At 69.0% G+C, this 111,548-nt stretch carries 113 protein-coding genes, 1 tRNA gene and 1 pseudogene (1 of these 115 running past the window's edge); 35 read left to right on the top strand and 80 right to left on the bottom strand.

Translation table 11 applies throughout. From position 1 onward, the window contains the following. Positions 1-62 precede the first annotated feature (62 nt). Together GOHSU_RS05065 and GOHSU_RS05070 are read right to left on the bottom strand one after the other, a co-directional pair. Complete coding sequence (locus GOHSU_RS05065; RefSeq protein WP_005937833.1) at positions 63-935, bottom strand: Clp protease N-terminal domain-containing protein; 873 nt, start codon at positions 933-935, stop codon at positions 63-65. Next, complete coding sequence (locus tag GOHSU_RS05070) at positions 928-1,260, bottom strand: hypothetical protein (protein ID WP_005937836.1); 333 nt, start codon at positions 1,258-1,260, stop codon at positions 928-930. Before GOHSU_RS05070 ends, GOHSU_RS05065 begins: the two co-directional genes overlap by 8 nt. A 140-nt stretch (positions 1,261-1,400) precedes the next feature. Here GOHSU_RS05070 and GOHSU_RS05075 point away from each other — a divergent pair, with 140 nt between their 5' ends. Next, on the top strand, positions 1,401-2,399 hold the full coding sequence (locus GOHSU_RS05075) for a hypothetical protein (protein WP_005937839.1): 999 nt from the start codon (positions 1,401-1,403) through the stop codon (positions 2,397-2,399). A 146-nt stretch (positions 2,400-2,545) separates the two neighbouring features. Beyond that, a complete protein-coding gene (locus GOHSU_RS05080) occupies positions 2,546-3,400 on the top strand; it encodes a hypothetical protein (protein WP_155820963.1) in 855 nt (284 codons plus the stop codon). Positions 3,401-3,495: 95 nt separating this feature from the next. Here the strand turns inward: GOHSU_RS05080 and GOHSU_RS05085 are convergent, their stop codons facing one another. The 3 genes and pseudogenes from GOHSU_RS05085 to GOHSU_RS05095 form a co-directional block, all read right to left on the bottom strand. Then, on the bottom strand, positions 3,496-6,075 hold the full coding sequence (locus GOHSU_RS05085; RefSeq protein ID WP_005937844.1) for an FtsX-like permease family protein: 2,580 nt from the start codon (positions 6,073-6,075) through the stop codon (positions 3,496-3,498). Positions 6,076-6,247: 172 nt separating this feature from the next. Beyond that, positions 6,248-6,913: pseudogene (locus tag GOHSU_RS05090) on the bottom strand (ABC transporter ATP-binding protein); the annotation flags it as partial. Positions 6,914-6,919: 6 nt separating this feature from the next. Continuing rightward, on the bottom strand, positions 6,920-7,240 hold the full coding sequence (locus tag GOHSU_RS05095) for a DUF4229 domain-containing protein (protein ID WP_005937850.1): 321 nt from the start codon (positions 7,238-7,240) through the stop codon (positions 6,920-6,922). Between the two features lie 195 nt (positions 7,241-7,435). On the opposite strand from GOHSU_RS05095, the gene GOHSU_RS05100 reads away from it, so the two are divergent. Together GOHSU_RS05100 and GOHSU_RS17000 are read left to right on the top strand one after the other, a co-directional pair. After that, complete coding sequence (locus tag GOHSU_RS05100; protein WP_005937853.1) at positions 7,436-7,642, top strand: BldC family transcriptional regulator; 207 nt, start codon at positions 7,436-7,438, stop codon at positions 7,640-7,642. Between the two features lie 111 nt (positions 7,643-7,753). Continuing rightward, positions 7,754-7,906, top strand: a complete 153-nt coding sequence (locus GOHSU_RS17000; protein WP_169317525.1) for a hypothetical protein — start codon at positions 7,754-7,756, stop codon at positions 7,904-7,906. Between the two features lie 81 nt (positions 7,907-7,987). On the opposite strand, the gene GOHSU_RS05110 is transcribed toward GOHSU_RS17000, so the two are convergent. The 12 genes from GOHSU_RS05110 to hemB all read right to left on the bottom strand — a co-directional run bounded on the left by GOHSU_RS05110 (position 7,988) and on the right by hemB (position 18,597). Continuing rightward, entirely contained in the window at positions 7,988-8,836 is an 849-nt protein-coding gene (locus GOHSU_RS05110; protein ID WP_005937859.1) for a 3-hydroxybutyryl-CoA dehydrogenase, read from the bottom strand. Positions 8,837-8,883: 47 nt separating this feature from the next. Further along, positions 8,884-9,891 (bottom strand): c-type cytochrome biogenesis protein CcsB, encoded by a 1,008-nt coding sequence (ccsB, locus tag GOHSU_RS05115; protein ID WP_005937862.1) that lies wholly within the window; start codon positions 9,889-9,891, stop codon positions 8,884-8,886. Positions 9,892-9,927: 36 nt separating this feature from the next. Continuing rightward, complete coding sequence (resB, locus tag GOHSU_RS05120) at positions 9,928-11,559, bottom strand: cytochrome c biogenesis protein ResB (RefSeq protein ID WP_005937864.1); 1,632 nt, start codon at positions 11,557-11,559, stop codon at positions 9,928-9,930. Next, complete coding sequence (locus tag GOHSU_RS05125) at positions 11,556-12,359, bottom strand: cytochrome c biogenesis CcdA family protein (protein WP_005937867.1); 804 nt, start codon at positions 12,357-12,359, stop codon at positions 11,556-11,558. Before GOHSU_RS05125 ends, resB begins: the two co-directional genes overlap by 4 nt. Beyond that, the gene (locus tag GOHSU_RS05130; protein WP_005937870.1) at positions 12,356-12,961 is read right to left on the bottom strand and encodes a TlpA family protein disulfide reductase; all 606 of its coding nucleotides are present in this window, start codon (positions 12,959-12,961) and stop codon (positions 12,356-12,358) included. The genes GOHSU_RS05125 and GOHSU_RS05130 overlap by 4 nt, the downstream gene beginning before the upstream one ends. Positions 12,962-12,966: 5 nt before the next feature. Further along, positions 12,967-13,596, bottom strand: coding sequence for a histidine phosphatase family protein (locus GOHSU_RS05135; protein ID WP_005937873.1), 630 nt, complete (start codon positions 13,594-13,596; stop codon positions 12,967-12,969). Between the two features lie 4 nt (positions 13,597-13,600). Further along, entirely contained in the window at positions 13,601-14,929 is a 1,329-nt protein-coding gene (gene hemL / locus GOHSU_RS05140) for a glutamate-1-semialdehyde 2,1-aminomutase (RefSeq protein WP_024332799.1), read from the bottom strand. A gap of 117 nt (positions 14,930-15,046) precedes the next feature. Further along, positions 15,047-15,892 (bottom strand): SGNH/GDSL hydrolase family protein, encoded by an 846-nt coding sequence (locus GOHSU_RS05145; protein ID WP_005937879.1) that lies wholly within the window; start codon positions 15,890-15,892, stop codon positions 15,047-15,049. After that, positions 15,889-16,521, bottom strand: coding sequence for a transport-regulating membrane protein Mce1N (mce1N, locus tag GOHSU_RS05150; RefSeq protein WP_005937882.1), 633 nt, complete (start codon positions 16,519-16,521; stop codon positions 15,889-15,891). Before mce1N ends, GOHSU_RS05145 begins: the two co-directional genes overlap by 4 nt. Beyond that, complete coding sequence (locus GOHSU_RS05155; RefSeq protein ID WP_005937885.1) at positions 16,518-16,979, bottom strand: hypothetical protein; 462 nt, start codon at positions 16,977-16,979, stop codon at positions 16,518-16,520. The genes mce1N and GOHSU_RS05155 overlap by 4 nt, the downstream gene beginning before the upstream one ends. After that, complete coding sequence (locus tag GOHSU_RS05160; protein ID WP_155820965.1) at positions 16,976-17,566, bottom strand: hypothetical protein; 591 nt, start codon at positions 17,564-17,566, stop codon at positions 16,976-16,978. Before GOHSU_RS05160 ends, GOHSU_RS05155 begins: the two co-directional genes overlap by 4 nt. Positions 17,567-17,598: 32 nt before the next feature. Further along, on the bottom strand, positions 17,599-18,597 hold the full coding sequence (gene hemB, locus GOHSU_RS05165) for a porphobilinogen synthase (protein WP_024332800.1): 999 nt from the start codon (positions 18,595-18,597) through the stop codon (positions 17,599-17,601). Between the two features lie 63 nt (positions 18,598-18,660). On the opposite strand from hemB, the gene GOHSU_RS05170 reads away from it, so the two are divergent. Next, complete coding sequence (locus GOHSU_RS05170; RefSeq protein WP_005937895.1) at positions 18,661-19,236, top strand: hypothetical protein; 576 nt, start codon at positions 18,661-18,663, stop codon at positions 19,234-19,236. 22 nt (positions 19,237-19,258) lie between these two features. Here the strand turns inward: GOHSU_RS05170 and GOHSU_RS05175 are convergent, their stop codons facing one another. The 4 genes from GOHSU_RS05175 to GOHSU_RS05190 form a co-directional block, all read right to left on the bottom strand. Further along, entirely contained in the window at positions 19,259-20,878 is a 1,620-nt protein-coding gene (locus tag GOHSU_RS05175; protein WP_005937897.1) for a bifunctional uroporphyrinogen-III C-methyltransferase/uroporphyrinogen-III synthase, read from the bottom strand. A 71-nt stretch (positions 20,879-20,949) separates the two neighbouring features. Then, a complete protein-coding gene (gene hemC / locus GOHSU_RS05180) occupies positions 20,950-21,894 on the bottom strand; it encodes a hydroxymethylbilane synthase (RefSeq protein WP_005937899.1) in 945 nt (314 codons plus the stop codon). 116 nt (positions 21,895-22,010) lie between these two features. Further along, positions 22,011-23,348 carry a glutamyl-tRNA reductase gene (locus tag GOHSU_RS05185; RefSeq protein WP_005937902.1) on the bottom strand — a complete coding sequence of 446 codons (1,338 nt, stop codon included), beginning with the start codon at positions 23,346-23,348 and terminating at the stop codon, positions 22,011-22,013. Between the two features lie 108 nt (positions 23,349-23,456). After that, a complete protein-coding gene (locus tag GOHSU_RS05190; protein ID WP_029759976.1) occupies positions 23,457-23,696 on the bottom strand; it encodes a glutaredoxin family protein in 240 nt (79 codons plus the stop codon). A gap of 186 nt (positions 23,697-23,882) precedes the next feature. On the opposite strand from GOHSU_RS05190, the gene GOHSU_RS05195 reads away from it, so the two are divergent. Further along, on the top strand, positions 23,883-25,067 hold the full coding sequence (locus tag GOHSU_RS05195; protein WP_005937906.1) for an HAD family hydrolase: 1,185 nt from the start codon (positions 23,883-23,885) through the stop codon (positions 25,065-25,067). Between the two features lie 52 nt (positions 25,068-25,119). On the opposite strand, the gene GOHSU_RS05200 is transcribed toward GOHSU_RS05195, so the two are convergent. From GOHSU_RS05200 to GOHSU_RS05235, 9 genes are all read right to left on the bottom strand, one after another. Then, entirely contained in the window at positions 25,120-26,193 is a 1,074-nt protein-coding gene (locus GOHSU_RS05200; protein WP_005937909.1) for a lysophospholipid acyltransferase family protein, read from the bottom strand. 116 nt (positions 26,194-26,309) lie between these two features. Further along, a complete protein-coding gene (locus tag GOHSU_RS05205; RefSeq protein ID WP_005937911.1) occupies positions 26,310-27,365 on the bottom strand; it encodes an NAD-dependent epimerase/dehydratase family protein in 1,056 nt (351 codons plus the stop codon). Between the two features lie 77 nt (positions 27,366-27,442). After that, positions 27,443-27,544: a 30S ribosomal protein bS22 gene (locus GOHSU_RS16475; protein ID WP_081597721.1), complete on the bottom strand. Its 102-nt coding sequence runs from the start codon at positions 27,542-27,544 to the stop codon at positions 27,443-27,445. A gap of 204 nt (positions 27,545-27,748) precedes the next feature. Then, positions 27,749-27,994 carry a helix-turn-helix domain-containing protein gene (locus GOHSU_RS05210; RefSeq protein WP_024332802.1) on the bottom strand — a complete coding sequence of 82 codons (246 nt, stop codon included), beginning with the start codon at positions 27,992-27,994 and terminating at the stop codon, positions 27,749-27,751. 183 nt (positions 27,995-28,177) lie between these two features. Then, a complete protein-coding gene (gene proC, locus GOHSU_RS05215; protein WP_024332803.1) occupies positions 28,178-29,056 on the bottom strand; it encodes a pyrroline-5-carboxylate reductase in 879 nt (292 codons plus the stop codon). Between the two features lie 98 nt (positions 29,057-29,154). After that, positions 29,155-30,036 (bottom strand): thioesterase family protein, encoded by an 882-nt coding sequence (locus tag GOHSU_RS05220; protein WP_005937921.1) that lies wholly within the window; start codon positions 30,034-30,036, stop codon positions 29,155-29,157. Further along, on the bottom strand, positions 30,017-30,964 hold the full coding sequence (locus GOHSU_RS05225) for a sugar phosphate isomerase/epimerase family protein (protein WP_005937924.1): 948 nt from the start codon (positions 30,962-30,964) through the stop codon (positions 30,017-30,019). Before GOHSU_RS05225 ends, GOHSU_RS05220 begins: the two co-directional genes overlap by 20 nt. 27 nt (positions 30,965-30,991) lie before the next feature. Then, positions 30,992-31,915, bottom strand: a complete 924-nt coding sequence (locus GOHSU_RS05230) for an Rv0497 family membrane protein (protein WP_005937926.1) — start codon at positions 31,913-31,915, stop codon at positions 30,992-30,994. A 63-nt stretch (positions 31,916-31,978) separates the two neighbouring features. Continuing rightward, entirely contained in the window at positions 31,979-32,929 is a 951-nt protein-coding gene (locus GOHSU_RS05235) for a Ppx/GppA family phosphatase (RefSeq protein WP_005937929.1), read from the bottom strand. Between the two features lie 63 nt (positions 32,930-32,992). Here GOHSU_RS05235 and GOHSU_RS05240 point away from each other — a divergent pair, with 63 nt between their 5' ends. Then, positions 32,993-33,835: a DUF3109 family protein gene (locus tag GOHSU_RS05240; RefSeq protein ID WP_005937932.1), complete on the top strand. Its 843-nt coding sequence runs from the start codon at positions 32,993-32,995 to the stop codon at positions 33,833-33,835. A gap of 34 nt (positions 33,836-33,869) precedes the next feature. Here the strand turns inward: GOHSU_RS05240 and GOHSU_RS05245 are convergent, their stop codons facing one another. The 8 genes from GOHSU_RS05245 to mshA form a co-directional block, all read right to left on the bottom strand. Continuing rightward, the gene (locus GOHSU_RS05245) at positions 33,870-34,559 is read right to left on the bottom strand and encodes a winged helix-turn-helix domain-containing protein (protein ID WP_005937935.1); all 690 of its coding nucleotides are present in this window, start codon (positions 34,557-34,559) and stop codon (positions 33,870-33,872) included. Continuing rightward, positions 34,556-35,764 (bottom strand): sensor histidine kinase, encoded by a 1,209-nt coding sequence (locus GOHSU_RS05250; protein ID WP_005937938.1) that lies wholly within the window; start codon positions 35,762-35,764, stop codon positions 34,556-34,558. Before GOHSU_RS05250 ends, GOHSU_RS05245 begins: the two co-directional genes overlap by 4 nt. Before the next feature lie 115 nt (positions 35,765-35,879). Then, entirely contained in the window at positions 35,880-36,203 is a 324-nt protein-coding gene (locus GOHSU_RS05255; RefSeq protein WP_005937941.1) for a GNAT family N-acetyltransferase, read from the bottom strand. A 103-nt stretch (positions 36,204-36,306) separates the two neighbouring features. Next, positions 36,307-37,071 (bottom strand): phosphoglyceromutase, encoded by a 765-nt coding sequence (locus GOHSU_RS05260; RefSeq protein ID WP_005937945.1) that lies wholly within the window; start codon positions 37,069-37,071, stop codon positions 36,307-36,309. A 60-nt stretch (positions 37,072-37,131) separates the two neighbouring features. Then, the gene (locus GOHSU_RS05265; protein ID WP_005937948.1) at positions 37,132-37,593 is read right to left on the bottom strand and encodes a hypothetical protein; all 462 of its coding nucleotides are present in this window, start codon (positions 37,591-37,593) and stop codon (positions 37,132-37,134) included. A gap of 89 nt (positions 37,594-37,682) precedes the next feature. Then, complete coding sequence (locus GOHSU_RS05270) at positions 37,683-39,287, bottom strand: AMP-binding protein (protein ID WP_005937951.1); 1,605 nt, start codon at positions 39,285-39,287, stop codon at positions 37,683-37,685. Between the two features lie 50 nt (positions 39,288-39,337). Continuing rightward, positions 39,338-39,946: a type III secretion system chaperone family protein gene (locus tag GOHSU_RS05275; RefSeq protein ID WP_005937954.1), complete on the bottom strand. Its 609-nt coding sequence runs from the start codon at positions 39,944-39,946 to the stop codon at positions 39,338-39,340. Then, the gene (mshA, locus tag GOHSU_RS05280; RefSeq protein ID WP_005937957.1) at positions 39,943-41,259 is read right to left on the bottom strand and encodes a D-inositol-3-phosphate glycosyltransferase; all 1,317 of its coding nucleotides are present in this window, start codon (positions 41,257-41,259) and stop codon (positions 39,943-39,945) included. Before mshA ends, GOHSU_RS05275 begins: the two co-directional genes overlap by 4 nt. An 84-nt stretch (positions 41,260-41,343) precedes the next feature. Here mshA and GOHSU_RS05285 point away from each other — a divergent pair, with 84 nt between their 5' ends. The 3 genes from GOHSU_RS05285 to GOHSU_RS05295 are packed head-to-tail and all read left to right on the top strand — an operon-like array spanning position 41,344 to position 43,978. Beyond that, entirely contained in the window at positions 41,344-42,312 is a 969-nt protein-coding gene (locus GOHSU_RS05285) for a metal ABC transporter solute-binding protein, Zn/Mn family (protein ID WP_005937960.1), read from the top strand. Next, complete coding sequence (locus GOHSU_RS05290) at positions 42,309-43,127, top strand: metal ABC transporter ATP-binding protein (protein ID WP_005937963.1); 819 nt, start codon at positions 42,309-42,311, stop codon at positions 43,125-43,127. The genes GOHSU_RS05285 and GOHSU_RS05290 overlap by 4 nt, the downstream gene beginning before the upstream one ends. Beyond that, entirely contained in the window at positions 43,124-43,978 is an 855-nt protein-coding gene (locus tag GOHSU_RS05295) for a metal ABC transporter permease (RefSeq protein WP_005937966.1), read from the top strand. Before GOHSU_RS05290 ends, GOHSU_RS05295 begins: the two co-directional genes overlap by 4 nt. A 38-nt stretch (positions 43,979-44,016) precedes the next feature. On the opposite strand, the gene GOHSU_RS05300 is transcribed toward GOHSU_RS05295, so the two are convergent. Then, positions 44,017-44,508, bottom strand: a complete 492-nt coding sequence (locus tag GOHSU_RS05300) for a DUF2599 domain-containing protein (protein ID WP_005937969.1) — start codon at positions 44,506-44,508, stop codon at positions 44,017-44,019. 68 nt (positions 44,509-44,576) lie between these two features. After that, on the bottom strand, positions 44,577-46,133 hold the full coding sequence (locus GOHSU_RS05305; RefSeq protein WP_024332806.1) for a carboxylesterase/lipase family protein: 1,557 nt from the start codon (positions 46,131-46,133) through the stop codon (positions 44,577-44,579). Between the two features lie 114 nt (positions 46,134-46,247). Here GOHSU_RS05305 and GOHSU_RS05310 point away from each other — a divergent pair, with 114 nt between their 5' ends. Beyond that, positions 46,248-47,000 carry a LamB/YcsF family protein gene (locus GOHSU_RS05310; protein WP_005937975.1) on the top strand — a complete coding sequence of 251 codons (753 nt, stop codon included), beginning with the start codon at positions 46,248-46,250 and terminating at the stop codon, positions 46,998-47,000. A 30-nt stretch (positions 47,001-47,030) separates the two neighbouring features. Next, entirely contained in the window at positions 47,031-47,981 is a 951-nt protein-coding gene (gene rarD / locus GOHSU_RS05315; RefSeq protein WP_005937978.1) for an EamA family transporter RarD, read from the top strand. A 37-nt stretch (positions 47,982-48,018) separates the two neighbouring features. Here rarD and GOHSU_RS05320 read toward each other — a convergent pair whose 3' ends face one another. From GOHSU_RS05320 to GOHSU_RS05345, 6 genes are read right to left on the bottom strand one after another with little or no spacing between them, the layout of a single operon-like run. Further along, positions 48,019-48,756: a hypothetical protein gene (locus GOHSU_RS05320; protein WP_024332807.1), complete on the bottom strand. Its 738-nt coding sequence runs from the start codon at positions 48,754-48,756 to the stop codon at positions 48,019-48,021. A 20-nt stretch (positions 48,757-48,776) separates the two neighbouring features. Continuing rightward, the gene (gene rlmB, locus GOHSU_RS05325) at positions 48,777-49,742 is read right to left on the bottom strand and encodes a 23S rRNA (guanosine(2251)-2'-O)-methyltransferase RlmB (protein ID WP_005937984.1); all 966 of its coding nucleotides are present in this window, start codon (positions 49,740-49,742) and stop codon (positions 48,777-48,779) included. 2 nt (positions 49,743-49,744) lie between these two features. Continuing rightward, positions 49,745-51,181 carry a cysteine--tRNA ligase gene (gene cysS, locus GOHSU_RS05330; protein WP_005937987.1) on the bottom strand — a complete coding sequence of 479 codons (1,437 nt, stop codon included), beginning with the start codon at positions 51,179-51,181 and terminating at the stop codon, positions 49,745-49,747. An 11-nt stretch (positions 51,182-51,192) separates the two neighbouring features. Next, entirely contained in the window at positions 51,193-51,672 is a 480-nt protein-coding gene (ispF, locus tag GOHSU_RS05335; RefSeq protein WP_005937990.1) for a 2-C-methyl-D-erythritol 2,4-cyclodiphosphate synthase, read from the bottom strand. Then, entirely contained in the window at positions 51,669-52,391 is a 723-nt protein-coding gene (ispD, locus tag GOHSU_RS05340; protein WP_081597722.1) for a 2-C-methyl-D-erythritol 4-phosphate cytidylyltransferase, read from the bottom strand. The genes ispF and ispD overlap by 4 nt, the downstream gene beginning before the upstream one ends. Further along, positions 52,388-52,876, bottom strand: coding sequence for a CarD family transcriptional regulator (locus GOHSU_RS05345; RefSeq protein WP_005937996.1), 489 nt, complete (start codon positions 52,874-52,876; stop codon positions 52,388-52,390). Before GOHSU_RS05345 ends, ispD begins: the two co-directional genes overlap by 4 nt. 287 nt (positions 52,877-53,163) lie before the next feature. On the opposite strand from GOHSU_RS05345, the gene GOHSU_RS05350 reads away from it, so the two are divergent. Then, positions 53,164-53,877 (top strand): hypothetical protein, encoded by a 714-nt coding sequence (locus GOHSU_RS05350; protein ID WP_029759978.1) that lies wholly within the window; start codon positions 53,164-53,166, stop codon positions 53,875-53,877. Positions 53,878-54,004: 127 nt separating this feature from the next. After that, positions 54,005-55,387: a DNA repair protein RadA gene (radA, locus tag GOHSU_RS05355; RefSeq protein ID WP_024332808.1), complete on the top strand. Its 1,383-nt coding sequence runs from the start codon at positions 54,005-54,007 to the stop codon at positions 55,385-55,387. Positions 55,388-55,408: 21 nt separating this feature from the next. Here radA and GOHSU_RS05360 read toward each other — a convergent pair whose 3' ends face one another. Continuing rightward, positions 55,409-55,897, bottom strand: coding sequence for a PaaI family thioesterase (locus GOHSU_RS05360; RefSeq protein WP_155820971.1), 489 nt, complete (start codon positions 55,895-55,897; stop codon positions 55,409-55,411). A 228-nt stretch (positions 55,898-56,125) separates the two neighbouring features. Here GOHSU_RS05360 and disA point away from each other — a divergent pair, with 228 nt between their 5' ends. Then, positions 56,126-57,208: a DNA integrity scanning diadenylate cyclase DisA gene (disA, locus tag GOHSU_RS05365; RefSeq protein ID WP_024332809.1), complete on the top strand. Its 1,083-nt coding sequence runs from the start codon at positions 56,126-56,128 to the stop codon at positions 57,206-57,208. 35 nt (positions 57,209-57,243) lie between these two features. On the opposite strand, the gene GOHSU_RS05370 is transcribed toward disA, so the two are convergent. Both GOHSU_RS05370 and GOHSU_RS05375 read right to left on the bottom strand, forming a co-directional pair. Further along, positions 57,244-57,963 (bottom strand): hypothetical protein, encoded by a 720-nt coding sequence (locus GOHSU_RS05370; RefSeq protein WP_024332810.1) that lies wholly within the window; start codon positions 57,961-57,963, stop codon positions 57,244-57,246. A 148-nt stretch (positions 57,964-58,111) separates the two neighbouring features. Beyond that, the gene (locus tag GOHSU_RS05375; RefSeq protein ID WP_005938012.1) at positions 58,112-58,780 is read right to left on the bottom strand and encodes a carbonic anhydrase; all 669 of its coding nucleotides are present in this window, start codon (positions 58,778-58,780) and stop codon (positions 58,112-58,114) included. On the opposite strand from GOHSU_RS05375, the gene GOHSU_RS05380 reads away from it, so the two are divergent. Then, positions 58,779-59,741 (top strand): iron-sulfur binding domain-containing protein, encoded by a 963-nt coding sequence (locus GOHSU_RS05380; protein WP_005938015.1) that lies wholly within the window; start codon positions 58,779-58,781, stop codon positions 59,739-59,741. The genes GOHSU_RS05375 and GOHSU_RS05380 overlap by 2 nt on opposite strands. Positions 59,742-59,765: 24 nt before the next feature. On the opposite strand, the gene GOHSU_RS05385 is transcribed toward GOHSU_RS05380, so the two are convergent. From GOHSU_RS05385 to GOHSU_RS05400, 4 genes are all read right to left on the bottom strand, one after another. Next, positions 59,766-61,958 carry a S9 family peptidase gene (locus GOHSU_RS05385; RefSeq protein ID WP_005938018.1) on the bottom strand — a complete coding sequence of 731 codons (2,193 nt, stop codon included), beginning with the start codon at positions 61,956-61,958 and terminating at the stop codon, positions 59,766-59,768. Beyond that, positions 61,951-62,862, bottom strand: a complete 912-nt coding sequence (locus GOHSU_RS05390; RefSeq protein ID WP_005938021.1) for a phosphoribosylaminoimidazolesuccinocarboxamide synthase — start codon at positions 62,860-62,862, stop codon at positions 61,951-61,953. The genes GOHSU_RS05385 and GOHSU_RS05390 overlap by 8 nt, the downstream gene beginning before the upstream one ends. 29 nt (positions 62,863-62,891) lie before the next feature. Then, on the bottom strand, positions 62,892-64,319 hold the full coding sequence (gene purB, locus GOHSU_RS05395) for an adenylosuccinate lyase (protein WP_024332811.1): 1,428 nt from the start codon (positions 64,317-64,319) through the stop codon (positions 62,892-62,894). Positions 64,320-64,383: 64 nt separating this feature from the next. Continuing rightward, positions 64,384-65,319, bottom strand: a complete 936-nt coding sequence (locus GOHSU_RS05400) for an SMP-30/gluconolactonase/LRE family protein (RefSeq protein ID WP_005938026.1) — start codon at positions 65,317-65,319, stop codon at positions 64,384-64,386. A gap of 196 nt (positions 65,320-65,515) precedes the next feature. Between GOHSU_RS05400 and GOHSU_RS05405 the strand changes: the two genes are divergently transcribed. From GOHSU_RS05405 to GOHSU_RS05420, 4 genes are read left to right on the top strand one after another with little or no spacing between them, the layout of a single operon-like run. Then, positions 65,516-67,714 carry an MMPL family transporter gene (locus GOHSU_RS05405; protein WP_005938028.1) on the top strand — a complete coding sequence of 733 codons (2,199 nt, stop codon included), beginning with the start codon at positions 65,516-65,518 and terminating at the stop codon, positions 67,712-67,714. 45 nt (positions 67,715-67,759) lie between these two features. Further along, positions 67,760-68,038 (top strand): metal-sensitive transcriptional regulator, encoded by a 279-nt coding sequence (locus tag GOHSU_RS05410; protein ID WP_005938032.1) that lies wholly within the window; start codon positions 67,760-67,762, stop codon positions 68,036-68,038. Positions 68,039-68,057: 19 nt separating this feature from the next. Then, positions 68,058-68,453, top strand: coding sequence for a DUF302 domain-containing protein (locus tag GOHSU_RS05415; RefSeq protein WP_005938035.1), 396 nt, complete (start codon positions 68,058-68,060; stop codon positions 68,451-68,453). Between the two features lie 38 nt (positions 68,454-68,491). Next, entirely contained in the window at positions 68,492-69,373 is an 882-nt protein-coding gene (locus GOHSU_RS05420; RefSeq protein WP_005938038.1) for an alpha/beta hydrolase-fold protein, read from the top strand. 139 nt (positions 69,374-69,512) lie between these two features. On the opposite strand, the gene purD is transcribed toward GOHSU_RS05420, so the two are convergent. From purD to GOHSU_RS05440, 4 genes are all read right to left on the bottom strand, one after another. Then, positions 69,513-70,766, bottom strand: coding sequence for a phosphoribosylamine--glycine ligase (purD, locus tag GOHSU_RS05425; RefSeq protein WP_005938041.1), 1,254 nt, complete (start codon positions 70,764-70,766; stop codon positions 69,513-69,515). Between the two features lie 10 nt (positions 70,767-70,776). Further along, complete coding sequence (locus GOHSU_RS05430; RefSeq protein WP_005938043.1) at positions 70,777-71,970, bottom strand: low temperature requirement protein A; 1,194 nt, start codon at positions 71,968-71,970, stop codon at positions 70,777-70,779. A gap of 83 nt (positions 71,971-72,053) precedes the next feature. Next, positions 72,054-74,210, bottom strand: coding sequence for a glycosyltransferase family 39 protein (locus GOHSU_RS05435; RefSeq protein ID WP_005938047.1), 2,157 nt, complete (start codon positions 74,208-74,210; stop codon positions 72,054-72,056). Next, positions 74,207-75,490, bottom strand: coding sequence for a bifunctional glycosyltransferase family 2/GtrA family protein (locus GOHSU_RS05440; protein ID WP_024332812.1), 1,284 nt, complete (start codon positions 75,488-75,490; stop codon positions 74,207-74,209). Before GOHSU_RS05440 ends, GOHSU_RS05435 begins: the two co-directional genes overlap by 4 nt. A gap of 157 nt (positions 75,491-75,647) precedes the next feature. Between GOHSU_RS05440 and GOHSU_RS05445 the strand changes: the two genes are divergently transcribed. Continuing rightward, positions 75,648-77,759, top strand: a complete 2,112-nt coding sequence (locus tag GOHSU_RS05445; RefSeq protein WP_005938052.1) for a RecQ family ATP-dependent DNA helicase — start codon at positions 75,648-75,650, stop codon at positions 77,757-77,759. Positions 77,760-77,788: 29 nt separating this feature from the next. On the opposite strand, the gene GOHSU_RS05450 is transcribed toward GOHSU_RS05445, so the two are convergent. The 4 genes from GOHSU_RS05450 to GOHSU_RS05465 form a co-directional block, all read right to left on the bottom strand. Further along, on the bottom strand, positions 77,789-78,226 hold the full coding sequence (locus tag GOHSU_RS05450) for an HIT family protein (protein ID WP_005938055.1): 438 nt from the start codon (positions 78,224-78,226) through the stop codon (positions 77,789-77,791). A gap of 9 nt (positions 78,227-78,235) precedes the next feature. Next, on the bottom strand, positions 78,236-79,687 hold the full coding sequence (locus GOHSU_RS05455) for a sensor histidine kinase (protein ID WP_005938057.1): 1,452 nt from the start codon (positions 79,685-79,687) through the stop codon (positions 78,236-78,238). Position 79,688: 1 nt separating this feature from the next. Further along, positions 79,689-80,393: a response regulator transcription factor gene (locus GOHSU_RS05460; RefSeq protein WP_005938059.1), complete on the bottom strand. Its 705-nt coding sequence runs from the start codon at positions 80,391-80,393 to the stop codon at positions 79,689-79,691. A gap of 92 nt (positions 80,394-80,485) precedes the next feature. Then, the gene (locus tag GOHSU_RS05465; RefSeq protein WP_005938061.1) at positions 80,486-82,063 is read right to left on the bottom strand and encodes a carboxylesterase/lipase family protein; all 1,578 of its coding nucleotides are present in this window, start codon (positions 82,061-82,063) and stop codon (positions 80,486-80,488) included. A 321-nt stretch (positions 82,064-82,384) separates the two neighbouring features. Here GOHSU_RS05465 and GOHSU_RS05470 point away from each other — a divergent pair, with 321 nt between their 5' ends. The 3 genes from GOHSU_RS05470 (at position 82,385) to GOHSU_RS05480 (ending at position 85,646) form a co-directional block, all read left to right on the top strand. Continuing rightward, entirely contained in the window at positions 82,385-83,659 is a 1,275-nt protein-coding gene (locus tag GOHSU_RS05470) for a hypothetical protein (protein ID WP_005938064.1), read from the top strand. Then, positions 83,656-85,059 (top strand): lipase family protein, encoded by a 1,404-nt coding sequence (locus GOHSU_RS05475; RefSeq protein ID WP_005938069.1) that lies wholly within the window; start codon positions 83,656-83,658, stop codon positions 85,057-85,059. The genes GOHSU_RS05470 and GOHSU_RS05475 overlap by 4 nt, the downstream gene beginning before the upstream one ends. 104 nt (positions 85,060-85,163) lie before the next feature. Next, entirely contained in the window at positions 85,164-85,646 is a 483-nt protein-coding gene (locus tag GOHSU_RS05480) for a GyrI-like domain-containing protein (protein WP_005938073.1), read from the top strand. Positions 85,647-85,714: 68 nt separating this feature from the next. On the opposite strand, the gene GOHSU_RS16715 is transcribed toward GOHSU_RS05480, so the two are convergent. Both GOHSU_RS16715 and GOHSU_RS05490 read right to left on the bottom strand, forming a co-directional pair. After that, a complete protein-coding gene (locus GOHSU_RS16715) occupies positions 85,715-86,104 on the bottom strand; it encodes a hypothetical protein (protein ID WP_155820973.1) in 390 nt (129 codons plus the stop codon). A gap of 162 nt (positions 86,105-86,266) precedes the next feature. Beyond that, positions 86,267-86,341: transfer RNA gene (locus tag GOHSU_RS05490), tRNA-Thr, on the bottom strand. Positions 86,342-86,347: 6 nt separating this feature from the next. On the opposite strand from GOHSU_RS05490, the gene GOHSU_RS05495 reads away from it, so the two are divergent. From GOHSU_RS05495 to otsB, 4 genes are all read left to right on the top strand, one after another. Then, complete coding sequence (locus GOHSU_RS05495) at positions 86,348-87,757, top strand: threonine/serine exporter family protein (protein ID WP_024332814.1); 1,410 nt, start codon at positions 86,348-86,350, stop codon at positions 87,755-87,757. Positions 87,758-87,832: 75 nt separating this feature from the next. Continuing rightward, on the top strand, positions 87,833-88,006 hold the full coding sequence (locus tag GOHSU_RS17005) for a hypothetical protein (RefSeq protein ID WP_005938083.1): 174 nt from the start codon (positions 87,833-87,835) through the stop codon (positions 88,004-88,006). 6 nt (positions 88,007-88,012) lie between these two features. Next, the gene (locus GOHSU_RS05500; RefSeq protein WP_005938086.1) at positions 88,013-89,416 is read left to right on the top strand and encodes an alpha,alpha-trehalose-phosphate synthase (UDP-forming); all 1,404 of its coding nucleotides are present in this window, start codon (positions 88,013-88,015) and stop codon (positions 89,414-89,416) included. Between the two features lie 64 nt (positions 89,417-89,480). Further along, positions 89,481-90,260, top strand: coding sequence for a trehalose-phosphatase (gene otsB / locus GOHSU_RS05505; RefSeq protein WP_005938089.1), 780 nt, complete (start codon positions 89,481-89,483; stop codon positions 90,258-90,260). Between the two features lie 27 nt (positions 90,261-90,287). Here otsB and GOHSU_RS05510 read toward each other — a convergent pair whose 3' ends face one another. Beyond that, positions 90,288-91,427 carry an ROK family transcriptional regulator gene (locus GOHSU_RS05510; protein ID WP_005938092.1) on the bottom strand — a complete coding sequence of 380 codons (1,140 nt, stop codon included), beginning with the start codon at positions 91,425-91,427 and terminating at the stop codon, positions 90,288-90,290. A gap of 43 nt (positions 91,428-91,470) precedes the next feature. Between GOHSU_RS05510 and GOHSU_RS05515 the strand changes: the two genes are divergently transcribed. Then, positions 91,471-92,223: an SDR family NAD(P)-dependent oxidoreductase gene (locus GOHSU_RS05515; protein WP_005938095.1), complete on the top strand. Its 753-nt coding sequence runs from the start codon at positions 91,471-91,473 to the stop codon at positions 92,221-92,223. A 35-nt stretch (positions 92,224-92,258) separates the two neighbouring features. Here GOHSU_RS05515 and GOHSU_RS05520 read toward each other — a convergent pair whose 3' ends face one another. After that, positions 92,259-92,957: a S1 family peptidase gene (locus GOHSU_RS05520; protein ID WP_005938098.1), complete on the bottom strand. Its 699-nt coding sequence runs from the start codon at positions 92,955-92,957 to the stop codon at positions 92,259-92,261. A gap of 344 nt (positions 92,958-93,301) precedes the next feature. On the opposite strand from GOHSU_RS05520, the gene sigM reads away from it, so the two are divergent. Continuing rightward, the gene (gene sigM / locus GOHSU_RS05525; RefSeq protein ID WP_005938101.1) at positions 93,302-93,871 is read left to right on the top strand and encodes an RNA polymerase sigma factor SigM; all 570 of its coding nucleotides are present in this window, start codon (positions 93,302-93,304) and stop codon (positions 93,869-93,871) included. A 12-nt stretch (positions 93,872-93,883) separates the two neighbouring features. On the opposite strand, the gene deoC is transcribed toward sigM, so the two are convergent. After that, positions 93,884-94,558 carry a deoxyribose-phosphate aldolase gene (deoC, locus tag GOHSU_RS05530; RefSeq protein WP_005938103.1) on the bottom strand — a complete coding sequence of 225 codons (675 nt, stop codon included), beginning with the start codon at positions 94,556-94,558 and terminating at the stop codon, positions 93,884-93,886. Positions 94,559-94,585: 27 nt separating this feature from the next. Between deoC and purU the strand changes: the two genes are divergently transcribed. Continuing rightward, positions 94,586-95,497 (top strand): formyltetrahydrofolate deformylase, encoded by a 912-nt coding sequence (purU, locus tag GOHSU_RS05535; RefSeq protein ID WP_024332815.1) that lies wholly within the window; start codon positions 94,586-94,588, stop codon positions 95,495-95,497. A gap of 16 nt (positions 95,498-95,513) precedes the next feature. Here purU and GOHSU_RS16220 read toward each other — a convergent pair whose 3' ends face one another. Genes GOHSU_RS16220 through GOHSU_RS17065 form a run of 6 tightly spaced genes read right to left on the bottom strand, consistent with a single transcriptional unit; the run spans position 95,514 to position 100,459 of the window. Continuing rightward, positions 95,514-96,746 (bottom strand): LmeA family phospholipid-binding protein, encoded by a 1,233-nt coding sequence (locus tag GOHSU_RS16220; protein ID WP_005938109.1) that lies wholly within the window; start codon positions 96,744-96,746, stop codon positions 95,514-95,516. Between the two features lie 9 nt (positions 96,747-96,755). After that, positions 96,756-97,571 carry a carbon-nitrogen hydrolase family protein gene (locus GOHSU_RS05545; protein WP_005938112.1) on the bottom strand — a complete coding sequence of 272 codons (816 nt, stop codon included), beginning with the start codon at positions 97,569-97,571 and terminating at the stop codon, positions 96,756-96,758. Positions 97,572-97,620: 49 nt separating this feature from the next. Further along, the gene (locus GOHSU_RS05550) at positions 97,621-98,607 is read right to left on the bottom strand and encodes a hypothetical protein (protein WP_005938115.1); all 987 of its coding nucleotides are present in this window, start codon (positions 98,605-98,607) and stop codon (positions 97,621-97,623) included. A 28-nt stretch (positions 98,608-98,635) separates the two neighbouring features. Next, entirely contained in the window at positions 98,636-99,433 is a 798-nt protein-coding gene (locus GOHSU_RS05555) for a class I SAM-dependent methyltransferase (protein ID WP_005938118.1), read from the bottom strand. After that, entirely contained in the window at positions 99,430-99,942 is a 513-nt protein-coding gene (locus GOHSU_RS05560; protein WP_005938121.1) for a DUF2505 domain-containing protein, read from the bottom strand. The genes GOHSU_RS05555 and GOHSU_RS05560 overlap by 4 nt, the downstream gene beginning before the upstream one ends. 25 nt (positions 99,943-99,967) lie before the next feature. Next, positions 99,968-100,459, bottom strand: a complete 492-nt coding sequence (locus GOHSU_RS17065) for a DUF2505 domain-containing protein (protein WP_005938124.1) — start codon at positions 100,457-100,459, stop codon at positions 99,968-99,970. A 24-nt stretch (positions 100,460-100,483) separates the two neighbouring features. Here GOHSU_RS17065 and GOHSU_RS05570 point away from each other — a divergent pair, with 24 nt between their 5' ends. Then, positions 100,484-101,587, top strand: a complete 1,104-nt coding sequence (locus GOHSU_RS05570) for a UDP-N-acetylmuramate dehydrogenase (protein ID WP_005938130.1) — start codon at positions 100,484-100,486, stop codon at positions 101,585-101,587. A gap of 63 nt (positions 101,588-101,650) precedes the next feature. Here GOHSU_RS05570 and GOHSU_RS05575 read toward each other — a convergent pair whose 3' ends face one another. The 5 genes from GOHSU_RS05575 to GOHSU_RS05595 form a co-directional block, all read right to left on the bottom strand. Continuing rightward, positions 101,651-102,706: an alpha/beta fold hydrolase gene (locus GOHSU_RS05575; protein WP_005938133.1), complete on the bottom strand. Its 1,056-nt coding sequence runs from the start codon at positions 102,704-102,706 to the stop codon at positions 101,651-101,653. Further along, positions 102,699-103,433: a MerR family transcriptional regulator gene (locus tag GOHSU_RS05580; RefSeq protein WP_005938136.1), complete on the bottom strand. Its 735-nt coding sequence runs from the start codon at positions 103,431-103,433 to the stop codon at positions 102,699-102,701. Before GOHSU_RS05580 ends, GOHSU_RS05575 begins: the two co-directional genes overlap by 8 nt. Further along, positions 103,430-103,798 (bottom strand): DUF2516 family protein, encoded by a 369-nt coding sequence (locus GOHSU_RS05585; RefSeq protein WP_245551682.1) that lies wholly within the window; start codon positions 103,796-103,798, stop codon positions 103,430-103,432. Before GOHSU_RS05585 ends, GOHSU_RS05580 begins: the two co-directional genes overlap by 4 nt. Before the next feature lie 45 nt (positions 103,799-103,843). Next, a complete protein-coding gene (locus GOHSU_RS05590; RefSeq protein ID WP_005938142.1) occupies positions 103,844-104,308 on the bottom strand; it encodes a helix-turn-helix domain-containing protein in 465 nt (154 codons plus the stop codon). Between the two features lie 91 nt (positions 104,309-104,399). Further along, a complete protein-coding gene (locus GOHSU_RS05595) occupies positions 104,400-105,713 on the bottom strand; it encodes a DUF445 domain-containing protein (RefSeq protein ID WP_005938145.1) in 1,314 nt (437 codons plus the stop codon). Positions 105,714-105,753: 40 nt separating this feature from the next. On the opposite strand from GOHSU_RS05595, the gene GOHSU_RS05600 reads away from it, so the two are divergent. Both GOHSU_RS05600 and GOHSU_RS05605 read left to right on the top strand, forming a co-directional pair. After that, a complete protein-coding gene (locus GOHSU_RS05600; RefSeq protein ID WP_024332816.1) occupies positions 105,754-106,551 on the top strand; it encodes a TetR/AcrR family transcriptional regulator in 798 nt (265 codons plus the stop codon). 26 nt (positions 106,552-106,577) lie between these two features. Then, positions 106,578-107,444, top strand: coding sequence for a PPK2 family polyphosphate kinase (locus GOHSU_RS05605; protein WP_428829740.1), 867 nt, complete (start codon positions 106,578-106,580; stop codon positions 107,442-107,444). Positions 107,445-107,537: 93 nt separating this feature from the next. Here GOHSU_RS05605 and GOHSU_RS05610 read toward each other — a convergent pair whose 3' ends face one another. The 3 genes from GOHSU_RS05610 to GOHSU_RS05620 all read right to left on the bottom strand — a co-directional run bounded on the left by GOHSU_RS05610 (position 107,538) and on the right by GOHSU_RS05620 (position 110,982). Next, positions 107,538-108,287 (bottom strand): hypothetical protein, encoded by a 750-nt coding sequence (locus GOHSU_RS05610; protein WP_005938153.1) that lies wholly within the window; start codon positions 108,285-108,287, stop codon positions 107,538-107,540. 297 nt (positions 108,288-108,584) lie between these two features. Beyond that, on the bottom strand, positions 108,585-109,880 hold the full coding sequence (gene aceA / locus GOHSU_RS05615) for an isocitrate lyase (RefSeq protein ID WP_005938155.1): 1,296 nt from the start codon (positions 109,878-109,880) through the stop codon (positions 108,585-108,587). Between the two features lie 358 nt (positions 109,881-110,238). After that, entirely contained in the window at positions 110,239-110,982 is a 744-nt protein-coding gene (locus GOHSU_RS05620; protein ID WP_155820977.1) for a hypothetical protein, read from the bottom strand. Between the two features lie 69 nt (positions 110,983-111,051). On the opposite strand from GOHSU_RS05620, the gene GOHSU_RS05625 reads away from it, so the two are divergent. Further along, a protein-coding gene (locus GOHSU_RS05625; RefSeq protein WP_005938159.1) for a carboxymuconolactone decarboxylase family protein crosses the window boundary here: on the top strand, positions 111,052-111,548 show its 5' portion. Its footprint extends 37 nt past the window's final position; 497 of the gene's 534 nt are visible here — the first part of the coding sequence; it begins with the start codon at positions 111,052-111,054; its stop codon lies beyond the right edge, outside the window.

Genomic DNA, 111,548 nt, shown 5'->3' on the forward strand with positions numbered 1-111,548 from the left:
GTGCCCGCCACCGGTTGACGGTGGCGGGCACTCGAGGTTTGCGGTCTTCGTCGATCGCCGGATCAGGCGGTGGCCGGTGCCTCGGGCAAGGCTGCCAGCACCGCGTTCCGCAGGGCATCGGCGGTGGTCGCCGATTCGATCAGTGCGGTCGAGGCCGGGTCACCCACGTCGAGGATCCCCAGTAGCAGGTACTCGGGCCGGATCGACTGGTCACCGCGTTCGCGGGCGAGTTCCATCGCCGCACGCACGGCTTCGCGGGTCGACGACCCCATCCGGGCACGGGCACCCCGGCCGCGCGGTCCGCGCCGGCCGCGACCGCCCTCCCAGGGGCCGCCACCGTCCGGACCGGCACCGTCCGGACCGGCACCCGGCCCCCCGGGGCCGAAGCCTTCCGGACCGAAGCCTTCGGGACCGAAGCCACCGCGTCCGCGGCCACGACCGCGGCCGTGACCCCGTCGGCGCCGGTGCCGCTGACCGTGGTCGCCGTCGTGCTCCGGACCGCAGACCGGCTCATGATCGCGGTGATGCCCCCGCCCCCGCCCCCGTCCGCGGCCCCGACCACGCTCGGGCCGTTCGCCCCAGTCGTCGGCCAGGTCCTCAGCGAAGTGGTCGTTGACGGCTGAGCGCACCCTGTCCAGGTCGATACCGATGGCGGCCAGTGCCGCGCGGTCGGCCTCGTACCGGTCGGCGGCGGTGGCCTCGTCGGCATCGTCGACGCTGTCGCCGTGTTCGGCGTGGAAGGCCCGCACACTCTCCCGTGCCCCTTCCAAGGTCAGGCCCTGCTCACCAAACAACGCGAACAGCGGACTGCGCGCATTACCGAGTATGCCGAGGATCAGGTGGTCGTTGCCCAAACCCCGATGTCCGAGGTCGTCAGCTTCCTGCGTCGCGAACATCATCACGACGCGGTCGTCTGCATTGAAACGGTCAAACATGATTGCCGTCCTTTCCGGCCTCGTCGGCCGAATCGGTTCCGCGTGCCGCCGCACCCTTGTCTGGGCGGGCGCCCTCGCGGAACGAGTGCTTCTGATGCACGGCCTGCCGGCTGACCTGAAGGACCTCGGCGATCGCCTGCCAGCTCCACCCGTGGGAGCGGGCGTTGGCGACCTGAACGTCCTCCAGACGGTCGGCAAGAGTCCTCAATGCCCGAATCGCGGCCAGCCCCACTCCGGGGTCGCTGCTGGCGGCGGCTCCTGCGACCTGATCGCCACCGGAAGCTCCGTCGTTCGGATCGATTGTCGGTTTCCCTTCGTCGTGCATGATGTCAGGTTATCTTGACACTTACCGTGTTGTCAACATTTATTGACACTACGCGGTGGTGTGCGCTCCGAAGCGGGTCGTCTGGAAGAATCCCCTTCGCCCCATCCCTTCTCGCCCGTTCCACAGCCGGAGTCGTATCGATGCGCTTCAACCCCCCGCCGAACTGGCCACCCGTGCCGCCGGGCTGGACGCCACCCTCGGGATGGAAGCCCGACCCCGCGTGGGGACCGCCGCCGCACGGCTGGCCGCTCTGGCTGCCCGAAACGCCCGCATCGCAGTCGGGTCCGACCGACCACGCAGCGGCTGGCGAGAAGAAGACCGGCACCGCGCCGCACCCCCACCCGGATCCGGCAACGCCGGCGAAGAAGCCCAAGCGAGTCGGCCGCTGGGGGAAGGCCACTCGGAAGGCCGTCGAGAACCCCCTGTGGACCACCCTCGGCGCCCTCGTGGGCATCGTCGGCCTGGTGGTCTCGGTGATCCAGATCTACCAGGCGATGCAGACGCCGCCGGTCGACCTCGAGGTCGCCTCCATCACCCTCGACGGCGAGCAGACGATCCCGGCCCACCTCCTCGGCGGCCGGACTGCCGGGAACGGTTCGGTCGGAGCGACACCGATCGATCTGACCCTGCAGAACAAGGGGGGCGAACCGTCGCTCATCACCCGGATCGACGCGACCGTTGTCTTCTTCGAACAGCTGCGGGACTGCACGGCCGCCCCGGCGACCCCCGCACGCGCCGCCGGCCAGTACCAGCTGAAGATCCCGATGACGGACACCGCACCGTCGTCCAAAACCTTCTCGAACGAGATCCGCTTCGAGGTGAAACCCGATGCGGCCGACCGCATGGTCCTGACCATCGGACCGGAACAGCAACCCGCCTTCGCCATCCAGCCGATGGTGATGTCGGTGAAACTGGCTCTGATCCACGACCACAACCAGACCAAGGAGATCGGCACCGTCTCCCTGGTCACGACCGTCGCCGCCACCAACGCCCAGATCGGCGGAACCCCGGCGACCGCGGCCGGCCGCCAGTGCGCCAAGGAGAACCTGGAGCAGCTAGACACCATGTTCGCGATCCAGGCCACCCGCTCCCGGGTGCTCGACGAGTTACGCTCGGCCTACCAGGCCGCAGCAGGCTGACCCCGAACCGACCGAAGCCAGGACGAACGATGCGTTTCAACCCGCCGCCCAACTGGCCACCGCCCCCGGAACCGGGATGGCAGCCACCACCCGGCTGGCGACCCGATCCCCGCTGGGGTCCCCCGCCGACCGGCTGGCCACTGTGGATGCACGACGTTCCCGCACCCCAGCAAACACCGGCCTCGCCGCAGCCACCTCATGTACCCCGGCCGGAAGCGCGAGCACGACTCACCGGTGCACTCACAAGCCGCGCGTGGATCTCCGTCGCCGCCGTGGTGAGCGCGCTGTCCCTGGTCGTGGCCAGCTGGGTCTACTTCGGGGGCGGACCGGGCACGACGAACGGCGGTCTCGAAGTCGCCGCCGTTTCTATGGACTCGGTCGTCGAAATTCCTGCGACGACCCGCAGCACTGCCACACGCGGGGAAAACGCACCGATCAGCACTCCGCAGAAGACCGTGCCGGTGGACATCACCCTGAAGAACACCTGCTCGATGCCCATCATCGTCAAAGAGATCCGCGGGGAGGTGTTGCACTTCGCGGAGCTTCCCGATTGCGGACGCTTCGGTGGCGGCCCCGCGGTACTCTCCGCCTCGTTCGGTCTCGTCATCCCCACGACTTTCCGGGACGACGCAAGAAAGCCGACCACCACGCAGATCGCCATGCCCGCCGACTTCGTCGTCGAACCGGGGTCCGTAGGCCGGATGGAAGTGACCTTCGGCCCAGAGACTCAGAACTCTTCGTTCGTCAAACCGAACATCATGGCTGTGAAGATCAGCCTCGTCCCCGATGTCGGCGAGCCGTTGCTGATCGGTACCGCCGGCGGGGTCAGCCAGGTCCAAGATGTCGTGCACATGGCCGAGCACGAGTCCTACTTCGCCCGCCCCCAACCGGCGGACTGCAACCGGGCGAATCTTCGCGAGGTACTCAAAGTCACCCGGTCGTCCGATGTCCGATCCCCCTATCTGACCCAGATGGAGAAGATCTACGCCAAATACGCCTGAACCACTGCACGCGCATGATCCTCATCGAGGCGCGGCGTGCGGCAGGTGGCGTTCGCGTCGCGACGTCGGCATCGTGGCGCGGCGATCGTCCGCGGCTACTCCGACAGGATGGACTCGGTGATGTTCATCCGCGACGCCCGCACCGCCGGCACCAGCGCACCGAACAGACACAGCGCGGCCGCGGCCACCACATATCCGGTCGACGACCACAGCGGCCGGTAGAGGATGTCGATCGACGTCGTCTCGGTGAGGATCTTGTCGGCCAGATAGTGCAGCCCGCTGCCCATCACGATGCCGACCACCGCACCGACGATCGCCACCGACCCGGCCTCAGCGAGCACCATCCGGACGACGAACCGCCGCGAGGCGCCCATCGCCCGCAGTACCCCGAGTTCGCGTCGGCGCTCGAGCACCGACAGCAGCAACGTATTGAGCAACGCGATCGCGGCGGCGGCAGCCACGATCCACTGGATCGCAACGGTGAAGGCGCCCGCCTGCTCGACGGTGCTCTGCGTCGCCTGCAGCGCCGCGTTGCCGGTGTAGACGTAGACCGGGCGGTTGCCCGCGCCCGGGTACTCTGCAGCGATCTCGGCCAGGTCGTGCTGGACCTGAGCCAGATCGGCTCCGGGCGCGGTGAAGATCTGCAGGTAGGTCTGCCCCGGCCGCTTGAACCACTCCGCCATCAGGTCCGCCGAGATCGCGCCGGTCCCCGAATCGATGGTCACGTAGTTCACCGTGTCGCGCACCACGAGCTCGTGATAGCCGGTCGGCGTGGCCAGTCGCAGGGTGTCGCCGGTTCGCACACCCAGCGTCCGCGCCAGAACCCGCGACAACAGGATCCCGTCTCCGTCGAGCGTCTGGGCCGCCGCCTCCGGGGTCGCCTTCTTCAGGAACGGTGCCGCCGCGCCCGGTTCCAGACCCTGCAGCATCGCTCGCGCATCACCGATGTTGACAGCGGCCCACTGGCCCCCGGCGATCCGCTCGACACCGGGAACCTCGGCCGCGCGTTCGGCGATCTCGGGGTTCAGCACCGGCCCGACAGGAATATCGTCTTCGGCGCGGGCGGAGACGTAGATGTCCGGGTCGCTGAGCCCGTCGAGAGAGTTGGCGATCGAGTCGACCATATTGCTCAACGCTCCGGAGGTGCCGATGCCGACGGCGATGGCCACCCCGACGGTCATCACCGTGGCCCAGACCCGGCGCGGAGCGCGGTCGCTGTTGATCGCGGCCAGCCGGCCCGGACCACCGAACCGCCGGGACACCACGACCACCGCGCGCACCAGCGCCACCGTGATGCCGAAACACACCAGGATCGCGCCGATCGAGTAGACGGCCCCCGCCAGCAACGCCGGGCGGCCCTCGACGGTGCCGACCATGACGACCGCGCCGATCACCAGCGCCACACCCGCGATGCCGGTCAGCCACAGCAGCATCCGCTGCGGCGGCTGTGCGTCGGAGGCCTCCCCCGGCACCATGGCCTCGACGGGTGCCACCGCGAAGACCGACCGTGCCGCCAAAGCCGTCGCCGCCACACAGGCCAGTACGCACGCGATCACCGCCAGCGGAGCGGCATAGCCGGGTAGATGGTAGGAGACCTCCAGGGCGGTCGAGCCGACGGTGGACGGCAGTCGTCCCACCGCCCAGCGGCCGGCGACGATCCCCACCGGAACGCCGATCAGACCACCGACGAGACCGAAGATCGTGGCTTCGGCGAGCAGATCGGTCACCAGGTGCCGGCGCCGGGCACCCAGCGCCCGGATCATCGCCAGCGACTGGCGGCGCGAGGCGACCGCCATGTTCATCGTGTTGAACACCAGGAACGCGGCGATCACCAACGAGACCATCGAGACCAGGAGCGTCGAGTCGCGGGTCACCGCGCTGGCCACCTCGGATTGGCGCACGCGGAAATCCGGGTCCACGACGCTCGCCCGGCCGTCGACCACTTGATCGACCTGCCGGCGCAGTTCGGCGTCGGAGACCTGCCCGTTGGGCACGATCATGATCGAATCGACGGCGCGGCCGTCGGGCCCGTCCAGCCCGGCCAGTTCTTGCGCCAGCGTCAGATACGCGAAGATGAACCGTCCCCCGTTGAGGACGTCGGTGGCCGGGTCGTCGATCACCTCGAGCACCTGGACCTGGCGGCCGGCCACGTCGACGGTCTGCCCCTTGGTCAATCCGGTGCCCGCTCCGGCGAAGATGCCGTCGCGCAGCCGCTCCATATCGATCGGCTGATCGGCGCCGGCCGCCGCCGACCGCAGTTGCGGCGACAACGCCCCGACACGTGCATCCGAGCCCAGCAGGGTGGTCTGCGTCCCGTCGAGCAGGACCACGCCGCGCACCAGCGGCACGACCGCCTTGGCGCCGGTGACGTCGCTGCGGAGCTGGCCGATCAGGTCTGCCTCGACCCCGGTGTCGGCGATCGCGGCCACTTCCAAGGTGGCGTCGCCGGAGATGGCGGCATTGAATTTGCGGACCGTCTCAGTCATCGAGCCGTACGCACCCAGGACCGCGATCAGCAGCCCGGAGGCGACGATCACCACGATCAGCGAGGTGATCACGCGCAGGCGATGGCTCGCCAGTTCACGCAGGTTCAGGATCCGTACGCGGGTCAGACCCGCGCCGAGGGCACCCAGATTCACCGGCCCGCCTTCACTGCGCCCGATGGCGGCCGCCATCGCCGACCCGCGGTATCGGCCCGGTCATCCAGAGCGCTCCGGGCACCGGGCGAGCGGAGGGCCGGCCCGGGATGGGCGGGGGTCCGGGGATCTCCGGCCGCGACGGCGGTGCCTGTCCTGCGGTCGGCGCCTGCGGTTCTCGGCCGGCCGCAGCGACGTTGCCCGGGTCGTGAATCTTGCCGTCTCGCACCGTGATCACCCGGTCGCTGAAATCGGCGGCGTCATCGGCGTGGGTCACCATCAGCACCAGCCGGTCGGGTTCGTCGTGGGCCACCTCGGCCAGCAGCGCCAGCACGTCGGCGCCGGTCTTGGAGTCCAGGTTGCCGGTGGGTTCATCGGCCAGCAGGATCTTCGGATCCATGATCAGGCTGCGGGCGATCGCCACCCGCTGCATCTGCCCGCCGGACAGTTCGGAGGGCCGGTGGTCGATCCGGTTGCCCAGCCCGACCCGCTCCATCAGCTCCACCGCGCGCGGTTTGGCCGAGCCCAGCGACTTGGAGTCCAGCAGCATCGGCAGTGCGACGTTCTCCCACGCCGACAGCGTCGGCACCAGGTTGAAGAACTGGAAGATGAAACCGACCCGGTGGCGCCGGAACGAGGAGGCCGCATCGTCGTCGAGAGTGCCCAGATCGACACCGTCGACGGTGATCGTGCCGGACGTCGGAGTGTCCAGGGCGCCCAGGATGTGCAGCAGCGTCGATTTACCGGCGCCGGAGGGACCGATCACCGAGACGAACTGCCCGCCGTCGAGCGTCAGACTGGCGCCGTCGAGGGCGCGGACGCGTTCCTCTCCCATCCGGTATTCGCGGACCAGATCCCGGGCCTCCACCAGCGCCATGTCCGGCTACTCCTGATCGCCGCGAAGCCGAGCGTGCAGATCCTCGCGGCGGGCGGCGCGGTCGGCGTCGAGCAGGGAGATCTGCTCGTTGACCTTCAGTCGCACCGACTTGAACAGGAACATACCGATCGGCAGGGCGATGACCACACCGAACAGTGCGGCCGCCAGCAGCGGGACGGTCACCCCGAACAGGTAACCGATTCCCATGATGAGAGCCGCCACCACCACCACCAGCCCCATGCGTACGAGGGTGTACAGCGCCACCCAGCCGGTGAGGGAGGCTGCGGTGGCCTTCTTCTCTGCTGATCCGCCCAGGTCATCAGTCATGGGGACAGCCTACGTCCTCGCCGAAAACCGCCGACACCGTACCGGGGCATCTCCGGGGCCCCTTCACCCCCGCCGGAACCGGACGAGACCGGCATTACCGACTCTTTACCGTTACCTGACCATTCGAGCACCTGACGGTTCGGGGTGTATGGATGGAATCGTCCGATCCGGGACGACGCACCGAGTGGAGGAAGCATGACAACGACCCCCGAGGCCGCAACCATCACCCCGAGCATGGCTCGCCAGCACAATCTGACGCCGGGCCAGGTCGCCGAGATGTTCAACGTGAATCCGAAGACCGTCGCACGCTGGGCCAGTACCGGCGTCCTACCGTCGATCCGGACCCCCGGTGGACACCGCCGGTTCCGCGAAGCCGACGTGGTGGCGCTGCTCAACCGCTGACCGGTGTCCGGCGGATGATCGGTGGCCGGCGACCGACCCGTCGCACGACGGTGCTCGGCGGACGGCACCGAACCCGGCGGTGCCGCCGAGTGCGCCGGGTACCGTGGAGCCATGGCCTACCTGTACTTGCTGATCATCCTCGTCGCGGTTGGATTCGTGGTGTGGAAGATCTCGCAGGCCCCGAAGAACCCGCCCGCACCCACCTCCCGGCGAGATGCGCCGCGCGGACCCGATGACGACCCGGAGTTCCTGCGCCGCCTCTGACGCCCACCGGCCCGAGCGCACAACGGAGAGGGCGCCCCGATCACTGATCAGGGCGCCCTCTCCGTCGTCTTCGGCGGCGGTCTACGTGCTGTAATCGTAGAAGCCGCGGCCGGTCTTGCGGCCCAGATAACCGGCGTCGACCATGCGGCGCAGCAGCACCGGCGGCGCATAGTGCGGTTCACCGAATTCGGCGAACAGCGATTCGGCCACCGCCAGGCACACGTCCAGACCGACGGTGTCGCACAACCGCAGCGGGCCCATCGGATGGGCACAGCCGTGGACCATGCCCGCATCGATGTCTTCGGCCGAGGCGAAACCGCTCTCGTACATCCGGATCGCACTGGTCAGATACGGGATCAGCAGGGCATTGACGATGAAGCCGGCCTGATCCTTCGATTCGATGGTGACCTTGCCGAGCTGGTCGGTGGCGAAAGCGGCCACCTTCGCGACCACCTCGGGATCCACCTTGAGGGTGGTGACGATCTCGACCAGGGCCATCACCGGCACCGGATTGAAGAAGTGCATGCCCAGCACACGCTCGGGATGCTTGGTCGCGTTGGCCAGCCGGATCACCGGGATCGACGAGGTGTTGGTGGCCAGGATCGCATCCGGGCGGACGATCTCATCGAGTCTGGTGAAGTACTCGAGCTTGAGCGATTCGATCTCGGGCATCGCCTCGATCACCAGGTCGCTGTCGGCGAAGGTGTCCAGGTCGGTGGTGACGGTGATCCGCTCCAGGGTGGCCGCCGAATCGGCTGCGCTGAGCTTGCCCGACTTGACCGCGCGGGCCAGGCTCTTGGCGATGCGCTCGCGGGCGGCGTCGACGGCCTCGGCACGTTCGAGCACCCGGACGACCGAGCCCGCGCGGGCGATCACCTCGGCGATACCGGCACCCATGGTGCCGCCGCCGATCACTCCGACATTCTTCACACTTACTCCTTAGGGTCCTTGCAGGTGAGGATCGCTGGGTGGCCGGCTCACAGTCCCGCGTACGAGTGCAGGCCGGATACCACCAGGTTGATGGCGAACAGGTTGAACAGCAGGGTCACGAACCCGGCGACGTTGATCCACGCCGCGGCGGTCCGCCAGCCGACGGTCGCCCGCGCATGCAGGTAGGCGGCGTAGACGACCCAGGAGATGAAGCTGACGGTCTCCTTGGGGTCCCAGCCCCAGTACCGGCCCCACGAGGATTCCGCCCAGATGGCGCCGAAGACGATGCCCAGGCCCAGCAGCGGGAAACCGACGACGACGCATTTGTAGGCCACGCGGTCGAGCGATTCGCTCGACGGAAGCATGGAACTCTTCTCCGGCCAGCGCTGCTTGATCAGGAACAGGACGCTCAGGACGCCGGACACCAGCAGAATGCCCGAGGAGATCGAGATCACCGAGACGTGAATGGCCAGCCAGTACGACTTGAGCGCCGGCACCACCGGGGCGGCCTGCGTGTACAAGGCGGTGCCGCCGATGTACATCATCAGCACCACCGGCAGCAGCACGAAGCTCATCATGGGCCGGTAGGAGGTCTTCCGCAGAGCCACCAGCCCGCCGGCCACACAGGCTGCCGAGGTCAGCGAGATGAACTCGTACATGTTGCCCCACGGCATACGATCGGTCGCGTATCCGCGCAGCACGATCGAAGCGATATGAGCGGCCAACCCGAGGAAGACCACCGGGTAGACCGCGGCACTGAGCCGAGCCGAACGGGGGCGACGGCGCACCGGCGGGCCGCTGATCTTGCCCGGGGTCCGCGCATCCAGGGCGGGTGCGGGATCGGCTTCCGGCGTGGACGAGGCCCCGGCGGCCACCAGTTCGCGGGCCTGCTCCTGTGCGGCCGCGCCGACCACCGTCTTGGCCTTGACCTGCATGGCCAGCGCCACCAGGAACAGCGCCATCGCCACGGCGTACAGGATCACCGCGGCGGTGTAGAACTCATCCGACAGCCTGCCCAGGGTCTCGTTGACGTAGGCGCCCATATCCGTGTTCACGTGTTCGGTCCTCTAGTTCTCTCGCGTGTGCGGGCTCTACAGCCTGCCCGGCTTCAAGCGGCCCCCGTCGACCAGCAGCGCGCGCGCCTGATCGTCGAAGCCTTCTCCCCAGCCGGCCTGATCGGTACGAGCCAAGCCAGCCACTTCTACTACAGTACGTCGCTGACCGCCGCCGGCGTCAACGTCGCCGGTCGACGCCGGAGTCAACCGGATCCAGATCCTGCGGCGGCGCACCAGCAGCGACACCAGCAGACCCAGCAGCATGATGATCGACGAGATCAGCACGCCGTTCTGCGCCGGATCGTGGGAGACCTGCATGGACACCCACCGCTTGTACCCGTCGAAGGAGATCACCGTGCCGTCGGGCAGGGTGGTGCTCTGCCCCAGGTCCAGATTCACCGAGGCCTTGCGCACCAACCGGCCCTGTTCGATCAGGTCGCGGTCGAGGGTGTAGACGCTCTGGGCCCGGCCGGTGTCCAGTCCGGTGTCGCCGACGTAGACCCGCACCGCCACGGCGGGTTTGTCGACGATCGCCGACTGAGACAGCAGCAGGGTGCCGTGGTACGTCGGATCAGGGGCGAACAGTCCGTCGATGGCGACCTGGTGTTTGCGTCGTTCGTCTTCGTCCGGGTACATGCGGGCCGGGGTGTCGAAGCGCATCGCTCCGTCCGAGAGCATGGTGTTGGTGTCCTGCGGCAGATACGGCGCGGTCTGGGTGCGCTTCTCCCCGTTGGGGAAGGTCACCGTGAAGGTCGGGGCGAAACCGTTGCCGAGCACATAGACGCGGTCTCCGGCCACCCGCAGCGGATGGTTCACCTTGATGGTGTCGTGTTCCCACTCGTTCTCCGGCGCGCTGACGTCGGTGGTGTAGAAGACCTGCGAGGTGTACATGTCCGGCTGCCCGTTCGGCAGGAACGTGGCCTCGAAATCGTCGACCTTGATACAGAACGGGCTCAGGTCGGTGCCGTCGACCATCGCCCCGGAGCGGAACGAATCGTAGACGGCGGTCGAGGTGTTGCACAGGACCTGATCGTCGTCGGCGACGAGGGTGCGGGTGCCCTCGTAGCCGAAGAGTTTGCCGATGGCGATGGTCACCAGCAATGCCACCAGCGCCAGGTGGAACACCAGATTGCCGAATTCGCGCAGGTAGCCCTTCTCGGCCGAGACCTCCACGACACCGGCGTCGGTGGTGCGCGTGGTGCGACGCCAGCCGCGCAGGTTCGCGCTGACGCGCTGGGCCAGCTCCTCGGGAGTGCCGTCGACGGTCTCGGTGATGTGCCGGGGCAGCCGTTTGAGGTTGCGGGGAGCGCGCACCGGCTGGGTGCGCAGCGCCTGCACGTACTCCCAGACGCGCGGGGTGATGCAGCCGACCAGTGAGATGAACAGCAGCAGGTAGATCGCGGTGAACCAGCCCGAGGAGAAGACGTTGAACAGACCGACCCGGTCCATCCAGATGCCCAGCTCGCCGCGGTCGGCGATGTAGTCGGCGGTCTTGCCCTCGTTGAGATCACGCTGCGGCAGCAGGGCACCGGGGATCGCCGCGATCGCCAGCAGGAACAGCAGCGCCAGCGCGGTGCGCATGGACGTGAGTTCACGCCAGAACTTCCGTGCCGGCCCCACCACCCAGCGGTTCAGCGGCGACGGGCCGGACGACTTGGAACCGGTCATACGGGCAACTCCACATCCGAGATCAGATGAATCCGCAACCAATCGACGAGGTCGTTCCACCAGCCGAACAGCAGTGCCATACCGACGGCGATCATCAGGACACCACCGATCACCTGGATGGTGCGGGCATTACGTCGCAGGAAACCCAGGCTGCGCACGGCCCACGCCGAAGACAGCGCGAGCAGCAGGAACGGCAGACCCAGGCCGATGCAGTAGGCGACCACCAGCACCACTCCGCGCACCGCGGTCATGCCCTCGGTGTTGGTGGCCACCACCAGCACCGCGCCCAGGGTCGCGCTGCTGCACGGGATCCAGCCGACCGCGAACACTGCGCCCAGCAGCGGGGCACCGACCCAGTTGGAGACGCGCAGCGGTGACATCCGGTAGTCGCGGACCGAGATGGTCCCCAGGAAGATCAGGCCCATCAGGATCGTCACCACGCCGCCGATGCGCTGGAGCAGTTCCATGCGCGACTGGTCGTAGAAGACCGAGGTGGCCCCGAAGACGGCCGCGGTGGCCAGGACATAGACGACGGTGAAGCCGAGGACGAACAGGAAGGCCGCACCCAGCACCCGCATCCGGCCCTTCTTCGGCGGCTCATCGGGGCTGACCGCGGGCGCTTCGGCGCCGACCAGACCGGCCAGGTAGCTCAGGTAGCCGGGCACCAGCGGCACCACGCACGGGGACGCGAACGAGATCAGGCCGACCAGCAGGCACACCCCGACGCCGAGCAGCAGCGGCCCGGACGAGACGGTGTTGGCGAAGGTCTCGGCGACACTCGCCATCGGCATGACGGTCATTGCGGTGAATCACCCTCCGCGACCACCTGCAGGACCTGCTCGCGCAGTTCCTTCTCCCCGATGGCCTTGAGGTAGACCACCGCCGGCCGCAGCTGCCGGTCCAGGATCACCGTGGTCGGCACCGCACCGACCGGCACGCCCAGCGCCTTGAGATTGCGGCCGCCGTAGTCGTAGATGGACGGATACGTCAGACCGCGGTCGGTGGCGAAATCGCTTGCCGCACTGCGGTTATCCCGGAAGTTGATGCCGACGAAGGCCACCCCGCGGTCTTTGGTCTGCTGATAGACCGCCTCCAGTTCGGTGGCTTCCTTGCGGCACGGCGGGCACCAGGAGGCCCAGACGTTGACCACCACGACCTGCCCCTTGTACGAGTTCAGGTCGACGGTGCCGTCACCGTCGAGTCGCTCCCCCGATACCGGGCCGATCGGCTTGCGCTCGTCGACCGGATAGTGGATCACCGTCTGCCCGCCGGGTGCGACGATCACATTGCCCTGGCCCCGCACCACCGCGTCGTCGCCGGTGGCGCAACCGGTGAGCAGCAACACCCCGATCAGTGCCAGAGCACCGGTGAGTGCCGCCGGCCGCGGAAAACGCGATCGCACCGCTGTCACGCCCCGGTGATCCGCGGGTCGGAGGCGCCGGCCGGTTCGGAGTAGACGATGTCGACCAGTTCGTCGCCCTCGTAGATCAAGCTGGTCAGCGAGGCCAGCGAGCACTGGCGGACACGGGGGTCATGCCACAGGCGACGACCCTCCAGGAAGCGCCGCAGCGTGTAGACCGGCAACTGGTGGCTCACGCACACGACTTCGTGGCCGGCCCCCTCCTTGCGCGCCTTGGTCGCCGCCGACAGCATCCGGTGCGCGATGTGCAGATAGGGCTCTCCCCACGACGGGGTGAACGGATCCCGCAGTTTGGTCCAGTGCCGAGGTTTGCCCAGCGCACCGTCGCCGACGGCCACCTTCAGGCCCTCGAACTGGTTGTCGGCCTCGATCAGATCGTCGTTGGTGATGATCTCCAGACCGTGCGAGGCGGCGATGGGGGCCGCGGTCTCCTGGGCCCGCTGCAGCGGGGAGGCGAAGACCGCGGCGATGTGGTGGTCGGCCAGGACATCAGCGACGGCCTGTGCCTGTGCCCGGCCGTTGTCGGCGAGGCGGAACCCGGGCAGCCGCCCGTAGAGGATGCCGTCGGGGTTGTACACCTCGCCGTGGCGCATCATGTGGACGATCGTCTTGGTCATGGGTCTAGTCCTCCCCGGGGGCGAGCGCGGTGGCGGCCGCGACGGCGGCGACCGGCAGGGCAGCGGCGATACGTTCGAAGTCGTCGTCGTCCAGTGCCGTGGACACGAACCACGCCTCGAAGGCGCTCGGCGGGGCGTAGACCCCGGCGTCGAGCAGGGCGTGGAAGAAGGGGGCGAAACGCCAGGTCTGAGTGGCCTTGACCGCGGCGTAGTCCAGGATCGGGGCAGCCGGATCGGCGTCTTCGTCGAGGAAGAACGCACTGAACAGGTTCCCGGCGGCCTGCACCCGGTGTGGCACCCCGGCCCCGGTCAGCGCCTGGGTCAGCAACTGCTGCAGGCGCGCCGCGTTGGCGTCGAGGGTGGCGTAGACCGCGGGGGTCGCCAACTCCAGCGTCGCCAGTCCGGCAGCTACCGCGACGGGATTACCCGACAGCGTGCCGGCCTGGTAGACCGGCCCGACCGGCGCCAGATGGTCCATGATGTCGGCGCGGCCGCCGAAGGCCGCGGCGGGCAGACCGCCGCTCATCACCTTGCCGAAGGTGTACAGGTCGCCGGCGACCCCGTCGATCCCGTAGTAACCCGAGGCACTGACCCGGAAGCCGGTCATCACCTCGTCCATGATCAGCAGAGCCCCGTGCTGGGCGGTCAGCTCACGCAGGCCGGCGTTGAAACCGGGTGCCGGTGCGACCGCACCCATATTGCCGGCGGCCGCCTCGGTGATCACTGCGGCGATGTCGTCGTGCTGGGAAAAGGCGGCGGCGACCGCGTCCAGATCGTTGTAGGGCAGCACCAGGGTGTCGTGGGCGGCGGCACCGGTCACGCCCGGCGAGGTGGGCAGGCCCAGCGTCGCAACACCGGAACCGGCGTCGGCCAGCAATGCGTCGACGTGGCCGTGGTAGCAGCCGGCGAATTTGATGATCTTGCTGCGGCCGGTGAATCCCCGGGCCAGTCGCACCGCCGACATGGTGGCCTCGGTGCCGGAGTTGACCAGCCGGACCCGCTGCACCGGTTCCATCCGGGCCTCGATCGCCTCGGCGAGCGCGATCTCCGCCTCGGTGGGCGCGCCGAAACTCAAGCCGTGGACGGCGGCCTCCCGGACCGCGTCGACCACCGCGGGATGGGCGTGGCCCAGAATCATCGGACCCCAGGAGCACACCAGGTCGACGTACTGGTTTCCGTCGACATCGGTGAGGGTCGAACCCTTCGCCTCTTTGATGAAACGCGGGGTGCCGCCGACTGCAGAGAAAGCCCGGACCGGCGAGTTCACGCCACCGGGGATCGATCTGCGTGCGCGCTCGTAGAGTTCCGCGGAAACAGCGGGAGGACGGACCATGTCCACCAGTGTTCCAAATCCGAGCGCTGCCGCCCAATCGCGATGCCGCGAAAGCCCGCCGGTCGGCGGCGGCGCGTGGTAGATCACACCTGCGTGCCGGTCCGGACCGACCGCTGTTCAACGATCGATGACCGCTTGCACCGCATCTGCCATCGCCCGCTGGCCGCGGGCGTTCGGATGCAGCGCTCCCGGGCCGGCTCCGGTCGGCTCGATCCAGCGCTGCTGGCTGCCGGCGCAGACATCGTGGCCGGCCGACACCTGTGCCAGATCCACGTACCGTGCCCCCGCCGAGCCGGCAGCGGCACGGACTGCGCCGTTGAGTCTGCGCTGCAATCCGCGCAGGAAGGGCACGTCACCGGCGGCGATGGACACCTGGTCGAAACAGCCCGTCGTGGCCGGCAGGATCCACGGATAGCCGGTGATGACGATCCGCGCCCGAGGTGCCCGTTCGGCGATCTGTGCCAAGCCGCGCACGAGCGCCGGGCGGGTCTGATGATCGATCCGGTCGAACAGCTCGCTGCGCAGCGCCGCCGCGCAGGGTGCGCCGTCGGGGTCGGTCGGGCCCAGCCGCCGGCATTCCCCGGTGGCCAGTGCGAAGACATCGGCATCGTTGCCGCCCAGGGTCAGGGTCACCACCGCCACCTGATCGTCGAGGGCGTCCAGTTGCGGGGCGACGCCGAAATACTGCTCGTCCGTCAGATTCCCGGTACGGGCGCCGGCGCAGGAGACGTCGGTCAGATCCCAGCGATAGTGCCGGGCCACCAGCTGCCCGTAGTTGTCCTGGCCGCGCATACACAGGAACGGCGAGTCCGGCACCACCGGAGACAGCCCCATCCCGGAGGCGTAGCTGTCGCCCAGGTGCACATGCCGGTGCGGCGGCGCCTGGGTGTGCGTGCACCCGCTGTTCACCAGGGCCAGCAGCAGCGCGATCAGCGCCGCAGCGGCAGCCCGTCTCCGCGTCACCGCCGCTTGGGGGTCCCCGGCTCGCCGGTCAGGCCCATTTTGACGGCCAAGTGCGCATCGGTCAGTTCGCTGCGGAACCGGTCCACGTCCCGGGCCCAGGCCTGGGCGAGTCTGCCGTTGGTGAATCGCACGCCCACCCCTTTGCGGCGGCGCGGGACCGCGGGCAACTCACCCAGCGCCCGGGCACTCTCCCACTTCTGATGTTCGTGCGTGCGGTTCTCCGGGTAGATCTCGGCGATGTCGGCCAGCTCGACCGTTTCGGCGCCCTGCCGCAGCGAGGTCTCGGTAAGCACCACCGAGACATGCCGCCGGGCAGCGGCGAACTGCAGCATGCCGAAGCCCACCAGGATCACGGCGAAGATCGTCAGGATCTCCCAGTGGATGCGTCCCTGCCCGACGATCTCCAGGATCAGGACGGCCACGATCATCAGTGGACCGATCCAGATCACCGCGGTACTGCCGCCGGGCTCGTCGAACAGCACCCGGCCCGCGGCGGTCTCCTCGGTGGTCTCCTGAGCAGGGGCCGCCGCCTGGCCGGCACTGTCTTGCGCTCCGGACTCCGCCGCAGGCCCGTCCGCCGCTTCGGTCGGCGCGGGATCGTTGGCGTCGGGATCGGGCCGCCGGCTCATCGACCGTCTCCGGCCGGGCTCAGCGATTCGCCCGCGGGGTCGGAGTCTTTGCCGGTGAACCAGTCGTCCGCCGACGGCCGGTAGGCCAGGATCGTGCCGATCAGCCCGATCACCGCGGCCACCAGCACCACCGCCAGCGGGCCGGACTGGAAACCGATGGTCAGCACCAGGATCATCACCGTCACCACGATGGTCAGCGCGGCCATGATGCCCCGCGCCTGGGGCCCCCGGCACGCTTTACGGATCAGCGAGATGTAGGTCAGACCCACCGCAAGGATCAGCACCGCCACCGCCAAGACACCCAGAGGCCACCCTGCGTCCAAGGCACTGGTCACGATCGAGATCACGCCCAGGGCGGCCAGCAGCACACCGGAGGTCAGCCAGAGCCGGAAGGCCCAGCGGACCAGTGGGGGCCGGGTCGCGAGATCGGGGCTGAACCCCCACGGCGGTTTGGTCATCGGTTCCTCCCCTGACGGGTACCGGCAGACCGCGAGCGGAATGCGGCCACCTGTTCGACGAATTTTCGGGTATCCGGATGCATCGCGGCCAGTGACGCGCCGAGTGCAGCCACACCGCCGATGATCCGCGCCACCATCGCCCAGGCGGGCAGCGTTTCGGTCTCGCCGCCGTCGCCGAAGACCACGGCGATGACGTCGAACACCATCATCACCGTCAGCAGGGCGGTGATCCAGCCGAGCAGGAACCGGGCCCAGCCCTTACCGCGCAGCAACAGTGCCAGCAGACCGGCCACCAGCGCCACCAGCACCACCGCCGAGACGGCGATACCGGCGATCGTCACCATCCGGGCGACCACATCCGGGTCGCCTAGGCTCGTGCCCTTCTCCGACTGGTCCTTGACCATCGTCAGGGCCTGTTTGTGTGCCGAAGAGTACGATCCCGGCATCGCGATCACCCAGCAGAGCACCGCGAACACCGTCAGCTGGATCAGGATCAGCACGCTCTCCGGCCGGCTCGGCTTGTCCCCCGGTTCGGCGGATGGCGGCAGCGCGGCCGGTGCCCTCGGCGGCAACGACGGGACAGTCATGGCTCCACCCTAGTCAGCCCGGCGGCCACCGCTCAGCCCGCCGGGTCCACGCGACGCAGCCGGGCGGCGATCTCGACGGCCGCATAGGTCAGCACGATGGAGGCTCCGGCCCGCACGATCGACAGCACCGCCTCGTCCAGGGCGGCGTCCCGGTCGATCCAGCCGCGTTCGGCCGCCGCGCAGATCATCGAGTACTCACCGCTGATCTGGTAGGCCGCCACCGGGCGGTCGGCCAGATCGGCCACCTCCCGCACGATGTCCAGATAGCTCATCGCCGGTTTGACCATCACCATGTCGGCACCCTCGTCGAGGTCGGCCAGCAATTCGCGGACCGCTTCGGTGCGGTTGGCCGGATCCTGCTGGTAGGTACGACGATCCCCCTCCAGCGAGGAGCCGACGGCCTCGCGGAACGGCCCGTAGAAGGCCGAAGCGTATTTGGCGGTGTACGCCAGGATCGCCACCTCGGGGAAACCGGCTTCGTCCAGGGCCGCCCGGATGGCGGCGACCTGACCGTCCATCATTCCGCTGGGCGAGACCACGTGCGCGCCGGCACGGGCCTGGGCCACCGCCAGTTCGCGATATCGCGCCAGCGTGGCGTCGTTGTCGACGCGTCCAGCCGCGTCGACGACTCCGCAGTGGCCGTGATCGGTGAACTCGTCCAGGCAGGTATCGGCCATCAGCACGGTCGAATCACCTAGATCCTCGCGCAGCATCGTCAACGCCCGGTTGAGGATGCCATCGGGGCGGGCACCGCAGGTGCCGTCGGCGTCCTTGTCCTCGGGGCGGGGCACACCGAACAGCATCAGCCCGCCGACACCGGAGGCGACGGCCTCGGCGGCGGCGAGCCGGAGCGAATCCAGGGTGTGATTGACCACCCCGGGCATCGAGGTGATGGGCCGCGGGACGTCGATGCCGTCGGCGACGAACATCGGGAGCACCAGTTGCGCCGGATCCAGGCGGGTCTGCGCCACCAGGCGGCGCATCGCAGCGCTGGTGCGCAGGCGGCGAGGGCGGTTCACGGGATGATCCATGCCCCGATGGTACGGGCGCCGCGGACCGGACCGGCTTTTCGCCGGTCGGTAGAGTCGGCGGGCATGACCGAACTCGAGGAACCGGGCGAGACCGCCGCACACCCGCCCCGCTGGTGGCGTATCGCCACGATCGCCACGTCGACGATCACGGTCGCGCTGTGCGCGGTGCTCCTGGCCGCCGACGCCGAGTGGTTCGGCTTCGGCGCCTGGCTACTGACTTTCTGGCTGTTTCCGGTCGCCGGACTCGCCTGGCTGGTGCTGACGATCCTCGGCGCGGTGCGCTACCGAACCTGGCGGTTGTCGCTGATCGCGCCGGTTGCGGTGATCCTCAGTGCCGCACTGTTCTGGTATTCGGTTCCCGCGCGGGCAGGTTTCGCCGCCTCCCGGCCGGCGTTGGAAAGCCATGCCCGCGAGTGCACCGCAACCGGGGGTTCCTGGCATCGCCTGATCCGCGCCGAACAGGTCGAACGTCTGCCGAACGGCATCTGCCTGTTCTATTCACCGGCGAGCTTCATCGACCGGGTCGGCTGGGCCTACGTGCCCCCCGCGGCCGCCCCACCGGAGTCCGACTACCGGGACGGCCGGTATTCCTACCGGCACATCAGCGGGGACTGGTACCGCTTCACCTGGAACTTCTAGCCGGCGGCGGGCCACCTGCCGTTCAGGATCGGGCGCGGCGCGGCTTCTTCCGCGGCGGCGGCAGCGCCCCCTCGGCACGCAGCGTGGCCGCGTGTTCGGCGAGCGCGTCGACCAGCGCCGTGATGGACGCATCCTCCGGTCGCACATCGACCCGCAGTCCGAATTCCAGCGCCGTCTCGGCGGTCTTGGGGCCGATGCACGCCACGATCGTGCGGGCATGCGGCTTACCGGCGATGCCGACCAGGTTCCGGACCGTGGAACTGGAGGTGAAGCAGACGGCGTCGAAGCCACCGGTCTTGATCATCTCGCGGGTCTCGGCCGGCGGCGGTGCGGCGCGCACCGTGCGGTAGGCGGTCACGTCGTCGATCTCCCAGCCGCGTTCCCGCAGCCCCTCGGAGATGGTCTCGGTGGCGATGTCGGCACGCGGAAGCAGAATCCGGTCGACCGGATCGAAGACCTCGTCGTAGGGCGGGAACTCCTCGAGCAGACCCAGAGAGGACTGCTCGCCGCTGGGGACCAGCTCCGGTTCCACACCGAAGGCCCGCACGCGAGCGGCGGTGCCCTCCCCGACGCAGGCGATCTTCACGCCCGAGAAGGCGCGGGCGTCAAGACCGAATTCGGCGAACTTCTCCCACACCGCCCGCACCGCGTTGGTCGAGGTGAAGACGATCCACTGGTAGCGGCCGTCGACCAGGCCCTTGACGGCGCGCTCCATCTGCGCCGGACTGCGCGGCGGCTCCACGGCGATGGTGGGCACTTCGCTGGGGATGGCGCCGTGACCGACCAGTCGCTCGCTCATTTCCGGAGCCTGATCACGGGTGCGCGGCACCAGGACGGTCCAGCCGTACAGGGCGCGCGATTCCCACCAGGAGAACTTGGTGCGCTGGCCGACCAGCTTGCCGACGGTGACGATCAGCGAACCGACCAGCCCCAGGCTCTGCTCGGCCAGCGTGGCCAGGGTGGCTTCCACCGTGCGCTGCTGGCAGGTGGTGCCGTTGACGGTGATCGCGACCGGGGTCTGCGGGGCCAGTCCGTGTTCGGTCAGCGCACTGGCGATCTCACCCAGATGGCTGTCGGTGGCGTGCAGCACCAGCGGTCCGGGGGCGGCGGCCAGTGCCGCCCAGTCGACGTCGCCGCGGACGTCGGCGACGGTGTGGCCCGAGCCCAGCGGCAGACCGGCGAACCCGGGCACGACGGCCGCATGCGGCAGACCCGGCAGCACCTCGAAACCGACGGTGGTGCGGGCGACGGCGGTGATCTCGGCGAGCACCGCGTCGGTGGTCATCGGATCCCCGGCAACCACGCGCACCACATCGGTGCCGGTACGCGCCGTGGCGACCAGTGTCTTGGCGACCTGCGCCGGATCACCCAGTGCCGGACGCACCACCTGCTCCGCGGGGTCCTCGGGATCCTCGGCCGGTGCGGGTTCGGCGTTCCTGCGCCCGTTCTGCGGCGCCGGCACCGGCGGCAGGTGCGCCGAGCCGACCAGATCCACGATCGGTGCGGGCACATCGGGGTCGACAAAGGCCACCTGTGCGTTGACCAGGACCTCCAGGGCGCGGACGGTCAGCAGATCCGGGTTACCTGGACCCGACCCGACGAACAGAATCCGGCCGGGATTAGCCTTCTTGGTACGGCTCATGGGTTCGCACTCTCCTGCCCCGCGGACGGGGCTCAGTTCGTTCTGTGCGGGAGCCGTCAGGTTCAGGCGCGCTACGCACCTGATGGATTGACGAGTGCCGCGGCACCGAGCTCCAGCAGTTCGGCGGCGAGATTCCTACCGAGCTCGACGGCCCGATCGACCGGGCCCACCGCCGAAGCGCGGATCACCTCGGATCCGTCCTCGGCCGCCGCCGCCGCACGCAGCGACAGTTCGGCGAAGATGCGCCCGTCCTCGTCGATCGACTCGACCACCTCGGCGATCGCACCGAGCGGCGCGGTGCACCCGGCCTCCAGGGTCGCGAGCACCGCACGTTCGGCGTCAACCGCCGCGCGGGTGGACGGGTCGTCCAACTCGGCGAGGATTCTCACCAGTTCGGCATCGTCGGCACGGCATTCGACGGCGAGGGCTCCCTGCGCCGGCGCGGGCAGCATGACCACCGGGTCAAGTGCCTCGGTAACCGCGTCGGTACGACCGATGCGAACCAGGCCGGCTCGGGCGACCACCACCGCGTCCAGTTCCCCGTTCGCGACTTTGCCCAACCGAGAGTCAAGGTTGCCTCGTAGGGGGCGAATTTCCAAACCGAGACCCAGTGCTCTAAGCTGCGCAGCCCGCCGGGGCGAAGACGTGCCGACCGTCGAGCCCGGCGGCAGCTCGCCGAGGACCAGCCCATCCCGGCTGACCAGCGCATCTCGTGGGTCGACCCGGGTGGGAACGGCGGCCATCGCCAGGTCCGGTTCCGGTGCCGTCGGCAGATCCTTATAGGAGTGGATCGCGACGTCACATTCGTCCCGGCGCAGAGCCTGCCGGATCGCGGTGGTGAAGACCCCGACGCCGATCTGAGCGACCGGGGCGGTGGAGGTGTCGCCGTCGGTGGTGATGATCACCAACTCGGCCGGATGGCCGGCAGCCCGCAGACGGTCGGCGATACCGCCGGCCTGCGTGGTCGCCAGCAGCGAACCGCGGGTGCCGATACGGATGGGGGCAGCGTCGGACACTGCGTTCCTTTCTCAGGGGTTCAGTGGAATCGAAGTTCAGCGGAATCGAAGTTCAGCGGAATCGAAGTTCAGCGATATTGACGTTCAGCGATATTGTCGTTCAGCGGGACCGCGGTTCAGCGGGGCTCCCCCAGACCGGAATCGGGGGCCACCACCTGCTCGGCGGTCCCCGGCTTGAGCTCGAAGAGCTCGCGCAGGGCCGCAGCGTAATGGTCGCCGTTGCCGGTGGAAGCAAGCTGTTTGACCCGCACGGTCGGGGCATGCAGCAGTTTGTCGGCCACGCGGCGGATCGTCTTGGCGACCTCCTCGCGCTGGGCCGCATCCAGATCCGGCAGCCGGCCCTGCAGCCGCAGCACCTCGGCTTCGACCACATCGGCGGCGCGCTGGCGCAGCGCGGCGACCGTCGGGGTCACCGCAGCCTGCCGCTGGGCGGCCAGGTAGCCGGCCAGTTCGGCGGCGACGATGCTGCGCGCGGCGGCCGCCTCGTCGTCGGCAGCCACCGTGCCGCTGTCGCCGCGCAGACTCTCGATGTCGATCACCTCGACGCCGGGCAGTCGGCCGGCGGCCGGGTCGACGTTGCGGGGCAGACCCAGGTCGCAGATCATCAGCGGCACCATCGAGGCACGCCGCACCAGCGCCTGATGCACATCGCCGACCTGCAGGATCGGGGTCACCGAACCGGTCGCGGTCACCACGATGTCGGCGTCGGCCATCACCTCGGCGACGTCGCCGATGCCCGCCCCGCGGGCGGCGATGCCGTACCGTTCGGCCACCCCGGCGGCCAGTTCCCCGGCGCGCTCGGCGGTGCGGTTGACCACGATCATCTCGGTGATGCCCTCGCGGGCCAGTTCGGCGGTGGCCAGCGAGCCCATCGCCCCGGCGCCGATCACCACGGCCCGGCGCATCGGGGGACGCCCGGCGCCGCGGATGTTGCGGGCGCGCTGCAGCGCGACCGAGACCACGGAGGCCCCGGCCCGGTCGATACCGGTCTCACTGTGCACGCGTTTACCCACGCGCAGCGCCTTCTGCGCCAACTCGTGCAGGGTGCTGCCGGCAGCTCTGGTCGAGTCGGCGGAGGTGTAGGCCGACCGGATCTGGCCAAGGATCTGCTGTTCGCCGACCACCATCGAATCCAGTCCGGCGGCGACGGTGAACAGATGCTCCACCGCGGCTTCGGAGTAGTGGACGTAGGCGTGATCGGTCATCTCACCGAAGTTCATGCCCGAGTGCTCGCCGAGAACCTCGCCGACGGCCTCCAGCGCCGGGTGGAAGGCCTCGACCACCGCATAGAACTCGATGCGGTTGCAGGTGGAGACCAGCATCGCCTCGTTGATCACGTGCGACTGCATCAGGGTGTCGACCAGTTTGGGTCGGTCGTATTCGGAGACGGCGAGACGTTCGAGCACCGGGACAGGAGCGCTCCGATGGGAGACCCCGAACAACAAAAGACTCACGCTGACACCGTTTCCTCAGTCGCACGCGCCTGGCGCATGTACTCCACAGATTAGTTCACAGCACCTGAGCGCGCCCAGCACCCCGGCAGCTCCGGCCGTCATCGACGGTCAGCGGCGGGCATGCAGATCGGCCCGCAGCCGGTCCTCGTCGACCTCCCAATAGCCGTGTTCGGCACCGTCGAGCAGGATCACCGGCACCCGGTCTCCGTACTCGGCACGCGGCTGCGGATCACCGTCGCCGGCCAGCTGATCAACGTCGTGCACCTGCAGGGTCAGCCCGTAGTCGGCCAGGATCGCCTCGAGGGCGGTCTGTGCGGTGGCACACGAGGGGCAGCCGGCCCGCGTCATCAGGGTCACCACCGGAGTCTTCTGCGTCGCGCTCACGTTGCCCACCCTATTCCGGTGCGTCGGAACGGCGCCCGGCCGGTCGCACCGACCCCCTCGCACCCGCCCGGCCGGACACCGCTGCGGCTGCGATCGTGAGTCGGCCTCAGCACGGCTAGGCTGGACCCAACCGACAGCAAGGAGACGCTCGTGACCCGTAACGCTCCCGATCCCGACGATGAGTTCGCTGTGAACGACGCCGCGGACCTGGCGGGAAGCGATCTGGACGAGCAGGAACCGGACGATCACGGTCCGGCCGGCCACGACGAGATCGACGTGGTGGACGACGAGGAGTCACTGGCCGAGGACATCGCCGACGATGAGGCGGCCGCACTGACCGACGATGAGGCGGCCGCGCTGGCCGAAGCCGAGGAGAGCCGCCGGGTCGCCGCCTGGCTGGCCGAGCGGGCCGGCCGCTTCCGGCAGAGCGCCAGCGAGCTGCGCCAGGTACTGGCCGGCGAAGCCGCCGCCACCAAGGCGATCGAGTCGCTGCGCGCCCGCATCACCCCCGGTACCGACGACGACGGCCAGGTGACCCCCGACCTGACGGCCGCCGCCTTCTTCGATGTCGACAACACGCTGGTCCACGGCGCCTCGATCGTGCTCTTCGCCCGGGGACTGGCCGCCCGCAAATACTTCTCGTACAACGACATCGCCCGGTTCGCCTGGCAGCAGGCGAAGTTCCGGCTCACCGGCCGGGAGAACATGGACGATGTCGCCCAGGGGCGGGATCAGGCACTGAGCTTCATCGCCGGCCGCCGCACCGACGAACTCGTCCAGCTCGGTGAGGAGATCTACGAGGAGTACATCGCCGACCGGATCTGGCCGGGGACCCGCGCCCTGGCGCAGCGTCACCTGGCCGCCGGTCAGCAGGTCTGGCTGGTCACCGCCACCCCGGTGGAGCTGGCGCAGACCATCGCCGAGAAGCTGGGCTTGACCGGCGCGCTGGGCACGGTCGCCGAAAGCGAGGACGGCGTGTTCACCGGCCGGCTGGTCGGCGACATCCTGCACGGGCCGGGTAAGGCCCACGCGGTGCGCTCCCTGGCGGTGCGCGAGGGCCTGAACCTCAAACGCTGCACCGCGTACTCCGACTCCTACAACGATGTGCCGATGCTGTCGCTGGTGGGCACCGCCGTGGCGATCAACCCGGATTCGGATCTGCGCGAGGTCGCCAAGATGCGCGGCTGGGAGTCGTACGACTTCCGGACCGCACGCAAGGCCGCCAAATACGGTGTGGGGACGGCGATGGTGCTGGGCGCGGCCACCGGTGCCGCCTTCGCGACGGGGCGGCTGCTGCGGCATCGTCACGCACAGAAGAGCGCCGCGCAGGCGTGAGGCAGGCCGGGTCGGTGCACGCCCACGATCCGGGCCGGGGCGCGGCGCCGGCTCAGCCCAGGTAGACGCTGCCGCGGCGGCTGAGCATCCGGAACAGGGTCTGCTGGATCTCTTCGCGCACGTGGTCGGTCAGATCGAAGACGACCATCGGATCGTCGGCGGCGGCCAGCTCGTACTCGGAGGTGTCGATCGGCCGGCCGAAGTGGATGTGCCACTTGGACGGCAGCGGGATCATGCCGAACGGTCCCAGCCAGGGGAACAACGGTGTCACCGGGAAGTACGGCAACCCCAGCGCACGAGCCAGCGGCTTGAGGTCGGCGATCATCGGGTAGATCTCCTCGGAGCCGACGATCGAGACCGGGATGATCGGGGCCCGCGTACGGATCGCGGTGGTGACGAAGCCTCCGCGACCGAAGCGCTGCAGCTTGTAGCGGTCCTTGTACATCTTTCCGATGCCTTTGAACCCTTCCGGCCACACCGCGGTCAGTTCCCCCTGGCGCAGCAGCGCTTCGGCGTCGTCGTTGCAGGCCAGGGTCGCACCGATCCGGCGCGCCACATCGCCGATGACGGGCATCTCGAAGGCCATATCGGCGGCCAGGGGCCGCAGGTACCGCTGGTGCGGGTGGTTGTCGCGGACGGCGACCGAACAGATCAGCGCATCGATCGGGACGGCGCCGGCATGGTTGGCCACCAGCAGCGCGGCGCCCTCTGCCGGCAGGTTCTCCACACCGCTGACTTCGACCCGGAACCATTTGGAGTACAGCTGGCGGATGGCCGGGAACCACACCGTCTCGGTGAAGTGCGGATCGAAGCCGAAGTCGTCGACCGTGTAATCACCGGTCATCCGTTCGCGGATGAAGCCGGAGGTGGCCATCAGCGAGTCGGCGATCGCGGTCCGGATCCCGCCGAGGCTGAACAGCGGTGAGTGGCGGACCGGCCCCACCGGGGTCGCCGGCTCGTCGGGCATGACGATCTCGTTGTTGATCGGCAGGATCTCGGCGCCGCGCAGCCCGAAGGCCTCATCGTGGCCGTCCCGGCTGCGGGCACGGACCTCACGCGGATCGGAGGTGTACAGCGAGATCACCTTCGCGGTGCGCGCGTCGGTCCGGCGCTCGTCGGGAGTCATGACTGTTCTACCTCCTGTTCTCATCCGTGCCGGCGGGTCGTGAACTGCCGGTTCGTGGTCGCGCTCCGCGGTCTGCCCGATGGCACCCGGGATGACGATTCATCGTACGTCGGGCGCTACTGCAGTGCAGTGGCGGCCGACACCACCCGGCGTTCCATGGACTGCCAGGCCTGCGCGCTGATCACCGGCTCGGTGGGGCCGCGCGCGATGAAATCGTCGAGCGTCTCCAGGGTGGTGTACTTCGGCTCGAATCCGAGCTCGCTGCGCATGCGCGTGGTGTCCAGGACCCGACCGAAGGCCAGGAACCCCTCCTGGTCGGAACGGATCGAGGGAACCCGCCCCTCCTTGAGCACACCGGCCAGCGGGGCCAGCAGCGTCGCCGGCACCGGCAGCTGCAGATGTCCGGCGCGGTGCACCGCCTGGGCCAGCGTCACCACTCCGTCGCCGGCCAGGTTGAAGGTGCCGCGCACCGGATGCAGGGTGGCCCACTCCAGCGCCCCGAGGGCATCCTCTTCGTGCAGGAACTGCAGCCGAGCCGCCCGCCCGAAGACCACCGGCACCAGCGGCATGGACAGATACGAACTCATCCGCGTCGCGATCCGCGGACCCAGGATCGCCTGCGGCCGCAGAATGGTGACGTCGATATCGGGCCGGCGCCGGGCCAGGCCGCGCGCGTAGCCTTCCACATCGAGCATGTCGCGGCCGTATCCGCGCCGGGGTTCGCGCCGCGCCGGGGTGCCTTCGGTGAAGTAGGCCGGGTCGGCAGAGCTGGCGCCGTAGATCATCGCCGTCGAACGCAGGATCAGCCGCTTGACGCTGGGGGTGCGCTGACAGGCCGCACTGACCTGCATGGAGCCGACCACGTTGAGTTCTTTGATGGCCGCCGAATGGGCGGCCGCATCCATCAACGACGGTGCCGCGTGGACCACCGTGTCGACGTCATAACTGGTCAGCGCCTTGGCGATCGCCGGCCGCCGGATGTCCAGACGCAGGAACTCCGCCCGACCCATCCGGCGCAGCAGGGTCTTGTTCGGCACCCGGGAATCGACCGCGACGACCCGCTCGATCTCGGGGTTCTCGGCCAGCCGGGCCACCAGGTAGCCGCCCAGGAAGGTGGCCGCTCCGGTGACGAGCACCGAACGCGGCGCGCTCAGCGCGGGAGTCTGCGACATGACATCAGATTAGCCAAAGCACCGAACCCGCCCCAAGGGGGCGGGTTCGGAAATCGTGGCATGAGTCGACGAACGACTCACTTACCGAGTTTGCGACGCTGCACCCGGGTGCGACGAAGCAGCTTACGGTGCTTCTTCTTCGACATGCGCTTGCGGCGCTTCTTGACGACTGAACCCATGGGGCTCTCCTCACGCTCGTGCTGATCGGTACGTCGGCCGCCTCCGCCGGGGACGGGGCGGCAACCTCGTCCCGCTCAGCGCGACCGGGACCCGTGCTGCCATTCTAACGACGTTCCCGGCGCGAGACGAAATCGGGTGGTGAAGCACAGTCGTGCTCGGCGGTCACCGCCCCGACGGCGCCTGCGCGCCCGCGGGAGGACGTCCTAGCCGGCGTCGAAGTACGAGGTCTCCAGGTAGTCGTGCACAGCCTTGGCGTGCACACGGAACGAACGACCGACGCGCACCGCCGGCAGTTCACCGTTGTGCACCAGGCGGTACACGGTCATCTTCGAAACGCGCATCAGTGCGGCGACCTCGGCGACGGTGAGGAACTGCGTGGCCGAGTTGGCGTTTCCGCCGCGCGCCTCAGCGAGCTCGTTCCGGTCTCCAGGCTTTTCTGCAGCAGCCATGAACTCAAATACCTCCGGTGCACGCATCGCGGCCACCGGCTTCCCCTCCGGCGGACATAGACACGTACGTGCTACTTGGAGCTTAACGTGGCGGATGTGAAAAATGCGACGTGAGTGGCTAAATCCGACTGCTTACGGACGCCGCCGCCGCACACTCGCAGTCTATCCCCGCAGGTCAGCCGATTACCGCGGTTCGTCGGAACGTTCGGGCACCAAGGCACCGCCCGGCCGTGAACCCTCAACGTCGACTCGACGTGCGGCCTGCCTGCCGGCGTCGGCCGCCGCCCGTGCGGCCTCATTGGTCGCGTGCCGGATCCCGTAGCGCTCGAATTCGGCCAGCGCGGCGGCGGTGGTGCCGGCCGGTGAGGTGACCGCGGCCCGCAGGTCCACCGGCGAGACCCCCGAATCGGCCAGCAGTTGACCCGCACCCTTGAGGGTCTGCGAGGCCAGCTCCAGCGCCTGCACCCGGGTCAGCCCCAGTCCGACGCCGGCGTCGGTGAGCGCCTCGACGAGCAGGAAGAAGTACGCCGGCCCGGACCCCGAGATCGCGGTGACCGCATCCATCTGAGTCTCGGGGACCACCATCACCCGGCCGACGCTCTCCATCAGCCGCACGGTGAGGTCGATCTGCTCGGTGTCGGCGTAGCGTCCGGCACTGACCGCGCTCATCGCTTCGTTGACCAGCATCGGGGTGTTGGGCATGACCCGGACCACCGGGGCCCCGGCCGGCAGCAGCGCCTCGTAACGCTGCGTCGGGATCCCGGCCACCAGCGAGACGGTGATCCGCTCGGTCTCCCCGTGATCCTCGGCTCTCGCCAGTTCCCGCAGCACCGTCTCGACGGCATCGGGCTTGACCGCCAGGAACACCACCTGCGCGCTCTCGGCCGCGTCGCGGACGTCCTGGGTGACGCGCACGCCGTAGTCGCCGGCCAGCTCGGCCGCCCGCTCGGTGAGGGCCTCGACCACCACCAGGTCCTTGATCGGTTTTCCCGACCGGATCAGTCCGGCCAGCAGGGCCTCGCCGATCTTGCCGCCGCCGATGATCGCGATCCGTTCGGTCATGATCGTGTTTCCTCTTCTGTGAAAGCTGGTCTGGACGTGACGTGCCCGGGGCCGCCGGCCTCCGGCCGCGGACACACCGAGGCCGGGAGGGTGCCAGCCTACTGCGGCGGGCGCGCCGGGATCAGCGCCAACTGCCGCGACTGGGCGATGAGGGCACCGGACTCGTCGACGACGGTGTGGTCCTCGGCGAACATCCCCTGCCCCACCTCGGTACTGGTCGCGGCGAACCGCAGCCAGTCCCCCGGCGGCGGGATGCGCCGCAGATACGTGGTCAGCTGCACCGTCGGCGCCCACCCGAACAGGCCCAGGTTCATCACCACCGGCGGCGACAGGTCGCACACCAGCACCGGAAAGTCCTGGGCCATGTGGGCCGGTTCGGCCAGCGGGTCACGCGGGCGGGTCCAGCCGCGCACCGCCGGTTCCCCGGTGTCGCCGGTGAGCACCGGAAACCAGGCCGGGTCCAGGGACAGATCCAGCGCCGCGCCCAGGTTCATCACCTCGCCGAGCGGGGAACCGTCGATCGACATCGCCGTCTGGTCCGGGGTGGCGGGCAGACCGTCGAAGTCGACGAGGCGACGGTGATGCGGCTCTCCACTGTCGGGGCGCCCGAGAGTGACGGTGGAGGAGACCATCACCCGATCGTGCTGGGTCACCTCCACCCGGGCCAGGCTGACCGTCCGGCCGCGTTTGACGATGCGCACCGCCAACTCGACGTCGGCCGGATCCGGTGCGGCCAGATAGTCGCTGGCGATGGCGATCGCGGTGACATCGGCCAGCGCCGCCGGATCGGCGTCGGCCGGGGCCAGAGCCGTCAGGGCGTCGCGGGCGGCCGCGGCGACCATCATCTGGACGCTGCCGCCGTGCACCTTGGGGCCGATGGTGAAGATCGGCGAGATGGTGCCGTGATAGACGATGGCGCTGCCGTCGGCGGCCCGGTCGGCCACCTGAAAGGCGAGCAGCTCAGCGAGTGCGGTCGACATCTCTCTCCTGGTCGTGATCGCCCGGCGGATGCGCCCGGCCGGGGTCGGGCTGGTCGGTGGGGTGCGGGGCCGCGGGTGCACCGTCGCGCGTGAGGTGCGCCCGGGCGAACTCCAGCGAGCGGGTGAGCATCGCGGTGCGTTCGGCCTTACTCTTGGCCGCACCGGTGTGCACCTCCAGCACCACCGCCCCGGAGAAGTCACTGTCGGCCAGCCGGCGGCAGACCTCGACGCACGGCTGGCTGCCGTCGCCGGGGATCAGGTGCTCGTCGGTGGCCGCGCCGGTGCCGTCGGTCAGGTGCAGATGCTGCAGGCCCGCACCCATGCGGTCGGCCATGGCAAGGGCATCGGCACCAGCGGTCGCCGCATGCGACAGATCCAGGGTGTAACTGTCGTATCCGTTGTCGGTCGGGTCGATCGACTTACCGAAGGCCGAGGCGCTCAGGCCCGGAGCCCCGCCGCGCTCGGCCATCCGCTGCGCCGAACGCTGGCCGGCACCGAACATTCGGTCGGCCCGCATCGGGAACATGTTCTCGACCGCGACCTTCACATCACTGTCGGCTTCGAGCCGCCGGACCAGCCGATCGAACCCGCGGACGTATTCACGCTGCCAGCGAAACGGCGGATGCACCACGACGGTGTCGGCACCCAGGTCCTCGGCCGCCTGCACCGACCGCACCAGCTTGGCCGACGGATCACGCCCCCACACCCGCTGGCTGATGAGCAGGCACGGGGCATGCACCGACAGCACCGGCACCTGATACTTCTGGGACAGATGGGCCACGTGGGCGATGTCCTGGCTGACCGGGTCCGACCACACCATCAGTTCGATGCCGTCGTAGCCGATCTCGGCGGCATAGGCGAAGGCCGCCTCGGTGTTCTGCGGATAGACCGACGCCGTGGACAGGCCGATCGGAATCTCGGGACGCAATGTTCTCCAGCGCTCGATCAGATCAGGTCAGACCAGGAGGACCAGGGGGCCGATGGTGACCAGCAGACCCACCGCCAATGCCAGCAGCGTGGTGGCCAGATCCCGCTTGCGCAGCACATAGGAGAAGGTCACGATCGCGAAGATCACCAACACCGCCAGGATCAGGGCCAGGTACACGTACTGCTTCCACAGCACGGTGAAACCCCAGAACAGTCCGGCGCCGATCGCCAGGCCCAGCACCACTTCTCCGGCCAGACCCAGCCAGCCCCACAGCGGAGAGCGGACCTTCCCGGCCGGTTCGGTCTCGGGGACGGCGGCGTCGGCGGCGTCCTGAGCCGCGGTCAGTTCACCGGTGCTGGCCAGATGATCGCCGACCGCGGGTTCGGTCTGATCGAGCGCATCCACGGCCGCGGCGGTGTCCTCGTCGAGGGCGACGAACGCCGTCGGTTCCTGCGTGTACGCCGCATCGCCGGTGAACACGGTCGCCGACGGCAACGATGAATCGGCGGAGACGACGGTGACCTCCGGCAGCGGCTGTTCCCCGGTCGGGAGGTCCACTCCGATCAGATCGTCGGGGTCCACGGCCCGCAGACCCCCGGTGCCCGGCGCGGTGGCCTCGGTCTCGTCGTCGTCGGTGACCACCGGGATGATCCCGGTGACCACGTTGGCCGACTCGGTCTTGCGCGGTGTCGACGGGCTGTAGTCGGGCATACCGGAGGCCCCGATGATCCGGGCCGGCGACGGTTCCGGAGCCGGCGGTGTGTAGCCGGGCATACCGGACGCGGTCGGTCCGGAGGCGGTGGTCGGCGAGGCCGAATCCTTCCCGCCCCGACGCCGCGACGGGCGGCGCACGGCGGCGGCCTCGTCCCGCGGGAAGGCCTCGTCCTCGGGCACCGTCCGGGCGATGAGGTCCTCTACGGTGATCGGACGCGACTCCGGATCCTTAGCCATCGACGGCGACTCCATCCTGCTGATCGGCGCGCGAAGGGTGCCACGCGCGGTATCGGCCCGATTCTACGGCTCGATCGTCATGGGTCCGGCAGGCTCGCTGTCGAGCCGCCGCAGAATCACTCCCTCGCGAAGCGCCCACGGACATATCTCGAGTCTAGCCACACCCAGCGCCCGCATCGTCGCCTCGGCGACCAGGGCGCCGGCCACGATCTGCGGGGCCCGGTCGACGCTGACACCCTCCAGTTGGGCCCGGTCGGCGGTGGTCATCCGGGAGATGAAGGCGATCAGCTGCCGGATACCGTCCTGGGTGATGCTGCGCTGCACGTGCGGTCCGGCGCTGGAGGGGGCCGCACCGGTCAGCCGGGCCAGCGACCGGAAGGTCTTGGACGAGCCGACCGCCAGATTCGGTTTGCCCGCACTCTTCAGCTGTTTGGCCGGGCCCTTGAGCTCCGCATCGAGCCAGTCCCGCAACACCGCCACCCGGCGGTGACTGGGCGGATCGTCGGTGATCCATTCGCGGGTCAGCCGCCCGGCCCCCAGCGGCAGTGAGATCGCGATATCGGGTTCCTCGTCGACACCGTTGGACATCTCCAGCGAGCCGCCGCCGATGTCCAGGGCCAGGATCCGGCCCGCCTGCCAGCCGTACCAGCGGCGCACCGCCAGACAGGTCAGCCGGGCCTCGTCGACACCGCTGAGCACCACCGGATCCAGACCGGAGGTCTGCCGCACCCGCTCGAGCACCTCGTCGGAGTTGGTGGCATCGCGCACCGCCGAGGTCGCGAAGGCGATGATCTCCCCGCACCCGGAGGACTGGGCGATCTTGGTGAAGTCGGCGACGGTGGAGACCAGCGTGTCGGCCCCGTCCCGGGTCATCTTGCCGTCGTCGTCGATCTGCTCTGCCAGGCGCAGCACCGCCTTGGTCGAGCTCATCGCCGTGGGGGCACCGCCGGCCTTCGCATCCACGACCAGCATGTGCACCGTATTACTGCCCACATCGAGCACTCCGAGTCTCACCGCTACGAAATTACTGTGCGCGAGGCGGCCACGCGACCCCGGAGAGGACTACGGTGGGTCGCTGTGGCCCACGATCGTTCCGGCGCAGCACCCGCCCCAGAGGTTCCACTCGACTTTCCGCGCGAGTGGTACGAGTTCTTCGACCCCGACGACCCCGAGCATCTGATCAGCGTCGACCTGACCTGGTTGCTGTCGCACTGGACATGCGTGTTCGGCACACCGGCCTGCCGCGGCATCGTCGCCGGACGTCCCGACGACGGCTGCTGCACCCACGGCGCGTACCTGACCGACGACGACGATCGGGCCCGGCTGGACGCCGGGGTGGCGATGCTGACCCCGCAGGACTGGCAGTTCCATCCGGCGGGTTCGGGCGCCGACCCCCTGGGGCCGGACGGCTACCTGGAGGAAAGCGACGTCGACGACGAGCCCGCCCTGAAGACGCGTGTACACGAGGGAGCCTGCATCTTCGCCAACCGTCCCGGCTTCCCGGCCGGACAGGGCTGCGCCCTGCACGCGGTGGCGCTGCGCCGCGGTATCGAGCCGCTGACGGTGAAACCGGACGTCTGCTGGCAGTTGCCGGTGCGCCGGGAACAGGAGTGGGTCACCCGCCCCGACGGCACCGAGATCCTCAAGACCACCATTACCGAATACGACCGGCGCGGCTGGGGCGAAGGCGGCCACGACCTGAAGTGGTACTGCTCGGGCTCCCCCGACGCGCACGTCGGGGCCACCGAGGTCTACCAGTCGTACGCTCCCGAACTCACCGAATTGCTGGGCGCGGCCGCGTACGAGGAACTGGCGCAGGTCTGCCGCAGCCGGGCCCGGCTGGGCATCGTCGCGGTGCACCCGGCCACCGCGGCGGCCACGGCACGCCGGAGCACCGACATCAAGTACGAGCAGCTGTGAGGCCGGAGAGCTCCACTCAGGGCGCGAACTCCACTCAGGGCTCGAACTTGTAGCCCAGCCCGCGCAGCGTGATCAGATGCCGCGGCTGGCTCGGATCGGGTTCGATCTTCGAGCGCAGCCGTTTGACGTGCACATCGAGGGTCTTGGTGTCGCCGACGTAGTCCGCACCCCACACCCGGTCGATGAGCTGACCGCGGGTCAGCACCCGGCCGGCGTTGCGCAGCAGGTACTCGAGCAGATCGAACTCCTTGAGCGGGAGCGTGATCTCCTTGCCGGAGACGGTGACGGTGTGCCGCTGCACGTCCATGCGCACCGGTCCCACCTCCACCACGCCGGTATCGACCTCGTCGTCCTTGCCGGCCGGCGCCCCCCGGCGCAGCACCGCGCGGATGCGGGCGATCAGTTCGCGGGCCGAATACGGTTTGGTGATGTAGTCGTCGGCGCCGAGTTCCAGACCGACCACCTTGTCGATCTCGCTGTCGCGGGCGGTCACCATGATCACCGGCGTCGACGATTTGGCCCGGATCGCCTTGCAGATCTCGGTGCCGGACATCCCCGGCAGCATCACGTCCAGCAGCACGATGTCGGGTTTGATCCGCTCGAAGGCGGGTACGGCCTCGGAGCCGTCGTTGATGATGCTGGCCTCGAAGCCCTCCTTGCGGAGCAGGAATGCCAGCGGGTCGGCGAGGGATTCCTCGTCTTCAACGATCAGTACATGCGTCACAGCGCGTCTTCCTCTGAGTCAGCGGAGGTGGATATCGGGATGTACAGGGTGAATGTGGATCCGGTGCCCGGCTTGCTCCACAATCCGATGTGGCCGCCGTGGCTGGCGGCCACATGCTTGACGATCGCCAGGCCCAGTCCGGTGCCGCCGGTAGCGCGCGACCGGGCCTTGTCGACGCGGAAGAAGCGCTCGAAGACGCGCTGCTGATCGGAGGCGGCGATCCCGATCCCGCGGTCGGTCACGGCCACGGCCACCATCGTGCCCTCGTCCATGTGCACGAGCTTGCGGCTGACCGAGACCACTTCGCCGGGCTGGGAATGGTTCACCGCGTTGACGATCAGGTTGTTCAGTGCGGTCAGCAGCAGGGTGCGATCGCCGGGGACGGTGAACCCGGTGGGCTCATCGCAGACCAGCTCGATCTGCGCGACCTCGGCCGAGACCGCCGCCGACCCGAGCGCATCCTCGACGAGTTCGTCGACGTCGATCGGACTGAACTGATCGATCCGTCCCTCCTGCAGGCGGGACAGCCCGATCAGCTCGTTGATCAGGGTGCTCATCCGGGTGGCCTCGTGCAGGACGCGATGCCCGAAGTGGTCGACGGCCTGCGGATCGTCCCGGGATTCGAGCATGGCCTCGGTCATCAGGCTGATCGCCCCGAGCGGGGTCTTCAGTTCGTGCGAGACGTTGGCCGCGAAGTCGCGGCGGGTGGCCTCCACACGCAGGTTGGTCGAATCGTCGTCGCCGTAGACCAGGGCGTACCGGGAGGTGCCGTGTTCGGCCAGGCGCACCACGCAGCGCACATTCTCGATGGTGCGCGGCATGGTCCGGCCGGTGGAGACGAAGCCCATCGCCGAGATCGGCGGAACGTAGTCGAAATGCCGGTCGACGCCGGTGGCGAAGACCTCGCTGACCACCTCGGCGACCGGGTCGGCCAGGCCGTCGCGCAGCAGCCCTAGGTCCACCGCGCGCTGGTTGAACAGCACGATGTTGTGGTCGACGTCGACCACGGCCGTCCCGGATTCGGAGTGGGCGACCAGCAGATTCAGCAATCCGCCGCGGCTGACCGAGCCGTCGCTGTTGTAGGTGACCGCTTCTTCGCCGACGAAGGCCGGACCGGCGATGCCGTCGTGCGTCTCGCCGGCCCGCAGCGGCGCGGCGGCGACACGACCCGGATCCGTCTCCGGGGACTGGAAAGAATCGGACACAACCGGCAGTCTACGGTCAGTCAACGCCCGGGGGCGACTCCACCGGTACCGGTTGGCGCAGCGTTCACGCAGGATTCGTGTGCATGAAGGCCAGGTGAACGCCGTGGCGCGGGTTCTACGAGGAGGAGACCACCAGATCGGCGTACTCGGGATGCTTCTCCAGGTAGCTGGTCACATACGAGCACACCGGGATCACCTTATTCCCGTCGGCGCGGATCTGGTCCAGGACCTGGCGCACCAGCTGGCCGGCGTAACCGCGACCGCCGAAGCGGTCGAAGATCACCGTGTGCGTCAGCGCCAGACGATCACCGTCGGCGTAGCCCGAGTCGCTGGTGTAGTCGATGAAGCCGACCTCGACCGGGCTCCCGTCTTCTTCGACCTCGGCGCGGAAGCGCTCGCGATCGACCAGGTGAGTTACCGTGATTGCGCCGTCAGTCATGACTCTAATGTAGCCGAGCCGGCGACCGCTCGCAGGAGCGTTTCGCGTCGTCCCCGCGGACAGTGCTGGGACGACGCGAGACAGCCACGTATTCGGCTGGGCGCTACTTGTTTCCCTGGGCCGCGACGGCGGCGGCACCGGCAGCAGCGGCCTCGGGATCGAGGTAGCGACCGCTGGGTGCCAGCGGATCCTTACTCGGCGAAACCGACCGCAGATCCTCGTCGACCTCGTACACCAGCGGGTTGCCGGTGGGGATGTTCAGCTGGGCGATGTCGGCGTCGGAGATGTCGTCGAGGTGCTTGACCAGTGCCCGCAGCGAGTTGCCGTGCGCGGCGACCAGCACCGTCTTGCCGGCGCGCAGATCGGCGCCGATGCTCTCCTGGAAGTACGGCATCAGGCGCTTGACCACATCGAGCAGGCATTCGGTCAGCGGGACCTCGACGTCGGCGTACCGCGGGTCTCCGACCTGGCTGTACTCGCCGTCAGGATCGATGGCCGGCGGCGGGGTGTCGTAGCTGCGCCGCCACAGCATGAACTGTTCGTCGCCGTACTTGTCCTTGGTCTCGGCCTTGTTCAGCCCCTGCAGGGCGCCGTAGTGACGCTCGTTGAGGCGCCAGTCGCGGACCACCGGGATCCACAGCCGGTCGGCGCTCTCCAGCGCCAGGTTCGCGGTGATGATCGCGCGCTTGAGCAGCGAGGTGTACAGGACGTCGGGCAGCAGCGAGTTCTCGGCCAGCAGCAGGCCGGCGCGCTTGCCTTCTGCCACACCCTTGTCGGTCAGGTTCACGTCCTGCCAGCCGGTGAACTGGTTGGAGGCGTTCCACTCGGACTCACCGTGACGCATCAGAATCAGCTTGCCGTTGCTCATGCGTTCAGTCTCCCATACCGCTCTCACCGGCACGGTAACGACGCACGACCGCCGACAGCGTCACATTTCGCCGCGCTGCGCCGGGGCCCGGCGGGGTCCCGGACATGCCGACGGCCCGGTCGTCGCACACACCATCTGCCAGAGCGTGAGGATGAACCCGACGAACACCAGGGGGATCGCGAACAGCAGTGCACCCCACACCGTCGGCCAGTGCGACACCCCGACGGCGGCGACCGCACCCAGCGTGACGACGACGAGCCACGACATCCAGGTCCGCATGACCTTCGCCGCAATCACCGGCGGTCCGACCAGCGCGAGCCCGATCGCGATGAGAGGCCACCACCCGACCGCGTAGTAGAGCGGGCTCTCACAGGTGGCATCCGCCGGGGCGCCGTTGAGCGAGAGTTCTCCCATCTTGGCGCACCCCATCGACGCCGACGCGGCAGTGCTGCGCGCATTCAGTACCGCGAACGCGAGCGCGATGAGCGCCAGCGCGATCCAGGCGAGCCGGATTCCCCGCATGCCGCCGAGCCTACGCGGCCCCTCGATGCCGAAAGGGCGGCCACGGGGAACGTACCCTCGGTGGCCGCCCTTCGGCAGCGCGTGTCAATCTACTTGCGCAGATCCTTCCGCAGGATCTTGCCCGACGCGGACTTCGGCACGGCGTCGATGAACTCGACCTGGCGCACCTTCTTGTACGGGGCGACCCGCTCGGCGGTGAACTCCATGACCTCGTCGGCGGTGAGCTCGGCGCCCTCGGCCACCACGACGAAGGCCTTGGGCACCTCCTCGCCGTCCTCATCGTGGGCGCCGACCACGGCGACGTCGGCGATCTTCGGGTTGGTCAGCAGCAGCGCCTCCAGCTCGGCCGGCGGCACCTGGTAGCCCTTGTACTTGATGAGCTCCTTGAGCCGGTCGACGATCGTGACACAGCCGGTCGCGTCGACGGTGGCCATATCGCCGGTGCGCAGCCAGCCCCCCTCGACGATGGTCTCGGCCGTGGCGGCATCGTTGTTCAGGTAGCCCACCATCACGTTGGGGCCCTTGACCCACAGTTCACCGGGCTCCGAGACACCCTCGGCCGGGATCTCGACATCGGCCCCGGTCCCCGGATCGACGATGCGGTTCTCGGTGTTGGGCACCGCCCAGCCCACCGAGGCCAGCGGTGCCCGGACGCCGCGGGTCTTCTCGCCGCCGTCGAACGGGATCAGGTGGCTGACCGGCGAGAGCTCGCTCATGCCGAAGCCCTGCAGCATGGTCAGCCCCAGACGCTTGGCCACCGCATTGCCCAGCTCCTCGTCCAACGGCGCGGCACCCGAGACCATGGTGTGGATCGACGACAGATCGAACTTGTCGACGATCGGATGCTTGGCCAGGGCGACGGCGACCGGCGGGGCGATGAACGCATAGGTGATCTTGTGGGTCTGCACCGACTCGAGGAACTCGACCATGTCGAAGCGCGGCATCACCACCAGCGAGGCGCGGGCCTTCAGGGCCGCGTTGAGCAGCACCGTCATCCCGTAGATGTGGAAGAACGGCAGCACCGCCAGGACCACGTCGTCGGACACCATGCCGTTGATCGGCTCGATCTGGGCGACGTTGGCCACCAGGTTGCGGTGGCTGAGCATGACGCCCTTGGGGTTGCCCGTGGTGCCCGAGCTGTAGGGCAGCACCGCGATGTGGGTGGCCGGGTCGAACTCGACCTCCGGCGCGGGCAGACCGGCGCCGAGCAGATCGGCGGCGTTGGGGTGACCGGAAGCGGCCTGGCCCTCACCGTCGAGGATGATGATGTTCTCGTCGGCGATACCGACCTCGCGCGCGGCCTCCAGAGCCTGCGGCGCCATCATCGAGATGGTCACGAGCATCTTCGCCTTGGCGTCCACCAGCTGCTTGCGGATCTCGTTCGCGGTGAACAGCGCGTTCAGCGTGGTCGCGGTGGCGCCGGCCCGCAGGATGCCGTGGAAGACGGTGGCGAAGGCCGGGATGTTCGGTGAGAGCACGGCGACCACGTCGCCGACGCCGATACCGCGGGCGGCCAGGGCCCCGGCGGCCGCATCGATCGAGCCGATCAGCTGGCGGTAGGTGGTGGTGGCACCGTTGCGGGAATCGATCAGCGCGGTGCGATCCAGGTCGCCGTCGGCGATCGAACCGAACAGGAAGTCGTAGACGCTGACGTCGGGGATCTCGACGTCGTCGTACGGATTGCGGAAGCTCATGAACATCCTTCGTCGGGGAGTGTGCCGGGCAATCGTACCAACACCCGACGTCACGATTCGGGGCTGTTCTCCAGCTGTCCGCCACCGGGGGTGACCTCGTCGATCGCGGTCGGCGCCGCATCGGGAAGCGGTCCGATGTCGGGGAGTTTCTCCGGATCGATCAGATGCGCGAAGGCCTCCAGATTCTTCATCGACTCCCCGCGGGCACTGCGCCAGGCCCACTCGCGGTGGATCGAGGTGAGGAAGCCGAGTTCGAGCAGCTTGTTGAAGTCGCCGTCGGCCGCTTCGAGGACCTGGCCGAGCACCCGGTCCACTTCACCGGTGGTCAGCGCCTCGGTCGAGATCCGGCCGACCAGGTAGACGTCGCCGACGTTGTCCAGGGTGTAGGCGACCCCGTACAGCCGGCGGTTGCGCACCAGCAGGTACCGGTAGAAGGCCGTGTGGTTCTCATCGGCCCGGCGACAGACGAAGGCCTCCACCCGCACCCCGTGCATACCGGCGGTCAGCAGCACGGTGGTCTTGAGCTTGCGGACCCCGGGCAGTTCGACGACGACGTGCTCGGCGCGTTCGGCACCCGAGGCTTTGCGCACGTAGTCGATCCCCGAGGCGGCAAGCGCCTCCTCCAGGGTTGCCAGATTCGTTGCGGTGGGGTCGGTCATCCTGCCATCCTCGGTCGGGTTCGGAGCCAGTTGCGGGCGCGGCGCCCCAGCGGCGCCCGGCGGGTCGGGCCGGGCGGGAAGTCACCCATGGCCGCATCGTAGGAGGCCAGGAGAGCGTCGGTGGTGTGTTCCCAGGAGAACTCCCGGGCATGGGCCACGGCGGCGGCGCCGTAGCGGTCCAGCCGCACCGGATCGGCCAGCAGGTCGGCGAGCTCGCCGGTCCAGAGGTCGACGTCGTGGCCGGCCACCAACCGGCCGCTCACCCCGTCGACCACGGCCACCCCCAGCCCGCCCACATCGGCGGCGATCACCGGCACCCCGCAGGCCTGCGCCTCGATCGCGACCAGCCCGAAGCTTTCGGAGAAGCTCGGTACGGCCACCAGATTCGAGGCCCGGTAGACCTGCACCAGATCGGCCGGCGGCTGCGGCGGCCGGAAGTCGACGCGGTCGCCGACGCCGAGCCGGGCCGCCAGATCCACCAGCGCGGTCGGCCGGGCCAGGCCACTGCCCGAGGGGCCGCCGACGATCAGCAGTCGCAGCCGGCCGGTGGGGTCGGCGCGGATCAGCGGCGCCATCGCCGCCAGCAGGACGTCGGGCGCCTTCAACGGCTGGATCCGTCCGACGAAGGTGACGTACACCGCCTGGTCCACCAGCCCCAGGGCCGCGCGGGCCGCCGCACGCGGGCCCGGCGTGTAGCAGTCCAGATCCACCCCGGGGGCGACGATGTCGATCTTGTCCGGATCGGCGTCGTAGAAGTCGACCAGCTCGTCGGCTTCGGTGCGGGTGTTGGCGATCAGCCGGTCGGCTTCGGCCACCACCTGCTGTTCGCCGATCACCCGCCCCATCGGTTCGGCGGTGTCCCCGCCGGCCAGCGAAGCGTTCTTGACCGCGGCCAGCGTGTGCGCGGTGTGCACCAGCGGCACCCGCCAGCGGTCCCGCGCCAGCCAGCCGACCTGGCCGGACAGCCAGTAGTGGGAGTGGATCAGGTCGTAGTACCCGGGGGCCTGTGCCGCTTCGGCGCGCAGCACGTTGGCACTGAAGGCGCACAGCTGGCCGGGCAGGTCCCGCTTGTCCAGGCCGTCGAAGGGACCGGCTTCGACGTGACGCACCAGCACCCCGGGGGCGGCCGGCACGATCGGGCTGTCCGACGAGGACGTCGCCCGGGTGAAGATCTCCACCTCGATGCCGCGCTGGGCCAGTCGCCGTGCGGTCTGCCAGACGTAGACGTTCATCCCGCCGGCATCTCCGGTGCCCGGCTGAGAGAGCGGCGAGGTGTGCACCGAGATCAGCGCGAGCCGCCGTAGACCGGTCATGCCCCTAAGGGTAGTGCGCCGTTCGCCCGGTCCCGCCGTAGTCTGTCGATAACGATTGTCATTAGCAGGAAGGCCGGTCCACCCATGCGCACCCCGTCCACTCGCCGCCGCGGCAACACGCTGCGCCGGCTGGCCGTGACCGCCCTGATCGCCGCCACCGGCATCGCCGCCGTCGCCTGCTCCTCCTCCGAGGAGTCCGGTCCGCCGCTCAACGAGCATCCCGTCGTCGTGGCCTCCACCGATGTGTGGGGTTCGGTGGCCGCCGCCGTCGGCGGCGAACACGCCGAGGTGACCTCGCTGTTCAACTCTCCCGGCGCCGATCCGCACGAATTCGAGCCGTCCATGGCCGACACCGCCAAGATCGAGGACGCCGACGTGCTGGTGTTCAACGGCGGCCACTACGACGCCTACGTCGAGACCGCGGCGCAGAGCTCCCGCGCACTGAAGATCGATGCCGTCTCGCTGCTGCCCGGCGGCGACGCCACGCACGACCACGACGGTCACGAGGGCCACGATCACGGCTCCGGCGCCAACGAGCACGTCTTCTACGATCTGGCACTGGTCGGGCAGGTCGCCGATAAGACCGCCGAAGCCCTCGGCCGGGTCGCACCGATGCACGCGCAGTACTACCGTGACAACGCCGCCGAGTTCAACACGGGGATCGCGGGTCTGCGCGAGCGGCTGGCCACGATCAAGAAGGCCCACGACGGCACAGAAGTCGGCTCCACCGAACCGCTGTCGACGTATCTGCTGACCGAAGCCGGCCTGGTCGACATCGCCCCGCAGGCCTTCGCCGCCGCAGTGGAGAACGGTCAGTCCCCCTCGGCCGCCGACGTCGCCAAGTTCACCGACCTGATCGAGAAGCACAAGATCGAGGCGCTGATCTACAACACGCAGGCGGTGGACCCGGCGACGCTGACGGTGCTGCAGATCGCCCGCCGCAACAGCGTGCCGGTGGTCGAGCTGACCGAGACGCTGCCCCGCGGCGTCACCAGCTATCTGGACTGGCAGTCCGGCCAGATCGGTCAACTCGAGCGGGCGTTGGCCGCATGAGTGCTCGCCCCGTCGTCAGCTTCAGCGGCGCCACCCTGGCCATCGGCGACCGGGTCCTGTGGCGCGATCTGGATCTGGACGTGCGGCCCGGCGAATTCGTCGCCGTGCTGGGCCCGAACGGATCGGGTAAGACGACGCTACTGCGCACCATCCTGGGACAGCTGCCGCTGACCGGCGGCAGCCTGCAGGTGGACGGGCGCCTGGGTTACGTCCCGCAGCAGCACGCCGGCGACTCCGATGCGATGGCCCTGCGTGGGCGTGATCTGGTGGGCTTCGGCGTCGACGGCACCTCCTGGGGGATCGGGCTGCGCGGGTGGCGCACCCGGGCGGCCCGGGTCGATGACGCCGTCGCCCAGGTCGGTGCGCAGAGTTTCGTCGACAAGCCGATCGGCCTGCTCTCCGGCGGCGAACAGCAGCGGCTGCGGGTGGCCCAGGCCCTGACCAACGATCCCGATGTGCTGCTGTGCGATGAGCCGCTGTCGAGTCTGGACCTGCGGAACCAGCGCACCGTCGTCGATCTGCTCGACGCCCGCCGGCGGGCCGCCGGGACCGCGATCCTGTTCGTCACCCACGAGATCAATCCGGTGCTGCCTTTCGTCGACCGGGTCCTGTATCTGGTCGACGGCCACTTCCGGGTCGGCACCGTCGATGAGGTGATGAACTCGGCCACCCTGTCGGAGCTGTACGGCAGCCGGATCGATGTGGCCGAGGTCGGCGGGCGGCTGGTGGTGATCGGCGGCGACGGCGAGCACCACAACTGCCAGGAGCATCCCTACCTGGTCGACGGCGATCCGACCCAGGTGATCGCCCGATGACCACGAGCGTGCTGGCCGCCGGCATGGGTGATTTCTGGAACTTCTCGCAGACCGGCGACCTGCTCTCGCGGACCTTTGTGCAGCAGTCGCTGCTGGCGCTGGCGCTGCTGGGCCTGATCGGCGGGCTGCTCGGGCCGATGATCGTGGCCCGGCAGATGAGCTTCGCCGTGCACGGGGCGGCCGAGTTGAGTTTCACCGGCGCGGCGGCGGCGCTGCTGCTGGGTTTCAGCGTGAACCTGGGCGGTGTGATCGGCGCGGTCGTGGCCGCCGCCGTCTTCGGCTGGCTGGGTAACCGCGCCCGCGAACGCGATTCGGTGATCGGCGTGGTGATGGCCTTCGGCCTGGGTCTGGGTGTGCTGTTCCTGCACCTGTACGGACGCGCCGGCACCGGCTTCGCCCTGTTGACCGGGCAGGTGGTGAGCGTGGGCCGGTCCGGTCTGCTGGCGGTGACGGTCACCTCGGTGGTGGTGATCGTGGTCCTGGCGCTGATCTACCGGCCGCTGCTGTTCGCCAGCCTGGACCCACGGGTGGCCTCGGCCGCCGGGGTGCCGATGCGGGCACTCTCGGTGGTCTTCGCGATCCTGGTCGGACTGGCCGCGGCCCAGGGCGTGCAGATCATCGGTGCACTGCTGGTGATGTCGCTGTTGATCACACCGGCCGCGGCGGCGGCACGGCTGACCGCCTCGCCGCTGCGGCAGGTGGTGCTGGCGGTGCTCTTCGCCGAGATCTCCGCCGTCGGCGGTCTGATCCTGTCGCTGGCGCCGGAACTGCCGGTGTCGGTGCTGGTCACCACGATCTCGTTCGCGATCTACCTCCTGGCCCGCCTGTTCGGGATGCGGGCCCGCGAATAGCGTCCTGCCCCGCGGTCTCCCACTCCCACTCCCACAGCTCAGTTCTCCTCATCGAATCCCGGGTTGCACCGGCTGGCGACCATCTCGTTGGGGCTCACCACCGGCCGCGCCGGTTCCAGATTCCAGCTCGGCTTCTCCGGGTCCACCAGCCGGGCGAAGGTCCAGTGGCAGTCGAACTGCGCACGCATGCCGGGGGTGTCACCGTCGGGTGCCAGCGCCAGCACCTCGCGCCAGGCGCTCTCGGCCACCGTGTCGCCGGACACCTCGCGACCGGCCCGCGTCGGGTAGATCTGCAGACTCGGTCCCACTTCCGTCTGCGCCCAGGCCACGCGCTCGATGTACGGCGGCGGCAGGCTCGGGGGCATCGGGCGGCGGCTGACCGGGCTGCTGGCGGCTGGCAAGGAAACGACGGGTAGCGCAGACTCGGACGATGACACCGTCGTCTGCCGCTCGGCCTGCTGATCGGGCGCCGGCGCCTCCTCGGAACCGCAGCCGGTCAGCGCGGCCACCAGCACCGCGGCGACGACCACCGGGACTCCCTCCCCTGTTGCCGGCGCCCGCCGCAGCCCGGCACGCGGCCGCCCGCTTCGCAACCGTCTCACTCGCGCCGCAGCTCCAGGTGCACCCGCTCCCAGGCGGCGCGGCGGGCGCCGTCGGGGTCGTCGACCACGCGCGCCGGATCGTCGATCAGCAGCACCCGCCGGTCGTCGATCGAGTAGGGCGGCCACTGTTCCGACGGCACTCCGGTCCGGGCGAACCACGTCCACAGCGACTGCATGGTGGCGGTGATGCGCTTGGTGGAGCCCCAGCTGCCTAGCGCCGCCAGCCCCACGCCGATCGGATGCCGGTAGATCCCGAAGATCGCCAGCAGTTCAGTGGCGTGTGTGGCACCGATGCCACTGAGTTTGAGGGCGCGCACCGAGTAGTCGTACCGGTACACGTAGGTCGGTGAGTGCTTGGCATGGTGCTCGGCGAACAGGCTCGTCGGGATCCAGAAGACGGCGTCGGCCGACAGCCGGACCTCGTCCCGAGTACCCGGATAGAGGCGGGCCAGCTCTTCACGCACCTCGGGGTCGTGCACACCGACCAGGAATTGTGCCGGTTCGGGCAGGATGCTCCAGAATCGGGCGAACAGCTCACCCTCGTCCAGGTTGCTGCCGGCGATCAGCGGCACCCGATGGGTGCGCCCGCCGATCGCCGCGGCCACCGGGGACTGGGGCAGGTACTCGCCATCGACCACCGGGGCGAAGGGCATCGGATCGGACAGCTGCGCCTGCCGGGTGAAGGCGAGGACGCGGTTACCCGCACCCAGCAGCTCGAACGGGTCGGCGCCGTCGATTATGCGCGCGACCTGATCGGGGGTGTGGAAGGGCTCGGTACGTTCAGGGCCGACGCGCCGGCGCGGGTCCACCACCTGGCGGACGAATTCGTCGGCGATCAACTCCGAACTCTCCCGGTGAACCACCAGGTCCGCCGCCGGACTCTGGGCGATGGCCCGGGAGAACAGGCCCTGCGCGGACGGTGTGGACAGCAGCGTCAGCACGGCCGCACCGCCGGCGCTCTCGCCGAAGACCGTCACCCGGTCCGGATCGCCGCCGAAGGATGCGATGTTGCGCTGCACCCATTCCAGTGCGGCGACCATGTCCCGCAGACCGCAGTTGACGTCGAACGGCCGCTCCGGCGTCGAATAGTCGCTCAGATCCAGGAAGCCCAGCGGACCGACCCGGTAGTTGACGGTCACCACGATCACATCGCGGGCGCGCGCCAGGAAGGCGCCGTCGTAGATCGGTGTGGCACTGCCGCCCAGGATGTAGGCGCCGCCGTAGTTGAAGACCATCACCGGGCGGCCGGCGGCGGCGACGGTATCCGGTGCGAAGACGTTGAGTGTCAGGCAGTCCTCACTGCGCGGCTGGAAGGTGCCGTCGCCGCGTGCGGTGAACATCTTGTCCTGGATCGGCGACGGACCGTAGTCGTGGCAGGCAAGGGTGTCGGTCCACGGCTGCACCGGCTGCGGCGCCCGCAGTCGCAGCGGACCCACCGGCGGGGCCGCATAGGGGATTCCGCGCCAGGAGATCGTGCCGCGGCGGCTGCGGCGCCCCCGCTGTCCCTCGACCGGCCCTTCGGCGGTCGCCACGTGGGTGTCCATCAAAGCCATGGCACCCAACAGTAGTGCGAGCCCACCCGGCGGGGACACCGGCCGCACAGTGAGCGGCCCGAACCCCGGCCCTGCGACCGAATCGGGACCGCCGTACTGCCCTACCATGAGAGGGTGTCTTCTACCGCCCGCTCAGCCGCCGTCGACCTGAACGCCGACCTGGGCGAGGGCATGGGCGACGACGCCGCCATGGTGCAGCTGGTCTCCAGCGCCAACGTGGCCTGCGGTTTCCATGCCGGGACCCCGGCCCTGCTGCGCCGCACCTGTGAGCAGGCGGTCGCCGCCCAGGTGCGGATCGGCGCTCAGGTGTCCTATCCGGATCGGGACGGTTTCGGCCGCCGGTTCATGGAGATCGAGACCGACGATCTGATCGCCGACGTCCTCTTCCAGATCGGTGCGCTGACGGCGATCGCCCGCTCGGTCGGCGGGACGGTGGACTACGTGAAGCCGCACGGTGCGCTGTACAACGCGATCGTCTCTCATCACGAGCAAGCCGGCGCAGTGGTGACCGCCGTCGGCGAGTCCGGTCTGGCGTTGATGGGGCTGCCCGGTGCGGTGGCGCTGGACTTGGCGCGCGCCCAGGGGATCCCGGTGCTCACCGAGGCTTTCGCCGATCGCGCCTACACCCCCGAAGGCACGCTGGTGCCGCGCAGCCGGGAAGGCGCGGTCCTGACCGACTCGGCGACGGTCGCCGGCCGGGTGGTGGACCTGGTGGTCTCCGGCGAGCTGACCGCGATCGACGGCTCGACGATCGCGGTGCAGGCCGACTCGATCTGTCTGCACGGGGACACCCCCGGCGCCGTCGACCATGCCCGCGCGGTCCGAACTGCGCTGGCCGCTGCCGGCATCCGCGTCCAGCACCGATGACCACCCAGCACCGATGACCACCCAGCACCGATGACCACCGGGCCGGGCGATTCCGCCCGTGGCCTGGCCGCAGCCTTCGGCGCCTACGGGATCTGGGGGCTGTTCCCGATCTACTTCGCCGCGCTGGTGCCGGCCGGTCCGTGGGAGATCCTGGCCAATCGCATCGTGTGGACGGCGCTGTTGTGCCTGATTCTGCTGGCGGTGCTGCGGGACTGGTCGTGGCTGCCGCCGCTGGTGCGCCGGCGCCGTCTGCTCATCGGCGTCACCGCCGCCGCCCTGCTGATCGCCGTCAACTGGGTCGTGTACGTGGCGGCGGTGACCTCGGGGCACACCAGCGACGCGGCCTTGGGCTATTTCCTGAATCCGCTGGCCACCGTGGCCCTGGGGGTGCTGGTGTTACGCGAATCGCTGCGCCCGCTGCAGTGGCTGGCCGTGGCGATCGGTGTGGTCGCCGGGGTCTACCTTGCGGTGGCCGGTGGTGCGTTCCCGCTGACCGCGCTGGTGCTGGCGATCTCGTTCGCGCTCTACGGTCTGGTGAAGAAGAAGGTGGGTGCGACGCTGCCTGCGCTGCACAGCCTGACCCTGGAGACCCTGATCCTGTTGCCGGTCGCCGTGGCCATCACCCTGGTGATCGCCTCGGCTGGGGGTCTGGTCTTCGGTACGCAGGGTCCGGTGCACACCGGTCTGCTGGTGTTCAGCGGTGTGGCCACCGCGGTGCCCCTGCTGCTGTTCGCCGCGTCGGCCCGGCGTATCCCGTTGACCACCGTCGGACTGATCCAGTTCATCACCCCGGTGATCCAGCTGGTCTGTGCGGTAACCGTGCTGGGCGAACACGTCTCGACCGCCCGCTGGATCGGGTTCGCCATCGTGTGGCTGGCACTGGCGGTACTGACGCTCGATGCTCTGCTGAACGGCCGCCGCCGCTCCTGGGCGCTCAAAGCCCAGGGCATCGGCGGTTCCCGGCAGGCGCCAGAGTCCTGAGACACCCCTCCGGACGGCCCCGCTGCCCCGCGAACGGTCAGCCGAACTGACCCGGCGGCGGGCCGAGAAGGATCGGCTGACCGGTGTGCCGTTCGATCGCCGCGGCCAGTTCGCCCGGTGACATCTCCGGCAGTTCGGCGAGCACGATCACGGTGCGCGCACGCGGTGCGGGCCTGCCCGGCCTGCCGAAGACCGTCCAGGTGCGCGTGGCCGGCCCGGCGACCCACAGCCAGTTCTTGTTCTCCTGGAACGACAACTCGTCGACCCGTTCGATGTGATCGGTGTAGGCGAAGATCCGGTAGTCGATCCGCTGTTCGATACGTCCGGCGGACATCCGCCAGCGGATACTCGCCAGCATCAGGACCAGGAACGCCCCCGTCCCCAGCCAGAACACCGCGACGATGACCAGCGGGGCGACCCCGGCTGGCGCGAGGGTGACGATGAGGGTGGCCACCAGCCACGCCGCGCCCACCGGCCCCATACCGAACGCCGCACGGCCCGGCTGTTGCGGGACCATCGTGAGATCGTCGGCGGTCTCGTCGAGCGTCGGCCGCAGTCCCGCCGGAACCAACCCCGTCAGCTGTAGTCCGACGCCTGCCACGAAACCGAACATCACCGCGGCCAGCGCCGCGAACATCGGCCGCATCCAGCGATCGGCCGGGTCGTCCCCGGGAATCACCGCACCGGCGACGAAGAACGCGCCGAATGCGGCGAACAAGAGCAGGCCCATCACCTGCCGCCGCCGCTGTCGGCGGGCCACCTCATTCCACCGCATGCGGGGCACCTGGGGTGGCGTCAGCGTCCGGCGACGCGGCGCTGCCGGGCGAACTCGGCCAGCACCACTCCGGCGGCAACCGAGGCGTTCAGGCTCTCCACGTCTCCGGCCATCGGGATCGACAGGATGGAGTCGCAGGTCTCCCGGACCAGCCGGGACAGCCCCTTGCCTTCGGAGCCGACCACGATCACCGTCGGGCCGGTACCGTCGTAGTCGTCCAGGGTCACATCCCCGTCGGCGTCCAGGCCGACGATCTGGACTCCGGCTTTGGCCCAGTCGACCAGGGTGCGGGTCAGGTTCGGCGCCTGCGCGACGGGCAGGCGGGCCGCCGCCCCGGCACTGGTGCGCCAGGCCACGGCGGTCACGCTGGCGCTGCGCCGCTGCGGGATCAGCACACCCTGTCCGCCGAAGGCGGCGACACTGCGGATCACGGCCCCCAGGTTGCGCGGATCGGTGATGTTGTCCAACGCCACCAGCAGTGCCGGCTGCCCGGAGTCGAGGGCGTCGGCGAGCAGATCGTCGGGGTGGGCGTAGCTGTATTCGGGTACCTGCAGCGCCAGCCCCTGGTGCAGCCCGTTGACGGTGATCCGGTCCAGTTCGGGCTTGCTCGCCTCCAGGATCGAGATACCCATATCGCCGGCTATGGCCACGGCCTCCCGGACGCGGTCGTCGGCGTCGATCGTGCTCATCACATAGAGCGCCGTGGCCGGGATCTCGGCTCGCAGGCATTCGACGACCGGATTGCGGCCCACCACGTATTCGGGGCCGTCGTCCCGGCGACGCTGTGCCTGCCGGGCCGCTGCAGCCCGCGACTTGGCCGCCGCTTTGGCCTTCTTATGCGCCGGGTGATAGGTGCGGTCGACGGCCTTGGGGGTGGCGCCCCGGCCTTCCAGCCCGCGGCGTCGCTGTCCGCCGGAACCGACCACCTGCCCCTTCTTGGAGCCTTCTTTGCGGATGGCGCCCTTGCGCTTGGAGTTGCCGGCCATCTCTAGTCCTTCTGTTGCAGCGCCCATTGGACGCCGTCGGGGGTATCAGTCACTTCCACACCGGCGGCGGCGAGCCGGTCGCGCACCTGGTCGGCCACCGTCCAGTCCTTGGCCGCGCGGGCGTCGGCGCGACGCTGCAATTCGGCCCCGACCAGCACGTCCAGGGCGGTGTGGGCCGCGTCATCGGCGGCGCCGGCGTCGTTCCAGTGCGGATCCAGCGGATCGGTGCCCAGCACGGCGGTCATCGCACGCACCTGGGCGGCGATCCGGGCGGCGCTGGCATCGTCTCCGTGCGCCAGGGCGGTGTTGCCCTCGCGCACCGCGTTGTGGACCGCGGCCAGTGCGGCCGGGACGCCCAGATCATCGTCGAGCGCCGCGGCGAAGTCGGCGGTGACCCCGCCCACCGGCACCGGACCGGTCCGGTCGGCGACGCGGTGGACGAACGATTCGATCCGCCGATAGCCGGTGGCCGCCTCGGTCAGGGCTTCATCGGAGTATTCGAGCATCGAACGGTAGTGGGCGCTGCCCAGGTAGTAGCGCAACTCCACCGGGCGCACCTTCTTGAGCATCTCGGGGATGGCGACGACGTTGCCGAGCGATTTACTCATCTTCTCGCCGCTCATCGTCACCCAGCCGTTGTGCAGCCAGTACTGGGCGAAGCCGTCGCCGGCGCCGTGGCTCTGGGCGATCTCGTTCTCGTGATGCGGGAACACCAGATCCATGCCGCCGCAATGGATGTCGAATTCGGGCCCGAGCAGCGAGGTGGCCATCGCCGAGCACTCCAGGTGCCAGCCCGGCCGGCCCGGACCCCACGGGGTCGGCCAGGACGGTTCGCCGGGCTTGGAAGCCTTCCACAGGGTGAAGTCGCGCGGATCGCGTTTGCCGGTGCCGGCGCTCTCCCCCTGGTGGACGTCGTCGAGTTTGTGCCCGGACAAGCTGCCGTACTCGGGCAGGCTGCGCACATCGAAGTAGACGTTGCCCTCGGCGGCGTAGGCGTGGCCGCGTTCGATCAGCCGTTGCATGTACTCGATCATCTGCGTGATGAAACCGGTGGCCCGCGGTTCGGCCGAGGGCGGCAGCACGCCGAGTGCGTCGTAGGCGGCGGTGAACTCGCGTTCGTGGGTGGCCGCCCACTCCCACCAGGGACGGCCGTGTTCGGCGGCCTTGGTCAGGATCTTGTCGTCGATATCGGTGACGTTGCGGATGAACAGCACGTCCAGTCCGGCCCCGGCGCCGACGGGACCGTCGGGCCCGTCGACGGGGCCGTCGTAGGCGAGCCAGCGCCGCAGCACATCGAAGGCGATGCCGCTGCGCACGTGGCCGATGTGCGGGACACCCTGCACGGTCGCACCGCAGAGGTACACCGAGGCGGTGCCGGGGATCAGCGGAGCGAAGTCGCGGACCTCGCGGGTCGCGGTGTCGTACAGACGGAGAGTCACGACCTGCGATCCTACTTCAGCGCGGAGTTCTGCGCGGCGACCAGCGCTGTAGCGATCGCCGCGATGCCTTCACCGCGACCGGTGAGCCCGAGGCCGTCGGTCGTGGTGGCCGACACCGAGACCGGCGCGCCGAGCAGCCCGGAGAGCAGTTCTTCGGCTTCCCGGCGCCGCGGGCCGATCTTGGGCCGGTTGCCGATCACCTGGACCGCGCCGCTGACCGGAACCCACTGGTTCTCTGCCAGCAGCTGTGCCACGTGGGCGAGCATCTGCGCGCCGGTGACGCCCTTCCACTCGGGCCGGTCCACGCCGAAGACCGAACCCAGATCGCCCAGTCCGGCCGCCGAGAGCAGCGCATCGCAGAGCGCATGGGTGCCGACGTCACCGTCGGAGTGGCCCGAGCAGCCGTCTTCGCCGGCGAACAACAGTCCGAGCATCCAGCACTCGCGGCCGGGCTCGATCACGTGGACGTCGGTGGCGATGCCGCTTCTCACGAGGGTTCCTTCCGGGGGTCGGCGCTCGTCCGGTGGTAACTAGGGTGTTCGGGCCCGCACAGGAATCGGGCCAGCTGCAGATCGAACGGCGTGGTGATCTTGAAGGCCAGGTGCTCGCCGGGAACCACCTGCACCGGGACACCCAGTGCCTCCACCAGGCCGGCGTCGTCGGTGGCATCGGCACCCTCGGCGTGGGCTCGGCGCAGCAGCTCGGCCGTGAACCCCTGCGGGGTCTGCACTGCGCGCAGTGCCGCGCGATCGGGGGTGTCGACGACGCATTCGGCGTCGTCGACGCGTTTGAGGGTGTCGGCCACGGGCAGACCCGGGACTACAGCCACCGCTCCGGCCTCGAGCGCCTGGACCACCCGGACGAACAGCTGCGGCGGGGTCAATGCGCGCGCGGCGTCGTGCACCAGCACCCGGTCGGCGGGCCCGGCGGCGGCCAGACCGGCGCGCACCGAATCGGAGCGCTCCCGGCCACCGGCCACCACGGTCACCGCAGGCAACTGCCGGCGCACCGGGTCGACCAGGTCTTCGGGCACGATGACGACGACGTCGTCGATCACACCGCTGGCCTGGGCGGCGCTCACACTGCGTGCAAGCAGTGAGCGCCCGTCCAGTTCGACGAAGGCTTTGGGAGCCCCCGCACCCAGCCGCTGTCCCATCCCGGCAGCCGGGATCAGCGCGACGGTGCGGCGGGGCGCCGGCTGTCCGGTCAGGACGCTGCGGCCAGGATCTCGTCGAGGATCAGTTCGGCGCGAGCCTCGTCGGTGTCCTGAGCCAGCGACAGCTCATCGACCAGCACGCGACGGGCACGGGTCAGCATGCGCTTCTCCCCCGCGGACAGGCCGCGGTCCTGCTCCCGGCGCCACAGGTCGCGGACGATCTCAGAGACCTTGATGATGTCACCGGAGATCAGCTTCTCCTGGTTGGCCTTGAAACGACGGGCCCAGTTGGTCGGCTCCTCCGCATGCGGCGTGCGCAGCACCTCGAACACCTCGTCGAGCCCCTCGGCGCCGACCACATCACGAACGCCGACGTATTCCAGCTTGCTGGAGGGGATCTGCACGGTCATGTCCCCGTCCGCCACCTTCAGGACCAGGTACTCGACCTCTTCACCCTTGATGGTCCGTACGACGATGTCATCGACCCGAGCGGCACCGTGGTGCGGATAGACAACGGTGTCACCAACTTTGAAATTCAATGCTCCATGCCCCTTTCGAGTGAGCCCAGTCTACCACGCACCCCCCGACAGAGATATCGACGGTGCAGGTCAGGGCACTGACGGCGGTGCAGCGGCGCCATCGGACACGGACCGGAAAAGTGGCGGTCACCACTGTCGATCGATCGGCCGGGGGTCCGGCGGAGAAAGGAATTTCGGCGAATCTGCCCACCCCGTCTGACTTTTGCCCCAGCCGCCCACTACGCTGCGTAGTGAAGCGTCACGCGGCACCACGCGAGACGTGTGAGACAACCCTTCGGAGGATTCAGGTGTCAGCCTTCACTCGGACCAGCCGCCGTATCGCCCAAGGCGCCGTGATCAGTGCGCTCGGCGTCGCGGTCGCGATGGGCACCACAGCATGCAGCTCGGGCAAGATCTCCCAGACCAACAACATGGAAGCGGCGATCAACGGCGCCAACGGCACCCTGGTGCTCGACAACGTCGATCACGCCGGAGCGCAGACGCTCAACGTCGGCAGCATCGGTGTCCGGAACCTGCACATCATCTACCCGACCGGCAAGGCCGCCGACATCTACGGCAACGGCGGCCCCTTCCAGATCGGGTTCAGCATCGTCAACGACAGCAATGTCCGCAAGGTGCGCCTGACCGGGATCACCCCGGTCAAGGGCAAGGTCGAGTTCTTGACCACCGCCTCCGACGGCACCGTGACCCGCGCGGCCGGCCCGGGTAACGCCGGTCTGATCGCCCCCAACGGCGCTCTGGTGGCGGGCTTCCCGTCCAATGTGGAGCCCGAGGTCGCAGCCAAGGACGGCATCAAGCGCCTCGATGTGGAGCTGACCGGCGCCGGTGACACGGTCGCCGCCGGCCTGAACACTCCGCTGACGCTGACCTTTGAGATCGTCGACCTGCTCGGCAACTCGCTGGGCAACCAGTCGATCACCGTGCAGACGCCGGTCGATGCCAGCGCGATCAACGAGCGCGGCGATGTGGTGCGCGATATCCAGAGCGAGTCCGGTAACTGATTCGTCTCTGACAGGCAGCCCGCCAGGCCCTCGATCATCCCGGTGATCGAGGGCCTGGCGCATCCGGACCACGCGAGGGGTGCGCGGCCGCCGGCCGGTTGTCACCGGCCGCCACTACAGTGGGTCCGTGGCAAAAGCGAAGCCGGTCTTCCGGTGCGGGTTGTGCGGGCACCAGGTTCCCAAATGGGTCGGACGCTGCCCCGACTGCGGCGAGTGGGGCTCGATCGAAGAGGGTGCGCCCGCGGTGGCCGCCGGCGCCGGCCCGGCGTCGGTGGCCCCGCGCAGTCCGGCCGTTCCGATCACGCAGATCGATGCGAACGCGGCCGGGGCCACACCGACCGGAATCGCCGAATTCGACCGGGTGCTCGGTCGCGGCGTGGTGCCCGGTTCGGTGATTCTGCTGGCCGGGGAACCCGGGGTCGGCAAATCGACCCTGCTGCTGGAGACCGTCAAACACTGGGCCCGGGCCGGGCGGACCGCCCTGTACGTGACCGGCGAGGAATCGGCCGGGCAGGTACGACTGCGCGCCGAACGCACCGATGCCGTCCACGAGAACGTCTACCTGGCCGCCGAGACCGATCTGGCCACGATCCTGGGTCACGTCGAACAGGTACGCCCGACGCTGCTGATCGTCGACTCGGTGCAGACGGTCGTGGCCACCGGCACCGACGGCGTCTCCGGCGGTGTCACCCAGATCCGTGCAGTCACCACCGCCCTGGTCTCACTGGCCAAGAGCAGCGGAGTCGCGGTGGTGCTGGTCGGTCACGTCACCAAGGACGGGAACGTCGCTGGACCGCGTTCGCTGGAACATCTGGTCGACGTGGTCCTGGCCTTCGAAGGCGACCGACACACCTCACTGCGGCTGATCCGCGGCATCAAGAACCGCTTCGGGCCCTCGGACGAGGTCGGCTGTTTCGAACAGCGCAGCGACGGTATCCACGAGGTCGCCGATCCGTCGGGAATCTTCGTGCATCAGCGCGAGGGACCGGTGCCCGGCAGCGTGAACCTGGTGGCCATGGACGGCCGGCGCGCGCTGGTCGGCGAGATTCAGGCGCTGACGCACCAGACCGAGGCGAATATGCCGCGCCGGGCCGTCTCCGGTCTGGATCTGGCACGGGTGTCGATGATGCTGGCGGTGGCCGGGAAGAATGGCTTCTTCAAATCGTTCAACCAGGAGGTCTACGTCTCGACGGTCGGCGGGATGAAGGTCACCGAACCGGCTGCCGACTTGGCGATCTTCCTGGCCCTGCTGTCCTCGCACCGGAACGCTCCGGTCGTTCCGGGCACCATCGCCATCGGCGAGGTCGGCCTGACCGGCGAGGTGCGCCGGGTGTCCTCGACGGCCCGGCGGGTGGCCGAAGCCAAACGGCTCGGCTTCACCCATGTGCTGATTCCGTCCGGGACCGACGAGCAGATGCCCGGCGGCATCCGGGTCACGCAGGTCGCCGACCTGTCGGAGGCCTCCCGGGCGGCGACCATGCACGTGGCCGCCGACCCCGCACCCTTCTGACTCCGGGGCGCGGCGGGCACCTCAGCCCTGCGGCGCCTTCACCGCGCCTTCCTTGTAGCCCTCGAAATGCTTGCGCAGGTTGATTTCGACAAAGATCCCGTACGCCGCGGCCACCGGGGCCTCGAAGCCGTCGAGGTAGGCCTGGGACCGCACGTAGACCTTGCGGCCGCTCTTGCCCAGGACCTCGGCGGTGAAGCGCAGGGTGGAGCCGAGTGGGATCGGCTTGGCGTAGTCGATCTCCAGGTTCACCGTCACTACCGGTACGCCGATCAGGATCGACGCATTGCCCATCACCTCGTCGAACGCGGCCGAGAGGATGCCGCCGTGGATCACGCCGGGACCGCCTTGCATCCAGTCCACGACCGGCATGGTCGCGGTGACGCAGAAGTCCTCGCCCGCCGTGACATTCAGCCGCAGACCCACCGGGGCGTCGAGTCCGCACCCGAAACACATCGAATGATGCACCCGCATGGGCTCGCCGGGACCGGGCACCTTGGGGTGCCTGGTCATCGGTTCGAGATTCGCGGGCAGCTCGAGTTCATGCTTCACGCCCATTGACGCTAAGCCAGACCCGAAATCACCGCTACGTCGGCCCCGGCCGGGTCCGATCGGCCCTTCGCTGCGCGGCCGTGCGGCGGCTCGATCAGCTCCAGGTCGATTCCGATGCCCACCCCCGGTTACGCTGAGCCCGAGCCCGAGCCGGCGTTTGTGACGAATCAAGGGGATCCCGATATGCCGATGAGCATCAGCCCACCCTCCGAGCAGATCCGTTCGACGCTGCGCCGCGTCGCACCCGGAACCGGGCTGCGCGACGGCCTCGAGCGGATCCTGCGCGGCGGCACCGGCGCATTGATCGTCCTGGGCTACGGCGAGGACACCGAACGGATCTGCGACGGCGGTTTCCATCTGGACGTCGAGTTCGCCCCGACCAGGCTGCGGGAACTGGCGAAGATGGACGGGGCCGTGGTGCTCTCCGACGACGGCACCCGCATCCTGCGAGCCAATGTGCAGCTGGTGCCCGATCCGACGATCCCGACCGCCGAATCCGGGACCCGCCACCGCGCTGCCGAACGCACCGCCGTTCAGACCGGGGTGCCGGTGATCTCGGTGAGTGCCTCGATGTCGATCGTGAGCCTCTATGTCGCCGGCCACCGGCGCGTGGTGGAGAACCCGGACGCACTGCTGTCGCGCGCGAACGTCGCCCTGGCCACCCTGGAGCGGTACAAGGCCCGCCTCGACGAGGTCAGCGCCCAGCTCTCCCGCGCCGAGATCGAAGACTATGTGCTGCTGCGCGATGCGTGCAGCGCCGCCCAGCGGATGGAGATGGTCCGCCGGGTGGGCGCCGAGATCGAGGAGTACGTACTCGAGCTCGGCGTCTACGGCCGCCAGGTCGCACTGCAGCTCGAGGAGCTGATCAGCGACAACGACATGATGCGCGAGTTACTGGTGCGCGACTACCATTCGGCCCCCGAACCGGCCAGCACCGAACAGGTGCGCCAGATCCTCGATGCGCTGGAGAACCTGTCGAGCGCGGACCTGCTGGATCTGACCCTGGTAGCCGGCGCCTTCGGCTATCCCACCACCATCGAGGCGCAGGATCTGCCGATGACCCCGCGCGGGTATCGGTTGCTGGCCCGGATCTCCCGGCTGCAGTTCGGGCACATCGACCGGCTGGTCCGCGAGTTCGGTTCACTGCAGTCGCTGCTGGCGTGCAGCGCCGCCGACCTGCAGGCGGTCGAGGGTATCGGCAGCATCTGGGCCCGACACATCCGCGAGGGCCTGTCCCGGCTGGCCGAAGCCAGCCTGGAACGGTTCGATTGACGCGGCCCGAATTCGCCTGACGCGGGGCCGCGGCTCTACTGCTCGGCCGGGGCGACCACGTTGAAGGTGATCGGTGCGGACTCCTTGGCCCCGACCTTGGCCACGGCCTGGTAGGCGCCGACCGGGATCGCCACCCGCGGCTTATCGCAGCCCGGGTTGCTGGTGGTGCCGGACCAGGTGATGTTGTCGTTCACCTGCTGACCGGGCGCCAGGACCTGGTTGTTCACCGTCTTGTCCGGCGCGCAGTCCTGCGCGGTCCACAGGGTGCGGGTGCCGTCCAGGGACCGCACGACGACGTTCTGCGAGGCCTTGCCCACATCACGTGCGCACGGTGCCAGGCCGCCGTTGGTGACCACGATGGTGAACACCGGCTGATCACCCTTGGTATAGGTCGGCTTGTCGGTGTAGAGCACCACCGACAACGCCTGATCGGAGCATTGCGCCGCCTCGGCGCCTTCCGCCGGCGGGGTCTGCACTCCGCTTTCGGAGGCCGGCGGAGCGGGCGGGTTGCTCGCGGCCGGCGGCTGGCCGCTCTCGACCGGTTTGTCCGGCGCGGGTTCACCGGCTCCGGTCTCGGGTTCGGATCCGGTGCTCTGGGTCGCCGCGGCGTTGGTGCTCTCGGGGTCCTCCCCACTGGAACCGGCCCAGATCACCAGGGCGATGACCAGGGCGATCGCGATCACCGCCGCAGCAACGGCGAGCAGCCGCCGCTTCCAGTACACCTCGGTAGGCAGCGGTCCCTGTGGTTCGATCACATCTGCCACGGTATCGTCGCGGGCCGAAGCCGCCACCCACCTGCGGCGGCGTGTCGCTCAGATGAGGGACGGCGCACACCGGGCCCCGCCTGGGCTGGGTCCGGCATCCGTTTTCCGGGCAGGGCGCCGCCGGTGTGCCGGTCGCCGGCTAGTCGGTGGGCGCCGGCGCAGCGGCCTCGGGCACCGGCGTCGGCGGCCAGTCCACGCCGATGTCGCCGATCACACCGGAGAGCGTGGCCGCACCGTCGTTGAGGTGATAGTTCAGGCCGATCACCGCGAGCCGGCCGTCGGCGACGCGATCGGCGATGATCCGGCTCCGCTCGGTCAGCAGTTTGCCGGTCTCGACCACGTGCCGGGCCTCGAATTCGTCGGGCCGGACCAGGCCCTCGCCCCGGCCGGCGATCACACTGGGCATGACCCGTTCGACGATGCTGCGGACATATCCCGGCGGCAGCTCGAGCTCGTCGAGGGCGCGCATGGTCGCCGAGATCGCGCCGCAGCTGTCGTGGCCGAGGACGACGATCAGCGGAACGTCGAGGATTTCGACGGCGAACTCGATGGATCCGAGCACCGAGGAGTCGATCACGTGTCCAGCGGTACGGACGACGAACATGTCGCCCAGGCCCTGATCGAAGATGACCTCGGCAGCCACCCGCGAGTCACCGCAGCCGAAGAGCACCACGTGTGGGGTCTGGCCCTCGATCAGCTTGGCCCGATCGGCGATACCCTGGCTGGGATGTATCGATTCGTCTCGAACAAAGCGTTCGTTGCCGTCTTTGATGACCTGCCATGCAGCTGCCGGAGTGAGATCCTTCATGACTTCTACTGATACACCCTCCGGACTGGAAAAGAATCGACTGGGTCGCATAAATAACGAAATCCTCGCCTGGTTCGCCACGGCACGGCGGCCGCTCCCCTGGCGCGAATCCGGCATCTCGGGCTGGCAGATCCTGGTCAGCGAGATCATGCTGCAGCAGACGCCGGTGGCCCGGGTGACCGGTCCGTGGACGGACTGGGTGCGGCGCTGGCCGGTGCCGTCGGCGCTGGCCGCCGAGCCGGCCGGGGAGGTGGTGCGGGCCTGGGGCAAGCTGGGCTATCCGCGACGGGCGCTGCGGTTGCATGAATGCGCGAAAACCCTTGCCGCAGAACACGATGACCAAGTTCCCGCCGATGTGGAAACCCTGCTCGGCCTTCCCGGAATCGGCGACTACACCGCTCGCGCGGTCGCCTGCTTCGCCTACGGGCAGGCGGTCCCGGTGGTCGACACGAATGTGCGCCGGGTGATCGCTCGCCTCGTGCACGGCCGCGAACCGGGAAACCCCGCCAAGGCCGATCTGACCGACGCCCAGGCCCTGGCGCCGCGCACCGGCGACGGCGCCCTCGCACCGCGGGCCCCGGAGTTCTCGGCGGCACTGATGGAACTGGGCGCGCTGGTCTGCACCGCACGCAACCCCGACTGCGCGGCATGCCCCGTCTCCGGCGACTGCCGCTGGCTGGTCCGTGGCCGTCCCGCCTACGACGGACCGCCCCGCCGCGCCCAGAAGTACGAGGGCACCGACCGGCAGGCGCGCGGGCGGCTCCTGGATGTGCTGCGCGAGTCGACCGGCCCGGTGTCCCGGGCCGCCCTGGACATCGCCTGGACCCGGGACAGCGGCCAGCGCAGTCGTGCCCTGGACTCTTTGCTCACCGACGGGCTGATCGAAGTGACCGACGACGGACTGTTCTGCCTCGCCGGCGAGTCCGGCACCCCCGTGCCCGGCACCCCCGTCTCCGGCTAGTCGATGTCCGGCTAGTCGGCCGGTTCAGGCCGCGCCGGTGCAGGAGAGCATCCAGGCCAGCTCGAAGGCGGCCTCCTCCCACTGGCGATAGCGGCCGGAGGGGCCGCCGTGGCCGCTGTTCATCTCCGTCTTCAGCAGCACCGGCTTGCCCGAGGTGGTCGAATCCTGAAGGGCCGCCGCCCATTTCGCCGCCTCGGTGAACAGCACGCGGGTGTCGTGGAAGGAGTTCAGAATCAGCATCGCCGGATACGGCAGCGGCCGGACGTTCTCGTACGGGGAGTAGCTGCGGATGTAAGCGTACGCTTGCGCGTCGTCGAGCGGGTTGCCCCACTCGTCCCATTCGATCACCGTCAGCGGCAGACTCGGATCCAGGATCGAGGTGAGCGGATCGACGAAGGGGACCGCGGCCAGGATGCCGCCGAAGAGTTCGGGAGCCAGATTGGCCACCGCACCCATGAGCAGGCCGCCGGCCGAGCCGCCGTCGGCCACCAGCTGGGACGGCGTCGTGATCCCGGCGTCGACCAGATGCCGGGCCACGGCCACGAAATCGGTGAAGGTGTTCTTCTTGGCCAGCAACCGGCCGTCTTCGTACCAGCGCCGGCCCAGCTCACCGCCCCCGCGAACATGCGCGGTGGCCACCGCCATACCGCGGTCGAGCAGCGATAGCGCGGGGATCGAGAAGGCCGGATCGGAGCTGATCTCGTAGGCCCCGTAACCGTTGAGCACCAGCGGGATCGGCCCGTTTCCGACGGTATCGCCGCGCCGGACCACCGAGACCGGAATCCGGGTGCCGTCGTCGGCGGTGGCCCATTCCCGGGTGGCGATGTAGTCGGCCGGATCGAAATCGCCCAGGACCGCCGCCCGCTTGAGCAGGGTGCGCTGGCCGGTGCGCACATCGAGGTCGATGACCTCGGCCGGTTCGATGAAACTCGAGTAGCCGATCCGCAGGTGCGGTGCCGCCCACTCCGGGTTGGCTCCCAGACCGACCGAGCACAGTTCCTGATCGAAGGTGACCGGAGCGAAGTCTGCGAGCAGCGGCGGCTCGGTGCGGCCGCGCAGATCGGCGATGGCGATCTGCGGCAGCGCCTGCGACCGATAGGACAGCACCAGAAAGTCAGCGAAGCAGTCGACATCCTCGATCCGGTGGGTCGACCGGTGCGGCACGATCGTGCGGCGCGCCGACGGCTCCTGCACCGGCATCACGTCCACGGCGAAATCGACCGCCGGACCCCCGTCTGTGCCGACACCGTCTGTGCCGACACCGCCGGCAGGAACACCGCCGGTCGGGCCGTTGTGCACGAGTACGAAGTAGTCGCGACCGCCGAACACCGCGTGTTCGGCGGTGTATTCGACCTCGTCGATGCGCCCGGCGATCGAGGTCAGCGGCCCCGTCGGATCCGACATCGGCAGGTAGAGGTTCTCGGTGGTGACCTTGGAGCCGCTCGAGACGAACAGATACTCGTTGCTCTGCGAGGCACCCACGCCGACCCAGAACGCCTCATCGGGTTCGTAGTAGATGCGGGTGTCGTCGCCGGAATCACCGACATCGTGGCGCCAGACGGTGTCCGGGCGCCAGGCCTCATCGACGGTCAGATAGAACAGGTGCCGCGCATCCTTGGACCAAGTGGCTCCCCCGGCGGTGTTCTCGACCACATCAGGCAGCAGTTCCCCGGTCTCGAGGTCTTTGATGCGCAGGGTGTACCGCTCGTCGCCGACGGTGTCGACCGAGTACGCCAGCCAGCGGCCGTCATGGCTGACCGAGAAGGCACCGAGCGCGAAGAAGTCGTGCCCTTCGGCTTCGGCGTTGCTGTCCAGCAGCACCTGTTCGCCGGGGATCGGCCGGTCCGGGGTGATCTCCGGCGGCAGCCAGTCGTCGTCTCCGGAGATCGGCAGGCGGCACCGGATCCCGTAGGAGAGCCCCTCCTGGGTGCGCAGGTAGTACCAGTAGCGGCCCGACCGCACCGGCACGGACATGTCGGTCTCGCGGGTGCGGCCTTTGATCTCGGCGAAGATGTCGGCACGCAACTGCTCCAGCGGCGCCGTCTGCTCCTCGACGTAGGCGTTCTGGGCCTCCAGGTAGGCGGTCACCTCCGGGTCTTCCCGGTCACGCATCCATTCGTACGGATCGACGAAGACGTCGCCGTGGAACTCCCGGGTGGAGGGAACCTTCTTCGCCGTGGGCGGGACCAGCGGTTCAGGCAGCAGCGGTTCAGGCATCGGCGGCGTCCGGCCAGTCGGCGAATTCGCGCCCGGAGATGCGTTCGTAGGCCTCGATGTACCGCGCCCGGGTCTGGGCGACCACCTCGTCGGGCAGCGGCGGTGGAGCCTGGTCGCCGTGGCGGTCCCAGCCGGACTCGGCCGAGGTGAGCCAGTTGCGCACGATCTGCTTGTCGAAGCTGGGCTGCACCTGCCCGGGGCGCCAGGTGGCGGCCTCCCAGTAGCGGGAGGAGTCCGGAGTCAGGACCTCGTCGGCCAGCACCAGGGAACCGTCCGGGGCCTGACCGAATTCGAATTTGGTGTCGGCCAGGATGATGCCGCGGTCCAGCGCCAGGTCGGCGGCCCGCCCGTAGATGTCCAGGGTCAGGTCGCGCAGGGTGCGGGCCAGCTCGTCGCCGACGTCCCGGGCCACCTGTTCGAAGCTGACGTTCTCATCGTGTTCGCCGACCGCCGCCTTGGTGGCAGGGGTGAAGATCGGCTCCGGGAGCCGGTCGGACTCGGTCAGTCCGGCCGGCAGCACGACCCCGCAGACCGCTCCGGTCTCGCGGTAGTCACTCAGTCCCGAACCGGTCAGATAGCCGCGGGCCACGCATTCGACCTGCACCATCGGCAGCTTGTGCACCACCATCGCGCGGCCGACCAGATCGGCCGGAATCCGCGGATCGGTCGGGCCGCCGGCCAGATGATTCGGGACGGTCAGCTCGTCGAACCAGAAGAAGCTCGCCGCGGTCAGGATCCGGCCCTTGTCGGGGATCGGGGTGTCCAGGACGAAGTCGTACGCCGAGATCCGGTCGGAGGTGACCAGCAGCAGCGTCTCATCGTCGATCTGGTAGATGTCGCGAACCTTGCCGGACGCGATGTGCCGATAGTCGGCGAGGGTGGGGCGTTCGGGCCGGGTGTCCATCAGCTGAGTCCTCTGGTGCGGATAACGGGTTACAGGATCGGGGCCGGGCGGTAGGCGGCCGCGTCGGGTTCGCCCTCGAGCCAGGCGGCCGCCGCGGCGATCACCTGGGCGACCTGAGCGTCGGCGGCACCGGCGAAGGCGGACTTGTCGGCGATCAGCGCTTCGAGTCCGTCCCGGTCCAGCGGAATCCGCTCGTCGGCGGCCAGCCGGTCCAGCAGATCGGGGTCGCGGCCCTCTTCGCGCATGGCCAGTGCCACCGCCACGGCGTTCTCCTTGATGGCCTCATGCGCCGTTTCGCGGCCCACACCGGCGCGCACCGCCGCCATCAGCACCTTGGTGGTGGCCAGGAACGGCAGGTAGCGATCGAGCTCGTTGGCGATCACCGCGGGGTAGGCGCCGAACTCGTCAAGCACGGTCAAGAAGGTCTCCAGCAGGCCGTCGAGGGCGAAGAAGGCGTCGGGCAGCGCCACGCGGCGGACCACCGAGCAGAAGACGTCGCCCTCGTTCCACTGGGCGCCGGCCAGTTCCCCGGTCATCGAGGCGTACCCGCGCAGGATCACCGCCAGCCCGTTGACCCGCTCGCAGCTGCGGGTGTTCATCTTGTGCGGCATGGCCGAACTGCCGACCTGTCCCGGCTGGAAGCCTTCGGTGACCAGTTCGTGGCCTGCCATCAACCGGATGGTGGTGGCCAACGACGACGGTGCGGCGGCCAGCTGCACCAGTGCCGAGACCACGTCGTAGTCCAGCGACCGCGGATACACCTGCCCGACCGAGGTCAGTGCGTTGGCGAACCCCAGGTGCCGGGCCACCGCCGTCTCCAGGGCATCGAGTTTGGCCGGATCGCCGTCGAGCAGATCGAGCATGTCCTGGCTGGTGCCCATCGGCCCCTTGATGCCGCGCAGCGGATACCGCGCGATCAGTTCGTCGAGGCGGACCAGGGCGACCATCAGTTCGTCGGCCGCCGAGGCGAAACGCTTACCCAGGGTGGTGGCCTGGGCGGCGACGTTGTGGCTGCGGCCGGCCATCACGGTCGAGGAGTACTGTGCGGCACGCTCGGTGATCCGGGCCAGCAGCGCGATGCAGTGGCTGCGCACGTACTGCAGCGAGCTGAGGATCTGCAGCTGCTCGACGTTCTCGGTCAGATCACGGCTGGTCATGCCCTTGTGGATCTGCTCGTGCCCGGCCAGATCGTTGAACTCCTCGATCCGGGCCTTCACATCGTGCCGGGTGATGCGCTCGCGGTCGGCGATCGACTCCAGGTCGACCTGGTCGATCACCCGCTGGTAGTCGGCGATGGCCTCCGGCGGCACGTCGATACCCAGTTCACGCTGGGCGGACAACACCGCGATCCAGAGCCGGCGCTCCAGGATGATCTTGTTCCGCGGCGACCAGATCTCAGCGAGATCGGCAGAAGCGTAGCGGCTGGCCAGGACGTTGCTGATGGCAGGTTTTCCCACGTCGAGCAAGTCTAGTGCCCACCGCCGCGGGAACAGAATCCCCGGCCGCGTGCCGCACCGCCGCTCAGGCGGCGAACGGCCCTCCCTGCAGCTGCAGCACCGCGCCGTCGACGGTGCCCACCATCGCCGATCGTCCGCCGGGCGTCACCGCGATCGAGGTCAGCGGCCGTCCGGTGTTCACCACGCAGCGACGCCCGGACCGCCGCTCCAGAACCACCAGCTGCCCGGTGGTGGTGGTCACTGCCAGCCGCCAGCCGTCGAGCCAGGCCAGATCGTCGATCAGGCCCGGCAGCGGCGCGGTCACATCGGCGGCCACACTCGTGGCCTCGGGCCGATCCAGCGGAACCTGCAGCACCCGACCGCTCAGACTCTCCAGCAGACTCACGTAGGCCACACCGTCGCGAATCGCCAGGCCGTTGAGCAGAACCCCGTTGACCGTCGGTGTCGGCGACAGGCTCTTGGGTGCGCGCGCCGACCAGGCGTGATCGATCCTTCCGTCGCGGCCGATCCGCAGCAGTCCCAGCGCCGAGTCGGCCACGTACATCACGCCGTCGTCGGCGAAGGCCAGGCCGTTCGGCATCCCCAGCCCCTCGGTCACGGTGCGCACCGTCGGTGCGGCGGCGGCCGGGTCGAAGGAGACCACCGCACCGCGGCGGACCGGCAGCAGTCCCGCGACGCTGTTGCCGGCGGTGGCGTACATGCGCCCGTCCGGACCCGGTCGGACCGCGCCGGGCGCGTCCACCCGCACCACGGCCGTGCGCCGCCCCGCACCGTCGTAGCGCTCGATGCGGTTCTGCTGCCCGCGGGAGACCCAGAGCCCGCCGGCGCGATCGAATCCGATGTTCTCGGCCCAGGACAGGACCGGCGTGGGCGCCGGCAACGCCTGGCGCACGGTCACCTCCGGACAACCGGGCATCGCACCGGCGGGGACCGGGGCGGTCAGCGCGGCCAGTCCTGCACCGAGCACGGCGACGCCCGCCACGATTCTGCGCATCCCCATTGCCCGCTCCTCACGTCGACTCGACCGCGACCTTCGAAGAGTAGGAGGACCCGGCGTGCTCGCGCACCGGCGCCCCCGTCCCCGCACCGGTGCTGGGTCGAACGCCCTGGTGAGCGACCCCCTTGCACGAGGATACCCCTATGGGTATATTGGCCTGCGTTCCCATACCCCCTGGGGTATATAGAAAGAGGTCTTGATGAGTACCGACGTTCAACCGGCTCCGCCGGGCGCACCCGACGAGGTCCCCGCGACCCGTCCGGGACCGATGGCCCGCCTGGGCATGTGGACCGCCGACCACCGCCGCTGGGTGTACGCGATCTGGACCGTCCTGGTGGTCGGCTTCGGCATCGCCGCACCGTCGGTGTTCAACTCGCTGGCAGGTGCCGGCTGGCAGGCCAACGGCACCGAGTCCGTGCAGGTCCGGGAGATCACCCAGGATCACTTCGGCGGCAACTCGTCGGCGGCGATCCAGGTCGTCATCGACTCCAAGGACGGCCGCCTCAGCCAGGAGACCATCGACGGCATCGTCAACGACGTCCGCGTGATCACCGCCACCGATCCGCGGCTGAAGAACGAGATCATCGCGCCCATGGAGGGCATGACGATCAGCCAGGACGGCGAGACCGCCATCGCGATCATCGGCGCCAATGCCAGCACCGATGACATGGTCAAGGCCGTCGACGACCACAAAGACGAGCTGATCGCACTGTCCAGCGACCAGGTGGACGTCTTCCCGACCGGTTCCTCTGCACTGTGGAGCGACTTCAACAAGGCCAACCACGACGCGATGATCAAGGCCGAGATGATCTCCTGGCCCATCACGCTGGCGATCATGATCGTCGCCTTCGGCTCGGTGGTCGCCGCCGGTCTGCCCCTGCTGCTGACCCTGGCCGGTCTGGTCGCCTCGGCCGGCGGCCTGGTGATCCTGAACCAGGTCACGCCGATCTCGGTGTGGGCGATGAACTTCGCCATGATGTTCGCCCTGGCACTGGGCATCGACTACGCACTGTTCATGGTCTCCCGCTTCCGCGCCGCCATCGCCACGATGAACGAGGGACTGCCTCCCGAGGAGCGCGATTCGCACTCGATCCGCCACCGGGCGGCCGCCGAGACCATGGATACCGCCGGTAAGGCGATCCTGCTGTCGGGTCTGACCGTGCTGATCAGCCTGTCGGCGGTGTTGATGGTTCCCGCCCCCGCGGTGCGCACGATGGCCATCGGCATCATGCTCGCTGTGACCTTCGTCCTGGCCGCCAGCCTCACGCTGCTGCCGGCGGTCATGGCCGGGCTGGGCAGCAAGATCAACGCGGCATCGCTGCCGTGGTCCAAGGGCAAGTACGGCATCTCCCCGACCTTCCAGAAGTGGGGCGGCTTCCTGCACCGGCACCCGTGGGGCCCGGCGGTCATCGCCCTGGGCATCCTGATCGCCCTGTCGATCCCGGTGTTCAACCTCAAGGTCGCGATGCCCTCGATCACGGTGGTCCCCGAGGACGCACCGGTCCGCCAGGGCTACGAAGTGGTCGCCGAGAAGTTCGGCGACGGCGCCCCAGGCATGATCGCGATCGTCACCGCAGAGGAGACCGCGCAGAAGACAAGTGAGATGACCGCGGCCAACCCGAACATCGTCGCCGTCATGCCCGCCCAGCCGGCGCAGGACGACTCGGGGTGGGTGCTGATCCAGGCCATGCCCAAGACCGACCCGTCCGATGAACAGATGGCCGTGACCATCGAGCAGCTGCGCGAGGAACTGCCACGCTCGGCGCTGGTGGGCGGTGCCGCCTCGGAGAACATCGACCTGCAGGATGCACTCAACACCTGGTTCCCGCGAGTGGCCGCGACCATTCTGGTGCTCGGCTTCCTGCTGTTGCTGATCGCGCTGCGGGCCCCGGTGATCGCCCTGCTGGGCACCATCGTGAGCCTGCTGTCCACGGCGGCGGCGTTCGGTGTGGCCAAGCTGATCTTCCAGGACGGCCACGGCTCGGGTCTGCTGAACTTCGATCCGCAGGGCTTCCTGAACGGCTGGGGTCCGGTGTTCTTCTTCGCGATGATCTTCGCGATCGCGATGGACTACACGGTGTTCCTGCTGGCCACCGCCAAGGAGCACTACGAGCACTGTGAGGATCCGCACCAGGCGCAGATCGACGCGATGGCCTACTCGGGCCGGGTCATCTTCGCCGCCGCAGCGGTCATGGTCGCGGTGTTCTTCACCTTCTCGCTGGCCGATCCGCTGCCGCCGAAGGAGATGGGCATCATCCTCGGTGTCGCGGTCCTGCTCGATGCGATTCTGATCCGCCTGGTCCTGCTTCCGACGATCCTGCGGATCTCCGGAAAGGGCGCCTGGTGGAGCCCGCGCTGGCTGGATCAGGTGCTGCCGAAGATCAGCTTCAAGCACTGATACCCGGCGGGGCATAGAATGAGGGAAATCGGAGAGGAATTGATTATGATCGGCGACGAGGAAGCCACCGCCACCATCGTCAACCGGCTGCGTCGTGCACACGGGCAGCTGGCCGGGGTGATCGGCATGATCGAGGACGGCCGCGACTGCAAGGACGTGGTCACCCAACTCGCTGCGGTCTCCCGCGCCCTGGACAAGGCCGGGTTCAAGATCGTCGCGACGAGTCTTCGGGAGTGCCTGATCGACCCGAAGGGCGCCGACGGAGACGGCGGCGAGAACCTCGATGTGGAGCAGCTCGAGAAGCTGTTCCTGGCACTGGCCTGACCGAACGAAGGAGAGCAACATGCAACTCGCACTAGCAACCAGCGTTACCGGCAGCGTGCCCGAGGTGGCCGACCGAGTCCGGGCAGCACTGTCCGACCAGGGTTTCGGTGTACTCACCGAGATCGACATGTCGGCGACGCTGAAGAACAAGATCGACGTCGACATGGAGGATTACCAGATCCTCGGTGCCTGCAACCCGCCTGCGGCCCATCGCGCCGTGTCGGCGCACAAGCAGATCGGTCTGCTGCTGCCGTGCAACGTCGTGGTGCGCCGCGATCCGGACAACGCCGACACCGTCGTGGTCGAGGCGATGAACCCACAGATCATGGCCACCCTCGTGCCCGGCAATGCGCCGCTGCACGAGGTCGCCGACGAGATCACCACCAAGCTGCAAGCGGTGATCGACGCACTGTGACAGTTTTCCCTGCACAACCGACCCGGCGGCGCCTCCTGATGGGCGCCGCCGGCTTGGCGTCGCTGGCCGGCCTGACCGCCTGCGGCGTCGCCCATACCGCGACCGATGCGCCGCCCGGCGACGGTGTCGGCGGCGACGACGAACTGCCTGTCCAGACCGGCGCCGAGTCGGCGCCGGGCGGCCCCGAGGTCGTGACCGGAACCCTGGACTCCAAGCACATGAGCCGCCCCACGCCCTGGGCGGTGGCCCGCCCCAAGGGGGTCAGCGGAACGCTGCCGGTGGTGCTTGTGGCGCATGCCCTCAACACCGACGAGCGCTCGATCTTCGGCAAGGCCCTGAACATGCAGGGTGTGCTGCAGCATTACGTGGACAACGGCGGGACCCCGTACGCGATCGCCTCGGCGGCCGTGGGACGCAACTACTTCCACCGCCGCGCCGACGGGACCGACGGTGCGGCCATGCTGCTCGATGAGTTCCTGCCGATGCTCGAGGACAACCAGGAGCTGGATCTGCGCACCGATCGGTTCGGTCTGTTCGGCTGGTCGATGGGCGGGTACGGGGCTTTGCGCATCGGCGCGATCGTCGGCGCCCCGCGGGTGGCGGCGGTGGCCGTCAGCTCCCCGGCGATGTGGGCCGATCCGATGGCCTACCCGCCCCGCGCGTTCGACTCGTACGAGGACTACCTGGCCAACTCGTTGTTCGGCCAGCAGGACAAGTTCGCCAAGATCCCGCTGATGATCTCCATCGGCTCGGCCGACCAATTCTACACCTACACCCGCCAGTGGGCCGCGCAGTTGCGGCCGCCGGCCGCCTTCGGCACCGCTGCCGGCGGGCACACCAATCGGTTCTGGCGTTCGGTGCTGCCCGAACAGGTGGAGTTCCTCGGCCGCAACCTGGCGCTGAGCCACAGCAGCGACTGACCTCACACCCCGCCGCTGCGGCTCGGGTGCGGTCCGAGTCCCGTGTCGCGGCGCATCCCGGCACGTCGCTCCCCGCCCGCACTCGCGACCTGCACAGGTGGGCAGCGACACGACGGCGGGTATGACGTCGCCGCGTCGGCTACAGCGAAATGCGCCCCTCGGCGGCGGCGCGCCCGATGTCGGTGCGGAAGTGTGCACCCGGCAGCCTGATCGCCGCCAGCCGCTCGTAGGCCTGGGAGCGGGCGGCCGCCAGGTCCGTGCCGCGCCCGACGACCGAGAGCACCCGTCCGCCCGCAGACACCACCGTTCCGTCGGCCTCGAGCCGGGTTCCGGCGTGCAGCACACCGTCGGCGTCCACTCCGGTCAAGGCGTCGCCGGTGCGCGGAACGCCGGGATAGTTCTCGGCGGCCAGCACGACCACCACGGCGGCGCCGTCGTACCACTGCAGCGGCGGCAGGTCGGCCAGTGTTCCGGTGGCCACGGCGTTGAGCGTCTGCCCCAGCGGCGACTCCAGCAGCTCGAGCACGGCCTGCGTCTCAGGGTCACCGAACCTGCAGTTGAACTCGATGACTGCCGGCCCCTGCTCGTCGACCGCCAGCCCCGCGTACAGCAGTCCGGAGAACGGGGTGCCCCGCTGGGCGAGCTCGGTCGCGACCGGGACCACCACCTCGTCGACGATGCGTTTGACCATCGACTCGGGTAGCCAGGGCAGGGGCGTGTAGGCGCCCATGCCGCCGGTGTTCGGGCCCTGATCGTCGTCACCGACGCGTTTATGGTCCTGCGCCGGCAGCAGCGGCACCACCGTATCGCCGTCGACCAAGCAGAAGAGGGAGACCTCCGGGCCCGACAGGAAACTCTCCAGCAGCACCGGGTGGCCGTTTTCGAGGCAGTCGGCGGCGTGGGCACGCGCCGCAGCGCGGTCGGCGGTGACCACCACGCCCTTACCGGCGGCCAGGCCGTCGTCCTTGACCACCCAGGTGGGGCCGAAGCGGTCCAGTGCCGCATCCAGGTCGGCCGGGCTGTCGACGATCTCGGCGCGAGCGGTGCGGACACCGGCGGCAGCCATCACGTCCTTGGCGAAGGCCTTCGAGCCTTCGATCTGCGCGGCGGCGGCACCGGGACCGAAGGCGGCGATACCCGCCTCGCGGAGCGCATCGGCCACACCCAGCACCAGCGGCACCTCCGGTCCGATCACGACGAGATCGGCGCCGATCTGGCGAGCCAGGGCGACGACGGCCTCACCCGAGGTGACATCGACCGAATGGTTGGTGGCCACCGCAGCGGTGCCTGCATTGCCGGGCGCGGCATGAAGTTCGGCGACCGAGGGGTCCCGGTCCAGTCCCAGCAGGAGGGCGTGTTCGCGGCCGCCCGAGCCGATCACGAGTACTCGCACGCAGGCCAGCTTAGTCGGTGCGAACCTCGGCGACGACCACCGGGACCAGCGGCGCCAGCCCGACCACCACGACGCAGAGCAGCAGCGGCTGACCCGCGTCCGCCAGTATGATTCCGACGGCCAACGGCACTGCCGCACCGATCGCCATCGGCCACTGGATCAGCTGGTATCCCACGAGATAGCGATGCATCAGGATCAGACCGAGGCAGAAGATCCCTAGCGGGACCGCCAGCGACAGCAGTACCGCCAGCGGCCCGATACTGACCTCGCGTTCGATCCACAGTGCCACCACATGCAGTCCGGCACCGACCGCCGCACACGCCATGTACAGCGGCATGCTGCCGTAGCCGAAACCGAAGGCCTTGTCCGGGCGGTCGGTGAGCACCTGGCCGTTGGGCAGGGCGAAGTACAGCCACCACATCAGGAACGTGACACCCATCGCGGACAGCCCCAGTGCCGCCGTCTCGGTGCTCCAGCCGTCCCGTGCGACCTCCGCCTGCAGGACAGCGATCGTGCCGACCACGCCCTCGCCGAGGGTGATCACCATCAACGTCGCATAGCGCTCGGCGATGTGCGACGGGTTCCACGGCGTTCTGCGGATCCGGTTCTCGGCAATGAACGGGCCGGCGAATTCGACGGCGATCAGGACCAGGATCAGCGCCATGGTCTCCCAGAGGCCGGTCGGCACAAAGATGAGCAGGACCCAGCCGATCTGCGCGATCAGCGTGGCGCCGGCGTAGGCCAGCGCGGTGTTCCGGGAGGCCGGCGCCTGCAGCGCCACCCGCAGCCACTGCGTCACCATGCCGATGCGCATCACGATGTACCCGATCACCGGCACGGTCAGATCGATATGCGCATGCGCATCGATCGAGGTGAACGTCTGGGGAAGACCGATCGCGATGATACCCACGCCGATCATCTGCACCAGCGCCAGGAGTCGGTAGAACCAGTCGTCGGTGTCGAACGCCGAGGAGAACCAGGCGAAGTTGATCCACGCCCAGATGGTGGCGAAGGTCGACATCAGATAGCCGGCGATCGCCGCGAGATAGTGCCCGTCCACCAGATACCGGGCCAGCTGGGCCCCGGCCACCGAAAAGGCGACGACGAAGACCAGGTCGTACAGAATCTCCAGGCTGCTGCCGGCGCGGTCGGCCTCGCCCGGATCGCGGCCGGTCATCCGTTGCAGCTGTGATCGCAGGGGCATCTGTTCACGGTAAACCCCGATCGGCGGCGGCTCCGGCAGCCGCCGCTGATCGGGTCGATCAATTCACTTCGGGGGTTTGCCCGTCATTTCGGCTGTGTCAGGTCGTACAACGTCACCCCGTCGATCGCGGTCGAGGTGAAGTTCGCGCTGACCCACTCACTGATCGAGGACGAGCTGCCCTCCCCGCCGGGGCCGCCCATCCGGCCACCGCCGATGAAGTAGTGGATCCTGCCCTCCCGGACGTAGTTCTGGAACTGCGCCAGCGTCGGTGAGGGGTCGGTGCCGTTGAACCCGCCGATCGGCATCACCGAGTACCCGGATTCGATCTGGTATCCCGAGGCCTCGTTGGACCCGATGGCTGCGGCGACCCAGGTGTAGCGGTCCGCATCGGTGCGTAGCACGGCGACCAATTCGGCACCGGGCGCCGAACCGAACAGCAGTCCGCCCGCACCTCGGCCCATCCCGTAGCCGCCGGGCATGCCGTTGCCGTCGGGCCTCATGCCGTTGCCGTCGGGCCTCATGCCGTCCCCGCTCGGCCGCAGACCGCCCGGCCCCCGACCTCCGGGGGCACCGGCGCCGTCCGCGCCGCCGGGGAAGCCCGGCGGACGCTGCCGGTCGCCGTTCCCGTCGCCGCGCATACCCGGCGGTCCACCGCGCCCCGGACCGAAGCCGCTGTCGACGCGCGGACCGGCGGAGATGATCGATCCCTGAGCCGCCGAACCGAGCGTGGCGCTCGTGTAGGCGATGGGACCGCCGAGTGCGGCGAGAATCGCCGCGCCGGCGACCGCCTTGGCCGCGGCACCGCGGTGCACCACGATCAGGGCCAGGCCGGCGACGATGCCGACCACCAGGACAGTCCAGCGCAGCCAGGGCACGAAGTCGGCCGAGCGATTCAGCAGCACGAAGCCCCAGACGGCCGCGGTGATCGAGCCGGCCGCCAGCACCAGCCGCACCCACAGCCGGTCGCGTTCGGCCCAGCAGACCGCTGCCGAACCGCCGATCAGACCGGCCAGCGCCGGGGCGATCGCCGCCGTGTAGTAGCTGTGGAAGATGCCCTGCATAAAGCTGAAGACCGCCATCGTCGTCAGCATCCACAGCGCGGACATCACCAGGAAGGCCCGTCGGCGGTCGGTGCGAGGCGCCCGGCCGATCAGCACCAGCGCCGCGACCGCGAGCAGCAGCGCCGTGGGAATCAGCCAGGAGATCTGACCGCCCTGCTCGGTGTCGAACATCCGCCAGAAGCCGGTCTGACCCCACATCCCGCCGCCGGGTCCACCCTGTCCTGGGCCGCCCCCGAAGCCGTATCCACCCCCGAAGCCGTATCCGCCGTCGGGCATTCCGGCTCCGGAGCCGTAGCCGATTAGGCCGCCGGGAACCACCGATCCGCGCTCGTTGCCGTTGAGTCGGCCCAGGCCGTTGTAGCCCAGGGTCAGCTCCAGAATCGAGTTGTTCTGGGAGCCGCCGATGTACGGGCGCGAATCGGCCGGCCACAGTTCGACGGCGAGGATCCACCAGCCGGCGCTGACGATCAGGGCGCCCAGGGCGGCCAGCAGATGCCCCACGCGCCGCAGCCAGCGGCCCGGCGCGAACGCGAAGTAGGCGATCACCAGGGCCGGCAGAATCAGAAAGACCTGCAGCTGTTTGGTGAGGAAACCGAAACCGACGGCCACCCCGGCCCAGAGCATCCAGTGCAGCCGGCCCGACTCGATCGCCCGCATCGTCGCCCAGGCGGCCACCAGCATCAGCAGCACCAGCAGCGCCTCGGGGTTGTTGAACCGGAACATCAGCGCGGCCACCGGGGTGGTGGCCAGCACCAGTCCGGCACCGATGCCTGCACAGTGCCCGAAGTAGCGGCGGACGATCACGTAGAGCAGCCACACCGAGGCCACGCCCATCAGGACCTGCGGCACCAGCAGTGACCATGAGTTCAGCCCGAACACCCGCACCGACAGCGCCGGAATCCACAGGGAGGCCGGCGGCTTGTCCACGGTGATCGAGTTCGCCATGTCCGACGAGCCGAAGAACCAGGCCTTCCACGACTGTGAACCCGCCTGAATGGCGGCGGTGTAGAAGGAGTTCGCCCAGCCGTTGGCCGACAGGTTCCACAGGTAGGCCGCCAGCGTGCCCAGCAGCAGCGCCGCCAGACTCAGGTACTGCAGCGGTGTCGTGCGCGGCACCGGACCGGTGACCGGATCGTCGTGCCCGGCCGGTTCCGCCGTCGTGGTGAGAGTGTTGTTCACGCGATCTCCTGCTGCGCGGGGTTCTTGCGGGATCGTTTGCGTTGTACGAAGATCCACCGGAGTCCGACGAAGCGAGTGGCTGTGGCGACCAGATTGGCCACGATCAGGACGACCAGTTCCACGGTGGCACCGGCTCCGGGTGCCGCGGCGTGCAGCACCAGCAGGGAGCCCGCGGTGACCAGCCAGCCGAAGGCGAAGACACCCCAGCCGAACAGGTGGTGTCCGACCAGGCCCGTCCGGCCGCGGACACCGAAGGTGAAGCGCCGGTTGGCGGCCGTGTTGAGCACCGCGGTGATCGCCAGGGCCAGGAAGTTGGCCGCCTGCGCACCGAGATACGGCTGTAGCAGCAGGAACAGCAGGGCGAAGGCCAGCGTCGAGGCCACCCCGACGGTGGCGAAGCGGATCACCTGACCGGTCATGCCGGTGGGCACCCCGGCCAGTTCGGGACCGTCGTCGCGTTCGCGGCCGATGTTGCGGCGCAACTGCTCGACGGGCAGGCGTCCGGCGGCCAGCGCCCAGCCGATGCGCGCGCAGCCTTTCAGATCGGCGACGGCGGTGGCGACGATGTCGACCGAGCTGTCCGGATCGTCGACCCAGTCGACGGGGACCTCGGCGATCCGCAGCCCGACCCGCTCGGCGAGCACCAGCAGTTCGGTGTCGAAGAACCAGCCGGTGTCGTGCACGTGCGGCAACAGCTGGCGGGCGACGTCGGTGCGGATCGCCTTGAAGCCGCACTGTGCGTCGGAGAAGTGCGCGCCCATGGCGACCTTGAGGATCAGGTTGTAGGAGCGGGAGATGAACTCGCGTTTGGGCCCGCGGGTGACCTGTGCCGAGCGGCTGAGCCGGGTGCCGATCGCGACATCGGAGTGCCCGGACACCAGCGGAGCGATCAGCGGCATGAGCGCGTTCAGGTCGGTCGACAGGTCCACATCGCAGTAGGCGACGATCTGGGCGTCGCTGCGGCTCCACACCTGGTTCAGCGCCCGGCCCCGGCCCTTTAGGTCCAGGTGCACTACGCGCACCGGACAGTCCTCGCCCGATTCGGCGGCCAGCCGCCGGGCGATCTGCAGGGTGCGGTCGGTGCTGGCGTTGTCGGCGATGGTGATGCGCGCCGGATACGGAACCTGGGAGACCAGGTGGTCGTGCAGCCGGTCCACGCAGGCCGTCAGATCGTCCTCTTCGTTGTAGACGGGGACGACGACGTCGAGCAATGGTGCAGGCCTAGCAGGTCCGTTCTGCACGGGCACCGCTGCGGGTTCGGGTCCGGTGGTGGTTGTCATGCCCCGATTCTGGAATCGGCTCCTGCCGCGCTCCTGGCCTGACGCTGGACGTTTCCTGTGAGCCCCCCCCGGTCCCGGTCACGCGCTACCGGCCCTGCCCCGGCGGAACCGGCCCCGGGCCGGCCGGATTGTCACCGGGTCCCGATACGTTGTGTCCATGACGACCACAGGAGAAGCCGGGCCGGTTCTCACCCCGGCCCAGCAGCAGGTGGCCGACCGGGTGATCACCGCACTGGCCGGCCCCGATGCCCGGTTGCGGCCCGATCAGCAGACGGCGGTCGCGGCACTGGCCTCCCCGGGCTCCCGGGCCCTGGTGGTGCAGGCCACCGGCTGGGGCAAGTCGGCGGTGTACTGGGCGGCCACGGCGGTGATCCGGGCCGCCGGCGGCGGCCCGACCCTGATCGTCTCGCCGCTGCTGTCGCTGATGCGCGATCAGGTGTCGGCGGCCGGTCGCGGCGGGCTGCGGGCGGCGACGCTGAACTCGTCGAACGTGGACGAATGGACCTCGATCGAGCAGGACCTGGCGGCCGGGCACCTCGATGTCTTGCTGGTCTCGCCCGAGCGGCTGGCCAATCCGGGTTTCGGGCGCCGCGTGCTCGACGCGCTCGCCGGGAATCTGGGGCTGGTGGTGATCGACGAGGCCCACGCCATCTCCGACTGGGGGCACGACTTCCGCCCCGACTACCGGCGGGTCGCGCAGGTGCTGCAGCAACTGAATCCGCAGACCTCGGTGCTGGCCACCACTGCCACGGCCAATGAGCGAGTCACCGAAGACATCGCTGGCCAGCTGGGCGCGGCCACCCTGGTGCTGCGCGGGCCGCTGGCCCGCAAGTCGTTGCACCTGAACGTGATCGACGGCCTGTCCCCGATCGAGCGGTACGGCTGGGTGGCCGAGCAGCTACCGGCGCTCCCAGGTTCGGGCATCGTCTACGTCCTGACCGTCGCCGACGCCGACCGCCTGGTGACCGCGATCAAGGCGCTGCACGGCGACGACTACCCGGTGGCCGCCTATACCGGTCAGCTGCCCGCCGACGACCGCCACCGCCTCGAGGACGACCTGCTGGCCAACCGGGTCAAAGCGTTGGTGGCGACCTCGGCGCTGGGCATGGGCTTCGACAAACCGGATCTGGGTTTCGTGGTGCACGTCGGGGCGCCACCGTCGCCGGTCTCCTACTACCAGCAGGTCGGCCGCGCCGGCCGCGCCCTGGACGAGGCGGTGGTGGTTCTACTCGCCTCCGCGATGGACGAGTCCGTCTGGGAATACTTCGCCACCGCCACCATTCCCGACGCCCAGCGCATGGAGCGGCTGCTGGACGCACTTGCCGAGACCGACGGTCCGGCGACGGTCCCGCAGCTGGAGGCGCGCACCGGCCTGCGCCGCACTCGGGTGGAGCTGATGGTCAAGCAGTTGGCCGTCGACGGCGCCGTGGACCGGGTCCCCGACGGCTGGGTCCGGACCGGGGCGCCGTGGACGTACGACGCCGAACACTACGACGGGGTGCTGGCGGTCCGGCGGCGCGAGGCCGACATCATGCGCGCCTATATCGGCGGCCGCGCCTGCCTGATGAAGCTGCTGACCCAGGCGCTCGACGATCCGCTTGCCCAGGACTGCGGCCGATGCAGCGTCTGCCTGGCCGCATTGACCCCGGGGCTGGCCGCGACGGTGCCCGCCTCGCTCCTGCACACCGTCTCGGCCGCGCTGCGACGGCAGGCGCAGGTCCTCGAGCCGCGCAAGATGTGGCCCGGCGGAGTCTTCGGCACTCGCGGCCGGATCCCGCCCGGGCTACTCGCCGAGCCCGGGCGCGTCCTCGCCTTCGCCGAGGCTCCGCAATGGTCGGACACGCTGGCCGCGGCGCGGTCCGGCGATGCGCAAGCGCGTGAGGAACTGCTGCAGGCGGCGGTAGCGGTGCTGGCCGACTGGGGACGGGCCGGGATCCGGCCGGACCTGATCGTCGGCCTGGATCTGGGCACCGGACTGGCCACAGACCTGGCTGCGCAGCTGCGCGCGGTCGGACGCCGCTCCGGCTACGACTACCCGGTGCCGGCCGGTCCCGGGCCCGGCAGAGAGGTCAACGGGCCCACCGAGGCCGCCTACTGGCGGGATCGGCTGGGTCCGCCGCCGGCCGAGGCCGCCGACCATCCCGGTGCGAGTGTGCTGCTGGTGATCGACCAGACCTCGTCTACCTGGCCGGTGGCCCTGGCGGCGGCGGCGCTGCAGGAGGCCGGGGCCGGACCGGTGCTGCCGCTACTGATCCATCAGACGGTCTGACGTCCGGTCGAAGCCTCGGCGTGCAGGATTCAGCCGACGGGTTCGTCGGGCACGTTCTCCTGGTAGCCCATCGCACGCAGGGAGGCACGGATCCGGGCCGCGGACTCGTCGAGGACAGCCGGATCCGGATTCTGTTCTGCCGCACGCAGATCGAACAGCTCCTCCGACCACGCCGGGAACACGTGGATGTGCAGGTGCGGCACCTCCAGACCGGCGATCAGCAGGCCCATGCGCGGGGCGTCGTAGGCCTTCTGGATCGCCCGGCCGATCTTCTGCGAGACGTCGGTCAGGTGCGTGAACGTGGGGGTGTCGATCTGCTCCCAGTGGTCGATCTCCTTGCGCGGCACCACCAGCACGTGCCCGGGCGTCACCGGATTGATGGTGAGGAAGCTGACGCACTGACCGTCCTTCCAGATGAACCGTCCGGGCAGCTCGCCGTTGATGATCTGGGTGAAAATCGAAGCCATGCCCTCAGCCTAGTCCGGTCGATCCAGCCGCGGGAGTACGAACCAGAACCGGGCACCGGCGCCGGGGCGGGAAGCCACGCCGACAGCGCCGTCGTGCGCAGCGATCAGCGCGGCGACGATCGACAGTCCCAGCCCGCTGCCCCCGTCGTCGCTTCCACGGTGCCGTGAAGAATCACCGCGGTAGAAGCGTTCGAAGACCCGTTGGGCCTCGTCCTCGGACAATCCGGGCCCCTCGTCGATCACCTCGACGCGCGCCTGATCACCGTCGACGCCCACCACCACCGTGATCGGCGTATCGGCGGGCGTGTACATGACCGCGTTGGTGAGCAGATTCCGCAACACCTGCGTCAACTGCGCGCCATCGCCTTCGACCACCGGCCCGAAGCCGTCGGTTTCGTCGACGACGACGATCTCGCGGCCGCCGGCCGCCGCGCGGGCCGCCGCCACCGCATCGTGGACCAGCACCGGCAGTTCCACCGGCGCCTTGGCCAGCGGCCGCTGCGCGTCCAGCCGCGCCAGCATCAGCAGATCCTCGACGAGCAGACCCATTCGGTCGGCCTCCGCGGCGATCCGGGCGATGCCGTCGGCAGGATCGGGGGTCATTCCCGCGCCGATGAGCTCGGCGAAACCCTTTATCGAGGTCAGCGGTGTCCGCAGCTCGTGCGAGGCGTCGGCGATGAACCGCCGCATCCGTTCCTCCGAGGCCCGGGCCTGCTGTTCGGACGCGGCGGTCGAGGCGAAGGCGCGCTGGATCTGGCCGAGCATCGCGTTGACCGAGTGGGCGAGGCTGGCGACTTCGGTACCCGGGCGCATCTGCGGCACCCGCTGCGCCAGGTCTCCGCCGGCGATCGCATGGGCGGTCTCCTCCACCCTCCGCAGCGGCCGCAGCGACGAGCGCACCAGCAGGTAACCGGCCACGCCGAGCACCGCTACCACCAGAAAGCCGATTCCGGTCTGCAGCCAGACCAGCCGGGACACGGTCGCGTCGACGTCCTTGAGCGGGGTGGCCACCACGACGCTGCGGGGCCGCGCCGCACCGTCCCCGGTCGCCACCCGCTTGATCACCCGCCACTGGGGCCCGCCGTCGACCGACGAAACGGTGAGCGGGCCGGCGTTGCCGGCCGGCAGTGTGGCCAGGTCCGGAGACTCCGCGTAGTCGTTGACGACCAGGTGCTCGCTGCCCAGATCGATGTTCACATAGAAACTCGACGGTGGGCGCCGCGGCCCGGGTTCACGATCGCGGTCACGGTCGGCATCAACTGGCTCACGCATCGGACGAGCCCAGGTGCTGGTCGCCTCGACCAGACTGGCATCCACCCGGCGGATCAGGTCGGCACGCATCGCCGAAGTGACCGCCAGTCCGGAACCGGCCAGACCCACCACCACCAACGCCAGCGTCAGTGCCACCAGAGACACCCGCAGCGGAATCCCACGGCGCGGTGCGGTGCGCGGAAGCGTCATCTCAGTCCCGCGGCTCACGCATGACGTATCCGACGCCGCGCAGGGTGTGGATCAGCCGCCGGTCGCCGGTGTCGATCTTGCGGCGCAGGTAGGAGACGTACGACTCGACCACGTTCACTTCGCCGCCGAAGTCGTAGTTCCAGACGTGATCGAGGATGCGCGGCTTGGACAGCACGGTGCCGGCGTTGACCATGAAGTACCGCAGCAGGGTGAATTCGGTGGGCGACAGCGAGACCGGCTCACCGGCCTTGAAGACCTCGTGCGTCTCGTCGTCGAGTTCCAGATCGGCGAACCGGATCCGGGTGGGCTCGGGCTGGCCGTCGCCGAATCCGCTGCGCCGCAGCAGTACCGCCAACCGGGCCACGACCTCTTCGAGGCTGAACGGCTTGGTGACGTAGTCGTCGCCGCCGATGGTCAAGCCGTTCACCTTGTCTTCCACCGAATCGCGTGCGGACAGGAACAGCGCGGGCGCCTGGCTGCCGTCGGCACGCAGGCGTTTGAGCAGACCGAACCCGTCCATACCCGGCATCATCACGTCCAGGATCACCGCGTCGGGCCGGAACGTCCGTGCCACATCGATCGCCTGGGGTCCGTCGGCGGCCGTACGCACGTCGTACCCCTGGAACTTCAGCGAGACCGACAGCAACTCCCGGATGTTCTCCTCGTCGTCGACGACCAGGACACGCGCAGCACGTTGGGCACTCATGGTCTCCAGTCTCCAACGGATCGCTGAATCGGCGCTGCGCACTGGCTGGGAGGTTGCTGTGTGCCCCGGTCGGGGCCGGGCGCAACCGTGGCCTACCGAAAGCCCAGCACCTGCGCGCCCCAGGCACGCAGCAGGTTGCGGTCGAGTTCGGTCACGGCGGTGTCTTCGGCACCGATCAGCAACGAGTGCTGTCCGGCGGGGGTGTACGGCTGCCAGCGTGCCCGCGATTCCGCCGACACCGGGTCGCCGTCGGCGGCGAAGCCGAGCCACCGCTGCTGCATCCGCCGACGCACTTTGGCCCCGGTGCGGCGCCCGCCCAACCGGTAGCTGATGTCCAGTTTGGTCGAGGCTGGGTTTCCCCAGATGTACGGCAGTTCGGTCGCGTGGGTGGCGCCGATCCCCAGCATCCGGAACAGCGGTGTCGCCCAGTCGTAGCGGTACAGGTGCACCGGGGCCCGGCGACTGTGCGCCTCGGCGATCCAGACCGCCGGCATGCGGAAACCCAGATCCCGGGAGATCCCCATCGATTTGGCGCTGCTCCGCCGCAGCCGGCCGTCCCGATAGGCCGCGGCGACGTCCTCGTCGGTCGGGATGGCCAGTTCGGGCTGCTCTTGTGCGATGAGCTCGAACATCGCATCCACCTGATCCTGGGTCACCGGCATCAGCGGCGCTTTCATCCACTTGAACAGGGAGGTCTCGTCACGGTTGGTGCCGATCAGCAGCGGCACATCGTGGGCCCGTCCGTCGCCGATCGCGTCGAGGGGGTCGATCGGCAGCAGGTCGTCGCCGATCATCGGCGCGTAGGCGATGGTGCCGGGATAGTCCACCGGCACCTTGTTGAACACACGCACCGACGCCGACACCAGTGCCCGCTCCGGCAGTTTCCGCAGTGCCGCCGCATCCACATTCGACGGGGCGCCCAGCTCGGTCAACAACAGACTCGAGTGCCGGTTCCCCCGCTTGCGGTCGTACACGCTGGTCGCCGGCGAACTCTGCGCGATGGCCCGCGCGAACAGGCCCTCGGCCGCCGGAACGGCCAGCAGGGAGGTGACGATGCCGCCGCCGGCCGATTCACCGAAGACCGTCACCCGGTCGGGGTCACCGCCGAAGCGTTCGATGTTGCCCTGCACCCAGCGCAGCGCCTGCACCACATCGGAGAGTCCACAGTTGGTATCGAAGGCCCGGTCGCCGCCGGGGATGTCGCCCCACTCGGCGAACCCGAGCGCGCCCATCCGGTAGTTGACGGTCACGACGATCGCCGGCGTCTCTTCCTCCACCGACGTCCGCACCAGGGCGGTACCGTCGTACAGCGGCTGACTGCCCGAGCCGCAGATATAGGCCCCGCCGTGCACCCAGACCAGCACCGGATGCCGGGCGCCGGACACTGCGGCACCGGCCGGAGCCCAGATGTTGAGGTAGAGGCAGTCTTCGTCCTGGACCGTGCCCTCCCCCAGATCGATCACCGGCATCACCGGCTGCGGGCAGACCGGCCCGAACCGCGTCGCGTCCCGCGGCTCGGTCCACGGTTGCGGATCTTGGGCCCGCCGCCAGCGTAGGTCCCCCACCGGCGGCGCAGCGAAGGGGATTCCCCGCCACAGGGCGACGTCCGGGCCGGCTTCTCCGCGGACCGGCCCGAAGGTCGTCTGCACGGTCGTATCAGCGTCGTTCACGGTCTCCAGTCTGCCGGAGCCCGTTCGCCGCCACCGCGCAGTGTGGCCTGACCTGCCGACAGATATGGAGGAGATCCTCCTCACTCATTCCGTCCGACAGCCAACCTGACTCTCGAGTCAGATAATGGCGCCACGCTGCAGATTTCCAGCAATCCCGCACGTCATCGCCGGAAAACCCCGATCGGAGTCAGATGACAACTCGATAACAGTCATGTTTCACTGACGCGCACACCCCCTGAGACATCTACCGACTCTCGTCTCAAGCCCCATGGGGTGGCGGAGGCCGGCCACGTGTCTGCCGCCCGATCGCGAAGGACTCCGATGAACCCCAGGACCCGCCGCCGCACCGGCCTGCTCCGCGGCGCCGCGCTCGCCGTGGCCGCCGCGCTCACCCTCAGCGGCACCGCTCTCATCACCGCTCCGGCCACCGCGGCCGGACCGCTGCAGCAGTATCTGGACCTGCCCACCGTCAACCGGGATGCCGCGCACGGCCCCGGCGGTATCCACCCGGCGCTGCCCACCGATGTTCCGACGTTGCGCAAGCTGGTCGACGAGGCGCGCGCGAGCGGCGTGGCTCCGACCTCCTACCGGGCGCTGCTGTTGCAGTACTGGCTGGCCTCGTCCACCAAGCGGGCCGGGATCGACCTGAAGTCGTGGAACCCGCGGGCCGGTGTCACCGCCAATCGCGGCAACCTGATCAAGTCGTACCGCTACTACGAGGACCTGCAGCTGGCCCACCGCGAACTGCAGTGGTCCGGGATGGCAGGCATGGTCGGCGCCGACTTCGGCGGCGGCCTGGCCGACTTCGAGCTGGCGACCAATGTCTTCGAGTTCGCCCGCCTGCAACCGATCGCCAACGCGATCGTCACCGAGACCAACCGCACCCTCGGCCCGGTCTTCGTCGACAAACTGCCCGAGGGCCTGCGCGCACTGGCCCGCGTCGGCGCGGTGATCTCCCCGGCCGACCTGCGCAAGGTCCAGGCCGACATCCTGGTGATGCAGAAGAACATCTTCACCGACCTGATGCCGCAGCACCGCGCCTACATCGACGGCGGCCTGCCCGCACTGCGCGAGATGTACACCGCCGGTCTGATGGACGACCAGATCATGCGGGCCTGGGAGCAGATCGCCTCCAAAGAGCCCAGCGCCGTCGCTGCCGGCAACGCCCGCCTGCTCCAGCGCGAGCAGGGTGAGGTGATCAAGGACCAGTGGGACGCCGTCCGCAACTACAAGGGCGACGTCGGAATGGCGCTGACCTATGCGACCACCGTCGCCGGCTCCCCGTCGGTGGCCGGTGTGGTGCCGCCCCGCTCGTTCCATCCGCTGAAGGTGTCCGGAACGCTGGCCGACGGGCGCACCGCTGTGCTGACCCTGCCGCTGGCCACCTGGAACTGGTCGGTGTACCCCGAGCGCTGGGAGTACATCACCGAGCAGCTGCTGCCCAAGTACAAGTACCTGGTCGACCACAACTGGGCCAGCCTGCGCGCGCAGCTGTCGGTCCCCTACGAGACCCAGTTCGAATCCCATCGTCCGATCTGGAACATCGCGCCGACACTGCAGTCGGCCCTGGACACCATGAAGGTTGAGATCAAGTGAAAACCCGTCTTCTGACCCGCGTCCGCGCCTTCGGCCGCGGTGCTCGTCCGGCCCGGACCGTCCGGCGCAGCCCGCTGGTGGCCTTCGCCGCCGTCTGCGCGGCCGCGACCCTGACCGTGGTCGCCGCCCCCGCCGAGGCCGCACCCACGGTGCCCAACCGCACCCCCGGCCTGGACGAGATCTTCAACGGCTACGTGATCGGCACCCTGGAGAACGGGCGGGTCGGCACCCCCGAGCAGATCATCAAGCCGTGGCTGCCGGGACACCCGTTCTACAACGAACCGCGCCTCAAGCCGTCCGACAAGCCCGGCACGCTGCTCAAGGCCGAGAAGGTCGACGTCCAGTTCCTCGGTGTGCAGCCGGGCAAGCTCGACGCCTGGCGCACGATGTTCGTCACCTCGGACCTGCAGGGCCGCCGCGACATCAGCACCGGCATCATCATGATCCCGCGGGACGGGAAGAAGAACTCCGAACGCAAGGTCATCGGCTACCAGATGGCCAACGACAGCGTCGGCGCCTACTGTCACCCCTCGTCGATGTGGACCGGCGGCGATCAGCTCGACGGCTCCCTGTGGTCGGCACTGGGTCCGCTGGCGCTGATGTTCGACAAGGGCTACGCCATCGTGATCTCCGACGTGGGCAACAGCGGCGATCCCAAGCCGCGCGGCGTCTTCGCCGGCAAGTACAACGGCATGACCACCCTCGACGGACTGCGGGCGGCCCTGTCCTACAAGAAGGCGGGACTGTCCACCGAGGCCCCGATCGGCATGTTCGGCATCGCCGGCGGCGGTGTGGGCACCGGTTTCGCGATGGAGCTGGCCGACGACTACGCCCCCGAGCTGAACATCAAGGCCTCGGTCATGGAGGGCATGGTGCCCAACTACAAGAGGTTCATCGAGACCGCTGACGGCTCGGTCGGTTCGGCATTCGCTCTGGCCACCATCCTGGGCCTGGAGCCGCACTACCCGGAGATGAAGGTCAATGCGCACCTCAACCCGGTCGGTCGCGGCATCGCCGACATCTACCGGACCCAGTGCCAGACCCCGGCGTACTTCACGCTGCCGTTCGTCCCGATGCGGACGCTGTTCAACGGACAGGATCCGGCGCACATCCCGGCCTTCCAGCGCGCCTACCGCGACAACGTGATGGGCCAGGGCGCCCCGAAGACGGGCAGCCGCACCCTGATCTCCTCCTGCGTGGCCGACGACTCCCCGATGTCGCTGGTTCCGGCCGAGGACTCGCGCAAACTGGTGCGCTACTGGCGCGCCAAGGGCGCCCAGGTGGACTACCAGCCCACCGACTGCAGCCTGACCCGGTTCTTCACCGATTTCTACGGGTGGGGCACCGACCTGTTCGGCATGCAGACGATCGACTGGCTCGACGCCAACCTGGAGAACTGACCCGTCCTCCCGGTTGATCGACCGGAACGCCCCGCACGGATTCACCTCTTTGTGCGGGGCGTTCCGCATCTGCGGCTGTCCCCGGCACCTGCTAGCTTGCGCCCATGACCGCCCCCCTGATCCTGCGCGAGGAACCGTTCACCGAACCGACCGTCGTCGACCTGCCCGAAGGCATCGTGACGGTCACCGAATTCGCCGAGGCGGTCAGTGCCGCCGAGCTGCCGGCGATCTTCGACGCCGGTTTTCCGGCCCTGGCCGCATTCGGCCCGATCGGCCCGGGCTATGCGCTCTATTCGGGCCGCCCGTCCGGATGGTTCGATCTGGAGATCGGCTTTCCGATCACCGCGGCCAGCGCCGCGCAGGCCCACGCAGCCGGTGCGATACCGAGCACGTTCCCGTCCGGGCCCGCCCTGGTCCTGAGCCACCTGGGACCCTACGACGGTCTCGACCACACCCGTGAACGGTTGCTGCACGAGTTCACCGAGCGCGAGCTGGGCCCACCGCGCCTGCTCGCCGAGATCTTCCTCGCCGATCCCTCGGCCAGCGCTCCGGCGGATCTGCGGGCCGATCTGCTGGTCGCCTACTGAGCGGCACCGTCCGCGTTCTCAGGCGGCAATGAGCTCCCCGACCACTGCGCGTGATCTGGGCCGATGCGTCAGGTGAGGCCGCCGGTCGTGCCGTCGGGATCCGTCTGGACGACGGTCGGGTGATCGCACGCCGGGTTCTCGCGGTCGCCACCCGAATGCAGGCACGGACCGCCGGCCTGGACGGACTCGATCTGCCCATGCAGGACCTGCCCGACGGCATGGGTCGCGGCGTGAAATCCGGCCTCGGCGCACTGGCCGGTGCACACATCAACAGCGTTTTGGCCGTCGCGGACGCCGACGTCGCCGTGGCCTCCGGCCTGCGCGCCTGTTCCTGACCGGACCTGCGTGAGCGGGATGCAGCGGGCACCGGTGACTACCATCGAGGCCACGATCGCCAGGAGGCCGCCATGGAACGTCGACAGCCGCCCATCGCAATCAGCGCAGACGTCCTCACCCACCGCTGCACCGTCGGGCCAGAACCGCGGCGGCGAACTTCGATGGGCACCCCGTCCCGTGAGGACCGGAAGCAGACTCACGGCAGGACTGAAGACGCGTGAGGCGTTCGGATGCGCTCGGCAGCGCCGACCGGGCCGGAGCAGATACTCTGGCCCGGGCGGTTGTGGAGCCCCCTGTCGGATTTGAACCGACGACCTTCGCTTTACAAGAGCGGTGCTCTACCACTGAGCTAAGGAGGCGTGCGCGTGGCTGAGTATATCCGGCGCGCACTGGACCGGCTTTTGGGCTCCAGGCACGCCACGATCGACACCATCGAGCCGGGCGCCATCGTGGTGGCCCCGCGGAAGCCGATCGACCTGCACGACGAGGCGGCGATCACCGAAGTGCTCGACCTGGCCGCCCGGGTCGGCGCGGTCCTGCTGGACTCGGGGACCGGTGCGGTCGATACCGCCGACCAGGTCCAGTTCGTCACCGGCGTCTACGGGCTCGACGACGTCGACGTGGACGTCACCTTCAACCGGGTGCTGATCTGCGCCCGGCGCGGCAGCACCCTGCCGCCGATCACCGCTGTTCGCACCGTCTACTACCGATCACTGGACTTCACCCGACTGGCCGAGACCGATCGGCTGATCAGGTTGATCCGCAACCGCGCCCTCAGCGCCGCTTCGGCCCATCGGATCGTCGACTCCATCGTCGCCGCCCGCCACCCGTACCCGTACTGGATGTCGACCGTCGCCTGGGGCGTAATGGCCTACGGCATCGTCGTCTTCCTGGGGGTCGGCCGGCTGATCGGTTTGACCGCTTTCGTCACCTCGGTGGTGATCATCCTGGTGAACCGGCGCCTCAATCGCATCGGCACCCCGATGTTCTTCCAGCAGATGGTCGGCGGCTTCCTCGCAGTGATCCCCGCGGCGCTGATGTTCCAGCTGTTCTCCGCTACCGACATACGCGCCTATCCGTCCCAGATCATCGCCGCCGGAATCGTCGTGCTGCTGGCCGGCCTTTCACTGGTCGGCGCCGTGCAGGATGCCATCACCGGGGCGCCGTTGACCGGTACCGCCCGATTGACCGAGGTCCTGATCCTCACCGGCGGGGTCCTAGTCGGCGTAGCCCTGGCGGTGCGGTTCGTCGGTCTATTCGACATCATGCTGCCCCCACTGAGTTCGATCGCCCGGTTCGCGCCGTCGGATCTGCCCACACGCATCGTGGGCGGGGCGATCGTGGCCGGCGGTTTCGCTCTGGCCAGCTATGCCGAACGACGCGCCATCCCCGCCGCGATCATGGCCGGAGCGCTCGGCGCCGGGGTGCAGGGCTCGATCAGTCTGATCGTGCACGCGCCGCTGATGAGCTATGCTATCGCCGCGGTCCTGGTCGGCCTTCTCGGCGGCCTGGCCGCCCGCCGCTCGCTGACACCACCGCTGGTCATCGGGATCGCCGGCATCACCCCGATGCTGCCCGGCCTGACCTTGTATCGCGGTATGTACCAGCTTCTGAACAACGACGGCGGTACCGGCGGCATCGATATGGCCTCTGCCTTCGGCATCGGCTGCGCCCTGGCCGCCGGGGTCACCCTCGGCGAATTCGCGGCCCGCCGGCTGCGCCGGCCGAAGCTGCCGCCGGTACTGCACAACATCAGCCAGCTGCGCCGGCCATAGGCCTGCGCGTTCCCCACCGCGATTCCGAACGACACGATTCCGGACAGACTGCCGCAACCAGGTAGAATGGTGCCCATGCCACCCAAAACCACTGATGTCGTCGAAGAAGAAGACCTGGACACCCTGGCCGACGAGACCGCCCTGGCCGCTCGCCGGGTGGTCGCCGCCTACGCCACCGATGCCGAAGAATGCGTGATGCTCTTCAACATGCTCGGTATCGCCCCGGAAGACGACGTCGAGAACGACTGAGCCGCCGTGACCGCCGACTTCGTCGTCGTCGCCAACCGCCTGCCGGTCAATAAGCAGACCGCCGCCGACGGCACCGTCACGTGGACGCGGGCGCCCGGCGGTCTGGTGACCGCCCTGGCCCCGGTCTTCGACAGCCAGCCCGGCGCGTGGGTCGGCTGGACCGGCAGCACCGACGCGGACGATCGCCCGCACGTGGACGGAATCGACATCCACGCGGTACCGCTGAGCGCCGCCGAAGTCGAGGACTACTACGAAGGGTTCTCCAACTCGACGCTGTGGCCGCTGTACCACGACGTCCTGGTCAAACCCGAGTACCGGGCCGACTGGTGGGACGTCTACGTCGAGGTGAACCGCCGCTTCGCCGCTGCCGCCGCGGCCGCCGCCTCGCCCGGCGCAACCGTGTGGGTGCAGGATTACCAGCTGCAGTTGGTGCCGGCGATGCTTCGACAGGACCGGCCGGATCTGAAGATCGGCTTCTTCCTGCACATCCCGTTCCCGCCGTACGAGCTGTTCAGCCAGTTGCCGTGGCGCCGGGAGATCCTCGAAGGGCTGCTGGGTGCGGATCTGATCGGTTTCCATCTGCCCGGCGGCGCACAGAACTTCCTGACGCTGGCGCGCCGGATCCTGGGTGCCGACGCCTCCACCGGCCCGGTGGGTGTGCGCACCGACTTCGGCACCGTCGCACTGTCGGACCGCACCGTGCGGGTCGGCTCGTTCCCCATCTCGATCGACTCGGCGTCGGTGGCCGCCCAATCGTCCACCGACGCCGTGGCCCAGCGTGCCGCGGCGATCCGCGAGGAGCTGGGCGATCCGAAGACACTGCTGCTGGGCGTCGACCGGCTCGACTACACCAAGGGCATCGACGTGCGGGTGCAGGCTCTGCAGCGACTGTTCGCCGACGGCCGCCTCGATCCGGCCGACACCGTCTTCGTGCAGCTGGCCAGTCCCAGCCGCGAGAACGTCGAGAGCTATGCCCGGCTGCGGGATCTGGTCGAGCGCACCGTCGCCCATATCAACGGCACCTACGGCACCGCGGCGGCGCCGCCCATCCGCTATCTGCTGCAGCCGGTCCCCCGCGATGAGCTGCTGGCCTACTTCGTCGCCGCCGATGCGACCCTGGTGACACCGCTGCGCGACGGGATGAACCTGGTCACCAAGGAGTACATCGCCTGTCGCGACGACCTGGGCGGAGCCCTGGTGCTCAGCGAATTCACCGGTGCCGCCATGGAGCTGAGCGACGCGTACCTGATGAATCCGTACGATCCGGTGTCCACCGATGCGGCCATCGTCGCCGCGGTGACCGACGACGACGCCGAGCGCCGCCGCAGAATGACGCTGCTGCGCGATCAGGTGATGAACAACGACGTCGACCAGTGGGCCCGCAGTTTCCTGCAGACCCTGAAGTCCTGACGGCCCGTCGATCGGGCACACCGGAGCAGGCAGCGCCGGCGCCGTAGAGGAGGAGAGCAACGCGGTGAGCACCGACCACATCGATCCCGAGCTGCGGCAGGCACTCGACCAATTCTGCGCCCTCGACCGGGTCCTGGTGGCCTCGGACTACGACGGGTGCATCGCACCGATCCAGCCCACTCCCGACCAGGCGTTCCCGAATCCGGACTCGCTGGCGGCCCTGAGCCGCTGTGCCGAGCGGCCTGGAACCCTGGCCGCCCTGGTCTCCGGGCGGGCCCGCGACAATCTGGCCGCGATGTCCGGTGCCGGTGATCCGCTGGTCCTTGTCGGCAGCCACGGCGCCGAGTTCGACACCGGATTCGATCAGCCGCTGACTGCCGAACAGGCCGCGCTGCTCGAGCAGATCATCGCCGAGTTCCGCTCGATCGCCGCCCAGTTCCCGGGCACCGACGTCGAGGTCAAACCGGCCAGCACCACCCTGCATGTGCGCAATGCGGCGCCCGAGGATGCCGAGGCGGCGCTGGAACTGGCGCACGCCGGGCCGGCCGGCCGGCCGGGTGTGCACATCACCGCCGGTAAGGCCGTGATCGAGCTGGCGGTGATCGAGACCAGCAAGGGCCTGGCCCTGGACCGTCTGCGGGAGTCCTTCGGCGCCCAGGCGGTGCTGTATCTGGGTGATGACGTCACCGACGAGAAGGCCTTCGCCCATCTGCGCCGGACCGACGACGGCGGCACCGACGTGGGCATCAAGGTGGGCGACGGGCACACCGCCGCACAGTTCCGGGTGCCCGGTACCGACGATGTGACCACCGTGCTGGCCTATGTCGCCGCGCAGCGCCGCTGACGCGCAGATCCCGGTGCGTCCGCGGCGTCAGTGCCCGCTGCCGACCACGGCCAGCGGATCGCCGTAGACCTCGGCCAGCGCTACTGCGATCGGGGCGGTCTCGGGAACGTGCACGCCGAAGCGGGTCGGCACGATCTCCAGCGGCCAGCCGGTGGTGGTCGCCGCGTCGAAAGCGGCCTGCACCGGTTCCAGGCCGCGTGGATGGGCCGCGAAGGCATCCCCGGCCACGATCACCGAGTCGGGGTTGATCACATCGCGCATCACCGCCACCGATTCCCCCAGGACCCGCGCCCGGGCATCGTCGAGGGCGGTGGCGTCGTCGCTGCAGCCCAGTCGCGCCGCGGCGGCCTTGCGGGCCGCGGTCCCGATCACCGATTGCAGCGGAGCGACCGGAGCGGTGTCCAGCGGCCCCGGCGCCACCGGCAGCGCCGCGATCGACCCGGCGCCGCGGGTGGGCTGGTGCACCTCGTCTTCGATGATCATCGCCATCCCGACGGTCTCGCGGGCGTAGAAGAACAGTGCGGCACCGTGCGGGACCACCTCACCGCCGAGCAGCAGTTCGGCTGCGGCCATGGCCTGGACGTGTTCGGCGACCGAGACCGGAACTCCGAGGGTCTCGTGCAGCCGCAGCCCCAGCCGCTGGGATCGCCAGCCCAGGATCGGATGATCCACCGTCCCGGTCGTCGCATCGACCGATCCGCCCAGTGCGGCCCCGGCCCACAGCAGCTGCCGCCCGGAGAACCGGGCGGCCAGTTCGGCCAGCTGGGTACAGAGCCGCTGCACGGCGACCTCCGCGGCCACTCCGGACAGTTCCTGTGTCCGGATGGCGTGGCTGTACAGAGTCCGGCCGCCGATATCGGCGATCACCAGAGCCGTCCGGCGCGCACCGATGTGGATGCCGGCCACGCAGAAGCGGTCGCGGTCGAGGCTGAGGGGAACCTTGGGGCGGCCGACGCCCCGGCCATCGAGCAGATCCGGGCGCTCGTCCAGCAGCCCTGCAGCGGTCAGCGCGGTAATCTGCCGGTTGACCGTGGCCGCCGACAACCCCGTCCGCTGCGCCACCTGATCCCGGACCGACGGACCGCCGACCCGGAGTGCATTGAGCACCAGACTGGCTGGCCCCGTCCCCACGCGCAGCTTCGCCGCAACCACCCCGGTGCCGGTCATGACCTCGAACTTAGCAGCCGCCGCATCGGCCTAGACTGCTTCTATGACGTCTTCTTCCGCCTCCACCCGCAAGACCGCCGTCGTCACCGGTGCCAGTTCCGGTATCGGTGCCGCCGCCGCCCGCGCCCTGGCCCGGGACGGTTACGAGGTGGTGATCGGGGCCCGGCGGGTCGACCGCCTGACCGAGCTGGCCGAGCAGATCGGCGGCCGCGCGATGTATCTGGACGTCACCGACGCCGCGTCGGTCGAGCGTTTCGCCGCCACCCTTGAACGTGTCGACGTGCTGGTGAACAATGCCGGCGGAGCCAAGGGGCTGGCGACGGTCAGTGAGGCCAACCTGGACGACTGGCGCTGGATGTGGGAGACCAACGTCGTGGGCACCCTGCGCATCACCAAGGCTCTCCTGCCGGCGCTGATCGCCTCCGGTGACGGTCTGATCGTGACGATCACCTCGATCGCGGCCCTGGAGGTCTACGACAACGGCGCCGGCTACACCTCGGCCAAACACGCGCAGGGCGTTCTGCATCGGACACTGCGCGGGGAACTGCTGGGTAGTCCGGTGCGGCTGACCGAGATCTGCCCCGGCATGGTCGAGACCGAGTTCTCTCTGGTCCGGTTCGACGGGGACACCGACCGCGCCGATCAGGTCTATCAGGGACTGACCCCGCTGACCGCCGACGACGTCGCCGAGGTGATCGCGTTCGCCGCCTCCCGGCCACCGCACGTGAACCTCGACCAGATCGTCCTCAAACCGCGCGATCAAGCCGACGCCCGCCGCAACGTCCGCACCGGATAGCCCGGGACCGGGCCGCACAGGCGGGGCTGCGCCGATCAGATCGGACGGAAGCCCGCTCCGGCGCGGCCGTACTGGTGCAGGACCGCCAGGATGTCGGAGATCTTGGTGGCCACCATCGGGCTGAAGATCGGGAACCCGGCGATCGGGCACTGCAGCGCGACCCCGCCGATCCGCTGACCACCGTTGAGCATGCCGACCAGGCGGCTGCCGTGCAGCACCGGTCCGCCGGAGTCACCGGCGGCGGCGCAGACATAGCTGGTGGTGCGGACACTGCCCTCCTGCAGCATCGGACCGCAGGTGAAGCCGGTGGTGGCCCCCATCTTGCAGACATTGGTACCGAACGACGGCACCCGGCCCACCGAGCTGATCCGTGCCTGGCCGACCGAGCGGACCGGCCGCACCTTGGCCGCATCGAGGGCGACCACGGCGAAGTCTCCGCCCTTGCTCAGCAGCGTCACCCGCCCGATGATTCCGGCGGCGCGTTTACCGCGCACGCTGACGTTGTAGTTGCCGCCCTGGGCGCAGTGCGCCGCAGTCAGCCCGACCAGCCCGCCGCTGCGGTCCCGGCCGACGGCGGTCATGGTGCACTGGTATTTGCCGCCCAGGACGATGGCGGTGCCACCGCCGACGTTCACCTTCGGTGCCGCCTGCGCAGAGCCGGTGGCCAGACCCAGCGACATCACGGCCAGCACGGCGATCAGCAGAACCAGCACGGTCCGGCGCAGCACGGTCATCAAACAGCTCCCTGGAAAGTTTCGGTGCGACAGCGTCCCGAGCCTACCGGCCGGTAGCCCTGTCCGCGGACCCCGGGTTCGACGAGCCGGTGCAGAGTGAAGAACGATCGGTCGACGCCGTTGACTGAAACGGATCGATGCAATGAGGCTTCATCCCAACCGAAGGAACGAACATCTCCGGGCCGCCCAGCCGGCCGCCGCGGCCCGCACAACACAGTGTTCACGCAGCTCAGAAGCCCATTTTCAGGGATCTGTCAACCGTTGCATGCACACTCATCACGACTGTCCACAACCCTGCCGAAAAGGCCTTAACGGCTCCGGGCATCCCGCTTACAGTCACTCGCATGACTCGGGGGATCATCGACACTGTCAGCGATGCCGACCTGTTAAGGGCCGGCGCCAGGGGCGACGGGGACGCCTTTGCCACGTTGTTCCAAAGGCACCAGCGGTATCTGTGGGCGATCGCCCTGCGCACCACCGGAGACACCGACGACGCCGCCGATGCACTCCAGGAGGCCTACGTGTCCATCATCCGCACTGCAGCGGGATTCCGGGCCGACTCGTCGGTGCAGTGCTGGATGCACCGGATCGTGGTGAACTCCGGTCTCGACCGGATCCGCCGGCGTCGCTACCACGACACCAGTCCGCTACCGCTCTGGGATGACGAGGCCCCCGATCGCGGTGCGAAAGATTTCACCGAGGCGATCGACCTGCGGTTGTCGATCGGACGGGCACTCGATGTCCTCCCGGCCGGTCAACGCGAGGCGATCGTCGCCGTCGACATCGAGGGCCGCACCATCGACGAGACCGCCTCGCTGCTCGGTGTGGCCGTGGGCACCGTCAAGAGCCGCTGCGCCCGCGGCCGGCTGAAGCTGGCCCTGGTTCTGGGCCACCTGAAGACCGACGACTGCTGAACCGCCGCACCGCTATTCGGGAAAACCGGACAGCACCTCGGCTGTCCCGGACAGCCCCAGCCGGCTGGCTCCGGCCGCGATCAGGTCGGCCGCGAAGGCGCTATCGCGGATACCGCCGCTGGCTTTGACACCCGCGCCGGTCCCGACCGCCTCCCGCATGATCCGCACCGCCTCCACGCTGGCCCCGCCGGCGGGATGAAAACCGGTCGAGGTCTTGACGAAGTCGGCGCCGCCGGCCACGGCCCGGCGGCATACCTCGGCCAGCCCGTCGGGACCGATCGTGTCCAGCAGCACGGCCGACTCGACGATCACCTTCAGCACTGCGTCCCCGGCGCCCTCACGAACGGTGATGATCTCGGCGAAGATCTCGTCGTACCGACCGTCGACGGCGGCACCGATGTCGATCACCATATCGATCTCGTCGGCACCGGAGTCGACGGCCAGGCGCGCTTCGGCCGCCTTGACCAGCGAATGGTGTTTCCCCGACGGAAAGCCGACCACGACGCAGGTCTTCTGCGCACCGGTATCGATGGGCAGCATCGACGGTGACAGACACACCGAATAGGTGCCCAGGCGGGCCGCCTCGGCCGCGGTGGCGGCGGCATCCTCGCGGGTGGCTTCCGGCTTGAGCAGAGTGTGGTCGACGATGGCCGCGACGTCGGAGCGGCGCAGTACTGGTTCAGTCACATCTTCGAGCTTGGCACACTGGACCGGGTGAACGCCTTTGAGACCCGGCCCGAGATCCGCCAGCCCGCGGACGGGCGCACCTTCGTCCTGACCCTGGGCTGCCCGGACCGCACCGGCATCGTCGCCGCCCTCTCCGGATTCATCGCCGAGATCGGCGGCTGGATCACCGAGGCCGCGTATCACTCCGACTCCACCTCGGGCTGGTTCTTCACCCGCCAGGCCATCCGCGCCGACTCGGTGCCGATGCCGGTCGAGGAGATCCGGGAACGCTTCGCCGCCGTGGCCACCCGCCTCGGCCCGGAGACCGAATGGCAGCTGACCGATTCGGGCGAACCCAAGTCCGTGGTGCTGCTGGTGAGCAAGGACAGCCACTGCCTCACCGATCTGCTCTCCCGCGCCGAACGCGGCGAGCTGCCGGCCCGGATCGACGCGGTGATAGGCAACCACCTGGATCTGGAACTGCCGACGACGCGCTTCGGCGTGCCCTTCCACCACGTCCCGTTCCCGGCCGGCGATCCGGAAGGGAAGGCCGCCGCCTTCGCGCAGGTGCAGCAGCTGGTCGACGCTCACTCACCCGATGCGATCGTGCTGGCCCGATTCATGCAGATCCTCCCGGCCGACCTGTGCGAGGCGTGGGCCGGACGCGCCATCAACATCCATCACAGCTTCCTGCCGAGCTTCATCGGCGCGCGCCCGTACCACCAGGCGTTCGATCGCGGGGTCAAGCTGATCGGGGCCACCTGTCACTACGTCACCGCCGACCTGGATGCCGGACCCATCATCGAGCAGGACGTCGGCCGGATCAACCACGAGCAGACTCCCGCGGACATGGTCCGGCAGGGCCGGGACATCGAGACGCTGGTGCTCTCCCGCGGGGTGCGCTGGCACCTGGAGGACCGCGTTCTGGTGCATGGCCGCAAGACCGTGGTCTTCGCCTGACGCGGCCGTTACCGACTCAGGTGCACTTGTCGGCGCCGGTCACCAGGTTGCCGCCGCCGACACTGGCCGCCTGCAGGTTCACATCGTCGCCGGCGAATGAGAACTCGACGCCCTGATCGGTGACCTTCAGGTTCTTGACCTTGATCTGGGTGAACAGCGGCCCGAACATGCCCTCGGCGACCTGATCGACGATCTGCTGGGCGAAGTTGTTGGGCAATCCGATCCCGAACGTCTTGGCCTCTTCGACACGGAAGTCGACGTTGCCGTTGTCGGTGGTGACCGGTTTGAGGACGACCGTTGCGGGCACCGAGAGGAAGAGCATCCGGTACGACGAGTCGATCGTGATGGTTCCGGCGTCACCGTTGCCGGTGATCGACTGGATCTGCGCGGCCTCGGCGCCACCGGAGGCCGCATTGCCCTGGTCTGCCAACTCCTGCACCCGGCTGTACGGGATATAGGTGGTGCCCCGCAGGCTCTGCGCCGATCGGCCGTCCCGTGCCACTTCGTCGGCCCGGGCATGCAGACGCATCGCGCTGCCGGACGAGGCGTCGTTGGTATCGACCTGGACCCAGTCGACGTGACCGCTGAACCAGGCACCCAGCATCAGCCCGCGCGGTACCGAGACGGTGGTCGAGGTGCCCGTGAGATTGGTGAACGCCGACTCGAGACAACTGGTGACCCGGTGCCGCAGATACAGTTCGGTGCCCACCCCGGCGATCACGCCGAGGAGCACCACCGCGGTGGTGATCAGTGCGGCGGTGCGCCACATCTTCTTGCGCTGCGGACGGCTGCGCACCACCTGATCGGCCGGGTCCGGCACCGGCGGCTGGTCGTCGGCGATCACCGGCACCTGATCATCGATGCGGGTGAACCCGGTACCGGGCAGTCGTTTGGTCATCGGGCCGGTCACCGGATCGCCGGGCGGCGGCCCGGGCTGGGCCCGCAGTTCATCGGTGGTCGGCTCGGACCCGGCTGCCGGCAGCCGATCGGTCGGGCCCGATTCCGGTCCCACCGCCTCGTCGTCGGTGGCTGACACCGGATCGGCGGCAGAGACGGCGTCTTCTGCCGGCACCGAGTCGGCTGTGACGTCCGGAGTATCGATCCGGCCGGCAGCGGGTCCCGACGCGGAGGCAGACTCCGGGGCGGGGGTCGCATCGGCGGCAGACTCGGGAGTCGCGGTCACCTCGTTCTGCGCTGCGGCGGCCGCGGACTCGGGAGCGTCGCCGGTATCCTCGTTCTTCTCGCTCATCTGGCCCCTTTAGTGGTTCGTGCCGGATCGGGGGATGTCGCGCTGGTTCTCCAGCACGGCCGACGCCGCTCGCGCCTTCCCGACCACCGACAGGTCGATCTCGTGGACCCCCAGGTGGCGTCCCGAACCGTAATCGGCGACCACGCTACCGAACGGATCTGAGATTCGACTGTGGCCGACACCGGTCGGCGCCGCCGTCGACTGCACTTCCTCCTCGTCGGGGAGAGCCTGTCCCACCGCCGCCACGAAGGTCGCACTGTCGAGTGCGCGGGCACTGGCCAGCAGTTGCCACTGCGCCACCTTGCCGGGCCCGGCACCCCAGGCGGCCGGCACCGCGATGAGTTCGGCTCCCCGCCGGGCCAGCTCGGTGAACAGGGCCGGAAATCGGATGTCGTAGCAGGTGGCTACCCCCACGCGGTGCCCGGCGATCTCCACCACCACCGGCTCGTCTCCAGCGGCCACCGTTCGCGACTCCTGGAAGCCGAAGGCGTCGTACAGATGGATCTTGTCGTAGGAGGCCGGCTGCCGACCGGGGACCGCGATCACCAGGGTGTTGCGCACGCGGCCGTCGCCGGACGGGGTGAACATCCCGGCGATCACCGCGACTCCGGTCTCCTGTGCCACAGCGTCGACACCGCGCGCCCACGGCCCGTCGAGGGGCTGCGCGATCGGACCCAGCGGCACCCCGAAACGACTCATCATCGCCTCACCGAAAACGATCAATTCCGCACCCTCGGCGGCCGCCTCCCGGGTCAGTGCTGCGATCAGTTCCAGATTCGCCGCCGGGTCGGTTCCGGAGTTGCATTGCGCCAGTGCGATTCGCATCGTCGTCTCCCCTCCTGTCGGGCCAGGTCGGCCGAGCTGTCCGCCGACGCTACTTCCAGTAAACCGTGGTCCCGTCGGTGCCGCCGCTGGTGCGGACGAGCTTGGCGAAGCAGTGCTCCGGGTCGAAACCGTTACTGCGGCACCAGGCGTTGGCCGCCTCCGGGCCGGCGAAGTCTCCCGCCATCACCGTGATCCACCAACCGTTGCTGGTGAACACCGGCCAGTCGGTGCTCCACAGCAGCCGCGCTTGGGGGAATCGGGACCGGAGCTGCTCGTGTTCGGCCAGAATGTCCGACTCCGACCACACCCGGTTCTCGGCGAACAGGCCCGGCTGTTTGGCGCTGAGCTGTGCGGTCCAGGTGTTGTTCAGCCCGCCCGACAGTTCACCGTGGTCCTGCTGGGCCTGGTTGCGCAACTGATCCACCGGTGACACGGCGACCTGCGAGGCGGCCGGGTCGTCCCCGTCGGGAGTGACGTAGTGGGTCTGCGTCGCCGGTCCGGCGGTGTCGTTCCCGGTCGTGTCGTCATCGCCGAGCAGCACCCAGGCGATGCCGCCGGCGACCGCCAGCAGCAGCACGATCACCACGCCGAGGGCGATCGGCACCGCATTCGACTGGCGCCCCGGCTGCCCGGTCACCGGATACTGGGCGGGCGGGTACTGGGCGGGAGGGTAGGGGGCCGACGGATACTGGGCAGGCGAATACGGGGCCGATGGATACTGGGCAGGCGAATACGGCGCCGGCGGATAGTCGGCCGGCGGATACTCGGCGGGCGGGTACTGGGCCTGCTGGGTGGAGTCGTGCAGGTAGTGGTCCTGCGGCGAGGGGCCCACGTGCCCGACGGCAGTCTGGCTGTAGGCCGCGGCAACCTGCGTCTGAGCTGCCTGCTCGTCGGTGTAGCCGTCGACGGGAGGGATGTCCGGCGTCGTGTAGGCCCGGGTCGCCGGTTCGTCTGCATGCTGGGCGCGCGTCGGGTCCTGCGGTGCACCGCCCTCGGCCGCGCCGCCGCCCGCGCCCCGATCATCACTTTCCGTCATGGCGTCATCGTAATCGGCGGGACCGACGTCATCTGTTCGGGCGAACCGCCGACCAGGGCACGGTCAACACATTGTCGATACCGGAACGACGGCTGGTGCGCACCGGCACCCCCTCGGCACGTAACAGCGTCAGCGCCTGCCGCCAGCGCATCCGCGGACCGTACGGGGCGTGTCCGGCGGCCCGGTCCCAGCAGCGGTCTGCAGCCGCCAGCAGCCGGTGAATCGGCTCGCCGGGCACGTTGCGGTGGATCAGCGCCTTGGGCAGCCGGGGCGCCAGGTCCGAGGGCCGCTCACTGTGCGCCGGCGCCCAGGCTAGGGTCAGTTCACAGGGGCCGTGGGTATCCAGCAGGATCCAGCAGGCGCGGCGGCCGATCTCATCGCAGGTGCCCTCCACCAGGTAGCCGCCGGGTGCAAGGCCCGCACACATCTGCGCCCAGGCATCGGCGACCTCATCCTCGTCGTACTGGCGCAGCACATTGAAGGCGCGCACCAGGTGGGGCCGCAGCCCGGCCAGCTCGAAACCGCCGAGCGCAAAGCGCACCCCGTCGCGCGGAGCGGCGATCCGCTCCGGATCCACCTCCAGCCCCACCAACTCGATGTCCGGGACCACCTGCCGCAGCCGCGCCGCCAGCTCCAGCGCGGTGTACGGACGCGCACCGTATCCCAGGTCGACCGCCAGCGGTCGTTCGGCGGCGGCGAGTACCGCGCGAATACGAGGATCGGCGCAGATCCAGCGATCCACCCGCCGGAGCCTGTTCAGGTTCGTGGTGCCGCGGGTGATCCGGCCGGACACCTGCGACGACCGGGCCCGGTCGGCATCGCTCACCGCAGGTTCTTATCCACCCACGACTTCGAGTATTCGGCCTCGGCGCGGAACAGATCGACCAGGTTGAGCAGCATCAACTGCTCGAGTTTGGCGTTGATGAACGGGATGTAGACCTTCACCTCGGTGGTTTTACGCATCGTGCATCCGCTCTCGGTGCGCACGAGCACCTGGCGACCGGTCAGCGAACCGGGACCGGCCGGGACGGACGCCGAATAGTCGCCGCGGGTCTGTTCGGGATCCCAGGCGCCCAGCGTCTCGGTCCGGGTGATCATCATGTCCTTGGCCAGCACCGTCTGCGCCAGCGGGGGCAACATGTTGCGGGGAATCGCCTGGGTCAGGACCACACGCATACCCTCGGGGCCGGAGCTGAACTCGGCCAGTTCGGAGACCGGGGTCAGCATCCGGAAACCGTCGGCCAGCTCCTGCCAGTAGCAGCGTTCGGTCTGGGCCCGATACAGCAGCTCCGGGGCGAAGTCGTAGCGGGCCGAATAACTGAGCCGTCGAGCCATCAGTGGTTCCGTACCATCGCGCCGCTCAGGCGCGCTGGGCGATCTCGATCGTCGCGTCCCGTTCGGCGTCGAGCAGATGGATCAGCTGGTCCAGGATGGCCCGCTCGATCTTGCCGCCGACAAAGGGGATCGTGACCTCACAGTTGCCGTCGTAGGTGGCGGTCGCCGGCTCGCCGCCGATCATGACGTCGCCGTGGATCTTGGCCGGGGCGCCCTCGACCGACGCCGCCATCTGGCCGATGATCTGGTCGCCGGCCAGCACGAAGTCGATGGTGCGCGGAATCTTCACTCCACCCGGATGCACCGCGGTGACCACCGACGGGAGCTCCTCGGGGGCGACGCCCTGGGTGGTGGTGACGGTGACCTTGTTGCCGTCGTGGGTGAACGAATCGACCGCCCCGAGTTCGGCGTTGGTCCGTTCGATCAGGTCGCGCCAGTACTGTTCGCTGGTGAAGAGCTGCCAGACGGCCGCCACCCCGAACGGGTAGCTCACCGAATACTCGAAGTTACTCGCCATGCGCCTCAGGTTACCGTTAGCGGTGTGAGCAGACCGCATCCGGAATCGTCCGTCGATTCGCTCGCCCCGCGCCTGGCCGACTTCACCACGCTGCGCCTGGGCGGGCCCCCGCGCGCCTTGCGCCGCGCGACCAGCACCAGCGACCTGATCGCCGCCGTCACCGACTGCGATGCCGCCGGGGAGCCGGTGCTGCTGATCGCCGGCGGCTCCAATCTGGTGATCGGCGACGACGGCTTCGCCGGTACCGCGATCCGGATCGAGACCACCGGCCTCGACTTCGGCATCGACCACCGCGACGGCGCACCCGCCCCGTTCGTGACCGCCGAGGCCGGTGCCGACTGGGACGGGCTGGTGGCCACGACGGTGCAGCGCGGCTACGGCGGCCTGGAGTGCCTGTCGGGGATCCCCGGGGCGGCCGGAACGACGCCGGTCCAGAACGTCGGCGCCTACGGGGTGGAGGTGGCCGAGGTGCTGCGCAGCGTCCAGCTGCTGGACCGGCACACCGGGGAGATCTCCTGGGTGGCCCCGCAGCAGCTGGGCCTGGCCTATCGGACCAGCAGACTCAAGGGGCGCAGCGACGAGGTGGTGCTGGCGGTCTCGTTCTGGCTCAACGACGACGCCGTCTCGGCCCCGATCCGCTACCGGGAACTGGCCGGCGCCCTCGGCGTCGGCGAGGGCGAGCGCGCCGATGCGGCCCGGGTGCGCGCGCAGGTGCTGAGCCTGCGCGCCGGCAAGGGCATGGTGCTCGACGACGCCGACCACGACACCTGGAGCGCCGGCAGCTTTTTCACCAACCCGATCATCGCCGAGGCCGATCTGCCCGCGGTACTGGCGCGGATCGCCTCACGGCTGGGCGCCGAGGTGAAGGTCCCTCACTTCCCGTCCGAAGCCGGGATCAAGCTGTCGGCGGGCTGGCTGATCGAGCGGGCCGGCTTCACCCGCGGATTCCCCGGCGACGATGCACCGGTCCGGCTGTCGACCAAGCACACGCTGGCGTTGACCAACCGCGGCGCGGCGACCACCGCCGACCTGATCGCGCTGGCCACCACGGTGCGCGACGGGGTGGCCGCCGCCTTCGGGGTCGTCCTGCATCCGGAGCCGGTGTTCGTCGGCTGCACGCTCGGCTGACCGCCGGAGTCTCAGGTCCGCCGCGCACACCGGTCCTCCGGCCGGCCCGGCGGCCTTGAGGGTTCAGGCGGCCTTGAGGACGTCGTCGAGCAGCACGTTGTACGGTTCGGACCGTTCGATGGGCACCATGTGCCCGGCGCCGCCGTAGGTGACGTAGTCGCGCAGCACGCCGTTGTGGTCGAGCACCTGCGCCATGTAGTCGGCATGCAGCGGTGGCGTCAGCAGGTCATCACTGCCCACCACGACCGACGTCGGCACGCTCAGGGCATGCAGGCCTGCGGCCACGTCGAGTCTGTACATCGCCGCGCCCCAGGCGGCGCGTGACCGGGGCGAGCCCCGGGAGATGAGCTCATCGGTGAACTCCACGTGCGCGGCGCGGGCGTGCCGCCCCAGCGCCATGTAGTGGGTCAGCCGGCTGGTCAGCTCGTTACTGGGCAGCGGCACCGGTGCGGCGACGAAGGCCCGGGCCACCAGGGGCTTGACCATCTCGGTGTAGCGGGGCAGCGTCGGCGGGGTCAGCAGCTGCTGCTGCACCACATCGCGGGCGGTGGTGGAGGTCAGCACCACCGCCGCCACCCGGTCGGCCATATTCGCGCCGAACTGCGCCGCCCACGACATGATCGCCATGCCGCCCATGCTGTGCCCGACCAGGACCGCACGCTTCCCGGCCGGCAGGGTGCTGGTCAGGACCGCTTCCAGGTCCTGCCCGAGCATGGCCACACTGACCTTTTTCTCGCCCATCTCCGAGAGCCCGTGGCCGCGGTGGTCGTAGGCGATCACCGGCCAGTGCTGGGCCAGCTGGTTGACCTGCGGGTTCCAGAAACGGGTGCTGCAGGTCCAGCCGTGCACCAGGACCAGCACGGTGTCGCTGGGGTGTTCGTCCAGGTCCAGCGAGGTCTCCACATGCAGCAACGTGCCGTCGCCGGTGGGAGCCACCGTCGATCGCATCAGCTGCGGCGGGTCAATCAAGAGCGGATCGGGGCCGTCGTCCACGGCCGCGGGTGTCCGGCCGGCCGCCCGTACGATACTCCCGGTCACCAATGCCAGGTTGCCGGCCAGCAGACCGGCGGCACCGGCACCGACGTATCCGGCGCGCCGCCAGTTCTTGCCGTCAGCCATCACGTTCGCCCGCTTCGTAGAAGGTGGTCGCCTCCCCGATGGCGCGGGAGATCGCGTCGTCGAGCGCTTCGGCGAAGGCGGTCTCGACGATGTCGTGGGCCATCGGGCGAACAGCCTGGATCAGCTCGGCCAGCTCGGAGACCTTCTTCTCACTCAGATCCGGCAGATTCTCGTCGAAGTACTTATCGGTGACCATCGAAACGAAGCTGTCGGCCACATCGGCCAGGTCTGCTTTGACCTGCACCCAGCGCTCGAGCAGCCGGTCGATGTCGATGCCGTTTCTGACCAGGAGCTCTGCGCCCTCGAGTAGATCCGGATTGCGTACCGCAAAGGCGCCGCCCTCCTTGACCAGCAGACCGAGCTTCTGGCTGAGCCCGATCGCGCGATCGCTGGCGTTGAGGGTCTTGCGCAGTTCGGTGACGGTGATCGTGGCGGCCCGCTTCAGGCTGCGCAGACGACCACCGCGCGGACGGTCCCGCAGCACGTGCTCCACCTTGAGGCCGCGGCTGGCGGCGATCAGCAGTTCGCTGATGGTGGCGAAGGTGTAGCCGCGGTCGAGCAACCGGGAGATCAGGTTCAGCCGAACCAGGTGCTCCTGCGAGTACCAGCCGGTGCGGCCACGCACCTCCGGCGGCGGCAGCAGACCGCGGTCCTGGTAGACGCGGATGTTGCGCACACTGACGCCGGAGACCTCGGCGAGTTCGGTGATGCGGTATTCGTTCTTCACGCCGCGTTCCGGAACCAGGACCGGCCCTGGATGTCGTCCACTCGCGGACGGACCTCGGCCAGGTAGACACTGATCCCGACCACCGCCGCCAGGAACAGCAGTCCGGAGAACGAGGTCAGCACCGCCCCGGAGGCGACCACCGGCAGTGAGAGCAGTCGCAGCACCCCGAGCAGTCCGGCGACCAGGGTGCTCACCGCGAGGATCCCGATCCAGAAACCCTTGCTCCTGGCGTCGACCGCGGGAAAGGCGTCGGGGCGCGTGGCGATCGCATGCACCAGCCCGGCGAGCCCACCGAGCAAGGCCAGCACGGTGATGACAAGCATCAGGCAGAAGATGATCAGATTGACGATCAGGCCCACAGACACGTCCCCCACCTTAATGCCCCGGCACCGCGCACCGCCGAGGCGGTGTCAATCGCCGGCGCCGCCGACGGCGAGTTCGGCCGAGGCGGCGTTCTCGTTGCGGAACGAATCGTAGATCTCCAGCAGCATCTGCTTCTGCCGCTCGTTGATGGTGTTGTCGACCAGCAGCGCATCGCGCACCGGGCTGGCGGGCCGCTCTTCGAGGATCCCGGCCCGCACGTACAGCACCTCGGCCGAGACCCGCAGCCCCTTGGCGATCTGAGCGAGCACATCGGCCGACGGCTTCCGCAGCCCGCGTTCGATCTGCGACAGGTACGGATTGCTCACTCCGGCCCGCTCGGCGAGCTGGCGCAGCGACACCTTGGCCGCCATGCGCTGGGTGCGGATGAAACCACCGATGTCCTGTGCCGCGGTGGCCATCGCATCGACCGCACCGTCGACGGCATGCAGTCCCGTCACCTCGGATGCTGGATCGTTCTCCGCGGGGATCGTGCTCTCGTCTTTGCTGCTCACCGATTCCGTCCTCTCCGCATCGAGTATCCCGAACCAGTGCTAACAAGTGCAAGCGCACCGGTGGCGGTGAGACCAATGGAACAGGTGCGCCTCACCCGAACAGCAGCACCGACACCGAATAGATCGCCAGACCGGCCAGCGAACCGACCACGGTGCCGTTGATGCGGATGAACTGCAGATCCCGGCCGACCTGCAGCTCGATCTTGCGGCTGGTCTCCTCCGCATCCCAGCCGCGGACCGTATCGGTGATGACCGAGATGATCTCGGCGGAGTAGTTCTCGGCGACGTGCCGCGACGCCCGCGCCACCCAGCCGTTCATCTTGTCCAGCAGCGGCTGATCCTCGTTGATCCGGACGCCCAGGCGGATCACCGCATCGGCGATGGACACCCGCAGCGTCGAGTTGGGATCGTCGATCATCTGCTCGATCACCGCTTTACCGGCCTGCCAGGCGGTCGACGCGGCCCCGGTCACCTCATCGCGCCCCAGCAGCTCGGTCTTGATCTCCTCGAACTTGGTGATCATGTTCTGGTCGTGCTGCATGTCGTCGGAGAACTGCCGCACGAAGTCGTGCATCGCCACCCGGACATCGTGTCCGGGATCGGCCCGCACCTTCGCCGTGAATTCGGTCAATTCCCGGTAGATCTTGTCGCCGAGCAGATTGTTGACGAACTTCGGCTTCCAGGACGGGCCGACATCCTGATCGACAATGCGGTCGATCAGTCCCTGGCTACTCAGCGCCCAGTCGTTCGCCCGGTCGCACAGCAGCTGGATCACCGGTTCGAGCCGGTCTTCGTCGACCAGTTGCTCGAGCACCCGTCCGATCGGCGGCGCCCACAGCGGCTCGGCCGCCCATTTGAGGAAGGCCTGGATGAACTGTTCGACGTCTTCGTCGCGCAGCATCTCCGAGACCAGTCCGATCGCCCGGGACACCTCGTCGTTCACCCGTTCGGCGTTGTCGGCGTCGGCCAGCCAGCCCGAGACCCGGCCCGGAAGGTTCAGCGACAGCGCCCGGTCCTCGATCACCTCCGGGGTCATGAAATTCTCTTCGATGAAGCCGCCGAGCTGGTCACCGATCTCGTCCTTCTTGCGCGGGATCAGCGCGGTATGCGGAATCGGCAGTCCCAGCGGACGGCGGAAGAGGGCGGTCACCGCGAACCAGTCGGCGAGGGCACCGACCATGCCCGCTTCCGAGGCGGCACGGACGTACCCGACCCATGCCGCCACATCCTGCCCGTCTCGATGCTCGAGCCACCGGGTGAACAGGTACACCGCGCCCGCGAAGAACAGCAGCGACAGCGCCAGCAGCTTCATCTTGCGCAGATTGCGGGCCCGCTGTTCATCGGGTTCGGCAAGACCTGCCGGGGCTGCCTGGGCGGCCGGTCTCGGGGGTGAGGTGGTCGACATGCAGACAAGTGTCACCCATGAACTATTACTGTTGCCACTGATGGCTACTGCACAAGGACCGGCCGGCGCCGCGCGCGCTGCGGTCAATGCCGCCGCGATCCTCACGCGCGAACTGGAACAGCGACTACTGGCTCCGGCCGTCGAGGCCGTCGCATCCGACGGCCGCAAACAGCGGTGGGCCCGGCACAAGGAGGAGCGTCGTGCCGAGTTGATCGTCGGCACCATCGATGCGGTTCGCGAACTGGGTCCGGACTGCGGAATGGATGAGATCGCCCGCAGTCTGGGCGTGTCCAAGACCGTCTTGTATCGCTACTTCGCCGATAAGAACGATCTGGCCGCCGCCGTCACCGAATCGTTCATCCAGGTGACGCTGCTGCCCCGACTCACCGAGACGCTGACCGAGGAACTCGACGACTACGAGCTGGTCCGCGCGGTGATCTCGGTGTACGTGCACACCGTCGACGCCGAACCGAACGTGTACCGCTACTGCCTGCACAGCGAGAACGGCCGTCATTCGGTCGCGGCCGCCGCGGCGGCGCATCGGATCTTCACCGAGAGCATCGAGTCGACACTGCGCAGCCGTCTGGCCGCCCGGGACGCCGAGACCGCCGGCTCACGCACCTGGGCGCTGGCGATCGTCGGCAGCGTGGAGCAGTCCGTCGACCGCTGGCTCACCGAACAGTGGGTCACGGCGGATCGGCTGATCGACGAACTGGCGATGCTGGTCTGGGGCGGGGTGGTGGCAGTGGTCAACGCCCGCGGCTCCACCGACGTCTTCACCGCCGCCCCGCCGACGATTCCGCCGATCCCCCCGGACCGGGCCGTCGCGAACCCGTAGCACCACCCGAGAGAGGAGGCAGTCCGCTGTCCCCCACGAAGCCGGACCTGTGGCGGATCCCGCCACAGGAGACCCTGCGAGCCTCCCGGGCCGGACCGATCGCCGAGTTCCCCGCCGATGCGACCCCCGGATTCGACGGTGACCGCAAGAACGGCACACGACTGCTCGCCGACTACGGCACCCGGCTGGCCCAGTTGCAGGAAAAGCTGTTCGCCGAGGGACGCGCCGGGGGCGAGCGGAGTTTCCTGTTGGTGCTTCAGGGGATGGACACCGCGGGTAAGGGCGGTATCGCCCGGCATGTCGGCGGAACGATGGACCCTCAGGGGCTGACGGTCCGGGGTTTCGGTAAGCCGACCGACGAGGAACTGGCCAACGATTTCCTGTGGCGCATCCGCAAAGCCCTGCCCCCGAGCGGACAGATCGGGATATTCGACCGGTCCCATTACGAGGACGTCCTGCCCGTGCGCGTGCACAACCTGGTCCCCGAGGCCCAGTGGCGGAGCCGCTACGCGGCGATCAACGCCTTCGAGCGGGAGTTGACCGCCTCGGGCACCACCGTCATCAAATGCGCTTTGGTGGTGTCCAAGGCCGAGCAGAAGCGCCGGATCGCCAGGCGACTCGATCGACCGGACAAACACTGGAAGTACGACCCCGGGGACATCGCCGAGCGCGCCCATTGGGACCGCTATCTGGCGGCCTACCAGGACATCTTCGATCTCACCGACACCGATGCGGCACCCTGGTACCTGATCCCGGCCGACCGTAAGTGGTTCTCGCGGCTGGCGGTGGCCCGGCTACTGGTCGACGGACTCACCGCGATGGACCTGCGCTGGCCGGCGGCCGATTTCGACATCGCCACCGAACGCCGGCGGATCGCCGCACTCGAGGGCTGAACCGGAAACGACTCCGGCCCGTACCCGACGGGTGTCGGGTACGGGCCGGAACAGTCGTTCGCCTCGGCGGCGAAGAAGCCGCCGCTGTTCGGCTTACTTCTTCGGCGCGGCCTTGGTCGCAGCCGGCTTGGCAGCAGCGGTCTTACGAGCCGGAGCGGCCTTGCGGGCCGGAGCCTTCTTGGCTGCGGGCTTCGCGGGGGCCTCGGCAGCGGCGATCCGCTTAGCCGGGGAGCTCTTGGCGGTGCGGGCCTTGGCCTCGACGGTGCCGGCGGCGCCGTCGATCTTGGCAGCCGCAGCCTTGGCGTCGGCCTTGACCTTGTTACCGGCCTCTTCGATCTCCACCGCGGCATCCTCGACCTTGTCGGCAGCCAGGCCGGCCAGGGCGGCGGCACGCTCACCGACGGCGCGGGTCTGGTGCGAGACGGCGCCGATGGCTTCCTCGGTGCGGTCGACGGCCTCGTTGTAGGCCTTGCCCACGCGCTCCAGGTTCTCCTGGACGACCGGCTGGGTGCGCAGACGCTCCACAGCGCCCTCGCCGCGCTCGGCGAGGTTGTTGTACAGGTCGGTGGCGGTGTCCACGTAGGGCTGGGCGACCTTGAGCAGCTCGTCCTTGTTCAGGCGGGCCTTCAGCTCGTCGACGGTCAGCTTGGCGCGGATCTCGTCCACGTCGACCTCCGACGGCAGCTCGGCGAGCCGGGTGCGGGTCTCGACCAGACGGGTCTGGGCATCCTCGGCGCGGTTCTTCAGGCGGTCGTAGACCTCCTTGGCCTCGGCGACGACGACGTCACCGGCGCCGACCACGGCGTACACGGGGGTGGGGAGGTTACGTTCGGCGGTGCTCATGGGGACTCCATTCATTCGATCCGCACGCTGCTACGCATTCACGCGAGCCCCGGATCCGTTCATTGACAACTCAAGTATGCACGCCAGCGCTAACAAATGCTAGCGTCCTGCTAGCACTTGTGGTTCATTTCACCCGATCATATGCGACCGAGCGCTTGCTAAACCGGGCGACCCGCGCCGATCCCCGCAGCCCGGATGACCACCCGGAAAAGCGAAATCCCGGGGTGGGTGCGGATGTTCTCCGCGCCCACCCCGGGATCGCCGTCTGCGCTTACCTCAGCCGAGGAGCGGCAGTTCCTAGTGGAACTGGCCCTCTTCGGTCGAGCCCTTCAGGGCTGCGGTCGAGGTGTTCGGGTCGACCGTGGTGGCGATCTGGTCGAAGTAGCCGGCGCCGACCTCACGCTGGTGCTTGATGGCGGTGAAGCCGCGCTCCTCGGCGGCCTTGAACTCGCGCTCCTGCAGGTCGACGAAGGCGGTCATGCCCTCGCGAGCGTAGCCGTGAGCCAGGTCGAACATGCCGTAGTTCAGCGAGTGGAAGCCGGCCAGGGTGATGAACTGGAACTTGAAGCCCATGGCGCCCAGTTCCTTCTGGAACTTGGCGATCGTGGCGTCGTCCAGGTGCGCCTTCCAGTTGAAGGACGGGCTGCAGTTGTAGGCCAGCAGCTGGTCCGGGAAGTCGGCCTTGACAGCCTCGGCGAACTTCTTGGCGACCTCGAGATCCGGCACACCGGTCTCCATCCAGATCAGGTCGGCGTACGGCGCGTAGGCCTTGGCGCGGGCGATCGACGGCTCGATGCCGTTCTTCACGCCGAAGAAGCCCTCGCTGGTGCGGGTGCCGTCCAGGAACTCGACGTCGCGCTCGTCCACGTCCGAGGTGATCAGCGTGGCGGCCTCGGCGTCGGTGCGGGCGATGACAACGGTCGGCACGCCGGCGACGTCAGCGGCCAGGCGAGCCGAGGTCAGGGTACGGATGTGCTGCTGGGTCGGGATCAGCACCTTGCCACCGAGGTGGCCGCACTTCTTCTCCGACGCGAGCTGGTCCTCCCAGTGCGAACCGGCGACACCGGCAGCGATCATGGCCTTCTGCAGCTCGTAGACGTTCAGGGCGCCACCGAAGCCGGCCTCACCGTCGGCGACGATCGGCACGAGCCAGTTGGGGACCGAGTCGTCACCCTCGACGCGGGAGATCTCGTCGGCGCGCAGCAGCGCGTTGTTGATGCGGCGAACGACCTGCGGGACCGAGTTGGCCGGGTAGAGCGACTGGTCCGGGTAGGTGTGGCCCGAGAGGTTCGCGTCACCGGCGACCTGCCAGCCGGACAGGTAGATGGCCTTGAGGCCCGCGCGGACCTGCTGCACCGCCTGGTTACCGGTCAGGGCACCCAGGGAGTTGATGTAGCTGTCGTCCTTCTTGCTGACACCGTCCCAGAGGATCTCGGCGCCGCGGCGAGCAAGGGTGTGCTCCTCGACGACGTTGCCCTGCAGCTCGGCAACCTGCTCGGCGGTGTAATCGCGGGTGATGCCGTTCCAGCGCGGATTGGTGTCCCAATCCTTCTGGATCTCCGCGGCGGTACGGGGCTGGCCAACGTTGGTCATAAGCCTTCGCTTTCTACTCCACTGCCATCTCCGGCAGCGCTTTGGGGATATCCGGGGTCATCGGACCGACAGGACCAGACGACATCCCGAGGCAAAGCCTGTGACCACTGTGCCACAGGACAAACCTGCAGGTCCAGACAACGCGGATTGAGACAGTCCGCCCTGGCAACGGGCGGCTGGATGTTCCCCGCCGCAGCCGCGGAGGCCGTGTGAAGACGCTGCCGGCCAAAAAGTACGCGCGTACTGGGAAAACCTTTGACCGGCGGGTAACTTAACGCTCCGCCCCCGTGGCCCGGATGCTCGATTCGCCGGTCTCGCGTACGAATCGAACGTGGGTGATCTCACAGATCGAGATGCCTCACCGGGCCGCGCGAGCCACGGCTTCGTCGACGAGTTTCCGATACTCGTCCTCATTCATCGGCGCCTCGATACGGTCGGGAACCGCCGGTTTGACGGTGCCGTCGTTGGTTCCGACATTGAGCATCACGGTGACGAGTTCCCCGTTGGGCCGGCGCACGAGCACGGTGGCCAACAGCGCACTGCGCACCCGGAACTGCGCCTCTTGGCCGGCCAGGGTGGTGACGCTGTCACTGCGCAGCACCAGAGCCTGCTCCACCGCCTCACCGGTCGGCGCGGGCAGTTCCGTGGAAGTGGTCACGATGCGGGCCCCGGCCAATGTGCCCTGGGCCGGGACTGCGGTGACCACCCGGCACGGACCGGTCGTCGCTCGGCGGTCGGCGTCGATATCCCGGCGCACGGTGGTCACCACCTCCGACAGGGTCGCGGTATCCGATTCAGCGACCAGTACGGCCGTGTTGTCCGGGTCCAGACGCGGATTGAACTCGGCATCGGCGGTGGGGGTGCACTGGGCCGGCTCGAAGTCCACGGTCTCGGCCTGCTTCAGCGTCTGCTGGTTGGCGCTCACCAGGTCCTCGACGGTGGCTCCGAGCACCTGGTAGCTGATCGGCAGGCTCGCCGAGGCCAGAACCAGCCCGGTCAGCGGCGCCGGGGCCTCTTCCACTCCGCATCCCGACAGCAGAGCCAGCCCGACCGAGCCGGCCAGAAGAACGAGCAGCGAGCGGCGCACAGCAGTCACAGACACCTGGTCACCGTACCGATCGGGCCGGGCGAGGCGGCCACGAACCACCTGGGTACACGCTAACGTCGCACCATGAGTACCGCACGCGTCGCACCGGGGCACCTCCGCGAGCTGGGCCCGATCAACTGGGCCGTCGTCCGCGCCATGTCACTGGCCACCGGCACCGACAATGCCCACATCTTCGCCACCCTGGGCCGCAGCAAGGGATTGTTCCGCGGCTGGCTGCACTTCTCCAGTCGCATGATGCCCTTCGGTGAACTGTCCCGTCGCGAGACCGAGATGATCATCATCCGGGTCGCACACCTGCGGGACTGCGACTACGAACTGGACCATCATCGCCGTCTGGGCGCCAAGGCCGGAATCGACGCGGCGACCTTCGAGCGCATCCTCGCCGGCCCCGACGCCGGCTGGGGAGACCGCGAAGCCACCCTGTTGCGGGCCACCGACCAGTTGGTCAACGAGCGTGATATCACCGACGACACCTGGCAGGCCCTGCGCCGGCATCTCAGCGAGCGCAAGGCGATCGCGTTCGTCCTCCTGGTCGGCCAATACGACATGCTCGCCACCAC

It is taken from the genome of Gordonia hirsuta DSM 44140 = NBRC 16056 (assembly GCF_000333015.1).
In the GTDB taxonomy this organism is placed as follows: Bacteria; Actinomycetota; Actinomycetes; order Mycobacteriales; family Mycobacteriaceae; genus Gordonia; species Gordonia hirsuta.

Excerpts from the sequence above, each read along its gene's own strand:
- GOHSU_RS05065 (WP_005937833.1), bottom strand. The coding sequence starts at position 935 with ATGTTTGACCGTTTCAATGCAGACGACCGCGTCGTGATGATGTTCGCG.
- GOHSU_RS05070 (WP_005937836.1), bottom strand. The coding sequence starts at position 1,260 with ATGCACGACGAAGGGAAACCGACAATCGATCCGAACGACGGAGCTTCC.
- GOHSU_RS05075 (WP_005937839.1), top strand. The coding sequence starts at position 1,401 with ATGCGCTTCAACCCCCCGCCGAACTGGCCACCCGTGCCGCCGGGCTGG.
- GOHSU_RS05080 (WP_155820963.1), top strand. The coding sequence starts at position 2,546 with ATGCACGACGTTCCCGCACCCCAGCAAACACCGGCCTCGCCGCAGCCA.
- GOHSU_RS05085 (WP_005937844.1), bottom strand. The coding sequence starts at position 6,075 with ATGGCGGCCGCCATCGGGCGCAGTGAAGGCGGGCCGGTGAATCTGGGT.
- GOHSU_RS05095 (WP_005937850.1), bottom strand. The coding sequence starts at position 7,240 with ATGACTGATGACCTGGGCGGATCAGCAGAGAAGAAGGCCACCGCAGCC.
- GOHSU_RS05100 (WP_005937853.1), top strand. The coding sequence starts at position 7,436 with ATGACAACGACCCCCGAGGCCGCAACCATCACCCCGAGCATGGCTCGC.
- GOHSU_RS17000 (WP_169317525.1), top strand. The coding sequence starts at position 7,754 with ATGGCCTACCTGTACTTGCTGATCATCCTCGTCGCGGTTGGATTCGTG.
- resB (WP_005937864.1), bottom strand. The coding sequence starts at position 11,559 with ATGACCGGTTCCAAGTCGTCCGGCCCGTCGCCGCTGAACCGCTGGGTG.
- GOHSU_RS05125 (WP_005937867.1), bottom strand. The coding sequence starts at position 12,359 with ATGACCGTCATGCCGATGGCGAGTGTCGCCGAGACCTTCGCCAACACC.
- GOHSU_RS05135 (WP_005937873.1), bottom strand. The coding sequence starts at position 13,596 with ATGACCAAGACGATCGTCCACATGATGCGCCACGGCGAGGTGTACAAC.
- hemL (WP_024332799.1), bottom strand. The coding sequence starts at position 14,929 with ATGGTCCGTCCTCCCGCTGTTTCCGCGGAACTCTACGAGCGCGCACGC.
- mce1N (WP_005937882.1), bottom strand. The coding sequence starts at position 16,521 with ATGAGCCGGCGGCCCGATCCCGACGCCAACGATCCCGCGCCGACCGAA.
- GOHSU_RS05155 (WP_005937885.1), bottom strand. The coding sequence starts at position 16,979 with ATGACCAAACCGCCGTGGGGGTTCAGCCCCGATCTCGCGACCCGGCCC.
- GOHSU_RS05160 (WP_155820965.1), bottom strand. The coding sequence starts at position 17,566 with ATGACTGTCCCGTCGTTGCCGCCGAGGGCACCGGCCGCGCTGCCGCCA.
- hemB (WP_024332800.1), bottom strand. The coding sequence starts at position 18,597 with ATGGATCATCCCGTGAACCGCCCTCGCCGCCTGCGCACCAGCGCTGCG.
- GOHSU_RS05170 (WP_005937895.1), top strand. The coding sequence starts at position 18,661 with ATGACCGAACTCGAGGAACCGGGCGAGACCGCCGCACACCCGCCCCGC.
- GOHSU_RS05175 (WP_005937897.1), bottom strand. The coding sequence starts at position 20,878 with ATGAGCCGTACCAAGAAGGCTAATCCCGGCCGGATTCTGTTCGTCGGG.
- GOHSU_RS05190 (WP_029759976.1), bottom strand. The coding sequence starts at position 23,696 with ATGACGCGGGCCGGCTGCCCCTCGTGTGCCACCGCACAGACCGCCCTC.
- GOHSU_RS05200 (WP_005937909.1), bottom strand. The coding sequence starts at position 26,193 with ATGACTCCCGACGAGCGCCGGACCGACGCGCGCACCGCGAAGGTGATC.
- GOHSU_RS05205 (WP_005937911.1), bottom strand. The coding sequence starts at position 27,365 with ATGTCGCAGACTCCCGCGCTGAGCGCGCCGCGTTCGGTGCTCGTCACC.
- GOHSU_RS16475 (WP_081597721.1), bottom strand. The coding sequence starts at position 27,544 with ATGGGTTCAGTCGTCAAGAAGCGCCGCAAGCGCATGTCGAAGAAGAAG.
- GOHSU_RS05210 (WP_024332802.1), bottom strand. The coding sequence starts at position 27,994 with ATGGCTGCTGCAGAAAAGCCTGGAGACCGGAACGAGCTCGCTGAGGCG.
- proC (WP_024332803.1), bottom strand. The coding sequence starts at position 29,056 with ATGACCGAACGGATCGCGATCATCGGCGGCGGCAAGATCGGCGAGGCC.
- GOHSU_RS05220 (WP_005937921.1), bottom strand. The coding sequence starts at position 30,036 with ATGTCGACCGCACTCGCTGAGCTGCTCGCCTTTCAGGTGGCCGACCGG.
- GOHSU_RS05230 (WP_005937926.1), bottom strand. The coding sequence starts at position 31,915 with ATGGCTAAGGATCCGGAGTCGCGTCCGATCACCGTAGAGGACCTCATC.
- GOHSU_RS05255 (WP_005937941.1), bottom strand. The coding sequence starts at position 36,203 with ATGACTGACGGCGCAATCACGGTAACTCACCTGGTCGATCGCGAGCGC.
- GOHSU_RS05260 (WP_005937945.1), bottom strand. The coding sequence starts at position 37,071 with ATGAGCAACGGCAAGCTGATTCTGATGCGTCACGGTGAGTCCGAGTGG.
- GOHSU_RS05265 (WP_005937948.1), bottom strand. The coding sequence starts at position 37,593 with ATGCGGGGAATCCGGCTCGCCTGGATCGCGCTGGCGCTCATCGCGCTC.
- GOHSU_RS05270 (WP_005937951.1), bottom strand. The coding sequence starts at position 39,287 with ATGAGCTTCCGCAATCCGTACGACGACGTCGAGATCCCCGACGTCAGC.
- GOHSU_RS05275 (WP_005937954.1), bottom strand. The coding sequence starts at position 39,946 with ATGACCGACCCCACCGCAACGAATCTGGCAACCCTGGAGGAGGCGCTT.
- mshA (WP_005937957.1), bottom strand. The coding sequence starts at position 41,259 with ATGACCGGTCTACGGCGGCTCGCGCTGATCTCGGTGCACACCTCGCCG.
- GOHSU_RS05285 (WP_005937960.1), top strand. The coding sequence starts at position 41,344 with ATGCGCACCCCGTCCACTCGCCGCCGCGGCAACACGCTGCGCCGGCTG.
- GOHSU_RS05290 (WP_005937963.1), top strand. The coding sequence starts at position 42,309 with ATGAGTGCTCGCCCCGTCGTCAGCTTCAGCGGCGCCACCCTGGCCATC.
- GOHSU_RS05295 (WP_005937966.1), top strand. The coding sequence starts at position 43,124 with ATGACCACGAGCGTGCTGGCCGCCGGCATGGGTGATTTCTGGAACTTC.
- GOHSU_RS05305 (WP_024332806.1), bottom strand. The coding sequence starts at position 46,133 with ATGGCTTTGATGGACACCCACGTGGCGACCGCCGAAGGGCCGGTCGAG.
- rarD (WP_005937978.1), top strand. The coding sequence starts at position 47,031 with ATGACCACCGGGCCGGGCGATTCCGCCCGTGGCCTGGCCGCAGCCTTC.
- GOHSU_RS05320 (WP_024332807.1), bottom strand. The coding sequence starts at position 48,756 with ATGCGGTGGAATGAGGTGGCCCGCCGACAGCGGCGGCGGCAGGTGATG.
- rlmB (WP_005937984.1), bottom strand. The coding sequence starts at position 49,742 with ATGGCCGGCAACTCCAAGCGCAAGGGCGCCATCCGCAAAGAAGGCTCC.
- GOHSU_RS05360 (WP_155820971.1), bottom strand. The coding sequence starts at position 55,897 with ATGACCAGGCACCCCAAGGTGCCCGGTCCCGGCGAGCCCATGCGGGTG.
- disA (WP_024332809.1), top strand. The coding sequence starts at position 56,126 with ATGAGCATCAGCCCACCCTCCGAGCAGATCCGTTCGACGCTGCGCCGC.
- GOHSU_RS05380 (WP_005938015.1), top strand. The coding sequence starts at position 58,779 with ATGACTTCTACTGATACACCCTCCGGACTGGAAAAGAATCGACTGGGT.
- GOHSU_RS05375 (WP_005938012.1), bottom strand. The coding sequence starts at position 58,780 with ATGAAGGATCTCACTCCGGCAGCTGCATGGCAGGTCATCAAAGACGGC.
- GOHSU_RS05385 (WP_005938018.1), bottom strand. The coding sequence starts at position 61,958 with ATGCCTGAACCGCTGCTGCCTGAACCGCTGGTCCCGCCCACGGCGAAG.
- GOHSU_RS05390 (WP_005938021.1), bottom strand. The coding sequence starts at position 62,862 with ATGGACACCCGGCCCGAACGCCCCACCCTCGCCGACTATCGGCACATC.
- GOHSU_RS05400 (WP_005938026.1), bottom strand. The coding sequence starts at position 65,319 with ATGGGGATGCGCAGAATCGTGGCGGGCGTCGCCGTGCTCGGTGCAGGA.
- GOHSU_RS05405 (WP_005938028.1), top strand. The coding sequence starts at position 65,516 with ATGAGTACCGACGTTCAACCGGCTCCGCCGGGCGCACCCGACGAGGTC.
- GOHSU_RS05410 (WP_005938032.1), top strand. The coding sequence starts at position 67,760 with ATGATCGGCGACGAGGAAGCCACCGCCACCATCGTCAACCGGCTGCGT.
- GOHSU_RS05415 (WP_005938035.1), top strand. The coding sequence starts at position 68,058 with ATGCAACTCGCACTAGCAACCAGCGTTACCGGCAGCGTGCCCGAGGTG.
- GOHSU_RS05420 (WP_005938038.1), top strand. The coding sequence starts at position 68,492 with ATGGGCGCCGCCGGCTTGGCGTCGCTGGCCGGCCTGACCGCCTGCGGC.
- GOHSU_RS05430 (WP_005938043.1), bottom strand. The coding sequence starts at position 71,970 with ATGCCCCTGCGATCACAGCTGCAACGGATGACCGGCCGCGATCCGGGC.
- GOHSU_RS05440 (WP_024332812.1), bottom strand. The coding sequence starts at position 75,490 with ATGACAACCACCACCGGACCCGAACCCGCAGCGGTGCCCGTGCAGAAC.
- GOHSU_RS05445 (WP_005938052.1), top strand. The coding sequence starts at position 75,648 with ATGACGACCACAGGAGAAGCCGGGCCGGTTCTCACCCCGGCCCAGCAG.
- GOHSU_RS05450 (WP_005938055.1), bottom strand. The coding sequence starts at position 78,226 with ATGGCTTCGATTTTCACCCAGATCATCAACGGCGAGCTGCCCGGACGG.
- GOHSU_RS05455 (WP_005938057.1), bottom strand. The coding sequence starts at position 79,687 with ATGACGCTTCCGCGCACCGCACCGCGCCGTGGGATTCCGCTGCGGGTG.
- GOHSU_RS05460 (WP_005938059.1), bottom strand. The coding sequence starts at position 80,393 with ATGAGTGCCCAACGTGCTGCGCGTGTCCTGGTCGTCGACGACGAGGAG.
- GOHSU_RS05470 (WP_005938064.1), top strand. The coding sequence starts at position 82,385 with ATGAACCCCAGGACCCGCCGCCGCACCGGCCTGCTCCGCGGCGCCGCG.
- GOHSU_RS05480 (WP_005938073.1), top strand. The coding sequence starts at position 85,164 with ATGACCGCCCCCCTGATCCTGCGCGAGGAACCGTTCACCGAACCGACC.
- GOHSU_RS17005 (WP_005938083.1), top strand. The coding sequence starts at position 87,833 with ATGCCACCCAAAACCACTGATGTCGTCGAAGAAGAAGACCTGGACACC.
- GOHSU_RS05510 (WP_005938092.1), bottom strand. The coding sequence starts at position 91,427 with ATGACCGGCACCGGGGTGGTTGCGGCGAAGCTGCGCGTGGGGACGGGG.
- GOHSU_RS05515 (WP_005938095.1), top strand. The coding sequence starts at position 91,471 with ATGACGTCTTCTTCCGCCTCCACCCGCAAGACCGCCGTCGTCACCGGT.
- GOHSU_RS05520 (WP_005938098.1), bottom strand. The coding sequence starts at position 92,957 with ATGACCGTGCTGCGCCGGACCGTGCTGGTTCTGCTGATCGCCGTGCTG.
- sigM (WP_005938101.1), top strand. The coding sequence starts at position 93,302 with ATGACTCGGGGGATCATCGACACTGTCAGCGATGCCGACCTGTTAAGG.
- GOHSU_RS16220 (WP_005938109.1), bottom strand. The coding sequence starts at position 96,746 with ATGAGCGAGAAGAACGAGGATACCGGCGACGCTCCCGAGTCCGCGGCC.
- GOHSU_RS05545 (WP_005938112.1), bottom strand. The coding sequence starts at position 97,571 with ATGCGAATCGCACTGGCGCAATGCAACTCCGGAACCGACCCGGCGGCG.
- GOHSU_RS05550 (WP_005938115.1), bottom strand. The coding sequence starts at position 98,607 with ATGACGGAAAGTGATGATCGGGGCGCGGGCGGCGGCGCGGCCGAGGGC.
- GOHSU_RS05560 (WP_005938121.1), bottom strand. The coding sequence starts at position 99,942 with ATGGCTCGACGGCTCAGTTATTCGGCCCGCTACGACTTCGCCCCGGAG.
- GOHSU_RS17065 (WP_005938124.1), bottom strand. The coding sequence starts at position 100,459 with ATGGCGAGTAACTTCGAGTATTCGGTGAGCTACCCGTTCGGGGTGGCG.
- GOHSU_RS05575 (WP_005938133.1), bottom strand. The coding sequence starts at position 102,706 with ATGGCTGACGGCAAGAACTGGCGGCGCGCCGGATACGTCGGTGCCGGT.
- GOHSU_RS05595 (WP_005938145.1), bottom strand. The coding sequence starts at position 105,713 with ATGTCGACCACCTCACCCCCGAGACCGGCCGCCCAGGCAGCCCCGGCA.
- GOHSU_RS05600 (WP_024332816.1), top strand. The coding sequence starts at position 105,754 with ATGGCTACTGCACAAGGACCGGCCGGCGCCGCGCGCGCTGCGGTCAAT.
- GOHSU_RS05610 (WP_005938153.1), bottom strand. The coding sequence starts at position 108,287 with ATGAGCACCGCCGAACGTAACCTCCCCACCCCCGTGTACGCCGTGGTC.
- aceA (WP_005938155.1), bottom strand. The coding sequence starts at position 109,880 with ATGACCAACGTTGGCCAGCCCCGTACCGCCGCGGAGATCCAGAAGGAT.